Source organism: Shewanella sp. 10B (assembly GCF_023475885.1).
Taxonomy (GTDB): Bacteria; Pseudomonadota; Gammaproteobacteria; order Enterobacterales; family Shewanellaceae; genus Shewanella; species Shewanella mangrovisoli.
Window position 1 is genome coordinate 173,015 of the sequence record NZ_JAMDJO010000004.1, and the last position, 86,069, is coordinate 259,083.

77 protein-coding genes and 1 rRNA gene (1 of these 78 cut by a window edge) are annotated in these 86,069 nt (G+C 48.2%); 44 read left to right on the forward strand and 34 right to left on the reverse strand.

Annotation, left to right across the window (positions count from 1 at the left end; translation table 11 throughout):
• The 5 genes from M0415_RS15860 to M0415_RS15880 form a co-directional block, all read left to right on the forward strand.
• Positions 1-246: the final stretch of a site-specific integrase gene (locus M0415_RS15860; protein ID WP_231807251.1), read on the forward strand. Its footprint begins 1,092 nt before the window's first position; the window shows 246 of its 1,338 coding nt (coding positions 1,093-1,338); its start codon lies off the left edge, out of view; it ends in the stop codon at positions 244-246.
• Positions 239-1,978: a hypothetical protein gene (locus M0415_RS15865; protein ID WP_249556511.1), complete on the forward strand. Its 1,740-nt coding sequence runs from the start codon at positions 239-241 to the stop codon at positions 1,976-1,978. Before M0415_RS15860 ends, M0415_RS15865 begins: the two co-directional genes overlap by 8 nt.
• A gap of 7 nt (positions 1,979-1,985) precedes the next feature.
• A complete protein-coding gene (locus tag M0415_RS15870) occupies positions 1,986-4,109 on the forward strand; it encodes a hypothetical protein (RefSeq protein ID WP_249556512.1) in 2,124 nt (707 codons plus the stop codon).
• A complete protein-coding gene (locus M0415_RS15875) occupies positions 4,106-4,546 on the forward strand; it encodes a hypothetical protein (RefSeq protein WP_249556513.1) in 441 nt (146 codons plus the stop codon). Before M0415_RS15870 ends, M0415_RS15875 begins: the two co-directional genes overlap by 4 nt.
• Before the next feature lie 114 nt (positions 4,547-4,660).
• Positions 4,661-4,921 (forward strand): hypothetical protein, encoded by a 261-nt coding sequence (locus M0415_RS15880; RefSeq protein WP_249556514.1) that lies wholly within the window; start codon positions 4,661-4,663, stop codon positions 4,919-4,921.
• Between the two features lie 199 nt (positions 4,922-5,120).
• Here the strand turns inward: M0415_RS15880 and M0415_RS15885 are convergent, their stop codons facing one another.
• The 5 genes from M0415_RS15885 to M0415_RS15905 form a co-directional block, all read right to left on the reverse strand.
• The gene (locus M0415_RS15885; RefSeq protein ID WP_249556515.1) at positions 5,121-5,549 is read right to left on the reverse strand and encodes a ubiquitination-like system serine protease family protein; all 429 of its coding nucleotides are present in this window, start codon (positions 5,547-5,549) and stop codon (positions 5,121-5,123) included.
• The gene (locus M0415_RS15890; protein ID WP_249556516.1) at positions 5,549-6,745 is read right to left on the reverse strand and encodes a ThiF family adenylyltransferase; all 1,197 of its coding nucleotides are present in this window, start codon (positions 6,743-6,745) and stop codon (positions 5,549-5,551) included. The genes M0415_RS15885 and M0415_RS15890 overlap by 1 nt, the downstream gene beginning before the upstream one ends.
• Positions 6,720-6,986 (reverse strand): multiubiquitin domain-containing protein, encoded by a 267-nt coding sequence (locus M0415_RS15895; protein WP_249556517.1) that lies wholly within the window; start codon positions 6,984-6,986, stop codon positions 6,720-6,722. The genes M0415_RS15890 and M0415_RS15895 overlap by 26 nt, the downstream gene beginning before the upstream one ends.
• Before the next feature lie 514 nt (positions 6,987-7,500).
• On the reverse strand, positions 7,501-8,109 hold the full coding sequence (locus M0415_RS15900; protein ID WP_249556518.1) for a hypothetical protein: 609 nt from the start codon (positions 8,107-8,109) through the stop codon (positions 7,501-7,503).
• 37 nt (positions 8,110-8,146) lie between these two features.
• Complete coding sequence (locus M0415_RS15905) at positions 8,147-8,881, reverse strand: ATP-binding protein (protein ID WP_249556519.1); 735 nt, start codon at positions 8,879-8,881, stop codon at positions 8,147-8,149.
• Between the two features lie 992 nt (positions 8,882-9,873).
• Between M0415_RS15905 and M0415_RS15910 the strand changes: the two genes are divergently transcribed.
• Genes M0415_RS15910 through M0415_RS15925 form a run of 4 tightly spaced genes read left to right on the forward strand, consistent with a single transcriptional unit; the run spans position 9,874 to position 13,925 of the window.
• Positions 9,874-10,050 (forward strand): hypothetical protein, encoded by a 177-nt coding sequence (locus M0415_RS15910; RefSeq protein WP_164717906.1) that lies wholly within the window; start codon positions 9,874-9,876, stop codon positions 10,048-10,050.
• Positions 10,051-10,053: 3 nt separating this feature from the next.
• On the forward strand, positions 10,054-11,550 hold the full coding sequence (gene putP, locus M0415_RS15915) for a sodium/proline symporter PutP (RefSeq protein ID WP_011627647.1): 1,497 nt from the start codon (positions 10,054-10,056) through the stop codon (positions 11,548-11,550).
• A gap of 9 nt (positions 11,551-11,559) precedes the next feature.
• A complete protein-coding gene (gene proB, locus M0415_RS15920) occupies positions 11,560-12,666 on the forward strand; it encodes a glutamate 5-kinase (protein WP_249556520.1) in 1,107 nt (368 codons plus the stop codon).
• A gap of 11 nt (positions 12,667-12,677) precedes the next feature.
• The gene (locus M0415_RS15925) at positions 12,678-13,925 is read left to right on the forward strand and encodes a glutamate-5-semialdehyde dehydrogenase (RefSeq protein WP_249556521.1); all 1,248 of its coding nucleotides are present in this window, start codon (positions 12,678-12,680) and stop codon (positions 13,923-13,925) included.
• A 102-nt stretch (positions 13,926-14,027) separates the two neighbouring features.
• Here M0415_RS15925 and M0415_RS15930 read toward each other — a convergent pair whose 3' ends face one another.
• Positions 14,028-14,453 carry an SH3 domain-containing protein gene (locus tag M0415_RS15930; RefSeq protein WP_069455370.1) on the reverse strand — a complete coding sequence of 142 codons (426 nt, stop codon included), beginning with the start codon at positions 14,451-14,453 and terminating at the stop codon, positions 14,028-14,030.
• Positions 14,454-14,815: 362 nt separating this feature from the next.
• The gene (locus M0415_RS15935; RefSeq protein WP_011627650.1) at positions 14,816-16,348 is read right to left on the reverse strand and encodes a DUF3612 domain-containing protein; all 1,533 of its coding nucleotides are present in this window, start codon (positions 16,346-16,348) and stop codon (positions 14,816-14,818) included.
• Between the two features lie 208 nt (positions 16,349-16,556).
• On the opposite strand from M0415_RS15935, the gene M0415_RS15940 reads away from it, so the two are divergent.
• Entirely contained in the window at positions 16,557-17,120 is a 564-nt protein-coding gene (locus M0415_RS15940) for an aldolase/citrate lyase/malate synthase family protein (protein WP_249556522.1), read from the forward strand.
• 265 nt (positions 17,121-17,385) lie between these two features.
• Positions 17,386-18,336, forward strand: coding sequence for a YeiH family protein (locus M0415_RS15945; protein ID WP_249556523.1), 951 nt, complete (start codon positions 17,386-17,388; stop codon positions 18,334-18,336).
• Between the two features lie 49 nt (positions 18,337-18,385).
• On the opposite strand, the gene M0415_RS15950 is transcribed toward M0415_RS15945, so the two are convergent.
• Positions 18,386-18,532 (reverse strand): hypothetical protein, encoded by a 147-nt coding sequence (locus M0415_RS15950; RefSeq protein ID WP_083758005.1) that lies wholly within the window; start codon positions 18,530-18,532, stop codon positions 18,386-18,388.
• A gap of 112 nt (positions 18,533-18,644) precedes the next feature.
• Complete coding sequence (locus M0415_RS15955) at positions 18,645-19,190, reverse strand: helix-turn-helix transcriptional regulator (protein ID WP_011627653.1); 546 nt, start codon at positions 19,188-19,190, stop codon at positions 18,645-18,647.
• 144 nt (positions 19,191-19,334) lie between these two features.
• On the opposite strand from M0415_RS15955, the gene M0415_RS15960 reads away from it, so the two are divergent.
• From M0415_RS15960 to M0415_RS15975, 4 genes are read left to right on the forward strand one after another with little or no spacing between them, the layout of a single operon-like run.
• Positions 19,335-20,537, forward strand: coding sequence for a TolC family protein (locus tag M0415_RS15960; protein WP_249556524.1), 1,203 nt, complete (start codon positions 19,335-19,337; stop codon positions 20,535-20,537).
• Positions 20,534-21,562: an efflux RND transporter periplasmic adaptor subunit gene (locus tag M0415_RS15965; RefSeq protein ID WP_249556525.1), complete on the forward strand. Its 1,029-nt coding sequence runs from the start codon at positions 20,534-20,536 to the stop codon at positions 21,560-21,562. The genes M0415_RS15960 and M0415_RS15965 overlap by 4 nt, the downstream gene beginning before the upstream one ends.
• Position 21,563: 1 nt before the next feature.
• Positions 21,564-24,617: an efflux RND transporter permease subunit gene (locus tag M0415_RS15970; protein WP_249556526.1), complete on the forward strand. Its 3,054-nt coding sequence runs from the start codon at positions 21,564-21,566 to the stop codon at positions 24,615-24,617.
• The gene (locus tag M0415_RS15975) at positions 24,614-24,919 is read left to right on the forward strand and encodes a DUF3240 family protein (protein WP_011627657.1); all 306 of its coding nucleotides are present in this window, start codon (positions 24,614-24,616) and stop codon (positions 24,917-24,919) included. Before M0415_RS15970 ends, M0415_RS15975 begins: the two co-directional genes overlap by 4 nt.
• Positions 24,920-24,955: 36 nt before the next feature.
• Here the strand turns inward: M0415_RS15975 and M0415_RS15980 are convergent, their stop codons facing one another.
• The 8 genes from M0415_RS15980 to M0415_RS16015 form a co-directional block, all read right to left on the reverse strand.
• Positions 24,956-25,591 carry a paraquat-inducible protein A gene (locus M0415_RS15980; protein WP_249556527.1) on the reverse strand — a complete coding sequence of 212 codons (636 nt, stop codon included), beginning with the start codon at positions 25,589-25,591 and terminating at the stop codon, positions 24,956-24,958.
• Between the two features lie 104 nt (positions 25,592-25,695).
• A complete protein-coding gene (locus M0415_RS15985) occupies positions 25,696-26,886 on the reverse strand; it encodes a cyclic di-GMP phosphodiesterase (RefSeq protein WP_249556528.1) in 1,191 nt (396 codons plus the stop codon).
• Between the two features lie 217 nt (positions 26,887-27,103).
• On the reverse strand, positions 27,104-27,346 hold the full coding sequence (locus M0415_RS15990; RefSeq protein WP_133181790.1) for a hypothetical protein: 243 nt from the start codon (positions 27,344-27,346) through the stop codon (positions 27,104-27,106).
• Between the two features lie 7 nt (positions 27,347-27,353).
• Positions 27,354-28,091: a DNA-binding protein gene (locus M0415_RS15995; RefSeq protein WP_249556529.1), complete on the reverse strand. Its 738-nt coding sequence runs from the start codon at positions 28,089-28,091 to the stop codon at positions 27,354-27,356.
• Between the two features lie 15 nt (positions 28,092-28,106).
• Positions 28,107-28,649 (reverse strand): core component of ECF transporter, encoded by a 543-nt coding sequence (locus M0415_RS16000; RefSeq protein ID WP_133181794.1) that lies wholly within the window; start codon positions 28,647-28,649, stop codon positions 28,107-28,109.
• The gene (locus tag M0415_RS16005) at positions 28,646-29,329 is read right to left on the reverse strand and encodes an energy-coupling factor transporter transmembrane component T (protein ID WP_249556530.1); all 684 of its coding nucleotides are present in this window, start codon (positions 29,327-29,329) and stop codon (positions 28,646-28,648) included. The genes M0415_RS16000 and M0415_RS16005 overlap by 4 nt, the downstream gene beginning before the upstream one ends.
• Positions 29,319-30,683, reverse strand: a complete 1,365-nt coding sequence (locus M0415_RS16010) for an ATP-binding cassette domain-containing protein (protein WP_249556531.1) — start codon at positions 30,681-30,683, stop codon at positions 29,319-29,321. The genes M0415_RS16005 and M0415_RS16010 overlap by 11 nt, the downstream gene beginning before the upstream one ends.
• A 1-nt stretch (position 30,684) precedes the next feature.
• Positions 30,685-32,886: a TonB-dependent receptor plug domain-containing protein gene (locus tag M0415_RS16015; protein ID WP_249556532.1), complete on the reverse strand. Its 2,202-nt coding sequence runs from the start codon at positions 32,884-32,886 to the stop codon at positions 30,685-30,687.
• Between the two features lie 408 nt (positions 32,887-33,294).
• Between M0415_RS16015 and M0415_RS16020 the strand changes: the two genes are divergently transcribed.
• Positions 33,295-34,653: an isochorismate synthase gene (locus M0415_RS16020; protein WP_249556533.1), complete on the forward strand. Its 1,359-nt coding sequence runs from the start codon at positions 33,295-33,297 to the stop codon at positions 34,651-34,653.
• A gap of 13 nt (positions 34,654-34,666) precedes the next feature.
• Here M0415_RS16020 and M0415_RS16025 read toward each other — a convergent pair whose 3' ends face one another.
• Complete coding sequence (locus M0415_RS16025) at positions 34,667-35,392, reverse strand: transporter substrate-binding domain-containing protein (protein WP_249556534.1); 726 nt, start codon at positions 35,390-35,392, stop codon at positions 34,667-34,669.
• A 242-nt stretch (positions 35,393-35,634) separates the two neighbouring features.
• Between M0415_RS16025 and M0415_RS16030 the strand changes: the two genes are divergently transcribed.
• A complete protein-coding gene (locus M0415_RS16030) occupies positions 35,635-36,294 on the forward strand; it encodes a 7-cyano-7-deazaguanine/7-aminomethyl-7-deazaguanine transporter (RefSeq protein WP_039977624.1) in 660 nt (219 codons plus the stop codon).
• Positions 36,295-36,393: 99 nt separating this feature from the next.
• Positions 36,394-36,861, forward strand: a complete 468-nt coding sequence (locus tag M0415_RS16035; protein ID WP_011627666.1) for a GNAT family N-acetyltransferase — start codon at positions 36,394-36,396, stop codon at positions 36,859-36,861.
• Positions 36,862-37,115: 254 nt separating this feature from the next.
• On the opposite strand, the gene M0415_RS16040 is transcribed toward M0415_RS16035, so the two are convergent.
• Together M0415_RS16040 and M0415_RS16045 are read right to left on the reverse strand one after the other, a co-directional pair.
• Positions 37,116-39,251 (reverse strand): sensor histidine kinase, encoded by a 2,136-nt coding sequence (locus M0415_RS16040; protein ID WP_249556535.1) that lies wholly within the window; start codon positions 39,249-39,251, stop codon positions 37,116-37,118.
• A complete protein-coding gene (locus M0415_RS16045; RefSeq protein ID WP_011718787.1) occupies positions 39,252-40,634 on the reverse strand; it encodes a sigma-54-dependent transcriptional regulator in 1,383 nt (460 codons plus the stop codon).
• Positions 40,635-40,918: 284 nt separating this feature from the next.
• Between M0415_RS16045 and M0415_RS16050 the strand changes: the two genes are divergently transcribed.
• From M0415_RS16050 to mutM, 8 genes are all read left to right on the forward strand, one after another.
• The gene (locus tag M0415_RS16050; RefSeq protein ID WP_011624595.1) at positions 40,919-41,743 is read left to right on the forward strand and encodes an ABC transporter substrate-binding protein; all 825 of its coding nucleotides are present in this window, start codon (positions 40,919-40,921) and stop codon (positions 41,741-41,743) included.
• On the forward strand, positions 41,740-42,447 hold the full coding sequence (locus tag M0415_RS16055; protein WP_011624596.1) for an ABC transporter permease: 708 nt from the start codon (positions 41,740-41,742) through the stop codon (positions 42,445-42,447). The genes M0415_RS16050 and M0415_RS16055 overlap by 4 nt, the downstream gene beginning before the upstream one ends.
• Before the next feature lie 3 nt (positions 42,448-42,450).
• Positions 42,451-43,158 carry an energy-coupling factor ABC transporter ATP-binding protein gene (locus M0415_RS16060; RefSeq protein WP_208660654.1) on the forward strand — a complete coding sequence of 236 codons (708 nt, stop codon included), beginning with the start codon at positions 42,451-42,453 and terminating at the stop codon, positions 43,156-43,158.
• Positions 43,142-43,735 carry a molybdenum cofactor guanylyltransferase MobA gene (gene mobA / locus M0415_RS16065; RefSeq protein WP_249556536.1) on the forward strand — a complete coding sequence of 198 codons (594 nt, stop codon included), beginning with the start codon at positions 43,142-43,144 and terminating at the stop codon, positions 43,733-43,735. The genes M0415_RS16060 and mobA overlap by 17 nt, the downstream gene beginning before the upstream one ends.
• 30 nt (positions 43,736-43,765) lie before the next feature.
• On the forward strand, positions 43,766-45,565 hold the full coding sequence (locus M0415_RS16070) for a bifunctional molybdopterin-guanine dinucleotide biosynthesis adaptor protein MobB/molybdopterin molybdotransferase MoeA (protein ID WP_249556537.1): 1,800 nt from the start codon (positions 43,766-43,768) through the stop codon (positions 45,563-45,565).
• 15 nt (positions 45,566-45,580) lie between these two features.
• Positions 45,581-46,564, forward strand: a complete 984-nt coding sequence (moaA, locus tag M0415_RS16075) for a GTP 3',8-cyclase MoaA (RefSeq protein WP_249556538.1) — start codon at positions 45,581-45,583, stop codon at positions 46,562-46,564.
• Between the two features lie 81 nt (positions 46,565-46,645).
• Positions 46,646-47,101: a hypothetical protein gene (locus tag M0415_RS16080; RefSeq protein WP_249556539.1), complete on the forward strand. Its 456-nt coding sequence runs from the start codon at positions 46,646-46,648 to the stop codon at positions 47,099-47,101.
• Positions 47,102-47,125: 24 nt separating this feature from the next.
• A complete protein-coding gene (mutM, locus tag M0415_RS16085; protein ID WP_249556540.1) occupies positions 47,126-47,941 on the forward strand; it encodes a bifunctional DNA-formamidopyrimidine glycosylase/DNA-(apurinic or apyrimidinic site) lyase in 816 nt (271 codons plus the stop codon).
• Positions 47,942-48,002: 61 nt separating this feature from the next.
• On the opposite strand, the gene M0415_RS16090 is transcribed toward mutM, so the two are convergent.
• Genes M0415_RS16090 through M0415_RS16100 form a run of 3 tightly spaced genes read right to left on the reverse strand, consistent with a single transcriptional unit; the run spans position 48,003 to position 51,133 of the window.
• Entirely contained in the window at positions 48,003-49,727 is a 1,725-nt protein-coding gene (locus M0415_RS16090) for an ArnT family glycosyltransferase (protein WP_249556541.1), read from the reverse strand.
• A gap of 13 nt (positions 49,728-49,740) precedes the next feature.
• Positions 49,741-50,400 (reverse strand): TVP38/TMEM64 family protein, encoded by a 660-nt coding sequence (locus tag M0415_RS16095; protein WP_249556542.1) that lies wholly within the window; start codon positions 50,398-50,400, stop codon positions 49,741-49,743.
• 1 nt (position 50,401) lies between these two features.
• Entirely contained in the window at positions 50,402-51,133 is a 732-nt protein-coding gene (locus M0415_RS16100; RefSeq protein ID WP_011624605.1) for a glycosyltransferase family 2 protein, read from the reverse strand.
• Positions 51,134-51,366: 233 nt separating this feature from the next.
• Between M0415_RS16100 and M0415_RS16105 the strand changes: the two genes are divergently transcribed.
• Both M0415_RS16105 and M0415_RS16110 read left to right on the forward strand, forming a co-directional pair.
• The gene (locus M0415_RS16105; protein ID WP_249556641.1) at positions 51,367-52,530 is read left to right on the forward strand and encodes a nucleotide sugar dehydrogenase; all 1,164 of its coding nucleotides are present in this window, start codon (positions 51,367-51,369) and stop codon (positions 52,528-52,530) included.
• A 24-nt stretch (positions 52,531-52,554) separates the two neighbouring features.
• Positions 52,555-53,571: an NAD-dependent epimerase gene (locus M0415_RS16110; RefSeq protein ID WP_249556543.1), complete on the forward strand. Its 1,017-nt coding sequence runs from the start codon at positions 52,555-52,557 to the stop codon at positions 53,569-53,571.
• Between the two features lie 49 nt (positions 53,572-53,620).
• Here the strand turns inward: M0415_RS16110 and M0415_RS16115 are convergent, their stop codons facing one another.
• Together M0415_RS16115 and coaD are read right to left on the reverse strand one after the other, a co-directional pair.
• On the reverse strand, positions 53,621-55,093 hold the full coding sequence (locus M0415_RS16115) for a capsule assembly Wzi family protein (protein WP_055648190.1): 1,473 nt from the start codon (positions 55,091-55,093) through the stop codon (positions 53,621-53,623).
• A gap of 66 nt (positions 55,094-55,159) precedes the next feature.
• Positions 55,160-55,651 (reverse strand): pantetheine-phosphate adenylyltransferase, encoded by a 492-nt coding sequence (gene coaD / locus M0415_RS16120; RefSeq protein WP_011718800.1) that lies wholly within the window; start codon positions 55,649-55,651, stop codon positions 55,160-55,162.
• A gap of 276 nt (positions 55,652-55,927) precedes the next feature.
• Between coaD and M0415_RS16125 the strand changes: the two genes are divergently transcribed.
• Both M0415_RS16125 and M0415_RS16130 read left to right on the forward strand, forming a co-directional pair.
• Entirely contained in the window at positions 55,928-56,998 is a 1,071-nt protein-coding gene (locus M0415_RS16125; RefSeq protein WP_023266187.1) for a glycosyltransferase, read from the forward strand.
• A 316-nt stretch (positions 56,999-57,314) separates the two neighbouring features.
• Positions 57,315-58,487 carry a glycosyltransferase family 4 protein gene (locus M0415_RS16130; protein ID WP_109287647.1) on the forward strand — a complete coding sequence of 391 codons (1,173 nt, stop codon included), beginning with the start codon at positions 57,315-57,317 and terminating at the stop codon, positions 58,485-58,487.
• A 35-nt stretch (positions 58,488-58,522) separates the two neighbouring features.
• Here M0415_RS16130 and M0415_RS16135 read toward each other — a convergent pair whose 3' ends face one another.
• Genes M0415_RS16135 through M0415_RS16145 form a run of 3 tightly spaced genes read right to left on the reverse strand, consistent with a single transcriptional unit; the run spans position 58,523 to position 61,800 of the window.
• Positions 58,523-59,599, reverse strand: coding sequence for a CDP-glycerol glycerophosphotransferase family protein (locus M0415_RS16135; protein ID WP_249556544.1), 1,077 nt, complete (start codon positions 59,597-59,599; stop codon positions 58,523-58,525).
• Positions 59,600-59,618: 19 nt separating this feature from the next.
• The gene (locus M0415_RS16140) at positions 59,619-60,704 is read right to left on the reverse strand and encodes a glycosyltransferase (RefSeq protein WP_249556545.1); all 1,086 of its coding nucleotides are present in this window, start codon (positions 60,702-60,704) and stop codon (positions 59,619-59,621) included.
• A gap of 52 nt (positions 60,705-60,756) precedes the next feature.
• Positions 60,757-61,800 (reverse strand): glycosyltransferase family 9 protein, encoded by a 1,044-nt coding sequence (locus M0415_RS16145; protein ID WP_037428319.1) that lies wholly within the window; start codon positions 61,798-61,800, stop codon positions 60,757-60,759.
• An 88-nt stretch (positions 61,801-61,888) separates the two neighbouring features.
• Between M0415_RS16145 and M0415_RS16150 the strand changes: the two genes are divergently transcribed.
• The gene (locus tag M0415_RS16150) at positions 61,889-62,641 is read left to right on the forward strand and encodes a 3-deoxy-D-manno-octulosonic acid kinase (RefSeq protein WP_037428317.1); all 753 of its coding nucleotides are present in this window, start codon (positions 61,889-61,891) and stop codon (positions 62,639-62,641) included.
• A 14-nt stretch (positions 62,642-62,655) separates the two neighbouring features.
• On the opposite strand, the gene waaA is transcribed toward M0415_RS16150, so the two are convergent.
• Entirely contained in the window at positions 62,656-63,930 is a 1,275-nt protein-coding gene (gene waaA, locus M0415_RS16155) for a lipid IV(A) 3-deoxy-D-manno-octulosonic acid transferase (protein WP_249556546.1), read from the reverse strand.
• Positions 63,931-64,175: 245 nt separating this feature from the next.
• On the opposite strand from waaA, the gene M0415_RS16160 reads away from it, so the two are divergent.
• From M0415_RS16160 to glpG, 5 genes are all read left to right on the forward strand, one after another.
• Positions 64,176-64,823 carry a TetR/AcrR family transcriptional regulator gene (locus M0415_RS16160; protein WP_011718812.1) on the forward strand — a complete coding sequence of 216 codons (648 nt, stop codon included), beginning with the start codon at positions 64,176-64,178 and terminating at the stop codon, positions 64,821-64,823.
• A gap of 259 nt (positions 64,824-65,082) precedes the next feature.
• The gene (locus tag M0415_RS16165) at positions 65,083-66,276 is read left to right on the forward strand and encodes a glycine C-acetyltransferase (RefSeq protein ID WP_249556547.1); all 1,194 of its coding nucleotides are present in this window, start codon (positions 65,083-65,085) and stop codon (positions 66,274-66,276) included.
• Positions 66,277-66,287: 11 nt separating this feature from the next.
• Positions 66,288-67,313, forward strand: coding sequence for an L-threonine 3-dehydrogenase (gene tdh / locus M0415_RS16170; RefSeq protein WP_249556548.1), 1,026 nt, complete (start codon positions 66,288-66,290; stop codon positions 67,311-67,313).
• Positions 67,314-67,411: 98 nt separating this feature from the next.
• A complete protein-coding gene (gene glpE, locus M0415_RS16175; protein ID WP_011718813.1) occupies positions 67,412-67,717 on the forward strand; it encodes a thiosulfate sulfurtransferase GlpE in 306 nt (101 codons plus the stop codon).
• A complete protein-coding gene (gene glpG, locus M0415_RS16180) occupies positions 67,714-68,556 on the forward strand; it encodes a rhomboid family intramembrane serine protease GlpG (protein ID WP_249556549.1) in 843 nt (280 codons plus the stop codon). The genes glpE and glpG overlap by 4 nt, the downstream gene beginning before the upstream one ends.
• Positions 68,557-68,632: 76 nt before the next feature.
• On the opposite strand, the gene elbB is transcribed toward glpG, so the two are convergent.
• Positions 68,633-69,289 carry an isoprenoid biosynthesis glyoxalase ElbB gene (gene elbB, locus M0415_RS16185; protein ID WP_249556550.1) on the reverse strand — a complete coding sequence of 219 codons (657 nt, stop codon included), beginning with the start codon at positions 69,287-69,289 and terminating at the stop codon, positions 68,633-68,635.
• A gap of 385 nt (positions 69,290-69,674) precedes the next feature.
• Here elbB and polA point away from each other — a divergent pair, with 385 nt between their 5' ends.
• Entirely contained in the window at positions 69,675-72,443 is a 2,769-nt protein-coding gene (gene polA, locus M0415_RS16190) for a DNA polymerase I (protein ID WP_249556551.1), read from the forward strand.
• A gap of 972 nt (positions 72,444-73,415) precedes the next feature.
• On the opposite strand, the gene yihA is transcribed toward polA, so the two are convergent.
• Positions 73,416-74,075 carry a ribosome biogenesis GTP-binding protein YihA/YsxC gene (gene yihA, locus M0415_RS16195; RefSeq protein ID WP_011627696.1) on the reverse strand — a complete coding sequence of 220 codons (660 nt, stop codon included), beginning with the start codon at positions 74,073-74,075 and terminating at the stop codon, positions 73,416-73,418.
• 169 nt (positions 74,076-74,244) lie between these two features.
• On the opposite strand from yihA, the gene M0415_RS16200 reads away from it, so the two are divergent.
• The 5 genes from M0415_RS16200 (at position 74,245) to hemN (ending at position 79,138) form a co-directional block, all read left to right on the forward strand.
• Complete coding sequence (locus M0415_RS16200; protein WP_011624628.1) at positions 74,245-74,868, forward strand: c-type cytochrome; 624 nt, start codon at positions 74,245-74,247, stop codon at positions 74,866-74,868.
• An 823-nt stretch (positions 74,869-75,691) separates the two neighbouring features.
• Positions 75,692-76,330 (forward strand): class I SAM-dependent methyltransferase, encoded by a 639-nt coding sequence (locus M0415_RS16205; protein ID WP_133181854.1) that lies wholly within the window; start codon positions 75,692-75,694, stop codon positions 76,328-76,330.
• Between the two features lie 82 nt (positions 76,331-76,412).
• Complete coding sequence (gene yihI / locus M0415_RS16210) at positions 76,413-76,967, forward strand: Der GTPase-activating protein YihI (RefSeq protein WP_249556552.1); 555 nt, start codon at positions 76,413-76,415, stop codon at positions 76,965-76,967.
• A 68-nt stretch (positions 76,968-77,035) separates the two neighbouring features.
• Positions 77,036-77,503 carry a DUF2489 domain-containing protein gene (locus M0415_RS16215; protein WP_011624631.1) on the forward strand — a complete coding sequence of 156 codons (468 nt, stop codon included), beginning with the start codon at positions 77,036-77,038 and terminating at the stop codon, positions 77,501-77,503.
• A gap of 258 nt (positions 77,504-77,761) precedes the next feature.
• Positions 77,762-79,138 carry an oxygen-independent coproporphyrinogen III oxidase gene (hemN, locus tag M0415_RS16220; RefSeq protein ID WP_084796735.1) on the forward strand — a complete coding sequence of 459 codons (1,377 nt, stop codon included), beginning with the start codon at positions 77,762-77,764 and terminating at the stop codon, positions 79,136-79,138.
• A gap of 71 nt (positions 79,139-79,209) precedes the next feature.
• On the opposite strand, the gene add is transcribed toward hemN, so the two are convergent.
• A complete protein-coding gene (gene add, locus M0415_RS16225; RefSeq protein WP_249556553.1) occupies positions 79,210-80,205 on the reverse strand; it encodes an adenosine deaminase in 996 nt (331 codons plus the stop codon).
• Between the two features lie 211 nt (positions 80,206-80,416).
• Here add and M0415_RS16230 point away from each other — a divergent pair, with 211 nt between their 5' ends.
• Together M0415_RS16230 and M0415_RS16235 are read left to right on the forward strand one after the other, a co-directional pair.
• Positions 80,417-82,222, forward strand: coding sequence for a DUF885 domain-containing protein (locus M0415_RS16230; RefSeq protein WP_249556554.1), 1,806 nt, complete (start codon positions 80,417-80,419; stop codon positions 82,220-82,222).
• Between the two features lie 102 nt (positions 82,223-82,324).
• Complete coding sequence (locus tag M0415_RS16235) at positions 82,325-83,338, forward strand: alpha/beta fold hydrolase (protein ID WP_011624635.1); 1,014 nt, start codon at positions 82,325-82,327, stop codon at positions 83,336-83,338.
• On the opposite strand, the gene M0415_RS16240 is transcribed toward M0415_RS16235, so the two are convergent.
• Together M0415_RS16240 and rrf are read right to left on the reverse strand one after the other, a co-directional pair.
• Positions 83,295-85,745, reverse strand: a complete 2,451-nt coding sequence (locus tag M0415_RS16240) for an EAL domain-containing protein (RefSeq protein ID WP_249560502.1) — start codon at positions 85,743-85,745, stop codon at positions 83,295-83,297. The genes M0415_RS16235 and M0415_RS16240 overlap by 44 nt on opposite strands.
• A 228-nt stretch (positions 85,746-85,973) precedes the next feature.
• A 5S ribosomal RNA gene (gene rrf, locus M0415_RS16245) occupies positions 85,974-86,069 on the reverse strand; the annotation flags it as partial.

Here is an 86,069-nt window from a genome sequence, read left to right on the forward strand (position 1 = left end):
ATACAATTTGAGCATAAGTTTCATGATCTTAGATGTAGTTATGCAACCTACCGACTACATAGCCTACTTGAAGCAGGTATTGAGCCTGCGAATGCACTGAGCTTACTGATGGGGTGGATGGGACATAAGAATGAATCCACGACATGGAAGTACTTACAGTACCTCAAAAGAAAAGAAGCGTTAAAAGAGAAAATATCTGTACTAGACAGCATTATGCATCAAGCATTAGAGGAAGCTGATGAGTAAGACATTGAAATTAATAGCCCCCTGGGTTGAACATCTTTGTATTCCCATACGAAACGGGGCAAACGCACACCTCCTCTTGGACTTTAATAGATACAGATATCGCGGGGTTCCTAAAACACATGAAATAAAGCAGGGAAATGCTCAGTTATTAGACCGTGATGATATAGCACAGAGACTGTTTATCACAATTACGAGCAGGGAAGATGCTTCACCAGCAACCAAAGGTAACGCATTCACCGCAGCTAGAAGACATTTTGCGTTTTGTGATGCGCAAACTCCACCGCTTCAACCGCTATCTGAAATGGCATTTGTTAAAGAATTAGAACATAACTCCATCCGTCAGCGGCTTGGGGAGATCAAGGATAGTACAGAAAGCAAGCTACGGGGGGATTTATCATCTTTATACCAGTGGCTAGATCTTCCCGTGCGACACATTTATCCACAAGGGGTCCGGTCAGGACGCACGCAAACAGAGCCAACACGCGGCTATAGTGACGCTGACTTAAAGCAATTGCTTCCGTTGCTAAGAAGTATTTTTAAGCAGTTGTATCAGCAATTCATTATCGATCCTGAGTTTCATATTCAAGCTAGTTCTAACGCTCATACAATGGTTTTTTCTTGGAAGGGGAAAGATTATCCAGTAGCCGGTGGTGCATCAAAAATTTTTTATGTCGCAACATTTCTCCTAAGTTATTACACGTGGAGTAACAGTACCGTCTTATATAGCTTAAGACGCCCACAAACTAGCACACATGCCATATCAAGCAATTGGTATCAAATGCCAGCATTTAAACGTAGAGCATTTAAAACTATCACTGTAGAGCTAGGGGATCATAACAAGCTAGAAATTCCTAAGTATGCAACCCAGTTTTTTGACCAATTAATGACTGTCTCAAAACTGGTCGATCCTAATCCTGATGGTTTGCTGTTACCGGCTTACAGCTACCGAAAAAGAAAAGTTCAGATGATGAGCAGATGCCTGCTCAATGGCTTCAAAGCAAATTGGTTAACTAAATATTTCCCGATGACTGATGAACGAGGAGACGTATTATGGCCAACACCGAGGAGATTCAGAGCAACGGGTAGTCATTTAACTTTGGCACTAAAAGGCACACTGGAAGCTGCGATTCTTCTGGATAACACACCTAGGACTATCGCCCTCGCATATTCAAGTGGAAACCCTCATGAAAACGATCTGATGAACCGTGATACAAGCCAAACTTTGGAACAGATCGTTCGCGACAGACAAGGTGTGGAGTCAGCAAAACAAAAGGTCAGAGAGGCACAAAAAGTGGAAGTACTTGCCTATGAAGCGTACATCCGACGAGCATCTCCTCCCACTCGTAGCGCAAACGGCAGTTATTGCAAAGAGCCGATGGGAGCAATGGCTGAGAAGTTTACATCAAGAGCACGAGCACATGGGCTCATAACTGAAAGTGAAAATCTAGCATGTGCCGATTTAATCAAATGTTGGAGCTGCGGACATCAAGTGCTTGTCGAATCGGTAACTGATTTATGGTGTGCTCTTAGTTTTCGCGAATGCATTGAAGAATCGGCATGCCTGCATATAGATAATGCTCATTATCAGAAAAATTTTGGCGAAGCCTTAGCAAAGATTGACCTCCGCTTAAAACAATTAAGCCCCAAAGTTGTACAGCAAGCCAGAAGAAAATTAGCAGATGAAGGTCGTCATCCCCTGTGGATGGATATAGATAGTGTCAATATTAGCTGAGGACAAAATGAAACCACTATTACATTTGCCAATTGAAACGCCTAGTTCACTCAATCTTTACACCCAAGATGTGGAACGATTAGTCAAAGAGCGTAACTGGGACAAATTGAACCAAGTACCTGTATGCATAGATCAACATCAAATATTAAGAGCGCACTTCGGCCAAAATCGCTGGGATTGTAGCCCATATGCCTCGGATAAAGGCAGTGATAAAAACCAAAGAGAATTTGATTTCTCTTATTTAGTTGACTCGCCTAACTTGCTTCTTGAAGCAAAACTTATAGCCTATGGCTGGCTATACGAGCAAGGGCATTGCTTTGGGAAAAAATGCAAATTGTCCACTTTAACCTCTAGATTTAATATTGGTTTAAAAAGAGCGTTAGTCAGCTTAAAAAATAACGGAGCCAATAGTTTTAGTGAATTAAACAACCATGATATCTGGCAAAAATTTGAAATAGATTTGCAAAATGAGTCATTAAGCAAACGCACTCTTGAACTCGCTTTCACGGCTCTTCAAGCTGTGGAAAGGTTGAATCCATGGCTACCTTTTCAATTAACATTACCGAGCATCAACTATAGACAGTTGGCAAAAAAGCTTGCAGATCAAGAGAAATTAGAACATAAGCAATCACTTGCTATACCACAAGCATTGGTTAACGTATTGTACGGGCAAGCTGTCAGCTACGTGGAAAAAGCATGGCCACATAGAGAAAAACTCGCCCAACTCGAACGTGATTTACAATCAAACTATGATATTGGCCGTGCAGCCGTAGACTATAAGCTAGCCATCGGTAGATGGAAGTGGCTTTATGATGTGGAAGGCAGGATTAATAGCAAAAAATACGTTGAGGAAATCAACAAAGCAACTCCTCGTTCTCAATCTGAGATCATCACGCAACATCTTAGAGGAACAGGCTTACTACCCAACCATAATGTTGACGGAAATTGGTTATTTACATGGCGAGCGAATCTTCAAGCCGCTTGTTTTATATGTTGCGGCGCATTCAGCGGAATGAGGGTCAGCGAACTGTTTGAACTCCATGAGGATAGCTTTCGCACTTACACTATCAACGGACAATTATTTCACTCTGTATCAGCGGCAACACATAAGCTTGCAGCTGGTAGAAAAAAAGAAGAGTGGCTCACCAGCCCTATAGTAGAAAAAGCCATATCGCTCGCAATTTCATTGAGCGCATGTGCCCGTGAACAATTGGTAAAACTAGCAGCACATAGTAACGATCCTGGACAAGTAGATAAGCTAATGGAAACATCCAGTAACTTGTGGCTTAGCCAAGCGCAAAGGAAAAACCTACCAATTCTCATATCTCGTGCCAAATGGAATGATCGGCTGAAAAACTTCGCGAAAAGTATTGGTGCAATTGTTGATGAAAAAGCATTATCTGAATGTCGTCAGCTTAATCCAAGAAATGGTGGAGCAATAGAGGACAAAGTTAAGTTAGGAGAACCTTGGCCTTTTCTCACCCACCAATTTCGACGCACTTTTGCCTGTTTTGCCATCCGCAATGGACTGGGCCACCCTATATCCATTAAGCAGCAATTCAAACATATCCATGTTCGCATGAGCGAATGGTATGGCAATGGCGCAATCGAATCCCGCCTACAGGATATAAAGGTAGACAGTGAGCTAATTAACTTGCTCAACGAAGTAAAACTTGAACAAACAACGGCGCACTTTGATAAATGGTTCAACAGTAATGAGAAGCTAACGGGAAGCTTTGGTAAGGCTATTGTCGCCATGCGTGACGACAAACCTGTGATCTATAGCAACTGGGATAGCTTGTATCGATTGGTTAAAGAAAAACGGTTAACTTTACATGGCACCCTACATAGCTATTGTAAAAATGGCTATGAATGTGACATGGATGGAGTAATAAATGCCGCATTCTGCGTTGATTGCCGTGGCGGAGGTAGCGTCGTGGATGATAAAAAAGCGTCGTGGTGGCAAAAGAAACATCAAACGTTGAGTAGCTATCTGAAACAACAATCCGATGTCAGCCATGCAGAGTATGCTCACTGTATTACACAGATTCGAGCTGCCGAGAAAGTGTTGAATGATTTTGGACTGAAATTTGAAAAATATCAGCACCCATTACAGGTTATCGATTTATGAAAAAGTCAGAAAATACACTTCTCAAGCTTGAAGCAGCTTTGCAACGAATCATCGAACGAAAAACCAAACGAATACCCGATCACCGTAAATTATCGGTTCGAGCTGTAGAGGAAGAAGCCGGATTGGGAAATGGCAGTTGTTATTACTATCCAGATTTCAAGCTCAGAGTTCAATCAGAAGTAAAAAAACTAAAGTGCCTTACGCCTGATACAGCAGTTCAGTCCGACGTCGAGATTTTGAGAGAAAAGCGCAACCAAGAAAGAAAGGTAAAAATTCAGTATCGTGAAAAAGTTGCTGTATTGAACCAAAGATTAACTTCAATGGCCGCAGAACATCATCAACTAAGTCATGCTCTAAGGAGTGCTCTTTCACGTATTGAAGATCTTGAACTTCAGATAGTTGAGCTCAAACAGAGCCAGATTGTGAGAATCAAGTGATTGTATACCTGAGCTAGTTTTACTGCCCTTTGCTGGCTAAACTAGCCAAACAAACAGAGCCAGGAAAACTTTCACATGTGAAAGTTTTCCTGCTTAACCTCAAAGGCAGAGAAGATGGGTAGAAAACTTGAAGACATCATTGCAGAGCAGCCTCAAGAGGTCGTTTACACAGCCGAAGAGATAGCGTCGAAGCAGTTGATCCAGCTTCGTCTGATGGAGCTACTAAAACGTATCGGTGCTGATGCAGGTTTCCAAATTGATAGCTGTACGGTCGATGGCCTACACCAGTTGAAACAAATTGTTGAATCAGGCGGAGGAAAGCTCCACCTTCATGTTGACTTACCAGACGGTTCAAGCCACGGTTTCAAGCTGTGACATTCCTACTTTCACATGTGAAAGTGACAATTCATACGAAAGCTAGCAAATCATTCATTCTTAAAAAGCCATTTAAATCATATTTTTAAACATGTTTTTTTAGCCGCAACGAAACGTTCTGGTGTTGGGTTGGTGCGTATGTGGCAATTGTTTAAGCCGCTTCTTAAGAAGCGGCAATTTTGTATCAATTCATCTGAGACTAACTAAATAGTGATCGTATGAATCTCCAAGCTTTAACCAGCCAATCAATAAAACTCGACCAAGCAGTCGGACCTGCTTTATTTTTATCAGCTATGTAATTCAGTTTATCCACACGATCTCTTACTTGTACGGCTTGTATTTGTTCAAGGCTAAACTTTGGAGCCCAGATTATCCTGTTATTATTAATAAAATAGTGAGATTTACATTTGTAGTTCCAATTACCAATAGACGGGTAAAGCGACACAGTATTTACGCCTTTTTTGAGCTGCCAGTCTGCGGGCGACAGAGGTGTTACTACCTCCTCTCCACACCCGCAGCAACATTTATGGATTGCAGTTTTATAGGTTTCACTGATGTACAGTTTTCCCTGCTCAATATTTTCTGGAATAAATTCCACAAATACAGGCGTAATATAGTGCACAGCCATCAGTCCTCCTCGGGGCCATCATCTCGGGTGAGAGATTGAAGCGAAAGCGTGTAATTCAGATTGTGAGCCTGTCCCTGATCCAGATAGAACCCCATGTACTGCTTCCAACGCATGACGGCCAGTGCAGCATTCATCGCATTCAAGTCAGCGACCTGAATATTGCTCTTGTATAACGCCTCATCATCATCGTCATGTAAGTTGGCCCTTTGTGCCAAATGAAGATTCTTTTCATTAGTAGCCAGTGTGACCCGGCACGTGCCACGCAGTTGTAAACTGGCATCTTCGACTATCTCAATTCCCATCCCGACATCAATAAATGGAATTCCTTGATTGACAAGATACTCAGTCACAACTCGGCGGGCTTGGCCATTGTCGACAGCAACAAAAACAAAATTGAAGCTCTCCAACTCATGAACATTCTGCTCGTCCACGAAGTAAGGGTGCGCAACAATCCCATTCCGCATTGCACTATAAGCATCAAGAAAATAGTCTACCTTCTTTGGGGCTGACTGCAGCTGCTCCAGTGATGCAGCACCAGGAGCTCGGAATGCGTTATGCGGCTCGAACTCATCGGCATCAAACAGATGAATCTCGACAATAGGAGTCTTGGCGAGCAGATCCAAGATGTAACTGCCTGTGCCACCAACACCAACAATAGCTATACGTAAATCTTCAAGTTTCTGTGTGATTGCCGTAATACCTGCACGTGAAGAGGCCGTGTCGGGGTAGCTAAAGACCGACCTCTCATCGCGTTGGCCATGCGTGATATTTGTGCGACCGTCCGCATTCGGATCGACAGTGCGAGCTTGGCTGACAAATAATGTGTGGTAATGAACTACCTTGTCATAGAAGTTATTAAAATCCTGTCCGTTAGGCTTATTTGAAAGATAAAAGTCGACACCAAACTCATCGAAGAGAACATGTTGGTTAGGGCTATTTACCACCTCCGTCATGGGTCGCCCTTTGCCATCATGAGGATATTCACCTTTAAACCACATCGTGTGATCTTGTGGCCGACTGTCTTGCTCACCATTTTCAACAAAGGAGCAAGCAAGAGTCGCAAACTTTACTTCACCAGATTGATTCAAGTAGGGGATGGAATGCACCAGCAGATGTTGACGCACAATCTCTATCTCAAACCCTTCTTCAATCAGTCGGTGGATCGATGGGTTAAGAACGGTTAGTTTTGATGACATCGAACTTCATCCCATTTCTAATTGCTACAGATTGCCCCTCTGCCAGAGTTCCGTCAGGAATCTGAGGACCGACGTAGGTCACTGTGTAAATGATATTTGGGTCGACTTGACCAGGAAATGCCAATTCGACGACTTCTCCGTAGCTTATTCGTTCCCCCTCGAACTGTTTTGGACGTGCATTTACTATGATATTGACAGGCTTATTTTTATGACCGTTGCCATGGTCCGAAGAATGAGACATGGTGTCCCTCCTGATTAAGTTGTTGGCAAGGTCTTGAACGGTTATACTTATCTTCGCCAAAAGAAATACCGCTTAGACCTCGCAAGTTTGTATTAACAGAGCACTAAGCAAAACGAAGGGCCCCATTGTGAAAGCATCGGGGCTTTTTGTTTAGCCTTCATAGCCACAACCCGGCGAAGATCGCCAGTGGGATGTGGCATACTCAAGCCGCCCTTGGCGACGCCTTACATATGCACATACGTGCACATCTTTGTGTTGACTCATTAGTAATCTCCTTAGCGGTTTCCCGCACTTAGTTAAACAAACGTCATTTCCGGGTCTGATTCATAAAAAAAAATGAATGCATTTGTCGAAAAAAGAAGAACTCAATGGTCCCTCCGCTTTGTGGTTTCGCCACTCATCTGCTTCATAAAAAATAGTGATCAAATGAGTTTAAAAACAGAAGCCTTTTTTGACTTCTGTTGTTAGTATAGCATTCCAGCCATTCTGGATCAATACTTTTTGTGAATGAGATCTAAAACGAAATTGGGTAGTAGAAAAACTCGACCCCACCAGATGGTGCGACATGCTCTTTTCTTAAGAGAAAGCCCTCTGATACCAATGACTTAAGTTTGTTGCTTGCATTGTTTACCCTTACATCTAACTGCTCAGACAATTCAGATACTGACAACCACCCATTGTTACGCACTAACTCATAAAAGTCTTTGTGCGTTCTTTTCGGTTCTATATTGCCTAGCACTTTATATTCGTTTTCATAGAAAATGTGTATGGGGATCTCTAAGCGATTTGCCCCTGCTTCAATATTATCTATTTGATTTTCAGAAACAATATCAGTAATTAGAAATCCTTTTTTACCTAGGTACTCATGAATGAGTCTACCAAAGGCCTCTCGAGGAAAAGACGCATCTAGCCTTCCTACTCCTTCGAGTGAGATAACGAAAATGTCTACCTCTGGATGTGCTGCAATAATGTTTTGAAAACGTTCTCTAACGTCAGCTCCATCAGCAACGCCCCATCCTGGCTTACGCCCATTCATGATTGAATCGTACGGATCACTTATCGCATCCCAGTTCATGAGATCTGAAAGTACGACTATTTTTCGAGTAATTTTTATCTGCTTCATAGCTATTATTGAATCAGATTAAATGAAAAAGTGCAAGTTAGCACGTTATTGCATTCTCATTCATAACTAGTGAAATGTGGGTGCCTTTCAGAGTGTTTAGGGGCTTGTTGAAGCTGGCTATCGCGCTGTACTCATTGCCATCAGGGACCAATTCCGCATCAAGGTTCTCTAAGCGAAGGTGCATGGTCACATTGTATTTTATAGATAGTTCGGCGACTCTAGGAAGGCCCGTTCCTCGCCCAGGATCATCCAAACGACTTAAGCCTTCTCTAATGACTTTGAGGATTAGTTCATTATCATTCAATCTATAATCGTTATTTCCACGGGCTCTCATACCTTCTCGAAGCGAGTTCAACAGACCAACCCCACTGTCTGAAATAGCCACAAAAATGGTGCCACTCTTTTTATACCTTTGAACCAAAACGTATCCTACCTCAGTTGAGGAGCTGTGTTCAGGAATATTGCCGCAAGTTTCGGATAGAATGGTTTGCAAGTCATCAACTAAGGAGCTAAAAGAGCCCCGAAGCTGAGCCCTAACTATAGCCGTGACTTCATGGGGGATCATTCGATTGTATGCACGCTCATTATTGCTTGGGCGTATCGTCTTTATCTCCATTAGACTTTCCGACTGACCTCGCAGCAATTCAGCTAAAGATTGCTCTGGACGACAGGGAGCAACAGCGACACCAAGGTTAAGCTGTTCAAAAAAACCACATCGATTAAAGTACGAATAGGCACTGTTCGTGCCCGTGTACTTAAATTCTAACGTCACCTGCTTACCTAGCTTGGCAAGCTGATTACACAAACACAGCAGGCGCAGTATTGCATTAATGAGAAAAGATGCTCTTTCCCCAATTATGATGTGAACTTCACTCACACTGCTATGAAAAGGATCTGGAGACTGACTATAGCTTTGCTCAAACTTAGTGGGGTCACAAAACCTGCCATCTAGGAGAATTGTACACTTCAAGTTGGTGTCACTATTTTGCTAACATTATTTCTAAATAGGGGCGATTATGCATTTTTACAAGCCCCTCCGCATTGAAAGTCGTAAGCTCCAATTAGTTGATGAAAACCAAAAATAAAATGCTACATATTCAGCGCTCGTCAATATTAACAACTCAGAATAATGCCAATATTGAAACATTTATATGTGTGACTGATGGCCTTGTAGACCATTTGAACCAGCAATGTTTTCCAGAAGACCCAATAGTGTTTAACTCATGGCCTAATTCATCTTTAGTGAACTGCTCGTACCGATACTTTCTAAGTGAGTTGCCTTGAATGTATTCTGGAAAATCCAGACAAAAATCGCTCTATTTTCGAAAAAACGCTTCAATTTAAACCGATTTTCGAGTTCAAGTTAACTAACTGAAAATGTTAACTTTTTGATATTTCTCCAGATTTCAATTGTGGGAGTAAGCCAGTACTATGCGCTAAGCGCATGACTCAAGTTTTAAATCAGGCTCAATAGCCTGTGAATGTTACATTTTATCGAAGCGGCTCTGATATTCTCAGCGCCGCTTTTTTATATTAAACGCTAAGCCATCAAGTCTATTTATCCGCTCTTAACATCCCACTCTTTCGCCCCAATTTTCGGTTAAAAGCACAGGTAAATTTATCAGTATTCAAATCAATTTCCCTTGTTTTACGCCAACCAAAAGTATGCAAACTGGGCATTTCAACTTGATATCTTGCTAATAAAGATCTTATTATAGTTATAACACTAACTATTATTCACTCTAAATAAATCAAGGAGGCATTATGTCAGCTAAGCATGCTACAGATGAAAACCCCATCTCACAGATCATCCGCTCCACCCGAGCACGTCTTCATGGAACACTACAATATTTCTGCCTGTTCGCCATTCTAAGTACCTATCTCTTTGTCATTTTGAAACCGAGCTTCATTCAAAATAACAAAGCGTTAGGAGGAAAATAATCGATGAATTCCCTCTCTTACGTTTCATTGGCAATTTACTTTATTGCCATGCTCGCTATTGGTTTGTTCGCCTACCGTAAGTCGACCGATGATGTCTCTGGCTACATTTTGGGTGGCCGCCAAGTAAGCCCACAGGTCACGGCACTCTCGGCTGGCGCCTCGGATATGAGTGGCTGGATGCTGATGGGCCTACCCGGCGCCATGTTCCTAGTGGGGTTTGAAACCCTGTATATTGCCCTCGGATTATTAATTGGTGCTCTAATCAATTATTTGGTGGTAGCCCCTAAATTGCGAGTCTACACAGAGGTCGCCGATAACGCGCTGACGATTCCTGAGTTCTTCGCTAAACGCTTTGGTCAGGCCGATAACAGTATTCGCATTATTGCCGCCGCCATCATAGTGATCTTTTTCACCCTCTATACCTCGGCGGGATTAGTCGCGGGCGGCAAGTTGTTCGAATCCGCCTTTGGGCTGAACTACGATATTGGCCTAGTGGTTACCTTAGCCGTCGTGGTGTCGTACACTCTGCTGGGGGGATTTTTAGCCGTTAGCCTCACCGACTTCGTGCAAGGCTGCATTATGTTTGTCGCCTTGGTGTTAGTGCCTTTCGTGGCATATCAAGAATTTACCAGCGCAGATCGCATGATGAACTTTGCCTATCAGTCGATCCCGCATTTTACCGACGCGATGCAAAATGTGACGCTGCTTGGCTTAATTTCTAGCCTCTCTTGGGGACTTGGGTATTTCGGCCAGCCGCATATTATTGTACGTTTTATGGCGATCCGCTCGGTCGCCGACATTAAAACCGCACGCCGCATCGGCATCAGCTGGATGACAGTGACCATTATCGGTGCCTTAGCGACAGGCTTGGTCGGTATCGCCTACGCCAATAAATTTGGCATGAAACTGTCAGACCCTGAAACCATCTTTATCGTGTTTTCAGAGTTGCTGTTCCACCCCTTAATCAGCGGCTTCCTACTGGCAGCGATCCTCGCGGCCATTATGAGCACGATTTCATCGCAGTTATTAGTCTCGTCGAGTTCGCTGACCGAAGATATTTATCGCACGCTGTCGAAGAAACAAGCGAGCGAGCAAGAGATGGTAAAAATGGGTCGTTACGGGGTCGCAGGTGTCGCCATTGTCGCAACGCTGCTGGCACTCGACCGCTCGAACAGTATCCTCTCCCTCGTGAGTAATGCGTGGGCAGGCTTTGGTGCTGCATTTGGTCCGCTGGTGCTGTTTAGTTTGTATAAGGCTAACCTCACCCATAAAGCGGCGATTGCGGGGATTATTTCGGGCGCGCTCACGGTACTCTTTTGGATTTATGCCCCCGTGCTTGCCGATGGTAAGGCATTGAGTAGCTTAGTGTATGAGATGATCCCAGGCTTTGTTGTCAGCAGCACAGTGATTTATCTGGTGAGCAAATTCGATACCGATCCTTGTCCTAAAACCACTAAGCAATTCCATCAGGCTGGTCGTGTACTGGCCGAGGAAAGCTAAGGAGGCGTTATGACAGACTCTCCCCGTAAACGTATCGTCGTCAAAGTGGGGAGCGCCTTAATCGCGCCCCACAAGCAAGGTTGCAGTAGCCATTATCTCTTGGGTATCGCGCAGTTTATTACTTACTGTCGCGTCCAAGGTATCCAAGTGGTACTGGTTTCATCCGGTTCGGTTGCCGCAGGTTGGCATCATTTTGAGGGCCAAACTCAACCGAGTGTCACAGTGAAAAAGGCCATGGCGGCTGCGGGTCAGGCGGATATGATGGCGACGTGGAATAAGCTATTTGATTTTCCCACTGCCCAACTGCTGCTGACCCATGGCGACTTACGTAATCGCGAGCGTTATATCAGTATTCGAGACACGATTTTTAGCCTGCTCGAACACGGTTTAATGCCGATCATCAATGAGAATGATGCCGTTACCGCCGACAAACTTAAGGTTGGCGATAACGATAATCTCTCGGCCATGGTGGCAGCAGCGGCCGATGCCGACACCTTAGTAATTTGCTCGGATGTGGATGGACTCTATGATCAAAATCCCCACGAATATCCTAATGCCAAGTTGATAAAGCAAGTCACTGAAATCAATGCTGATATCTATGCGATGGCGGGAGGCGCCAGCAGCGATGTTGGCACCGGAGGCATGCGCACTAAGATCCAAGCCGCCGAGAAAGCCATCTCCCACGGCATTGAGACCTTTATTATCAATGGCTTTAATGCCGACTCCTTTAGCCAACTGCTAAAGGGGCAAAATCCGGGCACCCTCTTTACCCCCTACGAAAAACCGATGCAGGAGCATTTGCATTGGATGACCCACACCTCGCAAGCGCAGGGCGAAGTGATCGTCGAGGATGATTTTGACCTCGCACTCGATCAGCACAGCGAGCAATTAACCAGCGATGATGTGGTTGAAGTCAAAGGGGATTTCTCAGTGGGCGATACCATTCTGGTGCGTAAAGGCGATGGCACTAAGTTGGCGAAAGCCAAATCTAACTACAGCAGTTGCCTACTGAGTTTTATTACCGAGCAGGATGATCAGGCGTTTGCCAGTGAATTCCAGCAAAAAACCGGCCCCATCATTTCCGATAAGAATATCGCCATTCTTAAATCCATTTGAGTGGAGAAACTATGAGCCTAATTAAACAAATATCAGCCGACGCCGCCCATGCGGCCCGCACACTCGCCCAACTCGATGAGTCGTTAAAAAACAACGTATTGCTGGATATGGCGCGCTCATTAAGGGAAAAAAGCTATGAAATCCAAAGCGCGAACCTGATTGACGTGCACCGAGCGACTCAGGACAACTTAAGCCCTGCAATGGTCGATCGCCTCACGCTGAACCAGCATCGTATCGAAGCAATGGCGCAAGGAATCGAAACCATCGCCGCGCTGCCCGATCCCGTTGGGCGCGAACGTTTTATTGGTAAACGGCCTAACGGCTTATCTATCAGTAAGATGCGTGTGCCACTCGGCGTGGTGTGTATGATTTATGAGGCGCGCCCTAATGTCACCGCCGATGCTGGCGCATTGTGTTTTAAATCCGGCAATGCGGTGATCCTGCGTGGCGGTAAAGAAGCGCTACACACCAGTCAAGTGATCGCCAGCATTTTACAGGCGGTACTGATCGCCTATGGTTTGCCTAAAGCACTTATCAGCGTGATCCCCGATCCTGACCGCGCCCTGATGCTCGAACTGATGCAGCAGCGGGAATTTATCGATGTGATCATCCCCCGCGGTGGTGAAGGATTGATTAATTACGTCACTGAAAACAGTAGCATTCCGGTTATTCAGCACTTTAAGGGCGTGTGCCATTTATATGTGGATAAAGACGCTAATCAAGATATCGCCTTGGATTTGCTGCTCAATGGCAAAACCCAACGCACTGGCGTATGTAACGCCCTCGAAGGCTTGTTAGTGCATAAGGATATCGCGCCGCGATTCTTGCCCCGCGTCGCTAAAGCACTGGCCGAGCATCAAGTAAAAATCAATGCATGTCCTCCGGCCGCCGCGTATTTCGATGCTTGCACTTATATGGCGGAAGAGGATTTTGGCCAAGAATACTTGGACTTAGAAATCGCCATTCGCCAAGTCGACAGCTTTGAGGTCGCCACCCAACATATCGCTAAGTTCGGCAGCCACCATACCGAGGTGATTTGCACCGACAATGAACTCACCGCCGCCCGCTTTCAACGCGCAGTGGATGCCTCGGTCGTTATGGTGAATGCCTCATCGCGTTTTTCCGATGGCAGCGAACTCGGCCTCGGCGCCGAAATCGGCATAGCCACCACTAAGCTACATGCCTACGGCCCCATGGGACTCGAAGCCTTAACCACTGAAAAATATCTGGTTTCAGGCACAGGACAAATTAGGGCTTAGCGATTACTTAGACGATGTGATTAACTAAATAACAAAGCCCCAAGGTATTCTCCCTTGGGGCTTTGTTTAAGTGCTCGTCATAGAAATTGAGCTTCATACTTCTTATACGGCTTTCAAATGTTTCGAAAATACCCAAGCGAGTTTGTCTTGATATAGAAAGGCCTTCCAATCACCGCTTGCAGCCAGCACACTAATACGCTCACCTTTTGAGAGTACACCCAGTAACTCCCCATTTTTCTTAGGTTTGTTGCGGATATTGAGCTTATCGATAGTTACTTCATATAACTGTCCATTCTCCAGAACAGGATTGCTCGCAATGTCCGCGTTTGGCGATTGCAAATGGCTTTTCTCTTGTGACACCACGGTGCGAGTGCTAGCACTTGTATTTGCCGATCCGATACGACAAGTTTTGTTCCAAGAAATGCAGGAATTGCCGCACGGTTGACCCTTTTTACAGTTTTTGGCGTTGGCAATGGATATTGGATGCCCCAGAACAAAAACTAACAGTAATATCCATAACCTATTCACATTTCACTCCTTGAATATTCTCGCCTCAAAATAATTACCGCTAGATTGCTTTAAGCATAGATTTACCGCCCGATGCAGCAGAATACGGCTCCCCTCGGAGTTGCCGCAGGGCGAATAGGCAAATTGCGTGAGTTCGGTCATGGATGACCGACTAGCTTTCGCAGGTGCATGGACGCATCCTTCGGAAGCGATAGCAAAGTTAGCTATGAGCACAAGGAGCTTTCAACTCCGTTGGGGCGTCATGGAGCATCCAAGGAGGATAGGACGAGCAGTCCTCCTTGGTCGGGTGTGGGTTGAAGACCCACGACCTTGATTCACCTCGGCCGTAAGGCCGCAAAACTCAACGTAAATCAAATAGTGATTTACGCTGCCCCATCACACTGCGATTTACCCGCTTGATAACAGCTGGGTTGCCGTGGGCAGACGGCGCCGCGAGAGCAGATAAGCCGGGCATCATTTTTAATACCACGTTCAATCCAGTTGATATTCAATATCTTAGCCACACTGACTAGATCGCTTTTAATATGCTTGGGAATCGCGACTGAACCGCCGCCAGAGACACAGGCGGCTTTTAAATCATGGGCAATGGAGAGTGCATCTTTGCCTTGGGCTTCAATGGCCGGATTCAAATCGATACCGGCACAGAGCACATGGGGATTGCCCGCCGAGTCTTCGACCTTAATCGACTCGCAGCAGTAAATCCGTGGTTCATTGCCCACATTTAAAATCGAAATTTGCGCCGAGGTGCCGACCTTGGGCTCGCTGATCATTCTAAACACCGCCCAGTGCTGACAAGGGTCTTCCACCAGCCGCATATTGCCCCAAGGCAGAGGAATACCATTGCCTCGGTAAACGGCCTTGAGTTTGCCCGGCGCATAGGCATCAAAATAATGCCAATGGGGATAAGGCGATACCACCGTCATCCGCCGCATGGCGACCGAAGCCGACACTTGCAGCTGTTTATGCACCTCAATTTCGTAACCGTGGCGGTCGAGCAATTGTCGATAAGGCACCTTAGGGCATAACAGGGCTCCGGCAAAAAAACTGGACTCAAAGTCGCGCCACGCATGCAAAATATCCTGCGCGTTCAGTGTATTAGACTGCATTGTCACTTCTTCATCCATCTCCAGTTTTCGGCCAGAAATCATCACACTCTTAAGCCCATCTTTGTTGTGTAACACACAATGGCCGATATGGGCGGCGAGATCGTACTTCAGTCGACTGGGGCGATTTTTAAGGACTTTATTGATGTAAATGGTGCTGGGCGGCTCGAAGAAAGAAGTCACTAACTGATGAGAGCTTACGCCACGCTCGTCGATCACTTCCTGGGGCGTACTATCTATCCATTTGATTTTTAAGCCAACGCCCTTGGCAATATCCAGCATCTCCTCGAGGGATAAGGGCATACGTTTTAACCCAACCTCTTCGGCGGCACGTTCAAGATCGGGGAAATGGTTTTGATGATGTTCCTGATGGGCGCGGATTAATAAGTGGGCGAATTGCCGACCCGAGATCCCAGTCTGGGATAGCATTTCAGGAATCGCTATTTGCAAAATATCATTTGAAAACAAAAAGCTGGGCTCGAGCGCCATGCCACTAATCCCACCACGGCGGCCTTTGTCCGGCGTGATGGCACTTTCCTCGGGCACGTCGTCTAAAAACCAGTCAACGTCCTTTTGAAAAACCGTGGCAATCACGGCCAACATTTCGGCACTGGGTACGCGTTTTCCACGTTCGATCATCGACAAATATGACACAGAGGGCGCACTGCCCGCATCGACGCGAATGCAACGTGCAGATAAATCTTCCATGGTTAAATTGTTACGTTTCCGTAGGTTACGTATTTTTGTTCCTAGGAAATGTGACTTTCTCATCAAGCTCTGGTCATTGCGCATTTTGTAAAATTCACATTGTAAAATTTTTATTGTGAAATTGTAGTCAAAAAAAGACTAGACTACAAATTAAGCAATCGAGGCAGGTTATCCACCTGACACTGCTTAACCATTAACTCTGTCGGACAAACCAAATTGAAGACAAACGTTGAACCATTAGAAGTGAAATCAAGGCCCTAATTTTTAATTTGAATGTGTAGAGGATACAGCGATGAATATGTCAATTATCAATAGCCACCAGATCCAACCGAATCTAAACAGCTTCATCGCAGAAGAGGTGCTTGCCGTCGCCCAAGTGAACGTGGCCGAGCATGAAAAACTAGCCCAGGCTAAGCAGTTCCTCGACCGTCATTTCCCACTGGATGCGGGTTCGCACCAAGATGTGATCAGCTATGTGGTTTACTACCAACACCTGCTGGCATTTTTTGCCGACGGCAGCCACAGCGGATTACGCCAAACCAAGCAGTTTGTTGCCTTCAACGGCACCAAAGATGCGCCAAGCGCCATAGTGTTACAGGACCAAGGCTGCCATGTTGAATTGTGTTTCGACCGCACTGGCATGATAGGCGCGCGGGATTTAGCAAATTTGGAAGATGTGCAAATTGAAACCCCAATGGCACAAGCGACTGAGCCAAAGGACACTCGTAATGCCACCTCGCGCCACTGGTTAAGCCTGTTACATGCAGGAATGCCAAGCGCTAACGATATTCAAGACAAGCTGTTAACCGCTAAAGATGGCGGCGACTACAGCCTGCAACGTATCGTGAATCTCTAAATTCCGCGTATTTTCACGGGAGAGTTGCCGTCGGCGACTCTCCTTTTTTAGCTTCAAATCTACCTATCCATTAAGACTCAATAAAATTGACTTATAAAATAAATTAAATTGATTTTATTGAAGCTGAACGCAATCGTTATAATGCCCGTCTTTGTCAGCGTCCCAATGCTTATTCGGTTGGCTTATTCGAGTATCCATGCCTATGTGGATGGAGCTGAAAACCCAAGATTGGAACGATAACACTCAGTCGCAAACCTAAGGCGTTATGAATTTTTCATCGATAGTCTCGCAACTTAAGCAACCCCATCGCCTTGTGTTTGTCTGCGCCGCGCTACTGTGTCTCGCGCCTGTTATCTCATCCCCCATGGCGCTTGTGCTCGGTTTTACCTTGGCCAGCCTAGGTTGGGTGCCAAACGACTGGAATATCGCCGCACTCACCAAAAAATTACTGTCCTATTCGATTATCGGCTTAGGCTTTGGGATTAACTTCAACGCCGCGATTGAGGCCAGCAGCCATAACCTCGGATTAATTGTCGGCTCGATTATTTTTACGCTGATCTTAGGCTTTTTGGTGACTCGCGCCTTAAAATTTGACCCGATCACAGGGCACTTAATCGCCTCTGGTACCGCCATCTGTGGCGGCAGCGCCATTGCCGCCGTATCGCCCGCCATTAATGCCAAACCAGACCAAACCGCCACCGCATTAGCCTGTGTATTTGTACTCAACTCGGTGGCTTTGTTTCTATTCCCCGCCCTCGGGCATTTGCTCGATATGAGCCAATACGATTTTGGCGTGTGGAGTGCCATCGCGATTCACGACACCTCCTCAGTCGTCGGTGCGGCCTCTGCCTATGGTGATGAAGCACTTAAAACCGCCACGACCATTAAACTGGCGCGCGCATTGTGGATTATCCCTATCGCCCTTGTCAGTGCGCTGATCTTTGGCGGCAATAAACGTAAGCTTAACCTACCGTATTTTATCGGATTTTACTGTTTAGCCATTGCAATCGCCCATTGGTTGCCGCAGTTTCAGCCGCTCTACGACACGCTTTTTATGGTATCGAAACGTACCTTAGTTCTGTGTCTGTTCTTGATTGGCGCGGGGATTACGGTGCAAAAAATGCGGGCGAGCGGCCCTAAGCCTTTGCTGCTGGGCGTGGTTCTGTGGGCAGCGATTGGAATAACGTCTTTAGGTTATATTCTGTATTTTCAATAGATTGGATTTGAGCCTAGCGGCTCAGATTGACGAGCTAACGCGGGATGCATTATTCGGCGTTGGGTTTAATCCGCCAAGCCAACCCCAGTACACCTAAAAAGGCGGAAAATTCGATCAGCGAGCGGAGTAATCCTGTGGTTTGCGTGGATGCAACCAAGGCAATAAGGCAAAACACAATCAGCAGCGAGTTTTTCAATTGCATCCTCCGACGAACTTAGGGGATGCTCATTATTGTTTAGAACCAAAAAGCCAGCCAATATCGATTTTCAATAACAAATAGCTATAACAACTAAGCCTGAGAGTTTAGCTTAAGCGGCTTTATGGGCGCTATCGGACTCGTTTGCCGCCAGTTCTTGGTTATGTTCTTGAATAAAATCCTCCATAAACCAAGCACAAAAGGTGTGGCGGCCATCCACATCGGCCTTGCCATAAATGGTCGACGCCTGTTGGCGCACGGTTTTCTCTTTTGTCTGTCTCACTTCGGCAATTTCTTTAAAACTCAGCCCTTTAAGCAATAAAAATGCGACTTGCTGCTCGCTCTTGGTAAAACCCCAAGTATCAAACTGATTCGATACGGCTTGGCTGTATTCCTGTCTGGCGGAGCGCATTTGGGTCGACATATTGTCGATTTTTTTATCGGCGTACTCGAGGCGTTTTGCTAAGGCTTTAACCTCGCGCGAACGGCGAATTAAATCGTAACTGAGGTAGATGGCCCCGACGGCGGTGAGCACTAAGAGTATGGCTTCCTGCACTAAATGCCATTGCGGAATGCCTAATTGAATGTCGGAACTAATGTCAAAAAGCTTAAAGCACATGATGAGCGCCAGCAGACCAATAATGACAATATCCTTCATCTAAAACTCCTAAATAAAAGCAAAATCAATCAATTATTTTATGGGACATATGTACCATAGGCGGATTTATGATACAGGTCCCCGACGACTTTCACTCGTCAATCCCTACACTGACAGCATTGTTTAATACCACAGAATCATCTCATGTCTGTCAGTTCGTCTTGTATCAAGTTATGTCTGTTGACCAGCTTAGTCGGCAGTAGTTTCCTGTGTCTTGCGGCGGAAGCCGAACTTTCCCAAGCGCTTTCGAGCAGCCAAGCGAGGTTGACTCATCTCACTTCGTCGAATACCCAAGCAACCAATTTAACCAGCTCGACCTGGCTCATTGGCCTGCCGAGCATTAGCTTAAGTCACCTCGAGAGTTTGGATAATAGTAACAGCTACGAGCAGGAACTCTCAGTCAATTTGCCATTTAAATCGCCCGCGCTACACAGCAGCGATAAGCAAATAAAACAGCTAGCGGAGCAAATTCATCAACAACAAACGGCGCTGCAAGCCTTGTATCTCTCGGGATTATTAAGGCAGAGCCTGTGGGAATATCGCCAGAGCGAAGTCAAACTGGCGCAGCTTGAGCGCAAACAGCAGTTGCTCGATAAACTCCATCGCCAGCAAAAACAACTGACCGATGCGGGGGAATTGCCACTAGCCAACACTCTGCTACTGGAGCGGGAAAGTGTCGATATCGCCTTAAGCCGCGCCGACATTCTGCAGCAACAAGCCCAATCTTTAGCCCTATATCAACAGCTGACGGGCCAAGACCAAATGCCGAGCGCGATAGAAGAAACTGACCGCCCGCTTGGCAAGGGCGCCGAGACCTTAGCCCAACATCCCCTATGGCAATTGCTAAAGCTGCAACAACAGCAACACCTGCTGCTGATCCAAACTCAGCAAGCGGGTGAGCGCGATCCTTGGACCGTCTCACTCACAGCCAAAAATACCGCGGATACGGGCGTGGATGATCAGCAGTTAGGCATAGCCGTGTCAGTGCCCTTAACCTTGGGCTCGGCGCTGTCCCAAAGCGATTTATCCCAATGGCAACAAGCGAATACCGAGCAAAGTCTCAATCTTGACCGCAGCGCACTCGAGCTTAAAAACCAGTGGGATCAATTAGTCCGCCAACAAACTAACCTCGTCGAGCAACAGCGCCTACTCACCCAAGCGCTCGCCCTCAGTCGCACCATTACCGAGGAACTCGCCAAGGTAAAAGATCAAGATCAGGTGAGTTATGAAGTCTGGCTGCGCCGCTATATGGAGGCGCTCGACACCGAATCCCGCTTAGCGCTCAACCGCGTCAGCTTGCAACAACTGCATTCTCAACAACTCCAAGCCTTAGGAATTTCATTATGATGGCCAAGTGCGGCGCATGCCTTCTCTGTTTATCCGCGAGTGTTGTAGGTTCGGCGCAAGCCGAAAGCTTAGCCATCAGTGCCTTAGGCAATCTCGACCTCAGTTACACCCAACCACAAAGGGTCGCCAGTTATGAGGGCAGCCCATTGCCAGCGCAGGTTGAAATCCTCCCCGGCAATGATTACTGGATCAGCACGCCCGAGAATATCCAGCAGGTGCACTTTCTCGTCGGCCAAGGTCAGCGCGTCAGTAAAGGCCAAGCGATAGTCAAACTCACAGGGCCAGAAGTATTCCACTACCTCGCCCAAGTCGAGGCTGCGGCTAGCCTGTATCAACTCGCTAAGAGTCGTTATGAGCGCAACAAACCTTTGCTCGCCAATGGCAGCATAAGCGCCGAAAAATGGCGTGAGATCAGCCAGGACTATTTCACGACTCACCTCGAATACGAGCATATGCAGCACTTTATGGAACGCGTCCACAGCACAGATGCGGCTACAGACTCCTTAGTTGTCGCCGCGCCCGTTGACGGTATCGTTAAACTCAATGCCATCAGCGGCCCTTATATGGCGGGGGATCAGCTGTTTTCACTGGTGCCCAATAACAGCATCCGCGTCAAAGTGAATGTGCCGACGGGCCAGTCACACTCCCTGTCGGCCATCAACATTAATCAATGCCATATCGCGATTGAGTCACTGTCGGCCATTGCCGAAGGCGCCTTTGTCACGGCTTGGTCATCGGCGGTACCGCAGGAATGTAACCTGTTGTTAGGTCAGCAAATGACAGTGGTTCCCGAGTATCAAAAAGCCGTGTATTTACTGCCCAAAAACAGTGTGTTTAGTTGGGAGCAAGACAGCCAAGTGTTCACTCGGTCCAATAATCAGCTCAATGCGTTGACGGTCGATATTTTAGGCTCGACGCCAGAGCAATATATTGTCGCCAGCGATCAAGATTTGAGTCAGCTGCAAGTCCTATCCCAGTCGGTTGCCGCGGTGAAAGGCATCATGCTCGGTCTAGGAGGCGAATAAGATGCTCACCTCTGTGATCCGTTTTTCGCTCACTCAGCGACTCTTTGTGCTGATTGTGGCGCTGATCCTCATGTTGGCAGGCGCACGCGCTTGGTTTGCCATTCCCTTGGATGCCTTTCCGGATATTTCCCCAACCCAAGTGAAGATTATCCTCAAGGCTCCCGGCATGACGCCGGAAGAAATCGAGGCCCAGATTACCGTGCCGATTGAAACCGAACTGCTCGGCATTCCGAAGCAATCGATTCTGCGCTCGACCACTAAGTACGCCATTAGCGATATCACCCTCGATTTTGAAGAAGGCACGGATATCTATTGGGCGCGCCAACAGGTGAGCGAGCGCCTCACTGCGGTCTGGGACAGTTTTCCCGAAGGTGTGAGTGGCGGTGTGGCCCCCATGAGCACGCCACTGAGTGAAATCTTTATGTTTTCACTCGAAAACCCCAATCTTTCCCTGCTGGAGCGGCGTCAATTACTCGAGTGGGAAATTCGACCGCTGCTGCGCACAGTGCCCGGCGTTGCCGATGTGAATATCCTCGGCGGTTATGCCAAGAGTTTTAGTATCAGCCCAAATCCTGCGGCGATGGCGGCTGCGGGAGTGAGCTTTGCCGCGCTGCAACAGGCGATTGTGGAAAATAATCACAACGAAGGTGCAGGTAAGCTCACCATAGGTACAGACACCATCATAGTGCGCTCCGAGGGGCGCATCGATGATATCGACGAGCTTAAACAGCTAGTGATCAAAGCCGATAATGCCAAGGTCTATCGCTTGCAGGATCTCGCCGATATCCAGATTGGCCACCTTGCGCGCTACGGCGCCGTCACTAAGGATGGCAACGAAACAGCCGAAGCCTTAATCATTGCCCTCAAGGACGCCAATACGGCACAAGTGGTTAACAACATTAAGGAAAAGCTGGCGCAAATCAGCCTGACTCTCCCCGAAGGCAGCCAGATAAACACCTTTTACGACCGCGCTAACCTGATCAATACCGCTATTGAGACTATTTCCAATGCACTATTTGAGGCCGTTGTGTTGGTCATCGTATTGCTGGCGCTGTTTTTAGGGAATGTGCGCGCCGCGCTAGTGGTGTCCCTATCGCTGCCGCTGGCCGCACTGTTCACCTTTTTGATGATGGATCACTTCAATCTCTCCGCTAACCTGATGAGTCTCGGTGGCCTCGTTATCGCCATCGGCATGTTGGTAGACTCCTCCGTGGTCGTAGTTGAAAACATGGTGAATTTAATCGCCACTAAACAGCGTTTGCCGCGTTTGCACTTGATCTTTCGCGCCACCAAAGACGTCGCCATTCCGGTAGTCTCAGGCACGGTTATCGTCATCATAGTGTTCTCGCCACTGCTCACCCTCAGTGGTTTAGAGGGTAAACTCTTCACCCCAGTTGCCATCACCATAGTGTTTGCCATGCTGTCGGCGCTGGTGTTATCGCTGACCGTAATCCCCGTGATTGCCTCATACCTCGTTAACGAAAAGGCCGCGAAAGAACCTAAGGCCATCGAAAAGCTCAAGCATCTTTACCTTGGCAGCCTAAAAGCCTGCTTTGGTTGGCAAAAACCTTTTATGCTTACCGCCTTTAGCTTGCTGATCGTCAGTCTCGGCCTGTTTAGTCTGGTGGGGAAAACCTTTATGCCGACCTTAGATGAGGGCGACATCATTCTCCAGTTAGAGAAATCCCCTTCGATTTCCCTCGACGCCTCCATCGCTATCGATAAACAGATCCAGCAAACCCTGCTAAGCCAAATCCCCGAAATCAAGCAGATGGTGGCGCGCACCGGCGCCGATGAGATTGGTTTAGATCCCATGGGACTGAACGAAACCGATGTGTTTTTAGAGCTGGCGCCCCGCAGCGAATGGCGTTTTGCGACCAAAGAGCAGCTTATCGATGCCATCCGCACTGTGCTGCTCAAATATCCCGGCGTGAACTTTAACTTTACCCAACCGATACAAATGCGCGTCTCCGAAATGCTCACAGGCAGCATTGGCGATGTCGCGATTAAAGTATTCGGTAATGATATCGAGACCTTAGGAAAACTCACCGGCGAAATAGAACAACTGGTCACTGCAACTCAGGGCAGTGTCGACGTTAAGATGGCGATGATTGAAGGTAGCCCCTTTATCAATCTCACCTTAGATAACGAGCTCGCCCGTGGGTTTGGGATGAGCACTATGGAGTTTGCCCGTTACCTCAAGAGCCAACTCGAAGGCGTGGTCGTCACCGAGGTGCTGCAAGGGAAGAAGCGCACGCCTGTGCTTATCGCCAATAATCAGGCGCAGATCAGCAATATCAACGAACTACAAAATCAGCTATTGGTGATGCCGGATCATTCCTTAAAACGCCTAAGTGACGTGGCGGTATTGAGTTATAAACAGGGCCCTATCCTGATCGAGCGGGAACAGGGAAATCGCTTTTCTGTGATTACCACCAACGTGCAAGGGCGGGATATTGTGGGCTTTGTGGAGGAGCTTAACAGCAAAATCGCCAAGGAAATCAAACTACCAAGCGGCTATAGCGTCAGCTTCGGTGGCGAGTTTGAAAACCAGCAGCGCGCCACCAGCAATTTGTTGCTGGTGATCCCCATAGCTATCGCATTGATCACTTTGATTTTATTCACCACCTTCGGCTCGCTAGCAAAATCGGGATTAATCCTCGCTAACGTCCCGTTCGCTATGATGGGCGGTATCGTCAGCTTGTATCTCTCGGGGGAATACCTCTCGGTACCCGCCTCGGTGGGTTTTATCGCCCTGCTAGGTGTCGCCGTGCTGAACGGCGTAGTGATGGTCAGTTATTACGAACAAACCAAATACTTATTCGGTAGCCTCAGGGAACGGGTCGAACAGGGCGCCGCACGGCGACTCAGACCCATTCTGATGACGGCCACTACCGCCATGTTTGGTTTAATCCCCTTAGTGTTCGCCTCGGGCCCTGGTGCTGAAATCCAAAAACCCTTGGCCATTGTGGTGATCGGTGGCTTGCTCACCTCCACTATCACGACCCTGTATTTACTGCCCATGTTGTATTTTTGGCTGGAGAAACGCCGATGAGCACAGAACAACTGCTAGTCCTGATCGCCCAAAACGATATCAAGGACGATATAGTCGATACTCTGATTGAGTTGGAGTTTTTATCCGGCTTTAGCTTGGGCAATATTTGCGGATTTAGCCGCGAGCATAGCCATTTCAATATCAAGGAACAGGTGGAAGGTTATCGGGAGTTTTGTAAGTTTGAGATTATGCACCCTGCAAGCCAGCAAAGCGCTTTGCTTGAGGCGCTAGCAAAGGTCTGTAAACACAACCCTTGCCGTTATTGGATTATGCCCATCTATCAAAACGGCACGCTTTCCTAACGATAAAGGGCATACGGAACCTGCTGTATGCCCTGACTACAGAATCGGGGTTGGACGACGCACTAAGTAACCACTGGCGATGGAGAGAATGCAGTAGGCGGTAAAGAAGTAGAATCCGCTCTCAAACTGCGCCTTGGTCTTTAACATTTCGCCCATGCCCCCCGAGGCATTGCCCGCCAAAAAGGTAATGATCAGGGCCACCACAAACACATCGGCCATAGACCATTTCGCCAGCGCAGAGACGATATGATGAATGCGCCACTGCAACGCAACCGAACTCACGGTTTGTTGTACCAACATTAGGCTGAGTTTCATGGCGGGGATTATGATGCTAAACAGCATCACCAACCCAGCCACTAAGCCATTGCCGGTATTATATAATTCGGTGACAGTACTCCAGATACTGCGGGTCTGCTGTAATACTTCTACTTCGCCCTTGAGGTTATTCAGTCCCAACAGGCCACTGACCATATTCAACATGCCGCGGGCACTGTCGCGCCCCGAATCCTCATCGAAACTTTGTGCGACCTGCTCAATCCCTTGTTCGGTGAGTTTGGCCTTATCTATGCTGCCATTGAGACTCAAAATGGGCTGAGTCACGCCGGGAATTAACAGCGCCAAAGACAGCAGAATAACGAGAATGGGAAGAAGAGAATTGCGTACACTGTTCATAACAAAGCCCTTGGGAAATTTTGGCTCAGTGTACGGCCTTTCCCCTTATCTGGGCAATGAATGGCACCTGACATCGTGGCAGATATCAGGCGCGGCAATAGGCATCAGTAGAAGGGTTTAGGATCGATATCCAGCGAGCTTGGCGACACGCCGCGTTCAATATGCAGATCCGATTTGAGCAGATCGACCATAACCACATCGGTATAACGTTTTGCTTTTAAAGAATAAAAACATTTTACGATCGGGTGTAATGCGTCCCTGTCCTTCGAGGTCCAGACGATACCCACTCGTCCGTCTGACAATTCGACCAAAGAGCCGACAGGATATACGCCGACACAGCGAATAAACTCGTATACCAGCTCTTGATCGAGGTGGAATGGCGTCAGACTCAATAGGATCTTAAAGGCCGCCGCTGGGCTCATGGCCTCTTTGTAGCAACGAGTGGCGGTGAGAGCATCGAAGATATCGACGATACAACTCATGCGGCCATGGAGCGGGATTTCCTCGGCCTTTAATCCCCGAGGATAGCCACGGCCATCGAGCTTTTCATGGTGCATCAGACAGACGTCTTTACTAACCTGAGATAAGCCTTTTGTTTCGTTCATAATTTCAAGTGCATACACTTGATGCAGCTTCATATGTTCGAATTCTTCAGGAGTGAGTTTGCCTGGTTTGTGCAGGACCTTGTTGTCGACCTTGATCTTGCCAATATCATGCAAAATCCCACCGACCGCCATCTCCCTGAGAATTGAACGGTCGAGTTTAAGGTATTTACCGAAAGTCACTAGCAGGAAGGCCACATTCACTGAATGCTCAAGCAGATAAGCATCCTTTGAACGCAGTGCTGACATGCATCTCAGTGCATCTTCATCCAACAAGACCGATTCAATCATGCTGTCGGCTAGGGCTTCGAAGGGGGCGACCTCTATCGCCTTACCCTCAAAGGTTTCGGACAAGACTTTGCGGATCAAATCCTTAGCCTCAGTCAGAATGACTTGAGCCTGCTTTTGCTGATTCTCGCGGGTTGCTAACGGCTTTTTAACTCCAGCAGACCCATCGTTACTGGCTTTGCGCTTAAAACCGCAATGTTCGGCCGACCGCTCAGTGTCGACCCAAACAAATTTGATCCCACTCCTCGTTAATTTAGCAATCGCATCCTTATGCTTGATTTGTCCTGCATTCGCAATCGCGAGCCGACCTTGATCATTTTTGTCTATCGCGCTGACAAACATACCCAGTGTCAATTGCGACACGGGTAATTTGATTAGGTCAACTGATTCTGCCGACTCACTCATATCTAGCAACCCCAAGGCATAGAGAAAATGACTGCTATTTACTACGCAGCTTGCCGCCCTATTGGGCATATTAGCTGTGACTTATCTCTTGGTAGTATAGGACAGTTTATCCTGCATTCTAAGCCGAGGGAGGGAAAAGCACCATATGCTTTGATGACGAGCATCAAAGAACCAGATAAAAACCGAGCAGAATGATGGGGTATTGCTCAGCTAAAGGCTAATTGGTTAATAATACGGTATTTTTTAGCATCATACATTCGAAGCTTGTCACCATCCAACGGCGATATTGGCAGTTATAGCAGGAGCGCATTTCATCATCGACCTGCTCATCTTCATCGTCGGGCGCAAAGCGAGAACACAGCTGTGCCGCTCGCCTCGCTTCAGGATATTGCTGCAAACCCGCTCGAAAAATCCAACGTTCGGTCTCGTATTCAAACTGGTTGAGAAGGTCCTGATTCATCTTCACCTCAATAGTCCTGCAGGGCTTGTTTGCCCGCATTACGCCACTGCTCACCGTCACTGCTAACTAGCAATACAAATTGATGCTCAAGATAAACCGCCTTCACTTTACCTTTGAGTTGAACCTTTTCATCCGCCGCTAAACGGGTTTTATCTGTGTTCATTACCGCATCGAGGCCTGTCTGCTCGAGAATGTCTGCCACAGTTAACTCGAGAGACACTTCTTCAAGCTGACCGAGTTTGATTTGCCCCTTCACGCGCCCATCACTGCCCATTAAACGCAGCCCTAATCCCGCCAAAGCACCAATCACGCCCTGGCCAGTACCACCGTGCTCTGTGAGTTGGATCTGTAACTGCTCGGCAAGCTGATAAGCGGCCGCTTTTGTGATCACTTCGCGCTTGGCTCTGAGCCCAAAGTCTATCAGCGTATTCACATCATAGTCGGAATCAACATCCAAAATTGCAATGCCAGGATCCGCCTTAGGCGCAGACTCTGCGACTAAATGCGCTACCGCCAGACGATGGATCTCCGCCTGCGATAATGGTGACTGCAACGCAAAACACATGGCGCTGTTGTGGGAGGTGTAAGGAATATCAGGATGCACAAACAACTGATGCCGCGTCACAAAGGAAGCCTTTCCACTCGAGTGCTGCGCGAGCAAATGTGCAATCTCCTCGGCTATCTCGCCTGTACCCTTAGTGCCAATGTCGTCGGTATCGTCAATACAAATAAGCCAATTTTTCATCGGTATTCCTAGCAATTAAAACTTGTCACGGTGGAGGAGATCATGGGCCTTAAGCCTATGCAGCACAGGCGGCACCAGCAAAGCACCTAAGGTGGCAAAGAATCCGCCCTTAAGCACGCTCGCGCCCCATTGGATAAGCACAACGTCGAAGGCCATGCCCGCCAATGCATTGGTAAGCGCCACTTTTACCGCCCAGGCCATACAGCCAATAATGCCTAAGATCACGCAGCGCCAATGCAGGCTTAATGTGAGCGGTAACAGTAAAGCCACGAGATCCATCGCAATCGCTGGTAAGATAAACTTCAATAAAATCATCGGGCCGCCCTTGCCGACACCGAGTGCCATGGCGACTAGGCCTGCTATCCCGCCACAGGCAATCATGCTGCCGAAACGCCCAAGCACGCCGTAGCAAATCAAGTAGAAGAAGCTCATTAAAAACATGCTGTGACCAGAGATCCCAAGCTTGAGCCTTAACATTCCCGTCAAGGCCACCAGCAAGGTGGCGCAAAAACCAATAAACAACGAGTCTTGTAGACTCAGAGGGAGTTTTTTCTTCATTTTTTGTCTCTCGGTGAGTGCCAATGGGTGACACGCGTACTCTTGCCAAAGTGACGACTCTGGGCCGCAATCGCCATCTGACGAGATAATTTAAGTAATTGGATTAATACGGGAAATAGCACGCAATACACTAGCTCAGGCCAATTTTTAGGATTCCGCAACGCCTTAGGGGTAATGCGTGCGCCGCGCAGACATTGGATCTGGTAAATCTCACGCACTTCGTCCGCCATAAAGGGCAGCAAACTCAAGGAAGCAGCCACCACAAAGGCCCATTTAGTTGGCAAAAAGGCACTTAACACTTCGCCGATACGCTCGGGCGCCGCCGTAATACACAACCACCAGCCGGGGATAGTCGCCAGAATAATCCGCCCGACCACCACGGCGCCTTGAGCCAAATGGCCAACCCCATAGAGCAACAGATACAGACTCAAGGTAATTGTCAGTTGAATCACGCCGAGTTTAACCACCCCCATGATGCTGCCGCGGCGCGCTAAACCATGGAGCACTAATAAGCCGTTTACCGCCACCAGCGGCAGTAGTAAATCGGCGGGTAACACAAAGGCGCAGGCAGAGAGCACACAGACCAACAATAGCGATAGTGCACATAGCGTAGTTTCTTGGCGTTCGCGACTCCAACGCCTGCGGGCTCGTAGTCGCCAGCGACGGCAACTAACCCACATAGCGCTCCTCCATCCCCATAGCATCTTCCGTCAGCAAGCCATTGTGCAAACTGAGCTGCCTAGACACGGCACTATGCACCACCACTCTGTGACTGCTCATTAGAATCGCACAGCCCTGCGCCCTAAGACGCTTGAGCAGGAACCACACTTTTCGGTAATAGTGCTTATCCATGCCAGCAAGCGGGTCATCGAGTAGCAGTACCTTAGGCTGCAAACAGGCCAAGGATGCCAAGGCAACCAAATGCTGTTGCCCGTAGGACAATTTATGGGGAGATTGTTCGGCAAGCGCCATCAACTCGAGATCGAGCAGCATTTGCTCGGCACGCTCTTTAGGGAGTTCGAAACGATTCAGGCTAAATTGCATCTCGGCTAACACACTGGTTTCAAACAGTTGTCGACTCGGCCTTTGGATTAATAATCCTAACTCGGCACCATAGATGCCCAATTTAGGTTTACGACCTAAGACTTTGAGCGGTAAACGCAGCTTTAGGTTGAGCATCCCGGCTAAGGACTTTAGTAGGCTAGTTTTACCCGAGCCATTATCCCCGACCAGAGTCACTATCTCACCCGCATGTAACTGAAATCCCTGCGGACAGCTAAACAAGGGCTGGCTACCGTCGAAACAGAAATCGAATGCCTCGGCACTGACCAGCACTTTACCAACATGAGCAGAACCCCAAGGTTTAACTGGTGTATCAATCGGTTGAGTATCGCTAACTGTGTAGATACCTGCGGATAAACGGCCAGCCTCCAATTGCCAATAATGCTGGATAATCTCGGCAAACGCCGCCGCATTATGCTCCACTAGCACCAGCGCCATACCTTCGGCAATAAGATTGCGCAGCACTACCAATAGCTCAGCCACACCCTGATCATCGAGCTGCGCCCATGGTTCATCGAGCAGCAATAAATGCGGCTCGCACACCAGCTGAGCGGCGATCATCAAACGGTATTTTTGGCCGAGGGAAAGGGTACTGACTTGGGTATCGAGCCGCAGAAACAACCCGACGCGTCGCAGCGCTAACTGCACCTTAGGCAACATATTCTCGGCGGGAATGCCTAGATTCTCTAAGGCGAAGGCCACTTCGGCACCCACGGTTTGCCTCAGTAGCTGAGTTTGAGGGTCCTGCATCACTAAGCCAGTGACCAGCTCGGGATGACGCCAAATATCACCCTCATGCGGGCGATTCTGCACGCCCGCAAGCAGGTTTAATAGACTGGATTTACCCGAACCCGTCGGCCCGCTGACACAATGGCATTGACCAGCGCTAATCCCTAGCCTGACCTCCTGTAATACAGGAGTTAATTGGCTGCCATAGTTAAAGCTGACACCTTCGAGCTCGAGTAATTTCATCTTAAATTTGCCAGTTCACACCCACAAAGAACTGACGGCCAGCCTGAGGCAGGGCTTCACTCTGGTAGTAGTTCTCATCCAATAGGTTAGTGGCGCGCAGATACACTTCTAACTTATCGGCGATCAGCGGCTGCACTAAGTTAATGTCCACTAAGGTGTAGTTATCCAGCGATTGTTGTTGGTACTGATTTTGCCCGTTCACCTTCACCTGAGTCGCATAAACCTGCTCGAGGATACGCTCCACATTCAGGTGAATTTGCGTCTCGAAGGGGAACTCGTAGCTCATCTGCCAACGCAGTTGGTGACGAGGACGGTATTGCAGCGCATCTAAGGTATCGTCGCCTTCCATTTCTTTCGAATCTAAGAAACTGTAGGAGAAGCTCAGATCTAAATGCTCAATCGCATGGTTGTTAATTTGGAAATCAATCCCTTTGAACTCATAGCGCCCCATATTTTGGTAGAAACCATCGGTATCTTTGGCGATATAGTTCTTCGCATCCGTGTAATAACCATAGAGCGAGAAGTCGGTGCTAGCCGGCAAGTTTTGCTCCAGACCTAGCTCAACATGTTTAGACTCTTCCGCTTCTAGCTCACTATTACCCGATGATTGCGAGTACAAGTTCACCATAGAGGGGAAACGCACTTTACGGGCCACACTCAGGCTCAAACGTGAATCGGGTACCACCTGCCAATAGCTAGAGGCCATTGCCGAGTAGTTATCATCCGTACCGTCGGAGGTATCGAGTGAGTGGAAGGCGCCACCGAAGGTAAAGCCATAGTTGTGCTCAGATTGATACTGATATTCGGCCGCAGCGGTATATAACCATGCAGAATCGTTTAGGTTTTCAGCACCGCCGGAACCGCCACCGCTACCAGTGCCACCACCAGAACCTGTTCCACTGCCACTACCCGTGCCACCGCCAGAACCTGTTCCGCCGCCGCTACCCGAGCCACCGCCAGAGCCTGTTCCGCCACCGCTACCAGTGCCACCACCAGAACCTGTTCCGCCGCCACTACCAGTGCCACCGCCAGAGCCTGTTCCGCCGCCGCTACCTGAGCCGCTGCCAGAACCTGAACCTGTGCCACTACCAGTATCGCTTGAGTAAGTATCGACGACTGACTTCCAGCTCTGCTCTTCAGCAATCACAGAGGTGGTTAACAGCCCTGCTTTATGAAAATCGGTGATTAACTGTAAATTGACCCCTTGCACCACGGAACGGCCATCTTGGGTTTGCGTCAATGCTTGATAGGTTTCATCGGCATAGGCTGCTTCTAAGGTATCGCTTTGATTGTGATAACCAAATCCGCGCAGGGTAAAGGTATCGTCAAACTGATGGGCTAAGCCGAGTTGGAAGGTATGTGAATCATAGTCATCGGTACGCTCATACTTGAGCTTACCGCTGCCAGTACCATCACGTGAGGGTTTACCCCACTCACCATTACGCAGTGCCATATTGGCGATCAACTGTGTCTTATCCGATAACCAATAGCTGCCTTGGGCATAGACGTTGGTGACTTCTTTATCTGAGTTAACTCTCAGCTCACCGTCTTGATATTGGGTCGGCTCGAAATCGTTCGACATCGGGAAACCATCGGTCTGTTGACGGCTCACACTCACCAATCCCTGCCAATCATCGCCCGAGCCAGCGGCGCTGATATCGCCATTAAAGGTATTGTCTTTACCCGCTTCTAAACGTCCTGACAAGGCGGGCGCTGTGCTGCCTTGCTTAGTAATAATATTGATCACACCGCCGGCGCCGCTTGGGCCGTACAGCACTGAAGTCGGGCCAACTGACACTTCAACCGAGGCAATTTGGCTGGTTGGGATCACGCTTGGGTCGAACTGGCCATCATCGGCACTGCTCATGGGCACGCCGTTCACCAATAGAGTGACATGGCGGGTCTTAAAACCACGGATATCGACCCTAGGAGTGCCATCGCCACCCACACGGATATAAACCCCGGGCACATTCTTCAGCACTTGATCTAAGGTCTGCGCACCCAGTGCACGAATTTCGTGTTCGTCGATGCTCCAATGGGTGGTTGCCAATTGCTCCGCATCGGCACCTTCACCATGGACGACAATCACTTCATTCACATTCAACAGGGGATCGCGGGCGATTTCATCGGCTGAGGCGGTAAAACTCAGTCCAATTGCCAGCGCTAAGGACGACACTCTAAAGGCGGTATTTCTGGTAATCATATTATTGTTGTCATACAGGAAATTTAAGATGTGCCCCCTATTGTGGTCTGAGGAATTTCCGTCTCAACCGAAAAAAAATCAAAAACCAACCCAGATCGACTAATTGCAACAAATGGAAAATGCGATGCATCACAAAGAGACAAAATGTCCAACACAGACAACGGTATCGACAAAAAGACCCATCTAGGTCACATTTTTAAGCGCCGCAAAATGAGACTATGGCAAAAGTCACACACTCGTGGGTTGCATCTTGACACTGACGGCCTCGGCCTTTAATTTGAGCGAAAGATTCTTATTTACACGCTCTCACCCACTCGGTGTAAATAGCTTTAAAAAGAATGGATTAACTTACCGCTGACTGCCGGAACTTCAGCCACCACCTTCATCTCGTTACCTTTGGAGTTTTATTTGCCCGCTCACGCCCTGTCTGAAGACCTTAAGTCTCTCATCGACAAACTCATTCAATTGAAGCAGGTTCCACCGACGGAGCCGATAGTGCAGTTATCCTTAACAACTGTTTCTATCCCTTTGATTTCATGGCTGGCATCCCAAAACCAATACCCGCGCATCTACTGGCATGGACGTGACAAGGTTGAAGAAGTGGCGGCGATTGGCGCCTGTAAAGACTTTAAGTTTGAAACTGGTGTCGATGATGACACCTTAGCGGAAATTTACCAGCAGCAACGCGCCTTAACCACGAATCCCGAGATCCGTTACTACGGCGGCGTGGCGTTTGACCGCAGCATAGAGTCCTGGCCGGAGTTTGGTAATAGTCGCTTTGTGCTACCGCGTATCGAATTTAGACGCAGCGCGAACCAATTTAGTTTGCGGGTCAATCTGAACTTTGCCGATAGGCATCCCGAAGAGGAAATCGACCTCGCCATTGCCGCGATAGAAGCCGTGCTGCCCGCTCGTCCGCTCACACCGCCCAATAAACTTGCGCTATTGAGCCGCACCGATATTCCCGATTTTCCGCGTTGGAAGACCTTAATCGAGCAAGTGGTTGACCCCAAGTTTAACCAAGAGACGCCCAAGGTGGTGCTGTCGCGCCACACTGAACTTGAGGTCAATGCACAGGTCGATCCTTGGATGGTGTTAGCCTGCTGGCAGGGGCGTAATCCGAATAGTTTCCAATTTGGCTTCCAATTTAGCCCCGAGCGCACTTATATCTCCTGCTCGCCAGAGCGATTATTTCGCCGTCGTCAGCAGGAATTGTTTACCGAGGCGCTTGCTGGCACCACAGTACGTGGCTTAAACCAAGAAGAAGACACGGCACTGGCCAACGCGCTGCTCGAAGACAACAAAAACAGCATAGAAAACCAGCTGGTTCGCCGCCATATCGTCAGTATGCTCTCCCCCTTGAGCCAGCATGTGGGCGCCGAAGAAACCGCGACGATTTTTAAGCTAAACCATATTCAGCATCTCCACCGCGCCATTCGCGCCGAGTTAAAGCAGGGCGTGAATGACTTCCAATTGCTACAGGCTCTGCACCCAACTCCTGCGGTGGGTGGCCTTCCCAGACAGTCAGCGATGAACTTTATTCGTGAGCGTGAAGGCTATATGCGCGGTTGGTACGCCGGTGCCTGTGGCTATTTCAATAAGTATGAGAGTGAGTTTTCGGTGGCGATTCGCAGCGCCTTGATTGAACCCGGCAAGATCAATCTATTTGCTGGTGCGGGGATTATTGCGGGCTCAGATCCCGAGGCGGAATGGCAAGAGCTAGAGAATAAGTTAGCGACGATTATGTCGATTCTGATTGAACTTTAAGCTACTGATAAAACTAAAATCCCTTTGCTTTGGTCTCAGTGTATAGCCTATTTTGCTCTCCAGAATCGATAAGCTTTTTATGTGCCATGTCAAACTGTTGCTTTAACATTCGTCCTTTATCGGTATTCGAAAACGCAAAAAAAGCTTCCGCCTTTAACACACCTTGTATCACCACAAAGTTTTGCGGCTCCTTCATTTTTGGCGCTAACGCTAAGATATCCGGCTGATAATCTAAAACGGCATCGACTCGTCCCGCATTAAGATTATTCAACATGTTAAGCATATCGCTGCTTTCTTCGTAATACATTGGCGTTGGAGTGAGCATATTGAATCGATAGGCCAACATGGCTTGAACTTTACGATAGGATAAACTTTCAATACCAATCCAGCTGGCCGCGATTGCCGGCGTCACAGCCGCATCAATACTATCGACCTCGACGGGATTTTCACTCAGCAAACTCTGTTTCACGTCGCCTCGATACACGCTGAGGATCATATCGGCTCTGTTGTGCTCAATCAGGTATAAAGTACAGGCAAAAGGCATAAACTGCACATCGAGTTGCCACTCGGGCGCAGGAAAAGTACGTTGCAAAATATCGAAGTAATAACCCGTTTCATCGGGATTCGCGAAACCTTCCCAAGTAGCAGTAACCAAATGAATAATCACAGGCTTACTCGGCGTAGCGAAAGCACACAAACTCAAAAAGCTTAAACACAAGGCCGCAAGAAATGATCGCATCGCGTTCTCCTCCCATTTCTTAACAGTGTAGAATAGTTTCTATACCCATGCTGTGACCATATCGATCACTCGCGCTTGGAGAGTGCAGCTAAATTGCTTGGAATATAAACAGTAAGCTTGCATCTTCGAACCTGGTCACTATAATGGCGACCCCGATTTCAGCACGCTGATTTTGGGTAAAATAACAACAGATCATTTAGCGGGTTCCCTCACCCCGCCCTACACAACTAAAAAGGCCACATATGTTAATGTTAACCCCTGCGCAGCTTCGCCGCGCACTCCTGCTATTAGTGGGATTTCATATACTGATTATTTGCGTCAGTAACTACTTGGTACAACTACCGTTTCAATTGTTTGGTTTTCACACCACTTGGGGCGCGTTTAGTTTTCCCTTTGTCTATCTCGCGACCGATCTCACCGTGCGCATCTTTGGACAAACACCTGCCCGTAGCATCATTCTCAAGGCCATGGTGCCCGCGTTGATGATTTCCTATGTCATGGGTGTGGTATTCCATCAAGGCAGCTTCCAAGGGATTGATTCCTTAAGCCAATGGAACACTTTTGTGTTTCGCATCGCCTTCGCTAGCTTCGCGGCGTATTTGATTGGTCAACTGATGGATATCACAGTCTTCGCTCGTCTACGCCAAAGCCGTTCCTGGTGGGTCGCGCCTGCGGCATCGACCATTGTCGGTAACTTAGTCGACACCTTAGTGTTCTTCAGTGTCGCTTTTTATGCCTCGACAGACAGCTTTATGGCAGCCAACTGGCCCGAAATTGCGGCCGTGGATTACAGCTTCAAGTTACTCGTGAGCTTAGGGTTATTCCTGCCCGCCTACGGCGTCCTACTGAAGGTCTTACAAGACAAGATCTTGCAAACCAGTCCACAAAAATCATTTTCCTGATTAACTCAACTGGCCAGACCTGTTATAATTTGAGCAGTTTTTTGTTCAGCCCCACTGTGTTTATGCACATTTGGGGCTGATTTTCTGTGAGAGAAAATTATGTATTCAATTGAAATCAAAGCACTGACAGCTCTGACACCTGAGTTGACCACACAGCTTATCGAACTGAGCAAGCAAATCCCTGAACTCGACCGCCCGCTGACCAGCGAAATACTGGCTGAACGTCTCTCGGATAAGACTTGCTTGATTCTCTTAGCCTATGTGGAAGGTGAATTGGCAGGCTTTAAGCTGGGATACGAACAGGCTGATGCCGTATTTTACAGTTGGTTAGGCGGTGTTGCGACCGACTTTAGACGTTTAGGTCTGGCACAAAGCCTATTGGAATACCAAGAAACCTGGGCGAGCCGCCAAGGCTACAAGCTGATCCAGGTTAAGACCATGAATCGCTTCCCCGCCATGCTCAATTTGTTGATTAGAAACCAGTATTTGATTACTGAACTGAAGGCCGATCCGCAAAGCCTGATCGACCATAAACTGCATTTAAGCAAGTCGATTGCGACAGCTTAAAGGCGATTTACATAAAAATGTGTATTTTTTGCGAGAAATAGCTTGCAAACCTAATTGAGAATGATTATCGTTAACTTGCGTTCCAAAACTCATCTTTAACACGGATGACTGGTAATCTGACGTTGTTAAAGTGCTCCTGAGTTTGCAAGCACGACATTGCTCACACACTCTTTTGTGGCCGGATTCATCATCCGGCTTTTTTTTTGCTTTTTATTCGGCGAATCAATCTCATAGTGCTTTGTGCAAAGTCGCTTCTAAGATGACATTTCGGTGCTTTGGCCGGAAAAATGTAAGCCATCGTAGGGGTTGTTTTGCTGATCTTCCTTCGCCTCATGGTACAAACCAATAGTGAAGATAGAGCCCTTACCCAGTACAGAACTCACTTCTATGGTGCCGCCGATACGCTTGATAATGCCGTAACTTAAGGATAATCCAAGGCCTGTGCCGTCTTTACGCGTGGTGTAGAAGGGATCAAAAATCCGCCCTAGCTGCTCAGGGGCAATCCCCGAACCTTCGTCCTCAACCTCGATTTTCACCCCAATCGGCATATCTTGTTGCAGCCAATCATAGGTTCGCACCCAAATCCTACCTTTGCCATCCATCGCATGGGCGGCGTTAACCACAAGATTAATCAGCACTTGCAACAACTGCGGGCGATTAACCTGCACGGGGCAACTGGCGTTCAATTCAGTTATCAGCACCACTTCTTGTTTTTGAATCGAGTGCCGCACTAATACCAGCATTTCCTCGATGATAGGCGTAATGGGATGCATCTCTAAGGGGGCGTTAAACTCACCTGGACGACTGTATTGCAGCAGGCTACGGATAATAGTGCTAATGCGGCCAACCTGTTGGATAACCAGGTCGATTTCTTCTTTTACCGACTCAGCATTATCCCCAAGCTCATAACGCAGTAACTCCATATTCCCGAGGATCACCGCCGTTGGGTTGTTGATCTCATGGGCAATCCCTGCGGTTAGCTCACCTAGCGCGGTTAACTTCTCATTGGTCACTAGCTGCTGGCGAGTCTCATTGAGCAGCGCCACGTTGCGCTGTAGTTCTAAGGTCTTGTCCTGCAGACTACGAGTCCGCTCCTCGACTTTCATCTCGAGTTGTTCGGCGGCGGCTTGGATTTGGGCGTTGCGTCGCTGCAATAAGTCGAGCATTCGGTCGAACTGCTCGGCAAGATTCGACAATTCGTTATCCCTATCTAGCCCCAAGGCACCGATACGCACATTGCGCCCCGACTGCACCGCTTGCACCACATGATGAATACGCTCTATCGGTTGCAACAAGCTGTAGGCACCGCGGTAAACCAACAAACCGGAGATCAGTAGCACCAGCATCAGAATAGTGCCTAATTCGATGATATTGAGCAGGTAGTTATGGATAAAGGGCGATTCTGAAAATCCGGTATAAATCATACCGACACGTTGCCCACGAATGTCCTCTAAGGGGGCGTAGGCGGAAATAAACCAATCGTTAAACACAAAGGCGCGATCGACCCATAACTCACCGTGATTCAGCACTTTTTCGCGCACTTCCTCAGACACTAAACTGCCGAGCGCCCGCCCTTGAGTTTCATTCGGCTGTGGAAAAAAGTGCAAAGGCACGTTGGTGGAAACGCGAATATTGTCGAGGAAGATGGTCACAGTACCGATAGAACGCTCCGGCAGCGTACCCTTGTCGTAGACGAGGTCGCGGATATGGTCGACGATGCGGGTATCCCGATTAAACAACACACCACCATCGAGATACCAAGCGACTTTACCATCAAAGTCGGGAATAGGTAGCAAACTGCGGCTCAGTAAACCACGGTCTTCCACTTGCTTATTCGGGCTCTGCGCCCGCAATGTCGCCAACAGTGGGATGGCCGCCCTTTGGGCTAAGTCTGGGTCGATGCGGGCTAAGCGATCGGGCGATAACACCATCAATCCCGAATAGGGCAAGAGCCCACCCATTTTCGGTAATATTTGCCGTAAATCCGGGTCGGACGCCGCTTCGGCAACACTCACAAGTCGCAAGAAGTCTAAATCGAGTTGCTTTTTCTGCTCATTCAGAAAGGTATCTATGCTCGCCCTGTGGGCCAACTCACCGCTAAGAATGGGCCGAAAATCATTCTGAAAAGTCCATGAGGTCATCACTCGTTCGAGCTGTTTCTCCTGACGAACCTGCACCTGTTGCAAGGTATTTTCAGCCACAGCCAGATCGGCTTTTACCTTCATAAACAGTTGCTTGCCTGTGTAACTGATATTCCAGTAAATAGTGATAAACACTAAACTCACCAAGGTGAGCAAAATCGGCAGCAAGGTGAGGATCAGAATGCGATAACGCACTTTGGCCTGCATTTGCTGCCAACTGACACCAAAAAAGTGAGTAAAAAACGACACTTAGAACTCCTGCTCGTCGCTAACGTCAAACCACTCTTTATACTTGCGATCTAAGGTCTTACGGGAAACGCCTAAGTCCCGAGCCGCCGCCGATTTATTGCCAGAGTGCAGATCCACCACGCTAGTCACATGGTGCTTTTCCACTTCTTTCAACGGCCAATCTAAGGGATAACCTTGGGAAGCCGAAGACTCTGTCTTCACCTGTTGCTTCCAATATTCCGCCGGTGGCTTGCCCAGCAGAATACAGCGTTCAATCATATTACGCAGTTCACGGATATTACCTGGCCACTCGTGTTGTTGCAGCTTCACCATATCCTCATGGCTCCATACGACTTCACGCACGCCCAATTCGGCCGCTAGTTGGCGAGTAAAATGATGGGTCAATTCGACCACATCTTCCGGACGTTCGCGAAGGGGAGGAATTAAAATATCCAGCACATTCAAGCGATAATAAAGATCGCGGCGGAAGTTACCCGCTTCGACTTCATCCACCAGCGTGCGGTTAGTGGCCGCAATCACCCGGACATCAATATTCACTTCCTTCTCACTGCCGACGGGGCGAATCGCCTTCTGTTCTAATACCCTGAGCAGTGCCGTCTGCATCTTGAGCGGCATCTCGCCAATTTCATCGAGGAAAATAGTGCCGCCAGAGGCAAAACTGAATAAGCCTTCGCGGTTACCCTTAGCGCCGGTAAAGGCGCCCGCGGTATGGCCAAAGAGTTCGCTCTCCAGTAGTTCGGGGGCGATAGAGCCGCAGTTAACGGGCACAAAGGGCCCTTGGCGGCCGCTGAGTAAGTGTAATTGGCGCGCGACAAGTTCTTTACCCGTGCCCGATTCGCCTTGAATTAACACCACGGCGTTGGTCGGCGCCACGCGCTCAATCACTTGCTTAACCGACTTCATGGCCTCGCTGCTACCGATTATGGTGGAGGAATAGCCGATGGAGACTTCACGACGCAGCATCAAGTTTTCGCGGCGCAGCAAACGGCGCTCGATACAGCGGTCAACCGCCGACATCATCTGCTCGAGGTGGAAGGGCTTCATAATAAAGTCTGAGGCACCGGCCCGCAGCGCTTTAATCGCGACTTCTAAATCCGCATAGCCGGTCATAAAAATCACATCGGAGCGGCGGCCCTGTTCATCTAAGGCTTCGTGCCACTCGATTCCCGAGCGACCCGGTAAACGGATATCGACAATCAATAGGTCGAAGTGGCAGCGACTACGTAACTGCTCAGCATCTTCAATACTGCCCGCCGTTTCGACTAAGGCGAATTTCTTCGACAGCGCCTTATTCAAAAAGCTACGCATCCCCGGTTCGTCATCGACGATCAGGACAGACACAGCGGAAGGAAGGGGCTTGAGGTTATTATCTATCTGGCTCATAGTGCTCACTTCTGGACATTTTGACTCAATTGCGACCAATTCTAGCATTGAAACTAGACAAATAGGTCACTATGAACCATAAGAAGCATGCGCTGAGACAATTTGTCTGCGAACTATTTGTTGAGCCTGAGATCGGGGTCACAATTTAGATCAAGCTGTGAACGTAAATGCGTCATTATTGGTTTGGCATCCTATTTGCTTTCAATCGAACGCATTACAATTTACGGAACCTCCCACTCAGTAGGCAATTGAGTCGGAACCCTATTTTTCGCCAAGGAGTATCCATGCTAAACGTGAAATCTCATATGAAGTCATTACTGGGCCTGGTTGTTGCAGCCAGCATGCTCACAGTGTTACCCGCTCAATCGGCTGAAGTGATCAAGTTAGCCACCACCACCAGTACTGAAAACTCAGGTCTGTTAAAAGAATTACTGCCTAAGTTTGAAAGTGAATCAGGCTACAAAGTACAAGTTATCGCAACGGGTACCGGTAAAGCCCTGAAACTGGGCGAGCAAGGCGATGTGGATTTAGTCATGACCCACGCCCCAAGTGCTGAAGCAAAATTTGTTGCCGACGGTTTTGGTGTTGAGCCACGTGGCATTATGGAAAACGATTTCGTGGTGTTAGGTCCTAAAAACGACCCAGCAAAACTACGTGAAAGCAAAACCGCCGAAGAAGCCTTCGCAAAAATCGCGAAATCAGGCTTACCTTTCGTCTCTCGTGGTGACAACTCTGGCACCCACATCAAAGAGTTAGAAGTATGGAAAGCCGCAGGCGTGACTCCTGACTTCAAAGGTTACACTTCTGTCGGTCAAGGCATGGGCAAAACCCTGCTGATGGCAAACGAATTACAAGGTTATACGCTGTCTGACCGTGGTACTTTCGTGGCGTACAAAACTAAGCTGGACTTAGGCGTGGATTTCGATGGCGGTAAAACCCTAGCGAACCCATACCAAGTGATTCTGATCAACCCAGCTAAATACCCAGATCTGAACCACAAAGGCGCCAAAGCCTTCAGTGACTGGCTGATCAGCAAAGAAGGTCAAGCCATGATCAACAACTTCAAAGTTGAAGGTGAGCAACTGTTCAAGGCAACCTATAGCGAATGAGCGAAGGCTGGCTAGCACTGTTACAGCAGGCGTTAAGCCTGCTGTTTTCATTGGACCCCGACGTTTGGTCCATCATCTCTGTCTCGTTTTCGGTTTCTTTCGCGGCGCTGCTCATCACCTTAGTTCCCTCTATGGTGCTCGGTTTTGTGTTGGCGTTTGCCCATTTCCCCGGAAAGTGGTTTGTCACTAACTTAGTACAAACGCTGCAATCGATTCCTACGGTCGTTATCGGCCTGCTGGTGTATCTGATTTTGACCCGCAACGGCCCGCTTGGGGATTTAAAGTGGTTGTTCACTCAAGAGGGGATGATCCTCGGCCAAATGATGATTTGCGCCCCAGTGATGATCGCCATGAGTCAAGCGGCCTTCACCAGTGTCGATCGCCGGGCATGGGAAACCTCACGTACCTTAGGCGCCTCTTGGTTTAGCGCGGTCTGGACCGTGTGCCGCGAACTGCGTATGCCGTTATTACTGGCGATTGTCGCGGCCTTTAGCCGTATTCTCACCGAAGTCGGCTGTTCTATGATGGTCGGCGGCAACATCTTAAACGTAACACGTAATATCCCGACGGCTATCGCACTGGAAACCAGTAAAGGCGATTTCGCCCAAGCTATCGCCCTCGGATTAGTGCTGCTAATCTTGGCCTTGATCCTCAACTTTGCCTTAGGTAGTTTACGCGGCAAAGAAACGCCAAGGAGCCATTAACTTATGACCCAAGCCAAATTGATCGCCCGTGACTTGGAAATGTCCTTTGGCCCGCGCTTATTATTCAAAGCCCACAGCCTCGAGTTGTGCCAAGGGAACGTTATTTATTTGCAGGGTGACAACGGCTCGGGCAAGTCGACCCTGATGAAGATCCTCGCGGGTCTACAGCCGCCCTCTAAGGGCAAGATTGAAGTCAGCGGCTTTAAAAAGGACGCATGGTGGACACGTAACCCTTTGCTGGGTAAAGCCGTTTATCTCCACCAGCATCCCTATCTATTCGATGGCACAGTCAATTACAACCTGACCTACGGCTTACCCTTTGCGGCCTCAAAAACCGAGGCCAAACGCCGAATTGGCCAAGCAATTGAGATGGCACAACTGGGCTCGTTATTACATTCCAGAGCCAGCAATTTATCCGGCGGCGAAAGACAACGCCTCGCCATCGCCCGCGCTTGGATTTTACAGCCAAAGTTACTGATGCTCGATGAGCCGACCTCCAATATGGATAAGGACTCCCAAGCCTTAGTACTGCAAATGATCCAACAGCTCAAACAGCAAGGGACGGGAATGCTGTTAAGCAGCCATCAAAACTGTGCGCTCACCGCCATTTGCGAGCAGCAGTGGCACATTGAAGACCAACAGGTGATAACCTCCCGTCAGCAAACGCCCACAAACTCCACACAGGGATCTTTATATGTCGTTGCAAATTGATGCCGTAATTCTTGCCGGTGGTATGGCGCGCCGTATGGGCGGGGACGATAAAGGTCTCGTCGAGCTAAACGGCAAGGCCATGATTGAACACACTATCGAGCGGATAAAACCTCAGGTTAAGGAGATCCTGATCAACGCAAATCGTAACCAAACACGTTATGCTGAGTTCGGTTTTACGGTGTTGAGCGATGAACATACCGGGTTTCTCGGCCCCTTGGCGGGCATGATCACCGCAATGGGTCACACCCAAGCAGACTATCTGCTCGTGGTGCCCTGTGATTGTCCGCTGCTGCCGCGGGATTTAGTCGCCCGCTTATTGGCCGCCATTGAAGCAAACGATGCTGAACTTGCCGTTGCCAGCGATGGTGAGCGAGAGCAACCCGTGGTGATGTTATTAAAGCCGAGCCTGCGCGAGTCGATGACCGCCTTTCTCGGAGCGGGCGAGCGTAAAATTGATTTTTGGTATGCCAAACATCGCTTTGCCGTGGCGGCCTTTGCCGATCAACCCAATGCCTTTGTCAATGTGAACACGCCAGAACAAAAACAACGACTGGCTGCAGAGATAAACCAAAGCTAAGGCTTCAAATTTCCCAGATTAGAGGTGCAAATGAGTACTCCCTTCGTCAATCCGCTATCTATTCCCGTTCTCGGATTTTGTGCCTATAGCGGCACGGGGAAAACCACCCTACTCAAGCAATTGATCCCCGAATTAAATCAGCGCGGCCTGCGTCTTGCGGTGATCAAACATGCTCACCACAATTTCGATGTCGATATTCCCGGTAAAGACAGCTACGAGATGCGCAAAGCCGGCGCGCGGCAAATGTTAGTCGCCTCCCATGTGCGTTGGGCGCTGATGACCGAAGATGCCCGCGATGGCGACCCAGAGTTAGTCCACCTACTCAAGCAAATTGAAGCCGATAAAGTCGATATCGTCTTAGTCGAAGGCTTTAAAAAACTCACGCTACCGAAAATTGAGCTGCACCGCGCCGCCCACGGCAAGCCGTTTATCTATACCCAAGATGACAATATTCTCGCCATCGCTTGCTGTGATGATACCGAGCTGCCGAGCGAGCTAAGAAGACTCGACCTTAACAATGTCGCGCAAATTGCTGACTTTGTGATGGAATACGCCAATAGCTGGCAAGCCCCTAACCCCGCATTACCGATTGCGACTGTCGATGCCTGCACCTTGGGCAGCGATAAAAACCTCAGCGTGAGCCAAGGCTTGGCACAGATTTTATCCCATGTCGCCCCCGTCACTGAGGTGGAAGACATAGGTTTAGATGCATTAGATAACCGTGTGCTCGCCCGCGACAGCATTTCGCCCGTGGATGTGCCGCAACAAACCAACTCGGCGATGGATGGCTATGCCTTTGCCTATCAAGATCCACTGCCAGCGAGCTTCGACTTAGTCGGTGAAGTCCTCGCCGGACATCAATATTCAGGCACACTCAAAGCGGGTGAAACCGTGCGCATTATGACGGGCGCGCCCGTACCCGCTGGCGCCGATACTGTTCAACCTCGAGAATTGGCTAACGAGGCCAATGCCAAGGTCAGTTTCGACGGCCATATTCAACAGGGCCAACACGTTCGCCTTGCAGGTGAAGACATTGGCCAAGGCCAAGTCGCCCTCACCCAAGCCACACGCCTAAGCGCCGCCGAACAGGGCTTATTAGCCTCCCTCGGCCTTGACCGTGTGACGGTTTATCGCCGCCCGACCGTGGCCGTGTTCTCAACCGGGGATGAAGTCAGCCAACCCGGCGAGGCTTTGAATCCAAACTGTATCTATGACTCGAACCGTTACACCATCAAGGCGATGGCAAAACGTTTAGGTTGTGAAGTCATTGACTTAGGCATTATCGAAGATTCCGAAAGCGCTCTCGAAGCCACCTTGACCAAAGCCGCGGCGCAGGCAGATGTGGTGATTAGCTCTGGCGGCGTTTCCGTTGGCGACGCCGACTACATCAAGGCCGTGCTAGCACGCCTTGGCAATATCGACTTCTGGCGGATCAATATGCGCCCAGGTCGTCCACTCGCCTTTGGTAAGGTCGGCGATAGCCTATTCTTCGGCTTGCCCGGCAATCCAGTGGCTGTGATGGTGTCCTTCCTGCAATTTGTGCAACCTGCGCTGCGTAAACTCGGCGGTGAAACAAACTGGCAGACGCCGTTATTCCCGGCGATTACCGATGAAACCCTGCGTAGCCGCACGGGCCGCACTGAGTTTATCCGCGGAATTTATCGCCTCGGTAATGATGGCAGGCTGCACGTAACCAGTACTGGCAACCAAGGTTCGGGCATGCTCAGCTCTATGGTCAAGGGCAATTGCCTTATCATCATTGGAGATGATGCTGAGGCGGTGAATGCGGGTGAAACTGTGTTTATTCAGCCTTTTGCCGATCTTTTATAAGTTCAGGTAAGCTCTATGAGCCAACTTGTGGATGCCTTTGACCGTCAGGTCGAATATTTACGACTCTCAGTGACGGATCGCTGCGACTTCCGTTGTGTCTACTGCATGACGGAAGATCCCTGCTTCTTGCCCAAAGACCATGTACTGCACCTCGAAGAGTTGGCTTGGATTGCCCAAGCCTTTACTGAACTGGGGGTGACCAAGATCCGCCTCACCGGCGGCGAGCCCTTGGTGCGTAGCGATTGCGATCAACTGGTGCACTTACTGGGCAAGCTCCCTGGGCTCAAAGATTTATCGATGACCACCAATGGTTCTAGGCTCAGTAAGTTTGCCAAACCTATGTTTGATGCGGGTCTTAAGCGCTTAAACATCAGCCTAGATACCCTTAACCCCGAGCTCTTTACCCAACTCACGCGCAACGGCAAATTAGCACGTGTTATCGAAGGGATTGATGCGGCCATCGCCGCAGGTTTTGAGCGCATTAAAATCAATGCAGTGATCCTTAAACAGCAAAACGATCATGAAGTGATTGATCTGGTTAATTTTTGCCGTGACCGCAACCTAGATATCGCCTTTATTGAAGAAATGCCGCTGGGTGAAATGGACGAGCGTAAAGACGCGCGTCATTGCAGCAGCGATGAAGTTAAGGCCATGATTAACGAGCATTATCCCCTGCAGCTTTCTAATAAACGCACAGGCGGCCCCGCGCGTTACTACACCATGGCGGATAGTCCGATTCACATCGGGTTTATCTCACCCCATAGCCACAACTTTTGCCACGAATGTAATAGAGTGCGCGTAACCGTAGAGGGGCAATTATTGCTCTGCCTAGGTAATGAACACTCCATTGATTTAAAAAGCATTGTGCGAGAATACCCCGGGGACATTGAGCGCCTTAAAACCGCGATTCTCCAAGGTATTAAGCTCAAACCTAAGCAGCATGTTTTCGATAATAGTGGCGTGCAAATCCTGCGCTTTATGAATAGCACTGGCGGTTAACCCCTCTCACCTAGGGCTAGCATCTCTATTTTGCCGTGATACACTCAAGGCATCAGTCCCCTTTTTTGTGTCACTCTTGCCATGGCGCTTACTCGTAAACAGTGGAATAACATCATTATTCTTGCCTGCATTTTTATCATTGCGGTGCTGACGTTTATGGACAAGAAAACCCATAATGTGCCGAGTGATGCCCAACTATTATTTGATGACAATGCGCCGCTGGCGCAGTTGCAGCTAGATGGTGTGTGGCTGCATAAGCAAGCCTCGGGTTGGGAGTGCGATCCGCTGGTGCTCAACTGCACGCAATGGGTCAAGGCTTGGCAAGGCTTAAGAGTCTCGCCATTCAGCGAGGCACCACAGCCCACAGGCAAGCCGCAGGAACTGGTGATCCAAATTGCCGAGATCCGCCAATCGCAACGTTGGATTTATTTCCCCGAGGACGGTGTGCTCAAGTCGCCCGCTGGTAACTGGTACTTAGTGCCCCCCAGCCTAAGGGCCGATTTACAACCAATCCTCGATGCCAAATCCACCAGCTAATCTATTACCTAAAAGAACTCAATCATGCCGGAATTACCAGAAGTCGAAGTCACCCGTCAGGGCATAGCCCCACATCTTGTCGAACAAACCGTGGTTGACCTCGTAATCCGTAACGCCTCACTGCGTTGGCCCGTTCCCGAACTTGCCAAACAGATCATCGGCCAAACCATACGCCAAGTGCGCCGCCGCGCTAAATATCTGTTAATCGATACCGATGCCGGCACCAGCATAGTGCATTTGGGGATGTCGGGCAGTTTGCGGATCCTGCCCCATGACACGCCAGTGGAGAAGCACGACCATATCGATCTCGTCCTCGCCAATGGCCGTATTCTGCGTTTTAACGATCCGAGACGTTTCGGCGCCTGGTTATGGTGCCAATTGCCAGAGGAAGCCCATCCACTGCTGGAAAAACTCGGGCCAGAACCTCTGACCGATGCCTTTAACGTCAATCAGTTAGCGGCCGCGCTGGCAGGTAAGAAGAAGGCCATCAAACTCTGCCTGATGGATAACCATATTGTGGTGGGTGTGGGAAATATTTACGCCAACGAAGCTCTGTTTGCCGCCGGAATACATCCCGAGGCAGAAGCAGGCAAGATAGATATTGAACGTTTAACGCTACTGGTTGCCGAGGTCAAACAAATCCTCGCCCACGCCATCAAGCAGGGCGGCACCACGCTTAAGGACTTCACCAATGCCGAGGGTAAACCCGGCTATTTCGCGCAGAAGCTGCATGTTTACGGCCGCGGCGGCGAAACCTGCACTCAGTGCGGCAATCTACTCAGCGAAATCCGCCTGGGTCAACGCACCACAGTATTTTGCGGTATCTGCCAGACGCGTTAATCTCGCCGATAAAAATGCCTGCAATCGCAGGCATTTTTAGCTTCTTCGATATGGCCTTTGATTACTCTTTTAACCAACGGCCTGGATGGTCGGTAAAGTAGCGGTACTCACGCTCTGGCGCTTGGCACTGAGGCTTAAGCTCTGACGCAGATAACAAAATCCACTCGTCACGGTGGGCAATCCCCATGCTCTTACCGCCTTTGATATCGAAACAACTCAGCTCGGCACCGCTAGGCACTAACACATAACGCTGCTTGTTCTCCTGCATCCATTGCCACGCGTTACGCTCTTGCTCTTCTAGCGGCGCGAGGTAACTAAAGTGCGTCACACTCATGGGCGAGAACAGGATAAATTGCTCTTTAAAGTTTACTAGGCCAAGTTCGGCATCCTCACCTATCACCTCGGCGGTGTGTAGCATCAGGCTTCTTGGGGTGCGCATCTCATCGAGCATAGCGTAACCCCAAGTGCTCACCAGCACCCAGCCCAAGGCTGAAACCAGCCCCACCTTGACCAGTGCAAACTGACGACGCGCCAGCCACAGCAAGGCAAACCAAAGCATCCCGAGCAAAATAAACAAGTAACCAATGCCAGTGAGATCATCGGTATAGTCCGCCAACGCTTTGACGAGCGCAGGATGATGGATAAACGCCAACACACCCGCCACTAACACGAGCGCGCCTAAGAACCACAGCACACCAGTGACCAGTTTTTCAAACCAGGCTTTTGGCGAAACGCCCGTTAATATCGCCGATGCCGCGAGGGCCAACATAGGTAATGCAGGCAGAATATACACGTTGCGCTTACCCGGACTGATACTGAAAAACAGCACCACGAGTCCGACCCAAATCAGCAGAATCGCAATGGTGGGGTCGGCCTTTACCTTTTGCACCCACTGTTTCCAATAGGCAACCACCAGCAACGAAATCGGGAACCACATCCAAGGGATCACGCTCAGCACGAAGAAATACCAAGGCTTGATATGGTGCCAAGCATTGACGTAACGCTCGCCCGTTTGCTTAAACAAAATATTATTTTGATAGGCCACCATCTCGGGTGTGCCATGGGCTTGAACCGTCATCACCATGGGCACTAACCAACAAGCAATCACGGCCAGCATGGCCAAAGGCCCCGCGAGGCACAGCCAAGTTAAGCGGCTCTCGAAACGGGTCTTATCTTTGAAGGCGTAAATCCCAATTGGAATGAGCAACAACAGGGGCAAGAAACCAACCCCCTTAGTGATCACCCCAAGCCCCATAAATGCCCAGCCAATAAAATACCAATGCCACTTAGGCCCAAGCATAAAATGTCTGATTAATCCGTAACATCCCACGGTTATCCAACACATCACCATGGCATCTATCTGGGCATTTTTCGCCTGCATCAAAAACTGCGGCACGATAAGGAGCAATAGTGCAGCGTTGCGGCCAACCCGCACATTCCACAATCTGGCACCCAGATCATAGACAAGGAATACCGTCAGCAAGCCACAGAGGGCATTGGGGAGTAAAAAGGAGAGTTTTAACGACCCCGTGAGTTGATAAAACAGGGCAATCGCCCACATAAACACTGGCGGCTTATCGGGATAATATTCCCCGCCTCGGGTAGGGAATAGCCATTGACCCGAGGCAACCATCTCCCGCGCGACCTCAACAAACCGAGGCTCGTCGGCGGGCCAAGGGGAACGAAAACCTATGCCAACCAGCAAGATCAGCAAACTCATCAACAGCAGCGGCCAGAGTACTTGGTAATAATCTTCGCTATTGAAACGACGATTCAATGCATCCATTCCTAATCCCTATTTAGTTTTCCAATTCATCCACCTGCTTACGCAGGCTAGAACGGTAAAGGTAAGCACCGATAAGACTCGAGATAATAAACAGCCCGATACTGATCCCCAGTTGGTTATGATCAGATAAGCCAATGCCCGCGCCCGCAAAACTGAATATCAGCATCTGCGGCAAATAACCCAGCACGCTGCCAAACATAAATCCCCCTGCGGGGATGTGTGTCGCCCCCGCAAACAGATTCGTCAGCAGATTACTGCCCACGGGCAACAGACGGATCATTAAGACTTTTAACCAAGTCCGATGAAGGATCAGCGCCTCAAACTTTTGTAAACGATTGCCAAAACGTCGTTGCAGACTACTTCGAATGGTTAATCTCGCGGTATAAAACGCCAGCACACAACCCAACAATGCCGCTAAGGTGGAAAATAAGCCACCATAGATTCCACCGAGGGCAAAGCCGAATACAAAGGCGATCACCTGCCTCGGCCCACCGACAGCGGTAAACAAGGCGCCAACCATCAGCAACACCGCCAGCGCATAGGCCCCTTGAGCGGCAATAAAATGTGCTACCCAATTGCTATCGGTTACATGCTCGAATAACCCTTGCTGGGCCGCAAACATTAACACCAGCAAAATAAAGACGATAAAAATCGCCTTATAGAGTCGCTTCATCTTAATCGTGCCAGCTGGTTTCGCTACGGGCGACCTTAGCGATTTTCGCCCTGCGACCGAGCCACATGACGCCCATGATGTCGACAATCCCGACCCAGACCCGATTCCAAGCGGTATATTTAGACACGCCAACTTGGCGATCCCTATGATTAACCACAGAAATAAACACTTCGCCCCCCATGCGGCGCACCAGTGCTGGGATATATCTGTGCATATGGTCGAAGTAAGGCATGCGCAGGAAGGTTTCGCGGGGGAAGAGTTTTAAGCCACATCCGGTATCGGGTACGCCATCGTGTAACAGTGCATCACGCACTTTATTCGCAAAGCGGGACTGGAATCGCTTCCACGCGGTGTCTTTACGGTTTTTGCGATAACCGGCAATACAAAAATGTTCGGCATGAATTTGCGGCAATTGAGCCAACATAGCGGGAATATCCGCAGGATCGTTTTGCCCATCGGCATCTAAGGTGACAATGTATTTACCGCGGGCATGTAAAACGCCAGTGGAAATAGCGGTACTTTGGCCCGTACTGCGCTCGTGACGAATAGCTTTAGCATCGCATTGCATCACCTCTGCGGTGTGCATAACTTCACCAAAAGTGTCATCCTGACTACCGTCGTCGACAACAAGAATTTCAAACTCAGTCAACCCTTGCAGGGCTTGGCATATCTCTTTCATTAATGGGCCAATATTGCCCACTTCATCTTTGGCGGGGATCACGACTGAAATCACGTTAAGGCTCCAAGCTTAATAACCATGAGTACGGTAACATAGGATTGTGGCAAACAAAAATCTGCATTGATAGGATGTTATGAATTAAACGGAACGCGAGCCCAGCATTGTATACGGGTGAAAATCGAGAAAAGAGCACTTAATTTGGAACTGTGGATTTCATCGAAATGACATATTCTAATGCCGCAGAAAATGCTAGTTTGGGAAACAAAATGCCAAACTGTATAAAACCTATGAACATAGTTGTAGTTGGAATGGGCTATGTTGGCCTATCGAACGCGGTTTTACTCGCCCAGCATAACCAAGTAGTAGCGATTGATTTGATGCCCGAGCGCATCGAGTTAGTTAATGCGCGTAAACCAACGGTCGCCGACAGTCTGATTGAAGAATACCTGCAGCATAAAGCCTTAAATCTCAGTGCCACGAGCGACAAAAACGCCGTTAAAGAAGCTGATTTTGTCATCATAGCGACTCCTACAGATTACGACCCACAAACCAACTACTTTAATACTCAGTCGGTCGAACGGGTGGCCAAGGAAGTACTCGCCCTGAATCCTGACACCACCATTGTCATCAAATCGACTGTGCCAGTGGGTTTTACCGAAGGGCTGAGAAGTAAACTCAACAGTGACAATATCTTATTTTCGCCAGAGTTTTTGCGTGAAGGTAAGGCGCTTTACGATAACCTGCACCCCTCACGGATCATAGTGGGTGAACGTTCCGAACGCGCCCAAGCCTTTGCCGATCTGCTTGCTCGCGCCGCAATTAAGCAAGATATTCCAATTTTACTCACAGACAGCACTGAGGCTGAGGCGATTAAGTTGTTTGCCAACACTTTTTTAGCCATGCGCGTCGCCTACTTTAATGAGTTGGACACCTATGCGGAGAGCCGAGGGCTCAACACCCGCCAGATTATCGAAGGCGTATGTTTAGATCCGCGCATCGGCGATTACTATAACAATCCTTCCTTCGGTTATGGCGGTTACTGCCTGCCCAAGGACACTAAGCAATTGCTGGCCAACTATAACGATGTGCCTAACAATCTCATCAGCGCCATTGTCGATTCCAACACGACCCGCAAAGATTTTATCGCCAACGCTATTATCAGTAAGCAACCGAAGCGAGTGGGTATCTATCGCTTAATCATGAAATCCGACTCAGACAACTTCCGCGCCTCGGCGGTACAAGGTGTAATGAAACGTATAAAGGCCAAGGGCATCGAAGTCGTGGTCTATGAGCCCGTACTCAAGGAAGACGAGTTTTTTAACTCGAAAGTGATCCGCGATTTACTCGAATTTAAAGCCATGTGCGATGTGATTATTTCTAACCGTATGGCCAATGAACTCGAAGATGTCGCCGCTAAGGTGTACACCCGGGATCTGTTCCATCACGACTAAGCGTCCAAAATATAAAGGTTTACTATGAAATACTTGGTCACAGGCGCCGCCGGATTTATCGGCGCTAAAGTCAGTGAGCGCCTCTGCGCACAGGGCCATGAAGTTGTCGGTATCGATAACCTCAATGACTATTATGATGTTGGGCTAAAGCTAGCCCGACTGGCACCGCTCGAGGCCTTAAGCAATTTCCGTTTTATTAAACTGGACTTAGCCGACAGAGACGGCATAGCGGCATTGTTTGCAGAACAAGGTTTTCAACGGGTTATCCATCTCGCCGCGCAGGCAGGGGTGCGCTACTCCCTCGATAACCCCCTCGCCTATGCCGATAGCAATTTAGTTGGGCATCTCACCATTTTAGAGGGCTGTCGCCACCATAAGATTGAGCATCTAGTCTATGCCTCTTCATCCTCTGTGTATGGCTTGAATCAAAAGATGCCATTTTCGACCGAGGACAGTGTCGATCATCCGATATCCCTGTACGCGGCGACCAAGAAAGCCAACGAGTTAATGTCGCACACTTACTCGCATCTCTATCAGTTACCCACCACAGGCTTGCGCTTTTTTACCGTGTATGGTCCCTGGGGACGACCGGATATGGCCTTGTTTAAATTCACAAAAGCCATTCTCGCGGGCGACACTATCGATGTGTATAACCATGGAGATCTCAGCCGTGATTTCACCTATATCGACGATATCGTTGAGGGCATCATCAGGGTGCAAGACAAACCACCTCGCCCAACACCGGACTGGCGTGTAGAAACCGGTACACCGGCTAATAGCAGCGCACCCTATCGCGTATTCAATATCGGCAATGGCAGCCCAGTGCAATTGCTGGATTTTATTACCGCACTCGAAAGTGCACTCGGCATTGAAGCTAATAAACAATTCTTACCCATGCAGCCCGGTGATGTGCATTCCACCTGGGCAGATACCGAAGACCTGTTTAAGGCGGTGGGTTATAAACCCCAAGTGGATATCAATACTGGGGTGGGTAGATTTGTCGAGTGGTACCGCGCGTTTTATGCGAAGTCAGCTCTCTGAGAAAACAAAAAGGCCTGCTGATTTGCAGGCCTCTTTATTGGATTAGCGCTTAAAAACGGTATTCAAAACTGCTGAAGAAAGTCGCATTAGTATCGTTTTCTTGTACATCAAATTCCGATCTCGATACTGTACCGCCCAGACTCCACATGCCCTTCCACACCGGCATACGGTAAGAAAGTTCCAGCATCAACAAGTCTTCCTTCGGTGGCTGTGGCGCCCATGTGGTCGCCACATTGGTGCCGTCTTTATTCAACTTGGCATAACGCAGTAGCGAAGTAAAACCACGGCTGTTATGGAACTGACCAACCAAACCAAACACAAAGACTTGGGCATCGCTATCATAGGTCGAACCTAAAGCTCTGCCGTAGTAACGCGCTCCACTGAGGTAAACAGGATCTTCATAGAAGCAGTTAGGCTTGCCATCACACTCGACAAAGGTATCCGAGTATTCCATGAATAACTTGAATTGCTTACCCGATGTGCCGAAATGGGTATCTATCCCCCAGAGTGAGCCGCAATCGCTACCGTTTTCACAGCTATGCTCAAGGTACAAACCAACGGGAATATCCTGCCAAGTGTCGGCATAACGTAAATCGATGCTCTGGGTTCTATGGCCCGCGTCACGGCGTTGATCGGCCAAGCAAGAATCCGAACCGTCGATGCACACCGCATTGCTTGCCACCGAGTCCCACCAAGAATCGAAGTCGCAATTCTGCCCTTCACCACAAAATAGTGTTGACCAAGATAAGCCTATTTCTAGCTGCTGAAGGGGTTTGGCGGTGAAACGCATATCCCATTCAGCCATTTTAGGCACGGCACGCTCTTTTTCAGCCATGCTAAAACCGGTCTTGAAGGTCCAAGGCCCAATCCAAGATAACCATGGCGTTTCGAAGGCGGCGGCATTATTACGGCTGAGCGACAGTGACTGCATAGGGCGCGCATTGTTAGAGCGATGCAACGCCGAGTCAAATCCCGGCCCCCACCATTGCTCAACCGTACCTAAGGTCGCAATCCAGTTACCCATGATTACAGCAAAATAAGACTCATCGAGACGGAAGTTTTTGTTATCTTGCGGATCGTAGGTCTCAGCAACTGTGGTTTTATAGGCCACACGTGAGCCTAAGTATTCGTAGGAGGCTTTAGCCTCACCCTTTTCACGGTAGTCGGAGCCATAATGCTGGAAGCGAGCAGGATCGGTCGCACCCGAGAGTTTAACCCTAGCATTGCCGCGATTATCGACGGCATTTTGATAGTAAAAGTTAACTCGGGCAAAGGCTTGTACTAATCGGGGAGACAATAGCTCGGGTTCGACTTTTGCCAAGTCGCCACCAATTCCCGACCACATCAATGGAAAGGTATTCACAGGCACACGGATCACGCCCGCATCGGCCAGTGCTTGAATATCGGCTCTTAAATAAATGTCCGAGGCATCCACCCAAGGGGCGGCAGCAACGGAAGCAGAAAACAGTAAACCAGATGCAACGCTAGCAGCGAGGATAGAGGGGGTCAAAAAAGCCTTCATAACATCCTTTTCATTATCATCGCGAGGCCTGATGCCTCAAAGGTTTTATGGAAATACTCAGCCTTATCAGGCTTTTGCGAGGTTAAGCTTGGCGGTCAACGCGCTTGCCACCTCAGGGTGTACAAATTGACTCACATCGCCGCCATGCAGCGCGACTTCCTTCACTAAAGTGGAAGAAATAAAAGAGTTTTCTTCGGCCGGCGTTAAAAACACGCTCTCAAGATCAGGGCTTAATCTGCGATTCATATTGGCCAATTGGAATTCATACTCAAAGTCGGAAACCGCACGCAAACCACGCACCAGCACGCTCGCACGCTGTTCCTTGGCAAAATCCACCAGCAAGCCCGAAAAACCAACCACTTCCACATTATCCAAATGGGCTGTGACGCGGTTTACCAGCTCAACGCGCTCCTCAAGGGTAAACCTTGGCTGCTTAGATGGATTGGCCGCAATGCCAATAATCACATGCTTAAACAACTTAGCCGCACGCTCAATCAAATCGGCATGACCATTGGTAATGGGATCGAATGTCCCAGGATAAATCGCTCTTGTATGCACTTTGCTGACTCAACTCAGATAGATACCCAAAAATCATTGCCGCCAGTCTACTCGTTTTAGCCACTTGAGTGAATCATCCCGATAAAAACCGCTGAAAATCCCGTTAAAAATTGAAATACTGGCAAGAATTCCTCGGATTAAGCCCATGTAAAGGCATGAACTGATATAATGCCGACTCGCTATATATTGGCTTAAGTAGGCAGCGGCTTTTCGTCCAACCTCGATGGATTGAAACCACACCACAACCGATTAAGTCCACGTAATCAGAGCACTTATATGAAAAAAATCGCCATTTTTTGCCATAACTTTTTCTCGAACGGCACAGTCAAAATCGCCTTATCCCAGGCCGAAGTGCTGCAGGAAGCCGGGCAAGATGTTCACCTCTTTGTGTTCCATAAAGAGGGGGATTTTATGCCGCCAGAAAATGTGACGATTCATTATCTTTATGAAGCTGGCCAAAAGCCAAGCCTACAGGAGCAAAGACAACGCCTGCAGGCCAAGGTGGCCGAAGCGGAACAATCGGGTAAGTTCTCGCTATTTTTAAGTAACTCGACCGATTGCGATGTGGTTGTTTCCGGCTGCGATTTCGATCCCTGCTATTACTTTTGCCACTGCGCCCTTAAGCAAGAACTCTTGATGGAATTAAAGCGTGGTCCAGTGCATTTCTGGCGTCGCTGGAAAAAGGCTAAGGCACTGATTGGCAAAAAGATCATTACAGTTTCCAATGGCATCGCCGATGAGCTCAGAGCCACTTCCTGGCTCAAACCACAAAGCGTTCAGACAATCTATAATCCCTTTAGATTGGAGGAAATCCGCAAGAAGACTCAGGAAGAAATTGCCGAGATCCCAAGTGAGCCTTATATGATCCATGTCGGCCGCGTGACACGGCAAAAGCGCCACGATATTTTGTTTAAGGCACTCAGGGATATGCCAACGGCCCCTAAGCTTGTCCTGCTGTGTAATCGCCCCAAGAAGGCACGCAAACTCGCTAAGAAATACGGTGTCGAACACAGAATCATCACACCAGGGTTTCAACACAATCCCTACGCTTGGATTGCCAAGGCCGAGTTGATGTTACTCAGCTCAGATTTTGAAGGCTTACCGACCGTGGTAATTGAGTCTTTAGCCTGTGGTACGCCTGTCGTCAGTACTGACTGCCCACATGGGCCCAATGAAATTCTCACAGGGCATTTAGCACAATATCTCGTCCCCGTTCGCCAACCCGCGCTGTTGGCACAAAAGGCACTGGAGTGTTTGGCCTCACCACCAGCTTTAGACAATCTAGAAATATTAAAGGCCGTAGACAGCCAATATATTGCCGCTCAATATATTAACTTAGCGAAATAAATTTTCACTTTTAATTAGAACGCCATTTCTTATATTGGCGTTCTAATTAAAATCGCAACAAATTGATACAGCATGAAACACCATTTAAAATAAAAATTAATATAACAAATGTATCAACAAACCATTAATTTCATCAGACTTATTGATTAAGGTGATACAAATTAAAAACATTTAACGAACAATTAATTATATAATACCGCGTCCTGCATTAATTAAATCATTATTTAATTGATCGCCATAATTAAAAACCTCAAAATATTCCGCTTGGAATAAATTTATCTCACAAACGGAATTAGTGAGTATTTTTGGGGTAGTTATGAGTAAGCTAAAGGTCGCTTTATTGGTCGATGAATATTTTGGTGGTACAGGTACAGTGTACGGTGGATACGGCTTTCTGGCCCGTCATCTGATCGCCAAACACTTGCCCAATGAGAACATTGAAGTAGAAGTACTGATAAAAAAAGATTGCAGCAAACAGCGATTAATTCCCCGTCGTTATATGATCGATGGTATCAAAGTGTATCGTCTTGCCGCTAAGTTTATGGATTTTCTTAATATTAGATTCTTAAAAAAGAAAAACTATGATCTTTTCTTATCCATCGAAATGACGACCCATTCCTATCGTATTCTTAAAACAATCCCCAATATCGATAAAAAATTGTTATTCTGGGTTCAAGATCCACGCCCCGATTATGAATGGGACGAAATTAATACCGTAAAACTCTTTCCTGAGAAAAGTTATTGGGATAGCAACATTTATCAATTTGTCCACGACCTATGGGCCGCAGGTAAAGTCTCGTTTATTTCTCAAGCGCGTTTTCTCGATAGAAAAGCGCGGGATCTCTACAACCTCGACGATAAAACCGAGATCAAATACTTACCTAATCCTATCGAGATTGATCACAGCTTCGATGTCGAAACCCATCCGAAGAAAAACCACATTATCTTTCTCGGTCGCATCGAGTCGGTTAAGCGTGGTTGGTTGTTCTGTGAGATTGCCAAACTGATGCCAGAATATGAATTTTTCATGCTTGGTCAATCCTTTAGACAGTCGAAGAAAAACCAATCCATCATGAATAACTACCTCGACATCCCTAACTTACACTTTGTGGGGCATGTTGAAGGGGAGAAAAAGGCGCAGTTGATTAAGGACGCTAAGATTTTAGTGAATACCTCAATCCACGAGGCGCTACCGATTTCGTTTTTGGAAGCCTTATCCTACGGAACGCTGCTCGTAAGCTGTCGTGATCCCGATGAACTCACCAGCCAATTTGGGGTATTTACCGGCACTGTATTAGGGGATGGTTTCGATAAAGTCCCACTCTTTGTCGACGGTATCCGCCATTTGATGGAAAACGAGCCACTCCGCCAAGAGCTGGCGCTAAAAGCGGTGAACTACATCAAAGCGACTCACAGTATTGAAGATTTTCAGAAAAATATGCAGGAGATTATCTTTAAGCTGGTTGAAGAGACTAAAGCACAAAGCTAAAAACAAGGCCGACACTATGTCGGCCTTACTTTTTCTTAAAACAATTTCCAATAGCCTAACTTGCGGCGCATTTTAAAGTGTCGTAGTAGGTTCAATGGCTTAGGTTTAAGCCAAGCGGTTCCCTTATCGATAAGAGCATCGGTTGCCGCGAGTACACGCTGGCTAGACTGACCATCTCCCGTGGGGTGGATTTGATTGCAATAATCATGGATATGCGTCATCAAATCATCGGGGCGGCTAAGCGCTCTAGTGAGTGCAGGTTCAATCTCTTCGACTCGGTTAATATCGATTAAATGCGCCTTCGGTGACTGATTTTTAAAGGTCACTACAGGCTTACGCTGCATTAAAAACATCAATAAAATCGAGGAAGTATCGCAGAGCATCACATCTCCCGCCTGCAGAAGCGGGATCACGTTGTCGGTTTCCACAAACTGCAGATTCTCATTTTCGAGAGTCTTATATTGCTCAACAATACTTGGCTTCATCTTAGGGTGGAATTGTACCAGCCAGCGCCACTGGCTCTTTTGCGACAGTGCTTTAATCTGCTCGAATACCTCAGGCGCACAGGTCAGACTGGGGGAGAATGTCGAGCAAAACAGCACTACGGGCCGTGGATCATCGGGCTTAATGTAAGGATTATCTTTATTTTCAATAAATAAAGGATCGAGTGCTGGCCAGCCCGTTTCGGCCACGGTAAAGGTGCCGATTTTTTTCTCTAGCTCAAGGAAAGGTAGCGTTGTCGCTGGTCCTTGGGTGCAATATAAGTCAAAGCAATCGCGGATTTCGAAGTGATCTTCTCGCCCCTTATGATTCATTTTGCCCGCATTAAAACCGTGGAACACCCCCACTTTTACTCCAGGGATAAAGCTTGGCACTACGTTACCCGGCACGAACACGGCATCGGGTTTCCATGCCTTAACGGCATCGATATCGGGTAAGCGTTTTTCATCCGCTTTAAGGAATTTGGGGTCGACTTCACGGCCTTCGAGGAACCAACACGCCTCATCGCCACGGGCCAGAATCACTTGCTGCAGAGGCCTTAGCATCGCATAGGAATAGTTCTGTGCTATGTAGAACAAATAACGTCTTTTATTTGATTTACGCGCTTCCACCGCTTTCTCCTCGGGTAAATTATTTCGCTAGCGCGAGATATTGTTCGGCAATCGCAGTCGCATCCACCTTAGCTAAAATCTCCACATTGTCGAGGGATGGCGGCTGGGCGACCACGGCGTCAATCATCTTGGCCAAGGCCGCAGGACTACGACGGGGCACAAGATAGGGAGCCAAATTGCCGGTCAAAATCTCATTCGGCCCATGTGGGCAATCGGTACTGACCACTGGCGTGCCGCAGGCTAAGGATTCGATTAATACCGTCGGCAATCCTTCGAAATCGGAACTCAGCACCAGTGCTTTCGCACGTTTGATCCAAGGAAAAGGATTACTCTGGAATCCAGGAATGATTAAGCGCTTCTCGATGCCGTATTTCTTCGCCGCTTTAATCGCCTTCTTGTGGTTATGGCATAACAGCACCACGGGTAGCTGATTTTGGGTCTGTTTAAGGGCTTCAAACAGCACATCGTGGCGCTTCTGCTTAGCAAAACGTCCCACGTGGATCAGATAGTCACCCTGAGGGATTTGCGGATTATCTTGCTGCGATTGAGCAACAATCTCATTAAATTCAAATGGATTGTAGATAGTTCGCATGGATGCCGGCTGCAAACGTCCCTTAGCTTGGATCTCTTTGGCTATGCCGTTGGACACAGTGATCAAATGCTGGCCATTGAGCGCTTTTTTCGCCCGCAGTTTCTTATAGTAGGCGAAGGGGCCTAACTTAAACTGACGACTCAATTCTTCTTCAACCGATGAATGCACAATCACATAGAGAGGTGTCACCCCAGTTTTGGTCATCATCAAATTGGTTTTATCAAGATTAGATAAAAACAGATCGAACTTACCGACTCGGGACTCAATCTCGGCAATCTTTGCCCGTAACTTATCGACCGATGCCCCTAGGCGCCCGAAGTGGTCATAATCTTTATCTTTGTCGGCAAAACATTGATGTACAGGTAAATTTTCAGGAGTTTCGTAATAACGATTATCTTCCATGACCAAAAAATGCGGCTCATGCCCTAGGCTAATAAACTGCTTTGCCAAGGTAATCATGACCTTCTCGGCTCCACCACCCGCTAAACTGTCGATGGCTATGGCTATCCGCATGATTTTTCTCCTAAACGATAATCTAAAACTCAGGGTGACAGGCTAACAGTGGTTAACTGTGTGTCTGCTGAATAACCTGATCAAATTTCTCTATCACGGCTTCGACACTAATTAGCGCCATAAGGTGCTCACCCTTAGCACGGGTGCCCCATTTCACCTCACCGCTTTGCTGTGAGGCGATGGCCTCTTGGTAGGCGCTTACCACATACTGCTGCGATAAATAAGGCCCGGTGCGACCTGGGTTGGAATGGGCATATAAACCTATGACAGGCGTCCCTTGCGTGACCGCCATGTGTGCAGGGCCTGTATCGGGCGCTAGCACTAGGCTGGCGCGTTTCAGCAGAGCCAGCAATTGAGTCAAACTGGTTTTGCCGACTAAGTTATCGAGTTTCGCAGAACATGCATTGGCAATATCGTCGGCCAATGTCTTTTCAAGTGCTGTTGGGCCACCGCAGAGAATGACTCGATAACCCTTATTCACCGCATGTTGCGCCACGGCGGCATAGCGCTCGGGCAGCCAATTTCGCTCGGCTTTACTGGCAGCCGCGCAAATGACTAATACCTTCTCGCCATCGGCAATCTGGCGCTGGGCAAATTCAGTATCCGCTTGAGGGACTGGAATATTCCAACTCGGGGTGATGTCGCTCACGCCAATCGCCTTGGCGAATCCCATAAAGCCGTCCAGCACATGGGGCTCTGCTAAAGGTTCGACTCTATGATTGGTGACCAGCCATTGACCTTCTTTGGCGCGGGCACGGTCGAATCCGACCCGAACCTTTGCCGAAATCGCGAGGGAGGCCAAGGTAGCACGTAGCGCCACTTGCATATGTAGCAAGACATCGAAGCGACGGCCTTTCAGCGCCTTATGCAGATTAAGGTAACTGCGCCAGCCCTGGGATTTATCGAAAATCACAAACTCAATACCGGGCAAGTGCTTTAATAGTTGGTATTCGAGCTTGCCTATCACCCAAGTGATTTTGAGCTGGGGATATTGGCGTTGAATCGCCTGCACCATAGCCACGGCATGACAGACGTCACCGATAGCCGATAGCCTAAGCAGGCAGAGAGAATTCATGGTGTTGGGATTTAAACTCAAGCGAATAGCTCTTAAGGTTATTTGGCGCAAGCTAAGGATCTTAATGTAGAATGGCCGCAGGTGCCACGCTTAAGTCAACAAATCTCCCATGAACGCACAAATCAAAATCATAAATACCGCAGATGGCTATATGGCACTTTGCCAAGATACGCCTGAAGACATTACTCCGGCTTGGTTTTCGGTGGATTTCTGGCGTGAAAAAGCCGCGGTAGTGGGATCATCCAAGGGACGTTACACCACTTGGTTTGTGGCCTTTAGCGAGCGTCATTGGGTGTTGCGACATTACTGGCGTGGTGGCCTGATGGAGAAATTCAGTAAGGATGCCTACTTCTATACCGGGCTTGAAAATACCCGCGCCATGGGCGAATTAAGGCTACTTGACTTGCTCTACCGCGAGCAATTTGCGGTGCCTAAACCTATTGCCGCCAATATTGTGCGCGATGGCTTGTTCTACCGTGCCGACATTATTATCGAGCGGGTCAATGGCGCCGAAGACTTGGTCGCTAAGTTAACCAAAGGCGCTATGACTCCAGAGCAGTGGCAAGCATTAGGCGCCACCATTGCCCAATTTCATCGCCGCGGCGTTTACCATGCCGACTTAAACGCAAAGAATATTTTGTGGCAACCACAGCAAACGGATGGCGTACAAGAACGTTTCTATCTGATTGATTTTGACAGGGGTGAAATCAAAACGCCCCATGCGCAATGGCAGAAGGCGAACCTTGATAGGCTGCTACGCTCCTTCAATAAAGAACAAGGAAAACAACCTACGCTCGCCTTTACGCCCGCCGACTGGGCGGCTCTGCTAGCGGGCTATCACTCAGTGCTCCCCAAAGCCTAATCACCTAAACGGCGTTAGGCTGTTTGGCGCGAGAGTAAGGATTCTGCGAGAGCAAACTGACGCTGCAGGGCACCACGATTAGCCTCTACCACGGCAAGGCCCGCTTCAGCGGCTTGTTGGCGTAACGCAGGTTGTTCAAAATACTGAATTAAATTCTCACCCAACTCTTGGCCTGAACTCACAATTCGCAGGCCGCCCGCGTCAGCCAACATTTGGGTAATTTGGGCAAAGTCCCAATGATTCGGCCCCACCATCACAGGTACGCCCATGGCCACGGGTTCTAAGGGATTATGGCCACCATTTTCAATTAACGTCCCGCCCACAAAGGCTTGATCGGCTGCGCCATAGAAGGTTAGCAATTCACCCATGGTATCGCCCACCAGCACCTGCGTCGTGGCGGTAATCGCTTGAGCCTCACTGCGGCGCACAAATTCAAACCCTTGGCTGGCGACAACATCGGCCACCGCCGCAAACTGTTCGGGATGACGCGGCGCAATCACCAATAACGCCTCAGGCCATTTAGCGAGCAGCTGCTTATGGGCGCTCAGCATGGCATCAAACTCACCGGGGTGAACACTCCCAGCCACCCACACGGGCGCAGCCTCTTTCCCCCAAGTCTGCCTTAGCTCTCGTGCTAGGGTTAATCGTTCAGGGGTGATAGTTAAATCAAACTTCAAACTGCCGCAGACTGTGACTCTATCAGCAGGCACCCCAAGGTCGATAAACCGCTGCGCTTCGGCTTGGGTCTGCACCGCAACCACATCTAAACGTTGCAACATGGGGCGACTCAACTGTGGACGCTTGGCATATTGCGCCGCCGATTTGGCCGACAACCTAGCATTAGCGAGCATCAAGCGCACGCCGCGCTTAGCCGCCAGCGCCACGAGATTCGGCCACAGCTCGGTCTCCATAATGATGCACCATTTGGGAGATAACTGGCGTAGAAAGCGGTTCACGCACCAAGGCAAATCGAAGGGCAAATAGCAATGCTGTACTTGATCACCAAAGGCTTTACGTACCTCAGCAGAACCAGTGGGGCTTGAGGTTGTAACCGTAATCTTAAGCTGTGGATGCGCCTGTTGGATCTGGCGGATTAACGGAATCGCCGCCAGCGTCTCGCCCATGGAAACCGAGTGGATCAGCAAATCCGTCGATTTAAGTCGTGTTAATCCGAAGCGTTCGCCCCAGCGGCCACGGTAATCAGGGCTTTTAATGGCACGGAACGCCAAATAGACAATGAGCAGAGGGGATAATAGATAAAGCAGCACACTGTAAAAAAATCGATTCATAAAAATCGTGCTTATGAGTTTTTGCCTGATGAATAGCGGCAATGTTAGCATAATATCCCCAAGCGACCTCAAGATACGAGTTTCAGCCTATTGAGATTGTTTGGGCATATCAATCGTATTGAATTGTTGTTCATTGGGATAAATCCATACGATTTTAAATTAGGGATAATTTACCAGCAGTGTAGCGGTCGTTGGTTAGCCTTCTTTAATCAATTTGTAGCGTTCACTAGCCACTTGGAAAATATATGAAAACCCGCGACAAAATCATCTATGCCAGCCTTGATCTATTCAATGAGCACGGCGAACGAAATATCACCACCAATCATATTGCCGCTCACCTGAATATGAGTCCCGGGAATCTTTATTACCACTTCCGTAATAAGGAAGACATTATTCGCTCGATCTTCAGTCTCTACGAGGCGCACCTCGAATCGGGATTCCAACCCTATGAAGGCGAGCAAGTCAATGTTGAGCAATTGATCGGCTATTTCGATGCGATGTTTTATACCCTGTGGCAATTCCGTTTTATGTACGCCAATCTGGCCGATATTCTCGCCCGCGATGAAGAATTAAAAAGCCGTTATCTGCAGGCGCAGCAGCAAGTATTAACGCGCTCGAGCCACGTGCTGGATAAACTCAAGCAAGATGGTTTTTTAAATATCGACAATGACAAAATCACCCAACTTGCCGACACCATTAAGATGATTGTGAGTTTCTGGATTGGTTATCAACTCACTCAGTCCAGCACTTCGACCATCACTAAAGGCATTTTGTACGAAGGTGTACTGCGGGTATTGATGATTTTTAAGGCCTACGCCACACCAACCTCTCAAGCAACTTTTAGCCGTTTAGAGCAACACTACCACGAGCTAGCGACCCAAGATTCGCTCTAATCGTCCCGCGCCGTCGCATTTAGCACTAAACTCAACAGGTTAAAGGTGCTAAATGCGGACTCAATTTATGCCCTCTGCGGTGATGCAACCCTAAAGCCGACCATGTTGCACATTAGTTTTTATAATGTAACAACCCCTTTAGCCCTAAACTAATTTATCTAGCTAACCTGCATGAAAAAAAGGCTGTAGGCCGATAGGGTTTAGCGTTAGAATGCCGCAACTCCCAGAATCAGAATAAAGTTAACTAAGGAGATATCAGGTGGCCTCTACCTCATTCTACGCACAGATTAATCAACAGCTTGCCGATGTTAAAGCCGAAGGTTTATATAAAAGCGAGCGTGTTATTGCCTCACCGCAACAGACTGCCATTCAAGTTAATCACCAAGAAGTTGTTAACTTTTGCGCCAACAACTACTTAGGCCTAGCCAACCACCCAGAACTGATCAAAGCCGCACAGCAAGGCTTAGACTGCCACGGCTTCGGTATGGCGTCGGTCCGTTTTATTTGTGGCACCCAAGACATCCACAAGCAACTCGAAGCCAGCCTGAGTGAGTTTCTCGGCATGGAAGACACGATTCTGTATTCTTCTTGCTTCGACGCCAACGCAGGTCTATTCGAAACCCTGTTAGATGCCGAAGATGCGATTATCTCCGACGCCTTAAACCATGCCTCTATCATCGATGGCGTGCGTTTATGTAAGGCTAAACGTTTCCGTTACGCCAACAACGATATGGCGGATTTAGAGACGCAATTGATCGCCGCAAAAGCAGCTGGCGCGCGCAATATTCTGATCGCCACCGACGGCGTATTCTCAATGGACGGCGTCATCGCCAACCTGCAAGGCGTGTGTGATTTAGCCGATAAATACGGCGCATTAGTCATGGTTGATGACTCACATGCCGTGGGCTTTGTTGGCCTAAACGGCCGTGGTTCGCACGAACACTGCGGCGTGATGGGCCGTGTCGATATTATCACCGGCACCTTAGGCAAAGCCTTAGGCGGCGCATCGGGCGGTTTCACTGCAGGCAAAAAAGAAGTCATCGACTGGTTACGTCAACGCTCTCGCCCTTACCTATTCTCTAACTCATTGGCGCCTTCGATTGTAACTGCCTCTATCCATGTATTAGAGATGCTGAAATCAGGCCAAGCACTGCGTGAAGCGGTATGGGAAAACAGCCGTTACTTCCGCGAAAAAATGTCAGCGGCAGGCTTTACCTTAGGCGGTGCAGACCACGCGATTATCCCTGTGATGATTGGCGATGCCAAACTGGCGAGCGATTTCGCTAACCGTTTATTAGCAGAACATATTTACGTTATCGGCTTCTCATTCCCTGTGGTGCCTAAGGGACAAGCCCGTATTCGTACTCAAATGTCGGCGGCCCACACCCGTGAGCAACTCGACAAAGCGATTGAAGCCTTTACCCGTATCGCTAAAGAAATGGCGATTATTTAGGACCCTACAAAATGAAAGCACTAAGCAAGTTAAAAGCCGAAAAAGGCATTTGGTTAGTCGATGCGCCTAAGCCTGAAATGGGCCACAACGATCTGCTGATCAAGATTAAAAAAACCGCCATTTGTGGCACCGACATGCACATCTACAACTGGGACGAATGGTCACAAAAAACCATTCCTGTGCCTATGGTGGTAGGTCACGAGTACGTGGGTGAAGTGGTTGATATCGGTCAAGAAGTACGTGGTTTTAAAATTGGTGACCGCGTTTCTGGTGAAGGCCATATCACCTGCGGCCATTGCCGTAACTGCCGCGCTGGTCGCACCCATTTATGCCGTAACACCTCCGGTGTGGGTGTAAACCGTGAAGGTTCATTTGCCGAATACTTAGTGATCCCAGCCTTTAACGCCTTCAAAATTCCCGATGATATTAGCGATGATTTAGCATCTATCTTCGACCCGTTCGGTAACGCAGTGCACACTGCGCTGTCATTCGACTTAGTGGGCGAAGACGTGTTAATCACTGGCGCGGGCCCTATCGGTATTATGGCTGCGGCCGTATGTCGCCACGTTGGTGCTCGCCATGTGGTCATTACCGACGTTAATGAATACCGCTTAGAGTTAGCTCGTAAAATGGGTGCTACCCGCGCCGTTAACGTGGCTCGGGAAAACCTGAAAGACGTGATGAAAGAACTCGGCATGACCGAAGGGTTCGACGTGGGTCTCGAAATGTCTGGCGTACCGTCAGCCTTCCACGCCATGTTAGATACCATGAACCACGGTGGTAAAATCGCGATGCTCGGCATTCCGGGTGGCGAAATGGCGATTGATTGGAGCAAAGTGATATTCAAGGGTCTGGTCATCAAAGGCATTTACGGCCGTGAAATGTTCGAAACCTGGTACAAGATGGCAAGCTTGATCCAATCAGGCTTAGACATTTCGCCTATTATCACGCACCACTACAAAATTGATGATTTCCAAAAAGGCTTCGACGCTATGGGCTCGGGCCAATCAGGTAAAGTCATCCTCAGCTGGGATTAATTCTCTTAGCTATGCCAATCACGGGGCTGTACACATGCAGCCCCATGTTGCACACTTATCCCATCGCTTATCCCTTTTCAGTTATTTCAGGTTTTATTATGTCTTCCTTTAAACACCTTAGCGTGAATCAATTAGTGCAAATGACCGAGTCAAAGCCAGTACAAATCGTCGATATTCGCGATGGTCACAGCTTTAACAACGGCCACATTGATGGCGCATTTAATTTGAATAACGAGAATCTGGCGCACTTTATTGGCCAAGCGGATATGGACAGTCCTTTAGTGGTGGTTTGCTACCATGGCATCAGCAGCCAAAATGCCGCGCAATACCTTTGTGAACAAGGCTTTGATGATGTCTATAGCCTAGATGGTGGCTTTAGCGCTTGGCATGAGGCCAATGCATGATAGAGATTGGCAGACTCCCCAACAGCAGAGCCGCGCAGGCCTTTGTCGATTACCTTAAAGGTGAACAGATAGACTGCCAGATTCAGCCATTGCCGCAGGGAGTCGCTATTCTGGTTATCCGCGATCAAGATGCCGAGCAAGCCCGTAAAGAATTCGCCCATTTTATCGCACATCCTTACGATAACAAATACTTACAAGCCTCGTGGGAGCATGGTGATACTCATACTAAGCTCGACTATGGTGCCCCTTCTTTACAGCTTTTTGCGCAATTTATCACAGGTGCAGGTCCAGTTACTCTTATCATCTTTGGCCTCTGTGTACTGATTTATGCCGCGATGAATTTAGGCTTCGGCGGCCCGGTTTATGAAACGCTCTCCTATTTCGGTGCGGTGCCTGACACCAGTGTTGGTCAATTCTGGCGCGTGTTTACCCCAAGCCTGATGCACTTTTCGGCCATGCATATCATCTTCAACTTACTCTGGTGGTGGTATTTGGGTGGAAAAATCGAGACTCGCATAGGTACAGCCCCGCTGTTAATCCTGCTACTGGTCGCCGGTACTTTACCCAATGTCGTCCAATACTATGTTAGCGGCCCCAACTTTGGCGGGCTGTCGGGCGTAGTGTATGCCGTCGCCGGTTACACTTGGGTTATGGGGATCCGCAAACCCGCGGCGGGGATAGGTTTACCGCCCTCCTACATGGGATTTATGTTGATTTGGCTGGTGTTAGGCTTTACGGATTTCTTAGGCGTGTCAGTGGCGAATGGCGCCCATATTGGTGGATTACTGATAGGTCTCGCCCAAGGCTGGTTCGATAGTCGCAGTAAAGCCACTCGCTAACTTACCGCGATAACTTCCAAGCTCGATTAAAAAGCAGGGTAAGCCTTAAGGCTTACCCTGCTGCATTTAGGCGCTGTTACTTGGCCAGCTCTAATACTTTAGCGACCAGCTTCTCGATGCCAGAGTGCGCTTCGGCAATATTCCCCGCCAGCATATAAGCGGGCGTGCTGACAATCTTATTCGCCTCATCTACCACGATATCATGCACAGTCGCCGCCTGATGATGGCCGCCCATCAGATTAAAGGCTGCTACCGTATCCACATCATTACCGATAGTGCCCTTAGCGCCGTGTCCATATAAACGCGGGATAATCATAGGCGCGATACAAATAAAGCCGACAGGCTTTTTCGCTAGAATAAATTCATTAATAAAATCAGTAACGAGTGGATTCACTTCACACTCACTGCCATTCGTGGCGAAGTTACACAGATTTTTCGCCGCCCCAAATCCGCCAGGGATAACCAGTGCATCGAAATCGGTAATATCGAGTTCGGTGGTTGCTTTTACTTCGCCACGGGCGATACGTGCCGATTCAACCAACACATTTCGTGTCGCCGTCTTGTCTACTTCGCCCGTGAAGTGATTAACAACATGCATCTGATTGATATCAGGAGCAAAACATTGATATTGGGCCCCCGCTTTCGACAGAGATAATAACGTTAAAACCGATTCATGGATCTCTGTTCCATCGAAAACACCGCACCCACTGAGCAATACTGCGATTTTTTTCATTATAAATATCCTTCTTATGTCATTTGGTTTTAACAAACTGTAAACAAAATGGTTGATCTGCTTAAAAATCATGCTAACTTAGTTCGTCGAATCTAAGGGTCGGTGAAAATTAACACAGCCTTTAGGTATTTTACGGAGTCAAGAAAAAATCCACAAATCAGGAAGATTTTTCAAGAAACAGTATTGAACTCACACAAATATTTTAAAAGTATAAAAATCAACAACTTAAAAATATCGCACCAAGCCGTAAACATCGCCATTATTCACAGTTGACTTTTTCACTCACAGAGTTATCCACAGGCTGAGAGTCAATTTGCCGTGGCTGAAATACCGTATCTGTGGCATGCTTACCGCCATCTAAGTCATCGATAAACGAAAATTACTTATGCCTACCATAGCCAATAACCCACTTGTCCTTGTGGATGGATCTTCTTATTTATATCGCGCCTATTATGCGCCTCCTCACCTGACAAACTCAAAGGGCGAAGCTACTGGTGCTGTTTATGGCGTAGTGAATATGCTCCGCAGCTTATTAAGCCGTTATCAACCTAGCCATATCGCTGTGGTGTTCGACGCTAAAGGCAAAACCTTCCGCAATGACTTATATGAAGAATACAAGGCACATCGCCCGCCCATGCCGGATGACCTGCGCTCACAAATTGAACCACTACACCGTATTATTCGTGCCTTAGGCCTGCCCTTAATCTCCATTCCAGGTGTAGAGGCGGACGATGTTATAGGCACTATCGCTCGCCAAGCGAGCCGCGAAAACCGCGCTGTACTCATCAGCACTGGTGATAAAGACATGGCGCAGCTGGTTGATGAAAATATCACGCTGATCAACACCATGACAGATACCATCATGGGTCCTGAAGAAGTTGCGGCTAAATATGGTGTTGGCCCAGACAGAATTATCGATTTCTTGGCGCTGATGGGCGACAAGGCAGATAACATTCCCGGTTTACCCGGCGTAGGCGAAAAAACCGCATTAGCTATGCTCACAGGGGCGGGCAGTGTCGCCAATTTGCTTGCAGAGCCCGAAAAAGTCACCGAATTAGGCTTTAGGGGCGCAAAAACCATGGCGGCAAAAATCATCGACAATGCCGACATGCTAAAACTGTCCTATGAGCTTGCCACCATTAAAACCGATGTTGAGCTCGAACAAGATTGGCATGAACTCGAAGCCAAACCCGCTGACAGGGATGAGCTGATCAAATGCTACGGCGAAATGGAATTTAAACGCTGGCTTGCCGAAGTCTTAGATAATAAGGCGCCGACGACGGTCGCAGCAAAAGTCGAAACGACCGAAACCCAAGAAGAATCAACGCCCAGCGTCACGATTGAAACCCAATACGATACGATTCTCACCGAAGCTCAGCTCGATGAGTGGATTGCCAAACTCAAGCAAGCGCCATTAATGGCCGTAGATACCGAGACCACCAGCCTCGACTATATGGTTGCGGAATTGGTTGGCCTGTCCTTTGCTGTTGAAGCGGGTAAAGCCGCCTATCTGCCCTTAGCCCACGATTATGTTGGCGCGCCTCAACAATTAGACAAGCAAACTGCACTCGAAAAACTACGCCCGATACTCGAAGACGCCAAGATCAAAAAAGTCGGTCAAAACCTGAAATATGACATCAGCGTATTGGCCAATGCAGGCATAAAACTCCAAGGTGTGGTATTCGACACTATGCTCGAATCCTATGTGTTTAACTCGATCGCCTCACGCCATGATATGGATGGGTTGGCACTTAAATACCTAGGCCATAAAAATATCGCCTTTGAAGATATCGCAGGTAAAGGTGCTAAACAGCTGACCTTCAACCAAATTCCGTTGGAAACAGCAGCGCCCTATGCGGCGGAAGATGCCGATATAACCCTACGTCTGCATCAACATTTGTGGCCAAGGCTCGAAAAAGAGACCGAATTAGCCTCGGTCTTTACCGATATTGAACTGCCGCTGATCCAAATACTGTCCGATATTGAACGCCAAGGTGTGTTTATCGATAGTATGTTGCTCGGCCAACAGAGTGATGAGCTTGCCCGCAAAATCGATGAGTTAGAAACAAAAGCTTATGATATTGCAGGTGAAAAATTCAATTTAAGCTCACCAAAGCAACTACAAGTGCTATTTTTTGAAAAGCTGGGTTACCCGGTCATCAAAAAGACCCCTAAGGGCGCCCCCTCTACCGCGGAAGAAGTGCTGGTTGAGTTGGCGCTGGATTTCCCTCTGCCGAAAGTGATCCTTGAACATAGAAGCCTGACCAAGTTAAAGAGTACTTACACCGACAAGCTCCCTTTAATGGTGAATGCTAAAACGGGCCGAGTGCACACAAGCTACCATCAGGCCAACGCCGCAACGGGGCGTTTATCCTCGAGCGAACCAAACCTACAGAATATACCTATCCGCACCGAGGAAGGTCGTCGTATTCGCCAAGCCTTTATTGCACCTCAAGGACGTAAGATTTTGGCCGCCGACTATTCGCAGATTGAATTACGGATCATGGCGCATTTATCCCAAGATGCGGGCTTACTGAAAGCCTTCGCCGAAGGTAAAGACATTCACAGAGCCACCGCCGCCGAAGTATTTGGCACCGACTTTGACAGCGTCACCTCGGAGCAGCGTCGCCGCGCCAAAGCCGTTAACTTTGGCCTTATCTATGGAATGTCCGCCTTTGGATTGGCGCGTCAGCTCGACATCCCCCGTAACGAGGCACAAACTTACATCGACACTTACTTCGCTCGCTATCCAGGCGTATTAAGGTATATGGAAGAAACACGAGCCAGTGCAGCAGAACTTGGCTATGTCTCTACGCTATTTGGGCGCCGTCTCTATTTACCTGAAATTCGCGACCGCAATGCAATGCGCCGCCAAGCAGCAGAAAGAGCCGCGATTAACGCCCCAATGCAAGGCACCGCCGCGGATATCATTAAAAAAGCCATGATCAGCATTGCCGATTGGATAAAAACCGATACCCAAGGTGAAATCGCCATGATCATGCAAGTCCACGACGAATTAGTATTCGAAGTCGATGCCGATAAAGCCGAAACACTCAAGCTCAAGGTGTGTGAACTCATGGCCAAAGCGGCCAATCTGGACGTGGAACTTCTGGCAGAAGCTGGTATTGGCGATAACTGGGATCAAGCCCACTAGCATTCAAGCTCTAGACTTTAGCCTCTAACACTGGTTGCTAACACTTACTAAGGCTCATTCTTTACAGGATGGGCCTTTATATTTGGTGCAACTCTTAGGTGCCGCTAAACTCGACATCGCAGAGAACGAGATGAGGAGAAGTTGTTTACTCAGGCGAATACCCTGATGGCGAATCCGCCTCAAGAGCGGGAAGCTGCATTCGACTCTCCATATCTCAGTCACTAAATTTAATCTCCCCTCAATTCTCGCAGCTTCAACACCGGTATAAGCACAACCAGCTATCCGCGAGACACTCCACGCAAGCCTAAACAATCGTTCGCTGATGGATACAACCAAGAACAATCACCAAAATAGAGTAAAAACATTAAATCTGAAGAATTGATCAATTCTGTACTAAAAATACGGTCAAATTAGCGAAATCAGTGGCTTAAATGCTATTTGTGAAAATATCAGATCAAACACCGCTGTTTTTTTCACCTAAAACTTGAGATCTACTGCACACAATTATCACTTTTTCAAAAAAACTGTTTTCCATTTAGAGATAAATAGCGTATTATTCTCTGCGTAGGGTACAGAGGTTAAGATGTTCTATCTTTCAGACCTTTATTTCACTTATAGTGACGAGCCAAATTCTGGCGCCCCAGCAACTTGTTTGCTGGGGCTTTTTTTTGCTCTTTTTTCGGCCTTGGGATGATTTCAACAAAGGTGAGTAAATTTTAGAGTATTTACTTTAATAAAAGGTAAATTCGATGTATGCTGTCTTCATTGAGAACCATTGAAGGTAATTTGATGGTGCTTGAGTCTTGTTGAATTTAGCTTCTCCCCAAAAGAGCTAAAATTTTGGCCGGTGACTAATGTTATCGGCTATTTTTTTGCCCAAAATTTACGGGGTGAAATAGATGTTTTATAAGGGGATATTGCAGAAAGAAATGGCCGAATGCGCTAGTGGCATCCGACCATAAAGCAAAAGGCTTACTCAGCGTCTTCTTGGTTTTCTAACTCATCGGCCAACCATTGCGGATGACACCATTCATTTAAGATACTAAGCACTTTTGGTTTGCCCGTGCCTTTGAGCGCAGAAAAAGGCTCAACCTGTACCCAATCACCAAACTCAACCAGCGCTTTACGCACTTCGTTCACGGTCTTCATCTTCGCGCTTTGCGCCAATTTATCGGACTTAGTCAGTAATGCGAGTACTGGAATTTCACTCGCAACCGCCCATTCGATCATCTGCATATCCAAATCTTTCAACGGATGACGAATATCCATCAATACCACAACGCCACTTAAGCACGCACGCTTCTGCAAATATTCGCCGAGGGATTGTTGCCACTTTAATTTCATGGCTAAAGGCACTTGGGCAAAGCCGTAACCCGGTAAATCGACTAATCGGCGCTGCGCATCGAGTTCAAATACGTTAATTAGCTGAGTGCGCCCCGGGGTTTTACTGGTACGCGCTAAGTTTTTCTGCTCAGTTAATGCATTGAGCGCACTCGATTTTCCGGCATTAGAGCGACCAGCAAAAGCAATCTCAACACCAACGTCGCCGGGCAGATATTGATCCAAATGTGCAATGTCAGGTGCACTGATTAAAAACTTCGCCCTGCGAAAATCTATATGAGATTCAGTCACTATTTACTCCAATATATTTACTGCGCAATACCATAATTTATGAAGAATTGCTTACTTTTCCACGTTTTCGTGTAAAATATTACCCCGATCACATTAAACATATTTTACCACGCTTGCGGGTCACCCTAGTAAGCTCAGGATAATAATCTTAACCAGAAGTTGGAACGCCATGAAAAAGTTAGCTCTTGCGCTGTCTGTTGTAGTTGCCGCCATATCTTCACCTGCGATTGCTGAAGGTAATGCTGAAGCGGGAAAAACTAAAGTTATCGTTTGTTCTGCCTGTCACGGCATGGACGGTAACAGTATGATCGATATGTACCCTAAGCTTGCGGGCCAACACGCCACATACCTCCAAAAGCAACTACATGATTTCCGTAGTGCAGCGCAATCTGGCGGTAAAGATGGTCGTATGGATCCTATCATGAGTGGTATGGCAATGCCTCTAAGCGATCAAGATATTCTTGATATCAGCGCTTATTTCTCTAGCCAAGCAATCCAAGTTGCTGAAGCAAAAGATGTTCCTGAGCTAGGTGCAAAACTTTACAAAGGTGGCGATGTATCACGCGGCATCACAGCTTGTATGGCATGTCATGGTCCAGATGCTAAAGGTGCTGAATCAGCTGGTTTCCCAGCACTGGCTGGCCAACACGCTAACTACATCAAGATCCAACTGACTAAGTTCCGTGATGCAGGTCGCCACAACGACCTCAACGGCATGATGCAAGATGTCGCGAAAAAGTTAAGCGACAGTGATATCGAAGCATTATCTAAGTACATTGCTAGCCTGAAATAGGTTTTAGCGATAAAAAAGGGTGCACTGTCACCCTTTTTTATCGCCACAAAGTTTACGTTAACGTAAACTGACAAAGATTCATACTTGACATAGATCACAGATTTGGGTTTAATAAGCCCCGTACCGAGATAAACCCGTCTGTTTGTACAAATAAATTAATAATAACTTGCAGATTTCGGTATAATTAACATTCAAGATATAAGAATAAAGACTCTCAATAACAATAATATAACTAAGACCACTCTCTAATAATAATAAGAGCAGTGATTTCGCCTTGAAATCCCGGTCAGTACATTTTTGTAAGGGATGGCCGATAACGCCAATTTGCGATAAGCAAATCGCCTTACACTCAGGGTAACTTGCCCCATCAGGACACAGTTTGAATGATTCAAACTGTAGCAAAGGAAGCTAATAGCTTTGGATGCACTGGCTGGAAGCTTGTTATCACTGGAAGGTACTTCAAGCAACATGGATGGTTAACTTAACGTCATTGATGACGCTGTAATAAAGATGTGTCTTGAGACCATCTACGGAAACTGTGGTCTGGATGGCAACAGAAACTAATTAAGAGTCTGGAAGACCGATAACTAAAATGATGCAGGGAAAGCAGTAAAAAAAAGAAGGATACCGACCGGGAAAGTCGCATAGCAAGTAAGGATACTTGGAATCAGAATAGGGTGCAAAATGCACCGTTTGTAAGGCGGCAGTTTAACTGCCGCCTTTTTTCTTTGTGATTCTCCACCAGCATACATCCAGCACCGAAAGTGCACTTCCGCAATATAATTGTTACAATCAAGACCTTAATACTTTTCTAGTTGACTCAATGCGCAGATGTCCTCTTTGTCATAGCACGCAAACACTGTTGCTCCTTCAGGACAAGAAACGGTGTTTTTATGTTTGCCAGACATGCGGACTCACCTTTGCCGACGCAAATAGCCATCTTCCTCCCGCGGCAGAAAAACAGCGTTATGGCCGTTCGCGGATTGCCGCCAAACAGCGCCAACTGTCGCAATTCATTTTACCGCTACTAGAACAAATACAATTGCAGCAAAAAGGTAGCCTTACGGGCTTAAATTTTGGACGCGTGTTAGATCAAACCAGTCTGGCGACCATTGAATCGGCGGGACACACTTTCAAGCAGTATGATCCTTTCTTCGCACCCGACCACGAAACGCTTAAGCAAGAGTATGATTTTATTTGTTGCTACCGAGTCTTTGAGCATTTTCAGCACCCCAGTAGAGAATGGAGTTTACTGACCCGTTTACTCAAATCGGGTGGCTGGTTAGCGATTAGCACACCCTTATTAATTGATTTAGAAGGCTTTGCTAAATGGCATTATAAAAACAATCTCACTCACGTGAGTTTTTACCAAAGACAAACCTTTGAATACCTAGCGAGTAATAGCGATTTTGAACTATTATTTGCCGCAAAAGACCTCGTTTTGATGCAAAAAACATCATAATCTGGTATAACAGCCGACCGAATTTAGTACCGAGTCGATCCCGTATCGGCTAGGCCACACGTTGTAAACAATTGAGAAAATCATGTCTCGTAGCAAGAAAACACGCAAGGGCGGCGATAATAGCCCTAAATTACAGCCAAGAGTGAAAAAGCAGGACCGTTCAGAAGTCACTGGCAAGCGCGCCGAAAAGGGCAACAAGTCTGGCAGTCGTCATAATGAGGCGCTGATCCAGGCTCAAGCACCACAGAAAAAGGCTGCACAGAAGAAAGATCCTCGCCATGGCAGCAAAAAGCCTGTGGCATTGGCTTTACCAACTGCAACAGAAAAACCAGCCACACCTAAGGTTAAGCAACCCAAGTTAACCGACGAGCAAAAACTGCTGAAGCTGGAAGAAGATCCAAGACTGAACCAGTTGCTCGATATGTTGGAAGAAGGCCGTAACTTAAGCAATGACGACCAACAATGGTTAGATCAGCAGCTGAACAAGATTGAAGCCCTGATGATTAAATTGGGTATCAGCGATGAGTTAGAAGATGAAGCGCCAGCGAAAAAATCTAAAGTCGATTCAGATGATGACCTGTTCGATCGCTTTGAATCGGGTGCCGACCTGCTAAAAGATTATCAAGATAAGTTTTAAATCTTAGAATATGCATAAAAACAAAGCGCTCAGCCTTTGTTTTTATGCAGTCTAAACAAGGAGTTTACGTGTCAACCACTCTTATCCTGCTTGGTTTTATCATCATTGTTGCCCTCAGTAGTTACGCCACTTTCTTACTCCTCAAGCTCAAGCAACAGAAACAACGCCAACAGGCGCTCACTGCCGAACGTGAAGCGGCGGCTAACGCGAAGCGCGCCCAAGTACTAGAAGATATTCGTTATATCGCCACCGCCATGATTGACGACCGCTGCGAAATCTCTGAAGGTGTGGTGAGGATTGGCCGTTTATTTGAAATTTTATCCTTAAGCGAGCGCGTGGCACCTGAGTTCCCGGCATTCTTCCAACACTTTGAGCTGATTAAAGATCACCCGATTATGGAAGCTCGCCAAGCCCTGCCAAAGCAAGAACGGATGAAGCTCGATTTTGTCCGCATGAAATCTGAAGCTGAACTGGCCGAAGGTATTACCGCCGATGCCAAAAAGCTCTCAAATTATCAATTAAAAGCCCCACATTAAGCTGACAACATTAACCTCAAGGCCAAAACCTTGGCTTTGAGGCCCAATCGCTCCCGCATTTCTTTTCCCACACAGAGTACGGCTTCACGTGAGCCTGTGCACAAAACCTCCAAAAAACAACAGACATTAGCTCCTTTTTCATAGATATTGCGTAACTTCTAAAAGGACAGACATCATTTTTACAACCTAGATCAAGGTTATTTGGCTAAGAACCTTGCATACTTCGCTTGTTGCTAATTTACCCTCGGAGGACACGCCTTGAAGCAGCCCACTCAGATAAGCTGGGATCAGTCGATGATCGAAAAATATAACTACAGCGGTCCCCGTTACACCTCTTACCCAACGGCGCTGGAGTTCGATGATTCATTCACTGAACAAAACCTGTTAACGGCGATTGAAAACAGTAAGAGTGACAAACTGTCGCTGTATATTCACATCCCCTTCTGCGCCAAACTTTGCTACTACTGTGGCTGTAATAAAGTTATCACTCGCCACGCCCACAAGGCCGATCAATATATCGAGTATTTAAGCCACGAAATTATTAAGCGCGCTCCGCTGTTTAAGCACTACACAGTCACCCAAATGCACTGGGGCGGCGGCACTCCAACCTTCTTAAATCCTGAGCAAATTCTGAAGTTAACCGACTTAATTAAGGCTAACTTTAACTTTGCCGCTGAAGGTGAGTTCTCTATCGAAGTTGACCCGCGTGAGATTGAGCTTTCAATGCTCGATACCTTAAAAGAAGCGGGCTTTAACCGCATTTCTATCGGCGTACAGGACTTCAATAAAGAAGTACAAGTCGCGGTAAACCGTGAGCAGGACGAGCAATTTATTTTCGATTTAATGGCCAAAGCCAAGGCCATGGGATTTGTCTCAACCAATATCGACTTAATTTACGGTCTGCCACATCAGACACCCGAAACATTCGCCGCCACCATGCAACGCGTGTTAGACCTGTCGCCCGATCGTCTATCTGTGTTCAACTATGCCCACTTACCCGCGCGTTTTGCCGCGCAGCGTAAGATTAAAGATGAACATTTACCTTCGCCAAAACAAAAACTCGAGATGTTGCATCAAACAATCGAGACTTTAACTGGCGCGGGTTATCAGTACATCGGCATGGACCACTTCGCTAAGCCTGACGATGAGCTGGCTAAGCTGCAACGCGAAGGCAAACTGCATCGCAACTTCCAGGGTTATACCACCCAAGAAGAATGCGACCTACTCGGTCTGGGCGTGTCTTCAATCAGCCAAATCGGCGATTGTTATGCGCAGAACCAGAAGGATATTCGTCCTTACTACGAAGCCATCGACAAAGACGGACATGCACTGTGGAAAGGCTGTAGCCTGAACCGTGACGACGAAATCCGCCGCGTCGTGATCAAACAACTGATCTGCCACTTCGATTTAGATATGGCAAAAATGGACGAGAAACTAGGTATTAAGTTTGAGGAATACTTCGCCGAAGACTTAAAACTGCTGCAAACCTTTATCGACGATAAGTTAGTCGACGTCACCGACAGAAAGATCACCATCAGCCCCACAGGCCGCCTGTTGATCCGCAATATCTGTATGTGCTTCGACCTTTACTACCGTCAAAAAGCGCGTCAACAACAGTTCTCCCGTGTGATCTAACACAGACGCCTCTCCAATAAAAAAATCCGACTCAAATGTCGGATTTTTTATTGGGAAACAGAGCTACTTACTTAAGCTTTAGCCGCATACAGCGCCTTGCGCTCACTCTCAGATAAAAACGCCATTTCCACCCCATTGCGTTGCACCTGAGTCAGCTCAGCATCGCTTAGCCCTAGTTCAGACTTGGCAATGCGGTACTCATGCTTAATATCAATCGCACTCACACCCGGATCATCGGTGTTAAGGCTTATCAACACCCCCGCATCCATAAAGGTTCTGAAGGGATGTTCCGCATAGGAAGATACGGTCGATGTGTGCAGGTTGCTGGTTGGGCAAGATTCGATACCGATACGGTGTTTTGCGAGATATTCCATCAGCTTAGGATCGTGAATCGCATTCACGCCATGGCCGATACGTGTCGCCCCCAGATCCTGAATCGCTTGCCACATACTTTGTGAACCCGCCGCTTCCCCCGCATGGGCGGTAATGGCTAAGCCAGCGTCTCGTACTCGCTTAAAGTGCTCGTTAAACAATTCGCCAGGGAAGCCAAGCTCATCGCCGGCTAAATCCATCGCGACTATATGTTGTTTATGTGCGAGCAGGCCTTCAAGCTCCTGAGTACAAGCGGCTTGGCCGAAGGAGCGCGACATAATCCCGATTAGATTGATTTTAACTTGGTAATCTTTCAGGCCCGCTTTCACCCCATCGATAACCGCTTCAACCACACCTTCAATCGGTAGCTTATGGTTCATCGCCATGTAATATGGGCTAAAACGCAGCTCCGCATAATCAAGGCCAGATAACGCCGCATCCGCCACGTTTTCATAGGCGACACGTTTTACCGCATCTAAATCAGCGAGAACCGCCACCATCCAGTCAAGCTTCTTCAAGAAGGCGACTAAGCTGGTTTCTTTCCCCTGAATTTGTACAAATGGCGCGAGAGTCTCTAAAGAATCGGCAGGCAAAGCAATGCCGTGTTGGTGTCCGAGTTCCCAAATGGTGTTCACTCGCACGTTACCATCTAAGTGACGATGCAAATCCACCAATGGAATGGATGTATTGATCATAATTAACCCCTATGTGAACTACCCAGCCAATGCTTTTGTTATTTGGTCTAGGGCGGAACCTAAGTTTAACACGCATTCTTTGGTGGCACTCAGCTAAGGGCGGGATTTAAATTCACATTCAGTCACAATTCTGCTTAATATGCGTACAACAATCTGGGGTAAACCTCAGGCATAATGACTTCAATAACAACGAAAATATCCGAGATAAATCATGCATAAATTCTTTACCCCAAGCTTACTGATTTGCGCCCTGAGTGCCTGTAGCGCGGTTCAGCCCCCGTCTGCACCAACCGCACAGACAACCGCGGCTGTTGCACAATCCACGGCCAAGACTATGGCCCCGGCCCTACAAGCAATTGTGGATCAAAGTTGGCAACTCCAACTCAGTGCCAGCCCTGAAATGGCCTATGGTATGGGGGATAAGAGTGCTGCGGGTAAACTGCAAGATCTGTCCCCAGAAGCCTTAGCCAAACTCAATCAGGGACAAATTGCCATCCTCGCCCAATTGAAAGCCCTAGATCGCAGCAAGCTGAGTAAAGAGGATAAAATCAACGCCCAAATCCTCGAAGATCAGATCCAAAACGAGGTCGACCTGTATAAATACAAGGATTACTATCTGCCGATCACCGCAGAGAGCGGCTTCCACGCCTATATATCTTCCATTGCACAAGGGCGATTCAACACCCTAGAGGATTACCAAAACTACCTAGGTAAGCTTAAGGCGCTACCGACCTATTTTGCCCAGCAAACCCATTGGTTAAAACAAGGCTTAAAGGAAGGGATTACGCCGCCTAAAGCGACGCTCAAGGGATTTGAAAACAGCATTAGTGCCTACATCTTACCGGTAGAGAAGAGCAGTTATTTCAAGCCTTTTACTCAATACCCAAGCCACTTTACTGAGGCGCAAAAAGCACAACTGACCCAAGAAGGCCGAGCATCGGTCGAGCAGAATGTGCTCCCAACCTATCAGGCTTTTTATGATTTTATGACCCAGGAGTATATGCCCAACACTCGGGAAAATATTGCTGCTAACAGTTTACCCGATGGTGATGCCTTCTATGAGAACCGCGTTCGCTACTACACAACCTTAAATATGACCTCGGCCGAAGTGCACGAGCTCGGTTTAAAAGAAGTGAAGCGTATCCGCCAGGAAATGGAGCAAGTCATTAAGTCTGTTGGCTTTAAAGGCAACTTTGCCGACTTTTTGCATTTCTTGAGAACCGACCCCCAGTTTTACACCACCAGTGCGGATCAGCTCCTGAAAGAAGCAGCCTTTATTGCCAAAAAAGCCGATGCCATGTTGCCAAAATATTTTGGTAAATTGCCACGCAAACCCTATGGTATCGCACCAGTGCCGGCCGAAATCGCCCCTAAATACACCTCAGGCCGTTATTCAGGCTCTAATCGTGACGACGAGCCGGGTTACTACTGGGTCAATACCTACGCCTTAGATAAGCGTCCGCTCTATGAACTCGAAGCGCTCACGCTGCACGAAGCCGTGCCCGGGCATCATCTGCAGATTTCACTAAACTCCGAACTGAGCTCGTTGCCTGATTTTCGTCGCTACAGCTATATTTCGGCCTTTGGTGAAGGTTGGGGATTGTATAGCGAATACTTAGGATTAGAAGCGGGATTCTATCAAGACCCTTACAGTAACTTTGGACGCCTAACCTATGAGATGTGGCGCGCCGCTCGTCTCGTTGTCGATACGGGGATGCACGCCCAAGGCTGGAGTCGAGAACAAGCCATCGAGTTTATGGCGAGCAACACGGCGTTATCGCTCCACAATGTGACCACCGAAATTGACCGTTACATCACTTGGCCAGGGCAAGCGCTCTCTTACAAGATTGGTGAGCTCACCATTAAACGCCTACGCGCGAAAGCCGAGCAAGCCTTAGGCGATAAATTTGATATTCGCGCCTTCCACGACGCCGTATTAGAGAATGGTTCTGTACCTATGTCGGTGCTGGAACAGCAGATAAACGACTTTATCGAAGCGCAAAAAGCCGCGATTTAAGCTCATCCCAAGGGAGCGGGTATTTTCCTGCTCCCTTTCCTGCCCGCCCTAGTTCTCTGATACACTCTAGCAAACCTTTTTGCCCGAGATGTGCGACAGAGTATGAGCCAAACGCCCCTAAACTTTCCAAGGGAAGAGTTTTCCAAGGTAGCTTTTTCAACGGAACACGATTTAAATACTTCTGAACAGCAAGCCTTCTGGCAGACCGTTGTCCAAGACACTCTCAAAACGCCCGATGGATTAACTTTGGCCTATATGATGGTCAAGCATCCCAAGGCCCATGCCAGCATAGTCATCAGCAGCGGCCGGGTTGAATCCTACTTAAAGTATCAAGAATTGGTATTTGACCTGTATCAGCAAGGCTATTCGGTGTTTGCTATCGATCACCGCGGCCAAGGGTTATCGAGCCGCATGACGGCCAATCCCCATCAAGGCCACGTGCGGCGGTTCAACGACTATATCGACGACTTTGCCCTGTTTATGCAAACCGTTGTACTCAAACATGCCACTTCGCCACTGTTCTTGCTCGGGCATTCCATGGGCGGCGCCATCGGCACCTTGTATCTCAAACAACATCCGGATGTGTTTACGGCGGCAGCATTTTCAGCTCCCATGTATGGCATTAAGTTACCTATGCCCAAAGGATTTGTCCGTTGGCTTGCGAGTAAGCTCGATGCCAGCCTCAATGGTGGAGAACCTAACTACGTGCTCAGCGGGCAAAACTATAAGGCAGCTCCCTTTAAAGGCAATGATCTCACCCACTGCCAGAGCCGTTATCAAGCCTACCGAGAGTTGTACGATGCGGCGCCAAAGCTGCAATTAGGCTCACCGACTAACCGCTGGTTGACTGAATCTTTAGACGCGGCCGATGCCTGTGTCTTGGCCACTGCACATATCCGCACGCCCATTCTGATCCTACAAGCCAGTGAGGATAAGATTGTCGACAATGCCGCACAAAATCTGGCGGTAAGCTCAAATTGCCAATTAAAAGTGATTGCAGGGGCTGCCCATGAGATTTTTATGGAGAAAGATAGCTACCGTAATCAAGCGCTTAATTACGCACTCGACTTTTTTAAACGCTACGCAACAAGGGACGTGGACAAACAAGCTGTTTAAAGTCATTAACACTTAAGGCGCGAGCAATATTGTAGCCTTGGAAGCGGGTACAACCTAAGCGGCTAAAGAGTTGCTGTTGCTGTGGTGATTCGACACCTTTGGCCACGATAGGCAAGTTAAAGGGGTGTACCGACTGAATCAGCGCTTGGCTCCAGCTCGCATCATTCGTTAAATTGGCGGCACAATGTAAATCGAGTTTTACCTCATTCAAGGGATAGTGACGCAAGCAACTCAAGGCGCCCTGTCCCGCACCAAAGTTATCTAGGGTTATTGCCACCCCAGCTTCTGCGAGCAGACTGATCCTCGGCAGAATAAAGGAGGCTGATGTTAGTAATGCACTCTCGGTTAACTCAATTCCCAGCTGATTGTCATCCAGCTCGTAGCGACGGGTTAATGCAACCAATTGCTCGACAAATTCAGCTTGGCAGAAAGATAAGGTACTAATATTCAAAGTTAAACGTGGCAGGTTAATACCCTGCTGTTTAAATTGCTTAATCAACTGGCAAACGCGCGTAGCCACATTTAAATCGAGCGATGCAATCAAACCATGGCGCTCGGCTAAATCAATAAATTTAGCGACCGGAACAATTTCCCCATCCGCTAAATGCCAGCGGGATAAAACCTCGGCCGACACTATCTTGCCTTGCATATCCACCACTGGCTGGAACATTAACGACAACTGATTTTCGGCAATTGCACGCTCTAATCTGTTCAATAAAGACGACTCAGGATCCTGCGAGCGTTCTAAATCTGGGTGATAGAAAGCGCAACCTGCGTGTTCACTCGACTGAGCATGCTGCATCGCGAGCTCTGCACGTCGCACGGCGAGTTCTGGCGCAAGCATATCTACAGAATCTAATAAGCAAATCCCAATATTCGCATTTAAACGAAAATCATGTTCACCATAATGGAAGGGACGAGTGGCGATTTGTTTAAGCTCAGTAGCCAACGCCAAGGCTCGACGTCCGGCCATATTCGCATCGGCAGCCAACTCCTTAGCTAACAAGGCGAACCGGCCCAATTCGAGATGAGCAACGACAATATTTTCAGCAAAATAACTCGATAGCCTTGCACTTAATTGCGACAACAATCGCTCAAGTTCATGGGATGTGAGAGTGTCATTCGCCCCAAGGGTTTCGACATTGAGTAATAACAAAGCCCCCCAATGCCCCGCACTGGTTCGCTGATTAAGGTATTGGGATAACTGCTCCGTAAAGGTTTCAGGGAGCATCTTAGGACCTGCCACAGATTGCTTCACTAATTCGGCGATCGCAGCATGGTTTCGCTCACTCTCAGAGACATCGACATGAATACCGATCATTCGAGTCGGTCGACCAAGGTGGTCCCAGTCGACTAACATGCCACGGTCAAATACCCAAACATAATGCCCATCTCTATGTTGTAAACGATGGACACTCTCAAATTCTTTCGTCTTGCCACTGACATACTCTTGCAGGCAGTCCAACACGGCTTGCTTATCATCGGGATGCAAACGCGTTTCCCAGGTCTGGAACACTTCCTCTAGCTCATCGGGTTGATAACCAATCATTTCCTTCCAACGATCAGAAAGAAACACTTCGCCAGAACGAATATTCCAATCCCAGATCCCATTGCGTGAACCTTCAACCGCAAACAACCAACGTTGCTCACTATCGTTAAGCTGCTTAACTGCACGCCCTAGATGTTCATGAACCTGCTGCAGTGTCGTTTGTAGAGACAAGACCTCGGAGGCACTCCAAGGCACTTGGGTCGAAAACTCGGGAGTGCCCACATGCTTTGCCGATTCGCTTAACATCTTGAATGGACGGATCAAAAGGTAATATAAAACAAAGGTAAAACCGATTAACAGAAGCGCTCCGAGCCCCCAGACACGCATAAATCGTTGTTGTAATTCGGTTGAAGCTTTAGCCACTAACGGCGCGAGATCAGACTCAAGATAGATAAGCTCTGTTGCTCCAGGATATTGAGCATCGACGGGATAATAGGCTTGAATCGATAATCGGTCTGGATTTATTGAAACACTCGCCTGTCCAGATTGCACCACGGCATGATGCCTAACCACATCGTAACCATCAATCACTTCAATGGCATTGCTATCACGCCAAACAGTATGATTTGCAAAACGAATGCGACTATTCGCATCCAGCAAGATATAAACCATGACATTCATATCTAAGGTTGCCAGAGAGACTTCCTGCTCGATACGTTCAACATCTTGTAACGCTTGCGCCGACTGCACTATCGTTTGCATGCGTAAAAGTTGCTGCTTTATCTGGTTCACCTGGCGATCGGCCAGTTCATTACGTACCAGCTCGCTCTCATAGAAATACTCAGCCGTAACCAACACTAAATAAAGTGCCAGCATGCAGACAGGTATCAATACTGCGAGCGAGAGTTTGCGAAGCATGGGTAGCCAAATGTCTTTAATAAAAAGATGGACGCCCAGTATGCTAACGGGAAACCCGTTACTAAGCAAAAAGACTTAACATAAGTGGAGTTATTTTAGACTAAATACGCTAATCGATTGAAAGAACTGCTAGCGAGCGAGACTATAAAGTGAAGAATAGAAAATAAATTGATAAAACAGAAAACAAAAAAGCCAGCTTATTCAGCTGGCTTCATTGTTTAATTAGGCGCTTGGCGATGACCTACTCTCACATGGGGAGACCCCACACTACCATCGGCGCGATTGCGTTTCACTTCTGAGTTCGGGATGGGATCAGGTGGGACC

Coding starts and splice junctions, on each gene's coding strand:
- M0415_RS16125 (WP_023266187.1), top strand. CDS start 55,928: ATGAAAAAAATCGCCATTTTTTGCCATAACTTTTTCTCGAACGGCACA.
- M0415_RS15895 (WP_249556517.1), bottom strand. CDS start 6,986: ATGTCTCATTCTTCGGACCATGGCAACGGTCATAAAAATAAGCCTGTC.
- M0415_RS15935 (WP_011627650.1), bottom strand. CDS start 16,348: ATGCGCAATGACCAGAGCTTGATGAGAAAGTCACATTTCCTAGGAACA.
- M0415_RS15885 (WP_249556515.1), bottom strand. CDS start 5,549: ATGGCTGTGCACTATATTACGCCTGTATTTGTGGAATTTATTCCAGAA.
- M0415_RS15945 (WP_249556523.1), top strand. CDS start 17,386: ATGAATTTTTCATCGATAGTCTCGCAACTTAAGCAACCCCATCGCCTT.
- M0415_RS15980 (WP_249556527.1), bottom strand. CDS start 25,591: ATGAACAGTGTACGCAATTCTCTTCTTCCCATTCTCGTTATTCTGCTG.
- M0415_RS16000 (WP_133181794.1), bottom strand. CDS start 28,649: ATGAAGAAAAAACTCCCTCTGAGTCTACAAGACTCGTTGTTTATTGGT.
- M0415_RS16160 (WP_011718812.1), top strand. CDS start 64,176: ATGAAAACCCGCGACAAAATCATCTATGCCAGCCTTGATCTATTCAAT.
- yihI (WP_249556552.1), top strand. CDS start 76,413: ATGTCTCGTAGCAAGAAAACACGCAAGGGCGGCGATAATAGCCCTAAA.
- M0415_RS16090 (WP_249556541.1), bottom strand. CDS start 49,727: ATGGATGCATTGAATCGTCGTTTCAATAGCGAAGATTATTACCAAGTA.
- M0415_RS16050 (WP_011624595.1), top strand. CDS start 40,919: ATGCTAAACGTGAAATCTCATATGAAGTCATTACTGGGCCTGGTTGTT.
- M0415_RS15990 (WP_133181790.1), bottom strand. CDS start 27,346: ATGAATCAGGACCTTCTCAACCAGTTTGAATACGAGACCGAACGTTGG.
- glpG (WP_249556549.1), top strand. CDS start 67,714: ATGATAGAGATTGGCAGACTCCCCAACAGCAGAGCCGCGCAGGCCTTT.
- M0415_RS16240 (WP_249560502.1), bottom strand. CDS start 85,745: ATGCTTCGCAAACTCTCGCTCGCAGTATTGATACCTGTCTGCATGCTG.
- M0415_RS16005 (WP_249556530.1), bottom strand. CDS start 29,329: ATGTGGGTTAGTTGCCGTCGCTGGCGACTACGAGCCCGCAGGCGTTGG.
- M0415_RS16080 (WP_249556539.1), top strand. CDS start 46,646: ATGGCGCTTACTCGTAAACAGTGGAATAACATCATTATTCTTGCCTGC.
- M0415_RS16015 (WP_249556532.1), bottom strand. CDS start 32,886: ATGATTACCAGAAATACCGCCTTTAGAGTGTCGTCCTTAGCGCTGGCA.
- M0415_RS16025 (WP_249556534.1), bottom strand. CDS start 35,392: ATGCGATCATTTCTTGCGGCCTTGTGTTTAAGCTTTTTGAGTTTGTGT.
- M0415_RS16045 (WP_011718787.1), bottom strand. CDS start 40,634: ATGAGCCAGATAGATAATAACCTCAAGCCCCTTCCTTCCGCTGTGTCT.
- elbB (WP_249556550.1), bottom strand. CDS start 69,289: ATGAAAAAAATCGCAGTATTGCTCAGTGGGTGCGGTGTTTTCGATGGA.
- M0415_RS15975 (WP_011627657.1), top strand. CDS start 24,614: ATGAGCACAGAACAACTGCTAGTCCTGATCGCCCAAAACGATATCAAG.
- M0415_RS15870 (WP_249556512.1), top strand. CDS start 1,986: ATGAAACCACTATTACATTTGCCAATTGAAACGCCTAGTTCACTCAAT.
- M0415_RS15985 (WP_249556528.1), bottom strand. CDS start 26,886: ATGAGTGAGTCGGCAGAATCAGTTGACCTAATCAAATTACCCGTGTCG.
- M0415_RS15910 (WP_164717906.1), top strand. CDS start 9,874: ATGTCAGCTAAGCATGCTACAGATGAAAACCCCATCTCACAGATCATC.
- M0415_RS16070 (WP_249556537.1), top strand. CDS start 43,766: ATGAGTACTCCCTTCGTCAATCCGCTATCTATTCCCGTTCTCGGATTT.
- M0415_RS16060 (WP_208660654.1), top strand. CDS start 42,451: ATGACCCAAGCCAAATTGATCGCCCGTGACTTGGAAATGTCCTTTGGC.
- M0415_RS16140 (WP_249556545.1), bottom strand. CDS start 60,704: ATGCGGATAGCCATAGCCATCGACAGTTTAGCGGGTGGTGGAGCCGAG.
- M0415_RS16235 (WP_011624635.1), top strand. CDS start 82,325: ATGAGCCAAACGCCCCTAAACTTTCCAAGGGAAGAGTTTTCCAAGGTA.
- polA (WP_249556551.1), top strand. CDS start 69,675: ATGCCTACCATAGCCAATAACCCACTTGTCCTTGTGGATGGATCTTCT.
- M0415_RS15995 (WP_249556529.1), bottom strand. CDS start 28,091: ATGAAAAATTGGCTTATTTGTATTGACGATACCGACGACATTGGCACT.
- M0415_RS16095 (WP_249556542.1), bottom strand. CDS start 50,400: ATGAAGCGACTCTATAAGGCGATTTTTATCGTCTTTATTTTGCTGGTG.
- mutM (WP_249556540.1), top strand. CDS start 47,126: ATGCCGGAATTACCAGAAGTCGAAGTCACCCGTCAGGGCATAGCCCCA.
- glpE (WP_011718813.1), top strand. CDS start 67,412: ATGTCTTCCTTTAAACACCTTAGCGTGAATCAATTAGTGCAAATGACC.
- M0415_RS16105 (WP_249556641.1), top strand. CDS start 51,367: ATGAACATAGTTGTAGTTGGAATGGGCTATGTTGGCCTATCGAACGCG.
- M0415_RS15865 (WP_249556511.1), top strand. CDS start 239: ATGAGTAAGACATTGAAATTAATAGCCCCCTGGGTTGAACATCTTTGT.
- M0415_RS16110 (WP_249556543.1), top strand. CDS start 52,555: ATGAAATACTTGGTCACAGGCGCCGCCGGATTTATCGGCGCTAAAGTC.
- tdh (WP_249556548.1), top strand. CDS start 66,288: ATGAAAGCACTAAGCAAGTTAAAAGCCGAAAAAGGCATTTGGTTAGTC.
- M0415_RS16115 (WP_055648190.1), bottom strand. CDS start 55,093: ATGAAGGCTTTTTTGACCCCCTCTATCCTCGCTGCTAGCGTTGCATCT.
- M0415_RS15940 (WP_249556522.1), top strand. CDS start 16,557: ATGAATATGTCAATTATCAATAGCCACCAGATCCAACCGAATCTAAAC.
- M0415_RS15900 (WP_249556518.1), bottom strand. CDS start 8,109: ATGAAGCAGATAAAAATTACTCGAAAAATAGTCGTACTTTCAGATCTC.
- waaA (WP_249556546.1), bottom strand. CDS start 63,930: ATGAATCGATTTTTTTACAGTGTGCTGCTTTATCTATTATCCCCTCTG.
- M0415_RS16055 (WP_011624596.1), top strand. CDS start 41,740: ATGAGCGAAGGCTGGCTAGCACTGTTACAGCAGGCGTTAAGCCTGCTG.
- M0415_RS15965 (WP_249556525.1), top strand. CDS start 20,534: ATGATGGCCAAGTGCGGCGCATGCCTTCTCTGTTTATCCGCGAGTGTT.
- moaA (WP_249556538.1), top strand. CDS start 45,581: ATGAGCCAACTTGTGGATGCCTTTGACCGTCAGGTCGAATATTTACGA.
- M0415_RS16230 (WP_249556554.1), top strand. CDS start 80,417: ATGCATAAATTCTTTACCCCAAGCTTACTGATTTGCGCCCTGAGTGCC.
- M0415_RS15890 (WP_249556516.1), bottom strand. CDS start 6,745: ATGTCATCAAAACTAACCGTTCTTAACCCATCGATCCACCGACTGATT.
- M0415_RS16030 (WP_039977624.1), top strand. CDS start 35,635: ATGTTAATGTTAACCCCTGCGCAGCTTCGCCGCGCACTCCTGCTATTA.
- M0415_RS16010 (WP_249556531.1), bottom strand. CDS start 30,683: ATGAAATTACTCGAGCTCGAAGGTGTCAGCTTTAACTATGGCAGCCAA.
- mobA (WP_249556536.1), top strand. CDS start 43,142: ATGTCGTTGCAAATTGATGCCGTAATTCTTGCCGGTGGTATGGCGCGC.
- M0415_RS15960 (WP_249556524.1), top strand. CDS start 19,335: ATGTCTGTCAGTTCGTCTTGTATCAAGTTATGTCTGTTGACCAGCTTA.
- M0415_RS15970 (WP_249556526.1), top strand. CDS start 21,564: ATGCTCACCTCTGTGATCCGTTTTTCGCTCACTCAGCGACTCTTTGTG.
- M0415_RS16205 (WP_133181854.1), top strand. CDS start 75,692: ATGCGCAGATGTCCTCTTTGTCATAGCACGCAAACACTGTTGCTCCTT.
- M0415_RS16035 (WP_011627666.1), top strand. CDS start 36,394: ATGTATTCAATTGAAATCAAAGCACTGACAGCTCTGACACCTGAGTTG.
- M0415_RS16150 (WP_037428317.1), top strand. CDS start 61,889: ATGAACGCACAAATCAAAATCATAAATACCGCAGATGGCTATATGGCA.
- M0415_RS15925 (WP_249556521.1), top strand. CDS start 12,678: ATGAGCCTAATTAAACAAATATCAGCCGACGCCGCCCATGCGGCCCGC.
- proB (WP_249556520.1), top strand. CDS start 11,560: ATGACAGACTCTCCCCGTAAACGTATCGTCGTCAAAGTGGGGAGCGCC.
- M0415_RS15955 (WP_011627653.1), bottom strand. CDS start 19,190: ATGAAGGATATTGTCATTATTGGTCTGCTGGCGCTCATCATGTGCTTT.
- M0415_RS15875 (WP_249556513.1), top strand. CDS start 4,106: ATGAAAAAGTCAGAAAATACACTTCTCAAGCTTGAAGCAGCTTTGCAA.
- M0415_RS16130 (WP_109287647.1), top strand. CDS start 57,315: ATGAGTAAGCTAAAGGTCGCTTTATTGGTCGATGAATATTTTGGTGGT.
- add (WP_249556553.1), bottom strand. CDS start 80,205: ATGATCAATACATCCATTCCATTGGTGGATTTGCATCGTCACTTAGAT.
- putP (WP_011627647.1), top strand. CDS start 10,054: ATGAATTCCCTCTCTTACGTTTCATTGGCAATTTACTTTATTGCCATG.
- M0415_RS15880 (WP_249556514.1), top strand. CDS start 4,661: ATGGGTAGAAAACTTGAAGACATCATTGCAGAGCAGCCTCAAGAGGTC.
- M0415_RS16200 (WP_011624628.1), top strand. CDS start 74,245: ATGAAAAAGTTAGCTCTTGCGCTGTCTGTTGTAGTTGCCGCCATATCT.